The organism is Nonomuraea sp. PA05, assembly GCF_008086045.1.
Classification (GTDB): Bacteria; Actinomycetota; Actinomycetes; order Streptosporangiales; family Streptosporangiaceae; genus Nonomuraea; species Nonomuraea monospora.
Window position 1 is genome coordinate 57,672 of the sequence record NZ_VSEY01000018.1, and the last position, 113,841, is coordinate 171,512.

General features: G+C 72.1%; 101 protein-coding genes (2 of these 101 running past the window's edge). 39 read left to right on the forward strand and 62 right to left on the reverse strand.

The genetic code is table 11. The annotated features are described in order from the left end of the window. The 3 genes in view from FXF51_RS27270 to FXF51_RS27280 are tightly spaced (at most 16 nt apart) and all read left to right on the forward strand, a layout consistent with a single transcriptional unit that may run on beyond the window. Positions 1-734: the 3' portion of an ABC transporter substrate-binding protein gene (locus FXF51_RS27270; RefSeq protein ID WP_148437522.1), read on the forward strand. The gene continues 574 nt to the left of window position 1, outside the view; only the last 734 of its 1,308 coding nucleotides appear in the window; the start codon falls outside the window, past its left edge; it ends in the stop codon at positions 732-734. Positions 735-750: 16 nt separating this feature from the next. Continuing rightward, complete coding sequence (locus FXF51_RS27275) at positions 751-1,677, forward strand: carbohydrate ABC transporter permease (protein WP_222871490.1); 927 nt, start codon at positions 751-753, stop codon at positions 1,675-1,677. Next, on the forward strand, positions 1,674-2,549 hold the full coding sequence (locus FXF51_RS27280; RefSeq protein ID WP_222871491.1) for a carbohydrate ABC transporter permease: 876 nt from the start codon (positions 1,674-1,676) through the stop codon (positions 2,547-2,549). Before FXF51_RS27275 ends, FXF51_RS27280 begins: the two co-directional genes overlap by 4 nt. A 3-nt stretch (positions 2,550-2,552) precedes the next feature. Here FXF51_RS27280 and FXF51_RS27285 read toward each other — a convergent pair whose 3' ends face one another. The 4 genes from FXF51_RS27285 to FXF51_RS27300 form a co-directional block, all read right to left on the reverse strand. After that, entirely contained in the window at positions 2,553-4,136 is a 1,584-nt protein-coding gene (locus FXF51_RS27285) for an ABC-F family ATP-binding cassette domain-containing protein (protein WP_148437523.1), read from the reverse strand. A gap of 154 nt (positions 4,137-4,290) precedes the next feature. Continuing rightward, entirely contained in the window at positions 4,291-5,115 is an 825-nt protein-coding gene (locus tag FXF51_RS27290; RefSeq protein ID WP_148437524.1) for a hypothetical protein, read from the reverse strand. A 109-nt stretch (positions 5,116-5,224) separates the two neighbouring features. Continuing rightward, positions 5,225-5,740 (reverse strand): hypothetical protein, encoded by a 516-nt coding sequence (locus FXF51_RS27295; protein ID WP_148437525.1) that lies wholly within the window; start codon positions 5,738-5,740, stop codon positions 5,225-5,227. Positions 5,741-5,792: 52 nt separating this feature from the next. Further along, entirely contained in the window at positions 5,793-7,232 is a 1,440-nt protein-coding gene (locus FXF51_RS27300) for an FAD-dependent monooxygenase (RefSeq protein ID WP_148437526.1), read from the reverse strand. Positions 7,233-7,483: 251 nt separating this feature from the next. Here FXF51_RS27300 and FXF51_RS27305 point away from each other — a divergent pair, with 251 nt between their 5' ends. Continuing rightward, positions 7,484-8,014 carry an alpha/beta fold hydrolase gene (locus FXF51_RS27305; protein WP_187414594.1) on the forward strand — a complete coding sequence of 177 codons (531 nt, stop codon included), beginning with the start codon at positions 7,484-7,486 and terminating at the stop codon, positions 8,012-8,014. 33 nt (positions 8,015-8,047) lie between these two features. Here FXF51_RS27305 and FXF51_RS27310 read toward each other — a convergent pair whose 3' ends face one another. Both FXF51_RS27310 and FXF51_RS27315 read right to left on the reverse strand, forming a co-directional pair. Beyond that, complete coding sequence (locus FXF51_RS27310; RefSeq protein ID WP_148437528.1) at positions 8,048-11,005, reverse strand: helix-turn-helix transcriptional regulator; 2,958 nt, start codon at positions 11,003-11,005, stop codon at positions 8,048-8,050. Between the two features lie 111 nt (positions 11,006-11,116). Continuing rightward, a complete protein-coding gene (locus tag FXF51_RS27315; protein WP_148437529.1) occupies positions 11,117-12,016 on the reverse strand; it encodes an SDR family NAD(P)-dependent oxidoreductase in 900 nt (299 codons plus the stop codon). Positions 12,017-12,052: 36 nt separating this feature from the next. Between FXF51_RS27315 and FXF51_RS27320 the strand changes: the two genes are divergently transcribed. After that, complete coding sequence (locus tag FXF51_RS27320) at positions 12,053-12,625, forward strand: TetR family transcriptional regulator (protein WP_222871492.1); 573 nt, start codon at positions 12,053-12,055, stop codon at positions 12,623-12,625. Positions 12,626-12,690: 65 nt separating this feature from the next. Further along, complete coding sequence (locus tag FXF51_RS27325) at positions 12,691-13,812, forward strand: acyltransferase family protein (protein ID WP_148437531.1); 1,122 nt, start codon at positions 12,691-12,693, stop codon at positions 13,810-13,812. On the opposite strand, the gene FXF51_RS27330 is transcribed toward FXF51_RS27325, so the two are convergent. From FXF51_RS27330 to FXF51_RS27365, 8 genes are all read right to left on the reverse strand, one after another. After that, a complete protein-coding gene (locus tag FXF51_RS27330) occupies positions 13,790-14,464 on the reverse strand; it encodes a TetR/AcrR family transcriptional regulator (RefSeq protein ID WP_148437532.1) in 675 nt (224 codons plus the stop codon). The genes FXF51_RS27325 and FXF51_RS27330 overlap by 23 nt on opposite strands. A 143-nt stretch (positions 14,465-14,607) precedes the next feature. Continuing rightward, complete coding sequence (gene pcaC / locus FXF51_RS27335; protein WP_148437533.1) at positions 14,608-15,702, reverse strand: 4-carboxymuconolactone decarboxylase; 1,095 nt, start codon at positions 15,700-15,702, stop codon at positions 14,608-14,610. Then, on the reverse strand, positions 15,702-16,904 hold the full coding sequence (gene pcaB / locus FXF51_RS27340) for a 3-carboxy-cis,cis-muconate cycloisomerase (RefSeq protein ID WP_262379872.1): 1,203 nt from the start codon (positions 16,902-16,904) through the stop codon (positions 15,702-15,704). The genes pcaC and pcaB overlap by 1 nt, the downstream gene beginning before the upstream one ends. Continuing rightward, positions 16,891-17,415 (reverse strand): protocatechuate 3,4-dioxygenase subunit alpha, encoded by a 525-nt coding sequence (pcaG, locus tag FXF51_RS27345; RefSeq protein WP_148437534.1) that lies wholly within the window; start codon positions 17,413-17,415, stop codon positions 16,891-16,893. The genes pcaB and pcaG overlap by 14 nt, the downstream gene beginning before the upstream one ends. Beyond that, the gene (gene pcaH, locus FXF51_RS27350; protein WP_148437535.1) at positions 17,412-18,152 is read right to left on the reverse strand and encodes a protocatechuate 3,4-dioxygenase subunit beta; all 741 of its coding nucleotides are present in this window, start codon (positions 18,150-18,152) and stop codon (positions 17,412-17,414) included. The genes pcaG and pcaH overlap by 4 nt, the downstream gene beginning before the upstream one ends. A gap of 4 nt (positions 18,153-18,156) precedes the next feature. Continuing rightward, entirely contained in the window at positions 18,157-19,305 is a 1,149-nt protein-coding gene (locus tag FXF51_RS27355) for a thiolase family protein (protein WP_148437536.1), read from the reverse strand. Further along, positions 19,302-19,931 (reverse strand): CoA transferase subunit B, encoded by a 630-nt coding sequence (locus FXF51_RS27360; RefSeq protein WP_148437537.1) that lies wholly within the window; start codon positions 19,929-19,931, stop codon positions 19,302-19,304. The genes FXF51_RS27355 and FXF51_RS27360 overlap by 4 nt, the downstream gene beginning before the upstream one ends. Further along, complete coding sequence (locus FXF51_RS27365) at positions 19,928-20,680, reverse strand: CoA transferase subunit A (protein WP_148437538.1); 753 nt, start codon at positions 20,678-20,680, stop codon at positions 19,928-19,930. Before FXF51_RS27365 ends, FXF51_RS27360 begins: the two co-directional genes overlap by 4 nt. A 151-nt stretch (positions 20,681-20,831) precedes the next feature. Here FXF51_RS27365 and FXF51_RS63510 point away from each other — a divergent pair, with 151 nt between their 5' ends. Together FXF51_RS63510 and FXF51_RS27375 are read left to right on the forward strand one after the other, a co-directional pair. Beyond that, positions 20,832-22,295: an IclR family transcriptional regulator C-terminal domain-containing protein gene (locus FXF51_RS63510; protein WP_148437539.1), complete on the forward strand. Its 1,464-nt coding sequence runs from the start codon at positions 20,832-20,834 to the stop codon at positions 22,293-22,295. A 20-nt stretch (positions 22,296-22,315) separates the two neighbouring features. Next, positions 22,316-23,275: an NAD(P)-dependent alcohol dehydrogenase gene (locus FXF51_RS27375; RefSeq protein ID WP_148437540.1), complete on the forward strand. Its 960-nt coding sequence runs from the start codon at positions 22,316-22,318 to the stop codon at positions 23,273-23,275. 20 nt (positions 23,276-23,295) lie between these two features. Here the strand turns inward: FXF51_RS27375 and FXF51_RS27380 are convergent, their stop codons facing one another. Genes FXF51_RS27380 through FXF51_RS27390 form a run of 3 tightly spaced genes read right to left on the reverse strand, consistent with a single transcriptional unit; the run spans position 23,296 to position 26,557 of the window. After that, positions 23,296-24,108, reverse strand: a complete 813-nt coding sequence (locus FXF51_RS27380; protein WP_148437541.1) for a nickel/cobalt transporter — start codon at positions 24,106-24,108, stop codon at positions 23,296-23,298. Beyond that, positions 24,105-24,839: a hypothetical protein gene (locus FXF51_RS27385; protein WP_148437542.1), complete on the reverse strand. Its 735-nt coding sequence runs from the start codon at positions 24,837-24,839 to the stop codon at positions 24,105-24,107. Before FXF51_RS27385 ends, FXF51_RS27380 begins: the two co-directional genes overlap by 4 nt. 59 nt (positions 24,840-24,898) lie before the next feature. Beyond that, positions 24,899-26,557 (reverse strand): purple acid phosphatase family protein, encoded by a 1,659-nt coding sequence (locus FXF51_RS27390; RefSeq protein WP_148437543.1) that lies wholly within the window; start codon positions 26,555-26,557, stop codon positions 24,899-24,901. A 235-nt stretch (positions 26,558-26,792) separates the two neighbouring features. On the opposite strand from FXF51_RS27390, the gene FXF51_RS27395 reads away from it, so the two are divergent. The 4 genes from FXF51_RS27395 to FXF51_RS27410 all read left to right on the forward strand — a co-directional run bounded on the left by FXF51_RS27395 (position 26,793) and on the right by FXF51_RS27410 (position 31,045). Next, positions 26,793-27,254: a hypothetical protein gene (locus FXF51_RS27395; RefSeq protein ID WP_148437544.1), complete on the forward strand. Its 462-nt coding sequence runs from the start codon at positions 26,793-26,795 to the stop codon at positions 27,252-27,254. A 72-nt stretch (positions 27,255-27,326) separates the two neighbouring features. Continuing rightward, positions 27,327-27,818: a (2Fe-2S)-binding protein gene (locus FXF51_RS27400; protein WP_148437545.1), complete on the forward strand. Its 492-nt coding sequence runs from the start codon at positions 27,327-27,329 to the stop codon at positions 27,816-27,818. A gap of 3 nt (positions 27,819-27,821) precedes the next feature. Next, complete coding sequence (locus FXF51_RS27405) at positions 27,822-28,826, forward strand: FAD binding domain-containing protein (RefSeq protein ID WP_148437546.1); 1,005 nt, start codon at positions 27,822-27,824, stop codon at positions 28,824-28,826. Beyond that, positions 28,823-31,045 (forward strand): xanthine dehydrogenase family protein molybdopterin-binding subunit, encoded by a 2,223-nt coding sequence (locus FXF51_RS27410; protein ID WP_148437547.1) that lies wholly within the window; start codon positions 28,823-28,825, stop codon positions 31,043-31,045. Before FXF51_RS27405 ends, FXF51_RS27410 begins: the two co-directional genes overlap by 4 nt. Here FXF51_RS27410 and FXF51_RS27415 read toward each other — a convergent pair. Genes FXF51_RS27415 through FXF51_RS27425 form a run of 3 tightly spaced genes read right to left on the reverse strand, consistent with a single transcriptional unit; the run spans position 31,042 to position 33,008 of the window. Then, entirely contained in the window at positions 31,042-31,731 is a 690-nt protein-coding gene (locus FXF51_RS27415) for a phosphatase PAP2 family protein (protein WP_148437548.1), read from the reverse strand. The genes FXF51_RS27410 and FXF51_RS27415 overlap by 4 nt on opposite strands. A gap of 11 nt (positions 31,732-31,742) precedes the next feature. After that, positions 31,743-32,483 carry a phosphatase PAP2 family protein gene (locus tag FXF51_RS27420; protein ID WP_262379873.1) on the reverse strand — a complete coding sequence of 247 codons (741 nt, stop codon included), beginning with the start codon at positions 32,481-32,483 and terminating at the stop codon, positions 31,743-31,745. A gap of 51 nt (positions 32,484-32,534) precedes the next feature. Further along, positions 32,535-33,008 carry a MarR family winged helix-turn-helix transcriptional regulator gene (locus tag FXF51_RS27425; protein WP_262379874.1) on the reverse strand — a complete coding sequence of 158 codons (474 nt, stop codon included), beginning with the start codon at positions 33,006-33,008 and terminating at the stop codon, positions 32,535-32,537. Between the two features lie 110 nt (positions 33,009-33,118). Between FXF51_RS27425 and FXF51_RS27430 the strand changes: the two genes are divergently transcribed. After that, on the forward strand, positions 33,119-33,460 hold the full coding sequence (locus tag FXF51_RS27430) for an STAS domain-containing protein (protein ID WP_187414595.1): 342 nt from the start codon (positions 33,119-33,121) through the stop codon (positions 33,458-33,460). A gap of 25 nt (positions 33,461-33,485) precedes the next feature. Here FXF51_RS27430 and FXF51_RS27435 read toward each other — a convergent pair whose 3' ends face one another. Beyond that, positions 33,486-36,185 carry a S8 family serine peptidase gene (locus tag FXF51_RS27435; RefSeq protein ID WP_148437551.1) on the reverse strand — a complete coding sequence of 900 codons (2,700 nt, stop codon included), beginning with the start codon at positions 36,183-36,185 and terminating at the stop codon, positions 33,486-33,488. A 90-nt stretch (positions 36,186-36,275) separates the two neighbouring features. Then, complete coding sequence (locus tag FXF51_RS27440; RefSeq protein WP_262379875.1) at positions 36,276-37,094, reverse strand: SAM-dependent methyltransferase; 819 nt, start codon at positions 37,092-37,094, stop codon at positions 36,276-36,278. A gap of 201 nt (positions 37,095-37,295) precedes the next feature. Here FXF51_RS27440 and FXF51_RS27445 point away from each other — a divergent pair, with 201 nt between their 5' ends. Then, complete coding sequence (locus tag FXF51_RS27445) at positions 37,296-37,730, forward strand: MarR family winged helix-turn-helix transcriptional regulator (protein WP_148437552.1); 435 nt, start codon at positions 37,296-37,298, stop codon at positions 37,728-37,730. On the opposite strand, the gene FXF51_RS27450 is transcribed toward FXF51_RS27445, so the two are convergent. Together FXF51_RS27450 and FXF51_RS27455 are read right to left on the reverse strand one after the other, a co-directional pair. Continuing rightward, positions 37,727-38,332, reverse strand: a complete 606-nt coding sequence (locus FXF51_RS27450) for a DJ-1/PfpI family protein (RefSeq protein WP_148437553.1) — start codon at positions 38,330-38,332, stop codon at positions 37,727-37,729. The two genes, FXF51_RS27445 and FXF51_RS27450, sit on opposite strands and share 4 nt — an antisense overlap. After that, complete coding sequence (locus FXF51_RS27455; protein ID WP_148437554.1) at positions 38,329-39,306, reverse strand: GlxA family transcriptional regulator; 978 nt, start codon at positions 39,304-39,306, stop codon at positions 38,329-38,331. Before FXF51_RS27455 ends, FXF51_RS27450 begins: the two co-directional genes overlap by 4 nt. Positions 39,307-39,445: 139 nt before the next feature. Between FXF51_RS27455 and FXF51_RS27460 the strand changes: the two genes are divergently transcribed. Then, positions 39,446-39,898, forward strand: a complete 453-nt coding sequence (locus FXF51_RS27460) for a hypothetical protein (RefSeq protein ID WP_148437555.1) — start codon at positions 39,446-39,448, stop codon at positions 39,896-39,898. A gap of 15 nt (positions 39,899-39,913) precedes the next feature. Here FXF51_RS27460 and FXF51_RS27465 read toward each other — a convergent pair whose 3' ends face one another. Continuing rightward, entirely contained in the window at positions 39,914-40,768 is an 855-nt protein-coding gene (locus FXF51_RS27465; RefSeq protein WP_148437556.1) for an FRG domain-containing protein, read from the reverse strand. 117 nt (positions 40,769-40,885) lie between these two features. On the opposite strand from FXF51_RS27465, the gene FXF51_RS27470 reads away from it, so the two are divergent. Next, a complete protein-coding gene (locus tag FXF51_RS27470) occupies positions 40,886-41,800 on the forward strand; it encodes an alpha/beta hydrolase (RefSeq protein ID WP_148437557.1) in 915 nt (304 codons plus the stop codon). A gap of 48 nt (positions 41,801-41,848) precedes the next feature. Here FXF51_RS27470 and FXF51_RS27475 read toward each other — a convergent pair whose 3' ends face one another. From FXF51_RS27475 to FXF51_RS63840, 10 genes are all read right to left on the reverse strand, one after another. After that, a complete protein-coding gene (locus tag FXF51_RS27475) occupies positions 41,849-42,679 on the reverse strand; it encodes a hypothetical protein (protein ID WP_148437558.1) in 831 nt (276 codons plus the stop codon). Then, positions 42,669-43,517, reverse strand: coding sequence for a DUF692 family multinuclear iron-containing protein (locus FXF51_RS27480; protein WP_187414596.1), 849 nt, complete (start codon positions 43,515-43,517; stop codon positions 42,669-42,671). Before FXF51_RS27480 ends, FXF51_RS27475 begins: the two co-directional genes overlap by 11 nt. Positions 43,518-43,751: 234 nt before the next feature. Beyond that, on the reverse strand, positions 43,752-45,020 hold the full coding sequence (locus FXF51_RS27485; RefSeq protein ID WP_148437560.1) for an MFS transporter: 1,269 nt from the start codon (positions 45,018-45,020) through the stop codon (positions 43,752-43,754). A gap of 41 nt (positions 45,021-45,061) precedes the next feature. After that, entirely contained in the window at positions 45,062-46,237 is a 1,176-nt protein-coding gene (locus FXF51_RS27490) for a JmjC domain-containing protein (RefSeq protein WP_187414597.1), read from the reverse strand. 41 nt (positions 46,238-46,278) lie between these two features. Next, positions 46,279-47,199 (reverse strand): class I SAM-dependent methyltransferase, encoded by a 921-nt coding sequence (locus FXF51_RS27495; protein ID WP_187414598.1) that lies wholly within the window; start codon positions 47,197-47,199, stop codon positions 46,279-46,281. Further along, the gene (locus FXF51_RS27500; RefSeq protein ID WP_148437563.1) at positions 47,196-47,933 is read right to left on the reverse strand and encodes an arginase family protein; all 738 of its coding nucleotides are present in this window, start codon (positions 47,931-47,933) and stop codon (positions 47,196-47,198) included. The genes FXF51_RS27495 and FXF51_RS27500 overlap by 4 nt, the downstream gene beginning before the upstream one ends. Further along, positions 47,930-48,946 carry a radical SAM/SPASM domain-containing protein gene (locus FXF51_RS27505; protein WP_187414599.1) on the reverse strand — a complete coding sequence of 339 codons (1,017 nt, stop codon included), beginning with the start codon at positions 48,944-48,946 and terminating at the stop codon, positions 47,930-47,932. Before FXF51_RS27505 ends, FXF51_RS27500 begins: the two co-directional genes overlap by 4 nt. Positions 48,947-49,308: 362 nt before the next feature. Further along, positions 49,309-49,476 carry a hypothetical protein gene (locus FXF51_RS61010; RefSeq protein ID WP_187414600.1) on the reverse strand — a complete coding sequence of 56 codons (168 nt, stop codon included), beginning with the start codon at positions 49,474-49,476 and terminating at the stop codon, positions 49,309-49,311. Between the two features lie 164 nt (positions 49,477-49,640). Next, on the reverse strand, positions 49,641-50,612 hold the full coding sequence (locus FXF51_RS27510) for a ParB/RepB/Spo0J family partition protein (protein ID WP_222871495.1): 972 nt from the start codon (positions 50,610-50,612) through the stop codon (positions 49,641-49,643). Between the two features lie 226 nt (positions 50,613-50,838). Beyond that, positions 50,839-51,267, reverse strand: coding sequence for an RNHCP domain-containing protein (locus FXF51_RS63840; protein WP_411268383.1), 429 nt, complete (start codon positions 51,265-51,267; stop codon positions 50,839-50,841). 408 nt (positions 51,268-51,675) lie between these two features. On the opposite strand from FXF51_RS63840, the gene FXF51_RS27520 reads away from it, so the two are divergent. Continuing rightward, positions 51,676-54,141: a BTAD domain-containing putative transcriptional regulator gene (locus tag FXF51_RS27520; RefSeq protein ID WP_148437565.1), complete on the forward strand. Its 2,466-nt coding sequence runs from the start codon at positions 51,676-51,678 to the stop codon at positions 54,139-54,141. Between the two features lie 36 nt (positions 54,142-54,177). Here the strand turns inward: FXF51_RS27520 and FXF51_RS27525 are convergent, their stop codons facing one another. The 3 genes from FXF51_RS27525 to FXF51_RS27535 form a co-directional block, all read right to left on the reverse strand. Then, positions 54,178-56,802: a S8 family serine peptidase gene (locus tag FXF51_RS27525; RefSeq protein ID WP_148437566.1), complete on the reverse strand. Its 2,625-nt coding sequence runs from the start codon at positions 56,800-56,802 to the stop codon at positions 54,178-54,180. Between the two features lie 144 nt (positions 56,803-56,946). Further along, positions 56,947-57,918, reverse strand: a complete 972-nt coding sequence (locus FXF51_RS27530; protein WP_148437567.1) for a hypothetical protein — start codon at positions 57,916-57,918, stop codon at positions 56,947-56,949. 246 nt (positions 57,919-58,164) lie between these two features. Beyond that, positions 58,165-59,490, reverse strand: coding sequence for an OFA family MFS transporter (locus FXF51_RS27535; RefSeq protein ID WP_262379876.1), 1,326 nt, complete (start codon positions 59,488-59,490; stop codon positions 58,165-58,167). A 185-nt stretch (positions 59,491-59,675) separates the two neighbouring features. Here FXF51_RS27535 and FXF51_RS27540 point away from each other — a divergent pair, with 185 nt between their 5' ends. Next, on the forward strand, positions 59,676-61,139 hold the full coding sequence (locus FXF51_RS27540) for a carboxylesterase/lipase family protein (protein ID WP_148437569.1): 1,464 nt from the start codon (positions 59,676-59,678) through the stop codon (positions 61,137-61,139). Between the two features lie 36 nt (positions 61,140-61,175). Further along, positions 61,176-61,904 (forward strand): maleylpyruvate isomerase family mycothiol-dependent enzyme, encoded by a 729-nt coding sequence (locus FXF51_RS27545; protein ID WP_148437570.1) that lies wholly within the window; start codon positions 61,176-61,178, stop codon positions 61,902-61,904. 72 nt (positions 61,905-61,976) lie between these two features. On the opposite strand, the gene FXF51_RS27550 is transcribed toward FXF51_RS27545, so the two are convergent. Together FXF51_RS27550 and FXF51_RS27555 are read right to left on the reverse strand one after the other, a co-directional pair. Then, entirely contained in the window at positions 61,977-62,480 is a 504-nt protein-coding gene (locus FXF51_RS27550; RefSeq protein ID WP_148437571.1) for a MarR family winged helix-turn-helix transcriptional regulator, read from the reverse strand. A 76-nt stretch (positions 62,481-62,556) separates the two neighbouring features. Further along, complete coding sequence (locus FXF51_RS27555) at positions 62,557-64,158, reverse strand: FUSC family protein (RefSeq protein ID WP_148437572.1); 1,602 nt, start codon at positions 64,156-64,158, stop codon at positions 62,557-62,559. 61 nt (positions 64,159-64,219) lie between these two features. Here FXF51_RS27555 and FXF51_RS27560 point away from each other — a divergent pair, with 61 nt between their 5' ends. Together FXF51_RS27560 and FXF51_RS27565 are read left to right on the forward strand one after the other, a co-directional pair. Next, positions 64,220-65,752: an N-acyl-D-amino-acid deacylase family protein gene (locus FXF51_RS27560; RefSeq protein WP_222871497.1), complete on the forward strand. Its 1,533-nt coding sequence runs from the start codon at positions 64,220-64,222 to the stop codon at positions 65,750-65,752. Positions 65,753-65,864: 112 nt separating this feature from the next. After that, positions 65,865-67,760, forward strand: a complete 1,896-nt coding sequence (locus FXF51_RS27565; protein WP_148437574.1) for a S41 family peptidase — start codon at positions 65,865-65,867, stop codon at positions 67,758-67,760. Between the two features lie 100 nt (positions 67,761-67,860). Here the strand turns inward: FXF51_RS27565 and FXF51_RS27570 are convergent, their stop codons facing one another. Further along, positions 67,861-69,225, reverse strand: coding sequence for a hypothetical protein (locus FXF51_RS27570; protein WP_222871498.1), 1,365 nt, complete (start codon positions 69,223-69,225; stop codon positions 67,861-67,863). 132 nt (positions 69,226-69,357) lie between these two features. On the opposite strand from FXF51_RS27570, the gene FXF51_RS27575 reads away from it, so the two are divergent. Further along, a complete protein-coding gene (locus FXF51_RS27575; protein WP_148437575.1) occupies positions 69,358-70,887 on the forward strand; it encodes a hypothetical protein in 1,530 nt (509 codons plus the stop codon). A 23-nt stretch (positions 70,888-70,910) separates the two neighbouring features. Here FXF51_RS27575 and FXF51_RS27580 read toward each other — a convergent pair whose 3' ends face one another. Together FXF51_RS27580 and FXF51_RS27585 are read right to left on the reverse strand one after the other, a co-directional pair. Continuing rightward, positions 70,911-72,134, reverse strand: coding sequence for a sialidase family protein (locus FXF51_RS27580; protein WP_148437576.1), 1,224 nt, complete (start codon positions 72,132-72,134; stop codon positions 70,911-70,913). Between the two features lie 58 nt (positions 72,135-72,192). After that, entirely contained in the window at positions 72,193-72,876 is a 684-nt protein-coding gene (locus FXF51_RS27585) for an NAD(P)-dependent oxidoreductase (RefSeq protein ID WP_148437577.1), read from the reverse strand. 81 nt (positions 72,877-72,957) lie between these two features. On the opposite strand from FXF51_RS27585, the gene FXF51_RS27590 reads away from it, so the two are divergent. Further along, positions 72,958-73,665 carry a TetR/AcrR family transcriptional regulator gene (locus tag FXF51_RS27590; protein ID WP_262379877.1) on the forward strand — a complete coding sequence of 236 codons (708 nt, stop codon included), beginning with the start codon at positions 72,958-72,960 and terminating at the stop codon, positions 73,663-73,665. A gap of 9 nt (positions 73,666-73,674) precedes the next feature. Here the strand turns inward: FXF51_RS27590 and FXF51_RS27595 are convergent, their stop codons facing one another. From FXF51_RS27595 to egtA, 5 genes are all read right to left on the reverse strand, one after another. Next, positions 73,675-74,829, reverse strand: coding sequence for an aminotransferase class V-fold PLP-dependent enzyme (locus FXF51_RS27595; protein WP_262379878.1), 1,155 nt, complete (start codon positions 74,827-74,829; stop codon positions 73,675-73,677). Positions 74,830-74,954: 125 nt separating this feature from the next. Continuing rightward, positions 74,955-75,935, reverse strand: a complete 981-nt coding sequence (egtD, locus tag FXF51_RS27600) for an L-histidine N(alpha)-methyltransferase (protein WP_148437578.1) — start codon at positions 75,933-75,935, stop codon at positions 74,955-74,957. Positions 75,936-75,952: 17 nt separating this feature from the next. After that, on the reverse strand, positions 75,953-76,660 hold the full coding sequence (egtC, locus tag FXF51_RS27605) for an ergothioneine biosynthesis protein EgtC (RefSeq protein WP_148437579.1): 708 nt from the start codon (positions 76,658-76,660) through the stop codon (positions 75,953-75,955). A gap of 1 nt (position 76,661) precedes the next feature. Next, positions 76,662-77,954, reverse strand: a complete 1,293-nt coding sequence (gene egtB / locus FXF51_RS27610) for an ergothioneine biosynthesis protein EgtB (protein WP_148437580.1) — start codon at positions 77,952-77,954, stop codon at positions 76,662-76,664. Between the two features lie 27 nt (positions 77,955-77,981). Beyond that, complete coding sequence (gene egtA, locus FXF51_RS27615) at positions 77,982-79,235, reverse strand: ergothioneine biosynthesis glutamate--cysteine ligase EgtA (protein WP_148437581.1); 1,254 nt, start codon at positions 79,233-79,235, stop codon at positions 77,982-77,984. Positions 79,236-79,362: 127 nt separating this feature from the next. Between egtA and FXF51_RS63845 the strand changes: the two genes are divergently transcribed. Beyond that, entirely contained in the window at positions 79,363-79,746 is a 384-nt protein-coding gene (locus tag FXF51_RS63845; RefSeq protein ID WP_148437582.1) for an anti-sigma factor family protein, read from the forward strand. Here the strand turns inward: FXF51_RS63845 and FXF51_RS27625 are convergent. From FXF51_RS27625 to FXF51_RS27635, 3 genes are all read right to left on the reverse strand, one after another. Further along, positions 79,712-79,951, reverse strand: coding sequence for an anti-sigma factor family protein (locus FXF51_RS27625; protein WP_148437583.1), 240 nt, complete (start codon positions 79,949-79,951; stop codon positions 79,712-79,714). The two genes, FXF51_RS63845 and FXF51_RS27625, sit on opposite strands and share 35 nt — an antisense overlap. A gap of 80 nt (positions 79,952-80,031) precedes the next feature. Beyond that, on the reverse strand, positions 80,032-80,661 hold the full coding sequence (locus FXF51_RS27630) for an RNA polymerase sigma factor (protein WP_262379879.1): 630 nt from the start codon (positions 80,659-80,661) through the stop codon (positions 80,032-80,034). A gap of 300 nt (positions 80,662-80,961) precedes the next feature. Then, positions 80,962-82,020: a TerC/Alx family metal homeostasis membrane protein gene (locus tag FXF51_RS27635; protein WP_148437585.1), complete on the reverse strand. Its 1,059-nt coding sequence runs from the start codon at positions 82,018-82,020 to the stop codon at positions 80,962-80,964. Positions 82,021-82,238: 218 nt separating this feature from the next. Between FXF51_RS27635 and FXF51_RS27640 the strand changes: the two genes are divergently transcribed. The 8 genes from FXF51_RS27640 to FXF51_RS27675 all read left to right on the forward strand — a co-directional run bounded on the left by FXF51_RS27640 (position 82,239) and on the right by FXF51_RS27675 (position 90,956). Beyond that, the gene (locus tag FXF51_RS27640) at positions 82,239-82,961 is read left to right on the forward strand and encodes a TetR/AcrR family transcriptional regulator (RefSeq protein ID WP_148437586.1); all 723 of its coding nucleotides are present in this window, start codon (positions 82,239-82,241) and stop codon (positions 82,959-82,961) included. 171 nt (positions 82,962-83,132) lie between these two features. Continuing rightward, positions 83,133-85,046 (forward strand): primary-amine oxidase, encoded by a 1,914-nt coding sequence (locus FXF51_RS27645; RefSeq protein WP_148437587.1) that lies wholly within the window; start codon positions 83,133-83,135, stop codon positions 85,044-85,046. A 470-nt stretch (positions 85,047-85,516) separates the two neighbouring features. Then, complete coding sequence (locus tag FXF51_RS27650) at positions 85,517-87,019, forward strand: pyridoxal phosphate-dependent decarboxylase family protein (RefSeq protein WP_187414601.1); 1,503 nt, start codon at positions 85,517-85,519, stop codon at positions 87,017-87,019. Then, on the forward strand, positions 87,016-88,551 hold the full coding sequence (locus FXF51_RS27655) for a hypothetical protein (protein WP_148437589.1): 1,536 nt from the start codon (positions 87,016-87,018) through the stop codon (positions 88,549-88,551). The genes FXF51_RS27650 and FXF51_RS27655 overlap by 4 nt, the downstream gene beginning before the upstream one ends. A gap of 22 nt (positions 88,552-88,573) precedes the next feature. Next, positions 88,574-89,125, forward strand: a complete 552-nt coding sequence (locus FXF51_RS27660) for a hypothetical protein (protein ID WP_148437590.1) — start codon at positions 88,574-88,576, stop codon at positions 89,123-89,125. Positions 89,126-89,137: 12 nt separating this feature from the next. Beyond that, positions 89,138-89,926 (forward strand): hypothetical protein, encoded by a 789-nt coding sequence (locus FXF51_RS27665; protein ID WP_148437591.1) that lies wholly within the window; start codon positions 89,138-89,140, stop codon positions 89,924-89,926. A 23-nt stretch (positions 89,927-89,949) separates the two neighbouring features. Then, the gene (locus tag FXF51_RS27670; protein ID WP_148437592.1) at positions 89,950-90,378 is read left to right on the forward strand and encodes a hypothetical protein; all 429 of its coding nucleotides are present in this window, start codon (positions 89,950-89,952) and stop codon (positions 90,376-90,378) included. A 14-nt stretch (positions 90,379-90,392) separates the two neighbouring features. Further along, positions 90,393-90,956 (forward strand): hypothetical protein, encoded by a 564-nt coding sequence (locus FXF51_RS27675; RefSeq protein WP_148437593.1) that lies wholly within the window; start codon positions 90,393-90,395, stop codon positions 90,954-90,956. Positions 90,957-91,006: 50 nt separating this feature from the next. On the opposite strand, the gene FXF51_RS27680 is transcribed toward FXF51_RS27675, so the two are convergent. Further along, positions 91,007-91,555 carry an isochorismatase family protein gene (locus FXF51_RS27680; RefSeq protein WP_148437594.1) on the reverse strand — a complete coding sequence of 183 codons (549 nt, stop codon included), beginning with the start codon at positions 91,553-91,555 and terminating at the stop codon, positions 91,007-91,009. A 72-nt stretch (positions 91,556-91,627) separates the two neighbouring features. After that, positions 91,628-92,635 carry a LacI family DNA-binding transcriptional regulator gene (locus FXF51_RS27685; RefSeq protein ID WP_262379880.1) on the reverse strand — a complete coding sequence of 336 codons (1,008 nt, stop codon included), beginning with the start codon at positions 92,633-92,635 and terminating at the stop codon, positions 91,628-91,630. Between the two features lie 234 nt (positions 92,636-92,869). On the opposite strand from FXF51_RS27685, the gene FXF51_RS27690 reads away from it, so the two are divergent. Next, the gene (locus FXF51_RS27690) at positions 92,870-93,415 is read left to right on the forward strand and encodes a hypothetical protein (protein ID WP_148437596.1); all 546 of its coding nucleotides are present in this window, start codon (positions 92,870-92,872) and stop codon (positions 93,413-93,415) included. Positions 93,416-93,440: 25 nt separating this feature from the next. On the opposite strand, the gene FXF51_RS27695 is transcribed toward FXF51_RS27690, so the two are convergent. Both FXF51_RS27695 and FXF51_RS27700 read right to left on the reverse strand, forming a co-directional pair. Further along, positions 93,441-94,154 carry a TetR/AcrR family transcriptional regulator gene (locus FXF51_RS27695; protein ID WP_148437597.1) on the reverse strand — a complete coding sequence of 238 codons (714 nt, stop codon included), beginning with the start codon at positions 94,152-94,154 and terminating at the stop codon, positions 93,441-93,443. Positions 94,155-94,354: 200 nt separating this feature from the next. Next, positions 94,355-95,071 carry a GbsR/MarR family transcriptional regulator gene (locus tag FXF51_RS27700; RefSeq protein ID WP_148437598.1) on the reverse strand — a complete coding sequence of 239 codons (717 nt, stop codon included), beginning with the start codon at positions 95,069-95,071 and terminating at the stop codon, positions 94,355-94,357. Between the two features lie 256 nt (positions 95,072-95,327). Here FXF51_RS27700 and FXF51_RS27705 point away from each other — a divergent pair, with 256 nt between their 5' ends. The 3 genes from FXF51_RS27705 (at position 95,328) to FXF51_RS27715 (ending at position 99,453) form a co-directional block, all read left to right on the forward strand. Continuing rightward, positions 95,328-95,720 (forward strand): DUF1048 domain-containing protein, encoded by a 393-nt coding sequence (locus tag FXF51_RS27705; protein WP_262379881.1) that lies wholly within the window; start codon positions 95,328-95,330, stop codon positions 95,718-95,720. 80 nt (positions 95,721-95,800) lie between these two features. Next, a complete protein-coding gene (locus FXF51_RS27710) occupies positions 95,801-97,042 on the forward strand; it encodes a serine hydrolase domain-containing protein (protein WP_262379882.1) in 1,242 nt (413 codons plus the stop codon). Between the two features lie 377 nt (positions 97,043-97,419). Continuing rightward, the gene (locus tag FXF51_RS27715; protein ID WP_148437599.1) at positions 97,420-99,453 is read left to right on the forward strand and encodes an alpha-glucuronidase; all 2,034 of its coding nucleotides are present in this window, start codon (positions 97,420-97,422) and stop codon (positions 99,451-99,453) included. A gap of 16 nt (positions 99,454-99,469) precedes the next feature. On the opposite strand, the gene FXF51_RS27720 is transcribed toward FXF51_RS27715, so the two are convergent. From FXF51_RS27720 to FXF51_RS62030, 7 genes are all read right to left on the reverse strand, one after another. Continuing rightward, positions 99,470-100,162 carry a DUF624 domain-containing protein gene (locus FXF51_RS27720; RefSeq protein ID WP_148437600.1) on the reverse strand — a complete coding sequence of 231 codons (693 nt, stop codon included), beginning with the start codon at positions 100,160-100,162 and terminating at the stop codon, positions 99,470-99,472. A gap of 8 nt (positions 100,163-100,170) precedes the next feature. Beyond that, a complete protein-coding gene (locus tag FXF51_RS27725) occupies positions 100,171-101,670 on the reverse strand; it encodes a GH39 family glycosyl hydrolase (RefSeq protein ID WP_148437601.1) in 1,500 nt (499 codons plus the stop codon). Positions 101,671-101,745: 75 nt separating this feature from the next. Continuing rightward, positions 101,746-103,386: an extracellular solute-binding protein gene (locus FXF51_RS27730; protein WP_148437602.1), complete on the reverse strand. Its 1,641-nt coding sequence runs from the start codon at positions 103,384-103,386 to the stop codon at positions 101,746-101,748. A gap of 38 nt (positions 103,387-103,424) precedes the next feature. Then, the gene (locus tag FXF51_RS27735) at positions 103,425-104,303 is read right to left on the reverse strand and encodes a carbohydrate ABC transporter permease (protein WP_262379883.1); all 879 of its coding nucleotides are present in this window, start codon (positions 104,301-104,303) and stop codon (positions 103,425-103,427) included. Then, positions 104,300-105,286, reverse strand: a complete 987-nt coding sequence (locus tag FXF51_RS27740) for an ABC transporter permease (RefSeq protein ID WP_148437603.1) — start codon at positions 105,284-105,286, stop codon at positions 104,300-104,302. The genes FXF51_RS27735 and FXF51_RS27740 overlap by 4 nt, the downstream gene beginning before the upstream one ends. Beyond that, complete coding sequence (locus tag FXF51_RS27745; protein WP_148437604.1) at positions 105,283-107,640, reverse strand: glycoside hydrolase family 3 N-terminal domain-containing protein; 2,358 nt, start codon at positions 107,638-107,640, stop codon at positions 105,283-105,285. Before FXF51_RS27745 ends, FXF51_RS27740 begins: the two co-directional genes overlap by 4 nt. A gap of 336 nt (positions 107,641-107,976) precedes the next feature. Further along, complete coding sequence (locus FXF51_RS62030) at positions 107,977-111,897, reverse strand: AfsR/SARP family transcriptional regulator (protein ID WP_222871500.1); 3,921 nt, start codon at positions 111,895-111,897, stop codon at positions 107,977-107,979. A gap of 126 nt (positions 111,898-112,023) precedes the next feature. On the opposite strand from FXF51_RS62030, the gene FXF51_RS27765 reads away from it, so the two are divergent. The 3 genes from FXF51_RS27765 to FXF51_RS27775 all read left to right on the forward strand — a co-directional run. Continuing rightward, the gene (locus tag FXF51_RS27765; RefSeq protein WP_148437605.1) at positions 112,024-112,902 is read left to right on the forward strand and encodes an alpha/beta fold hydrolase; all 879 of its coding nucleotides are present in this window, start codon (positions 112,024-112,026) and stop codon (positions 112,900-112,902) included. A gap of 61 nt (positions 112,903-112,963) precedes the next feature. Further along, positions 112,964-113,755, forward strand: coding sequence for an ABC transporter ATP-binding protein (locus tag FXF51_RS27770; RefSeq protein WP_148437606.1), 792 nt, complete (start codon positions 112,964-112,966; stop codon positions 113,753-113,755). Further along, positions 113,752-113,841, forward strand: the 5' end (the start) of a protein-coding gene (locus FXF51_RS27775) for an ABC transporter permease (protein ID WP_148437607.1). 765 nt of this gene lie beyond the right edge of the window; 90 of the gene's 855 nt are visible here — the first part of the coding sequence; it begins with the start codon at positions 113,752-113,754; the stop codon falls past the right edge of the window. The genes FXF51_RS27770 and FXF51_RS27775 overlap by 4 nt, the downstream gene beginning before the upstream one ends.

Here is a 113,841-nt window from a genome sequence, read left to right on the forward strand (position 1 = left end):
TCACCCCGTTCTTCGAGATGGCCGGCGACAAGTGGGCCACCCAGTGGTGGGTGCAGGTCCAGCTCGCCGACGCCGCCAAGGACGGCCTGTGGGAGCGGGTCAACACGGGCAAGGAGACGTTCGAGGACCAGACGATCCTGAACGCGATCAAGAAGTACAAGGCGCTGATCGACGAGGGGCTGTTCAACTCCGACATCAAGACCGCGACGTTCGAGGACCAGGGCGAGGCGCTGCTGTCCGGCAAGGCGGCCATGGCGGTGCAGGTGAACTCGTTCTTCGGCCAGCTCCAGGCCAAGGCCGACACGGCGGAGCTGGACGAGAAGATCGGCTTCTTCCCGATCTCGCCGTCGGGCAACGTGGGCACGTTCATCCCCGACCAGTCGAACGCGCTGGTGGCCTTCCGCACCGGGGACGCCAAGCGGGAGCAGGCCGCGCGGCAGCTGCTGGCGTACTGGATGGGGCCGGGTTACGCCGCCTTCGTGGCCGACCGCAAGACGGTGTCGCTGCGTACGGACGTGCCGACGCCGGACGGCGTGCCGCAGGCGCTGCTGGACGTGCACGCCTCGCTCGGCCAGTCGGTCGGGTCGATGCAGGCGCTGGCCGTGGCCAACCCCGACCTGTACCTGAACCTGGCGGACATGATCACCGGCAGCCTGACGCCCGAGCAGGTGGCGGCGGCCACCCAGAAGCAGTTCGCCCAGCTGGCCAAGGCCGCCGGCGCCACCGGTTTCTGACAGCGGGAGTCACCTCGTGCAGCAGACGCTCGCCCGCCCCACCGGAGCCGCCCGGCGGGCGCCCGCCCCCACCGTCGCGCGCGGCAGGACGCACCCGATGTGGTTCCTCCTGCCCGCGTTCGCGATCCTGTTCGTCTTCTTCTTCCTGCCGACCCTGTTCAACTTCGTCTACGCCTTCACCGACTGGTCCAGCTTCAAGAGCGAGATCCGCCCGGCGGGCTTCGACAACTTCGCCAACCTGCTGTCGGACGGCACGCTGTTCAGCGCGCTGCGCATCACGGTGATCTACGCCGCGCTGGTGGCGCTGTTCCAGAACCTGTTCGGCTTCGGCCTGGCCGTGCTGCTGGAGAAGGACACCTGGCTCAACCGCGCCGCCCGGCTGGCCTTCCTGATCCCCGTGCTGATGTCGGCGCTGGCCGTCGGCTACCTCTTCCAGGCCCTGCTCAAGCCGGACGGCAGCCTCAACGACCTGCTCTCGGCGCTGACCGGGCAGCAGGTGCAGATCGCCTGGCTGGGCAGCACCACGTGGACGCTCGTGCTGGCGGCGATCATCCACGCCTGGAAGTGGATGGGCCTGTCGATGCTCATCTACCTGGCGGGGCTCAAGACGATCCCCGAGGACGTGACCGAGGCCGCCCGCATCGACGGCGCCACGCCGTGGCAGGCGTTCTGGGCGGTCCGGTTCCCGCTGCTGGCGCCGGCCGTCACCTTCAACGTGGCGACGGCGCTGCTCGGCTCGATGAACGGCTTCGACATCGTGCAGGCGCTGACCGGCGGCGGCCCGGCCCGCAGCACCGAGATCCTCAACATCTTCATCTACCGCACCTTCGGCCAGGGGCTGTTCGCCCAGGCCACGGCGATGAGCCTGGTGCTGTTCCTGATGGTCGCGCTGCTGGCCTTCCCCGTCATCCGCGTGCTGCGCAGAAGGGAGGAGATCCTGTGACGGTCCCCGCCTTTGGTTCCACGACCCGCCGCCGGGCCCCGTCGCCGGTGCGGCGGGGGCTGGCCGCGCGGCTGCGCCCGTTCGCGGTCGTCGCGCTGGTCGTCCCCGTCATGGGGGTGCCGCTGTGGCTGGTCGTCGTCACGGCCGCCAAGTCGCAGGGCGAGGCCCTGTCGCCGAACCTGTCGCCGCCGTCGCGCTGGCAACTGTGGGAGAACCTGGCGCAGGTCTGGCAGCAGGGCGAGGTGCCCATGGCGTTCCTCGGCAGCCTGCTGGTGGTGGCGCCGTCGGTGCTGCTGGTGCTCACGTTCGGCTCGATGGCCTCGTGGATCCTGGCCCGCCGCGCCTCGCGGCTGAACGCGGTGCTGTACGCGCTGGCGATCAGCGGGATCGTGCTGCCGCCCGCCGTGGTCACCATCGTGCTCCTGCTGCGTCAGCTCGGCCTGGCGGGCAGCCCCGCCGGCATGATCGGGGTGTACGTCGGCATCTACCTGTCCACGGTGATCTTCTTCGTGACGGGCTTCGTGCGTACGGTGCCGCTGTCGCTGGAGGAGGCGGCCCGCATGGACGGCGCGGGGCCCATGCGGGTGTTCTTCTCGGTGATCCTGCCGCTGCTGCGCCCGGTGCTGGCCACCGCGACCATCCTCATCTGCCTGTACGTGTGGAACGACGTCTTCTACGCGTTCTTCGTCGTGGGCGGGCGGCTGGACACCTTGCCGCTGAACCTGTTCCAGGTGGCCAACGCCGGGCTCTACCTCAACAACTGGCACCTGATCTTCGCCTACATCATCCTGATGAGCCTGCCGCTGCTGATCGTCTTCGCGGTCGCGCAGCGCAGGATCATCTCCGGCATCACCGGCGGCGCCGTGAAGTAGGCGCTAGGCCAGGGTGACCAGGTCGGCGTAGCCGTCGTGCCACAGGTCCTCGGCCCCGTCGGGCAGCAGCAGCACCCGATCGGGCCGCAGGGCCTCGACGGCGTCCTGGTCGTGGGTGACCATGACCATCGCCCCCTGGTACGCCTCCACCGCCGCCAGCACCTCCGCCTTGGACGCCGGGTCGAGGTTGTTGGTCGGCTCGTCGAGCAGCAGCACGTTGGCCCGGGAGCTGACCAGCCCGGCCAGCGCCAGCCGGGTCTTCTCCCCGCCCGACAGCACCCCGACCGGCTTGTCCACGTCGTCCCCGCCGAACAGGAACGAGCCGAGCACCGCGCGCGCCTCCCCGTCGGTGAGGTCGGGGGCGGCGGCGGCCAGGTGCCCGCCGACGGTGGCGGCCGGGTCGAGCGTGTCGTGCTCCTGGGCGAAGTAGCCGAGCCGCAGCCCGTGCCCCGGCACGACCCGCCCGGAGTCGGGCCGCTCGTGCCCGGCCAGCAGCCGCAGCAGCGTGGTCTTGCCCGCGCCGTTCAGCCCGAGCACCACGAGCCTGCTGCCCCGGTCGACGGCCAGGTCCACGCCGGTCAGCACGGGCAGGCCGCCGTACGACTTGGCCAGGCTGATCGCGCCGAGCGGCATGCGGCCGCTGGGGGCGGGCTCGGGCAGCCGGATGCGCGCCACCTTGTCCGTGCGGCGCGCCGGGCGGGTCCCGGCGAGCATGCGGTCGGCGCGGCGGGCCATGTCCCTGGCCCGGACGGCGGTGGACGCCCTGGACCGCATCCGGTCGGCCTGGGCGTGCAGCGCGGCGGCCTTGCGCTCGGCGGCGGCCCGCAGCCGGGCCCTGCGCCGGTCGTCGGCGTCGCGGTCGGCCAGGTAGGTGTGCCAGCCGGTGTTGTGCACCTCCAGCGCGCCGTCCTCGACGTGCCAGACCCGGTTGACCACGTCCGCGAGCAGCTCGGTGTCGTGGCTGATCAGGACGAGGCCGCCGGGATGGCCGAGCAGGAACGAGCGCAGCCACGCGACCGAGTCGCCGTCGAGGTGGTTGGTCGGCTCGTCGAGCAGCAGGACGCCCGGCTCGGCGAACAGCACCCTGGCCAGCTCGACGCGCCGCCGCTGCCCGCCGGACAGGGTGCCGAGCGGCTGGTCGAGCACCCGGTCGGGCAGGCCGAGCCCGGCGGCGACGCGGGCCGCCGCCGCCTCGGCCGCGTACCCGCCGCGGGCCTGGAACTCGGCCTCGGCGGCGGCGTACCGGCTCATCGACCGCTCGTCACCGGACTCGGCGAGCGCGAGCTCGGCGGCCCGCAGGTCGCGCAGCGCCCGGTCCAGGTCGCGCGCGGACAGGACGCGGTCGAGCACCGCGAGCCCCGGGTCGGCGGCGGACGGGTCCTGCGGCAGGTAGCCGACGGGGCCGGTGCGCACGATCTCGCCGGCGGCGGGACGCAGCCGCCCGGCCAGGGTCTTCATCAGCGTGGTCTTGCCGGCGCCGTTACGGCCGACCAGGCCGACGCGGTCGCCGGGGGCGACGTGGGCGGTGCCGCCGGACATCAGGAGATGGGCGCCGACACGCAGGTCTACGCCACGGAAGGCAATCATGACAATACGCTCCGGAACTTCTTGAGGACACACGGGTGGCGTGGAAGCTGGTGTCCTGATCAAGAAGTGCGGGGCGTGAACATGCGGCCCAGTGTAGGAGGGCGTCGCGCCGGCCTGCCACCGGATTAACGCCGGCCGGCGCGCGGTGCCGTCGTCAGTTCCAGATGCCGGGAACGCCGGCGGGCACGTCGTCCTTGACCTCGCCGCGGTCGATCGTGTCGCCCCGCAGCGGCATGCCCACGGTGACCTCGCGGCCCCAGTCGGTGAACCGGGTGTCCGACTCGACCTGCACCGTGGTCTTGGACACGGGCAGCGTGGCCTTGACCGCCACCCGCCGCACCAGGCCCTTCTCCCCGAAGTACAGCACGTACGAGATCTTGCCGGTCTTGAAGCGCGTCCCGTAACGCGAGGCGAACGGGGCCGAGACGGCGGCGAGCTTGGCCGGCTTGATGGTGCCCTTGAGAATGCCGTCCTTCCAGGACGTGCGGGCCGCCACCAGCGCCTTCAGCGTCGCCGGGTCCAGAACCTCGACGAGCAGGTTGCTCGGCGGCTGCTTCACGCCGCTGTAGCGCACGTGGCTCGCGTCCGCGGTCAGCAGCGCCTGGTCGACCACCGGGCCTGAGACGTAGCTCACGCTGCCCGAGGAGATCAGCCGGACGGGGCCCGCCTGCAGCCCCTCCGTCTCCTTGGGGCTGGACTTCTTCATCTCGCGCAGCAGCCTGTCGCTGTACTGCACGGTCTGGCCCAGGTCGGAGGCCACGGGGCCGCGCGAGCCGAACCCGAACGTGCCGTCCACGGCGGAGCTGACGACCCGGTCGCCCGGGTAGGTGATCTTCGCCGTCGCCTGGAGGTTGACGGCCCGGCCTGGCGCTAACTCGGCCTGGAGGGCCCTGACCGGGTCTGATGCGGCCTGCGCGGGCATGGCGGTGAGCTGCACCACGCCTGCGACCACGGCGACACCGACGATGGTTCGCTTCATTGGTTTCCTTGGGAACGGTCCGGAAAGACGCGAACAATCTGGTGCATTGAAGATCGCCAGTCAAGCCGAAGGCCCCCGGAGGCTGCTCCAGGGGCCCAGGGCGCGCGGATCAGGCGGGGAAGTCCTTCGGGTTGACCCGGCTGGTCCCGGCGTTGCCGCCGCGGACCGGGTTGAGGGTCAGGGACCACCCGGGGATCCTGGTGGCGGTCGTCCTGTACTTCAGTTTGTCGTTGAAGCGCTGGTAGACGGCGTTCCGCGTGAACCTGCCCTTGGACACGTTGAAGCGGGTGCCGGTGGTGAAGTAGATCCGGTACGTGCCGTCCCTGACGTCGTTGATGGTCGCGGTCGACTTGGCGCGGACGTAGATGCTGATCGCCTTGGTCTTGCCTCTGACCAGGGCGACGACCCCGTCCGTCGACAGGCCGTTCTTGATCTTGAGCCTCCCCTGGCCGCCGCTGATGCGGTCGTAGAGGATCGTGCCGTTGCGCGGACGGGCCAGCGCCGACTCGGCCGACAGTGTCACCGTGGTGGCGACGCTGCCCCCGGTCACGGTGGTGGCTCCGGCCGGGGACGCCGTCAGCAGACCGCCCGCCAGAGCGACCGCGGCCACGACTCCGGTGCGCATGGCGGTTCCTTCGAGAAGCCTCTTCACAGAACATCTCCTTCGTGACGCATGGTCACGGTAAAGATAGGTTAAAGGGGGTCTCGTCCGGTACCTGATACGTCATTGGGATATCGTCGCCCGCCCAGGCGACGTAGCCGTCGGGGCGGACCAGGACCACGGCGGGCATCCCGGGCACGGCGGGGCCGGTGTACCGGGCGACCTTGACCTCCCCCTTCACCGCGGCTCCCTTCGCTCTCGCGTCCACCAGCAGGTGGCGGCCGTCCCTGAGCAGCTCGTACACCCTGCCGTCCGCGCATCGGAGGTCGGGCATGCGGCGGCCCGTCCACGGGTGGGCATGGCGGGACGCGGCGGGGTACCGGATGCCCAGCCCGGTCAGCCGCCCGGCCAGGAACGTGCGGGAGCGGCCGTACCGCAGGGCCAGCCGCAGCGTCAGCGTGCGGAACGCGCGGCGGATCGCCGAACGGCCCAGCACCAGGCGGTTGAAGGCGTCGGTCAGGGTGAGCACCTGGGCGCCCACCCGGTGCCGCTCGCGCTCGTAGCTGCCGAGCAGGCTCTCCGGCGCCCGGCCCCGCACGACGGCGGCCAGCTTCCAGCCGAGGTTCATCGCGTCGCCGATGCCGGTGTTCATGCCCTGACCGCCCAGCGGCGAGTGCACGTGAGCCGAGTCGCCCGCCAGGAACACCCGCCCGGCCCTGTATCGCTCCGCCTGCCGGCGCTCGCTCAGGAAGCGCGTGCTCCACCGCTGCTCCCGCATGCCGAAATCGGTGCCGGCGATGCGCACGAAGGCGTCGCGCATCTCCTCCATCGGCAGCGGCACGTCCAGCGGCACCTGCTCGCGCAGCCGGTCCCAGGCGATCGCGCGGAACCAGCCGTCGCCGAACGGGATCATGAGGACCACGCCCTCGCTGCTCGCCTTCGCGAACAGGGCGTCCGGCGGCGGCTCGGTGGCGCGGACGTCGGCGAGCAGGATGTGCGTCGCGTACTGCTTGCCGGCGAAGTCGATGCCGGCCAGGCCGCGCACCTTGCTGTGGGCGCCGTCGCAGCCGACGACGTAACTCGCCGTCTGCGTGCTTCCGTCGGCCAGGTCCAGGATCACCCGCCGGTCGTCCTGCCTCAGCCCCACGACCTCGGCGCCGCGCACGATCTGCACGCCCAGCTCGCGGGCGCGCTCCTCCAGCAGGTGCTCCGTGCCGCTCTGCGGGACGATCAGCACCATCGGGTACCTGGTCGCGAGCCTGCGCAGGTCCAGCGTGGCGCCGGGGGCCGGGGCCACGCTGTCCACCGGGACGCCGCGGGTCAGCAGGTCGTCGGCCATGCCTCTGGCGTCCAGGAGCTCCAGGGTGCGGGCGTGCACGGCGAACGCGCGGGTGAGGTTGGGCTGCTCCGTGCGGCGCTCCAGGAGCCGGCAGCGGACGCCGGCCAGGGCCAGCTCACACGCCAGCATGAGGCCGGTGGGGCCGGCGCCTACGACGATCACATCGGTCTCGGTCATCGGGGATCACATTCCCTCCGGGGTCTGGACGTCACCACCATGCGTGAGGGGCGGGGGGCGTCGAATCGGTGAAGTACACAGTCGGGGTCGCCGGTGTGCGGCGGCGCGGGGACGGGGTCGGTGCCGGTACCTGTGCCGAGGCCGGTGCCGGTGCCTGTGCCAGTGCGGGGCCAGTGCGGGGGCCGGGGCGGGCCGGTGGACTGGTGGAATCACGGATGCGAGCCGTCCACGGGCGGGCGCAGAGTCGTCCGGTGCGGCATGACGAGACGGTGCTCCCCGTGGCCGGTTCCCTGGTCCGCGCCTACCGCGCGGGCGCGGGCACCGAGCTGGTGCTCCTGCATGGCGGCAGGCCGGGCGGCGGATCGGGCGGCGGGCCAGACGCCGGATCGGGCGGCGGATCGGGCGGCGCCAGGCAGGCGTGGGAGCCGGTGTGGACGATCCTGGCCCGGCACGCCCGGGTGACGGCCCCCGACCTCCCCGGCTTCGGCGGCACCCCCACGGGCGGGACCGTGCCCACGCTCACCGGCTACGCGGCGTGGCTGCGCACGTTCCTCGACGCCTGCGCCATCGACCGGGCCGCCCTCGCCGGGATGTCACTGGGCGGCGGGATCGCGCTCCGTGCGGCGCTCGACATGCCGCACCGGATCAGCCGGGTCGCGGTGTGCGGCAGGCTCGACCGGCGGCTGGACGGTGTCGCCTGCCCGGTGCTGGTGCTGTCCGGCGCACCCTGCCGGGTCGCGGATGAGCTGGCGGCCTTCCTGTGCACGGCGAAAGGCCGCTGATCGCTCAGCGCACGGCCAAGGGCCGGTGGCCGCTCAGCGCTCGCCGTCGAGGAGGCCCGGCCGTTCCAGGGAGAGCCGCACCAGCTCGGCCCTGGACGACAGCCCCAGCTTCACGAACACCTTGTGCAGGTGGTAGTCGACGGTGCGCGGGCTGAGGAACAGGTGCGCCGCGATCTCCCTGTTCGTCCCGCCCTCGCTGACCATGCGCGCGATCTGCGTCTCCTGAGGGGTCAGGTCGGCGACCGTGCTGGGGTCGCGTTTGCGCGCCGTCTCGCCGGTGGCCTGCAGCTCCACCCGGGCGAGCCCCGCCCAGGGCGCGGCGTCCAGCCGTTCGAACGTCTCGCGCGCCGCCCGCAGGTGACGCCGCGCCTCGGCCCGCCGCCGGCGCCGGCGCAGCGCCTCGCCGAACAGCAGCGCCGTCCTCGCGGTGTCGAACGGCCGGCCGGCCCGCGCGTGCAACGACAGGGCCTCGGCGAAGTGCACGTCGGCGTCGCCCGCCCCGGTGTTCCCGACCAGGCCGCGGCAGCGGGCCACCAGCGCGTGCGCCCACGGGGACCTGGCCGGTTCCGCCCAGCGGCGCAGCAGGTCGAGGGCGTCCGCGGCGCGTTCCGGGCGGTCCGCGCGTACGGCGGCCTCGACGAGATCGGCGGCGGCGAAGATCTTCACGATGGGATGCCCCTCGCCGGGAGCGGCGTCCGCGAGCGCCGCCAGCCGGTCGAACGCCTCCCCCGTCCGCCCCTCCCCCAGGTCGAGCAGGGCCAGCGCCCACGCCGCGATGCCGGCCGGCGGGCCGAGGCGCTGGCCGATGGCGCGGGCCAGCGCGGCGTCCGCCTCCGTACGGCACTCCTCGGCCCGGCCCTGAACGGCGGCGATCCAGGCGAGCACGGCGCGGTGGTGCGCGGCCGTGTTGTCCTGCCCGGTGTCGAGCGACAGCCGCAGTCCTTCGGTGGCGGTGGCGCGGGCGGCGGCGAAGCGGCCCGTCCACATCTGGAGGGCGCCGAGGGGGGCGAGCACCAGCGGCAGCACGCTGACCGCGCCGGCCGTCCTGGCCCGTACGGCTGCGGCGGTGAACAGGTCCAGCGCTGTCGCGTCCTCGCCGACGAACATCGCGGCGCCCGCCGCCATGGTGAGGCTCTGCGGGTCGGCCGAGTCGCGGGCCAGGGCCCTTCCCTCGCGCAGGAGCGCGGTGGCCTGCTCTGTGTCGCCTGCCAGCAGGGCGGTCAGCCCGATCATCAGCTTGCCGCCCGCGGTGACGGCCTCCTCGATCGGCGGCAGCCCGGCCAGCCGCCGCCCCGCCTCGGCCAGCCTGGGCAGGTCGGCGGCGGTGAAGGCCAGGCGGCCTGCTTCGATCAGCATGCGCGCGGCCTGCCCGGGGCCCGGCGCGTCCACCTCGGCACGGCCCCGGGCCTGGTCCGCCGGTGCGCCCACCTCGGCGCCGCCCCGGGCCTGGTGCGGCGGTGCGCCCAACCCGGCGCCGCCTTGGGGCGGGTTCGGGGCGGCCGCGAGTTCGGCGCCTGCCATGAGCACCACGTAAGCGCTGTCCGGCCGGCCGCAGAGCCCCTCGATCGCGCCCCGCACGTGCTCGCCCCTGGCGCGGAGCCGGGGGTCGGACGTGTGGTGGGCGGCCTCGTCCAGGAGGGCGCGGGCGCGGTCGGGCTGGCCGGCCAGCCAGGCCGTCTCGGCGGCGAGCGTGAGGCGGCGCGCGCGGAGGTCGGCGCGCGCCGTCAGCTCGGCCGCGCGGCGCAGGGCGGTGGCGGCGGAGGCGTGCCCGCCACGGCGGGTGGCACGTTCGGCCGACGCCTCCAGCGCACCGGCCACCGCCTCGTCGGGGCCGGTCGCGGCGGCGGCGAGGTGCCAGGCGCGCCGGTCGGCGTCCCCGTCCGCCAGCGCCGCCGCCAGGGCCTGCTCCACGGCCTGGCGTTGCAGGAACGTCGCGCCCCGGTAGACGGCGGAGCGGACGAGCGGGTGGCGGAAGGACAGGACGGCGCCCTCGACCCGGACGAGACCGGCCTGTTCCGCCTCGTCGAGCGCGTCCGGGGCCAGGCCGAGCGACCGGGCGGCCCGGAGGACGAGGCCGACGTCGCCGCTCTCCTCGGCGGCGGCGATCAGCAGCAGGGTCTGTGCCGGGCCGCGCAGGCGCCGCACCCTGGCCAGGAACACCTGCTCGACCACCTCGCCGACAGGTAGGCGGGCGGGCAGTGGCCGGGTGCCGGCGAGCTGGTCGGGTGAGAGGGAGCCGGGTAGTTCGAGGAGGCCGAGCGGGTTGCCCGCGGTGCTGTCCACGAGCAGGGCGGCGACGCCGGGAGCGAGCGCCACGGAGGTGCGTTCGGCCAGCAGGGCCTGGGCGGCGTCGGCGTCCAGGCCGCGTAACCGCAGCTCGGGCAGCCCGGCCAGCGAGCGGGGGGATGCCGATGCGGGGGAAGGCGGGCGCGGGCCGGCAGGAGCCGCGGTGCCCGCGAACGAGGCCGCTGAAGCGGCCGGGGCGGGGCCTGGTTCCTCGTCGCGTACCGCGAACAGCAGCACCACCCCCTCCGCCTCCAGCCGCCTGGCCACGAACGCCAGCGCGTCGGCGGAGGCCCCGTCCAGCCAGTGGGCGTCATCGACCAGGCACAGCAGCGGCCGCTCCTCCGCCACCTCCGACAGCAGGCTCAGCACCGCCACGGAGACCAGGAACCGATCCCCCTCGACGGGATCCCCCATCCCGAACGCCCCGCGCAGGGCCGCGGCCTGCCCCGGCGGGATGGCGGCGGCGCGGTCCGCGACGGAGTGCAGGAGCTGGTGCGCGGCGGCGTACGGCAGCTCGGCCTCGGACTCGACGCCGCCGCCCCGCAGCACCCGCATGCCGTCGGCCCGTGCGGCGGCGTAGTCGAGCAGCGCGGACTTGCCGATGCCCGCCTCTCCCCGCACGACCAGGACGGCGCTGCGTCGTTCGCGAGCGCCGTCGAGCAGCCGCGCGATGAGAGCGCACTCCCGCTCCCGGCCATGCAGCATGCCCTGATCGTACGACCGCTCAGTGGCTGAAGGTGGTGGCGCCTTCGTCGCCGATCCACCGCCGCATGGGGACGGTGCCGCGTCTGCCGCGACGCCCGGCGGCCCGCGTCCTCACCCTGACAAGCCCCCCGCCAACCGCGCGCACAATTCCCAGACAGCCTCCTGGGCCCCAGGGTCGAGCGCCGACGCGGGCATCGGCTTGCGCCGGCACCTGTCATCCACGTAGACCCCGCTCACCCCGTCCAGTTCGGCGCTCGTGGCCGCGTACACGCTGGATCGCGCCGACCGCGTGAGGTCGGACAGGAACAGCGGCGCGACGACCTTCAGCACCAGCGGCGCGACCGGCCGGTAGAGGATCGGGAACGCCCGGATGGGCGTGACCCGGTTCATCGGCGTGTGGCCGTGCCCCGGGTAGACCACGTTCGCCGTCACCCGGCAGGAGCCGCGCAGCCGCTCGGCCAGGCGGCACGTCATCGCCATGGTCATGGTCTTGGTGTGGTTGTAGTGGCTGAACGTCCACCCGAGGTACCGGCGCTCACCCTGAAGATCGCCGGTGTCGATGGGTCCGCCCGGGATGCCGCCGGTGAGGTTGACGACGCGGGCGGCGGGGGCGCGCTGGAGCAGCGGCAGCAGCAGGTGGGTGAGGGTGAAGGGCGCCAGCACGTGCGCGGCGAACATCTGCTCCACGCCGTCGGCGGTCACCCGGCGCTCGGGCGGGTTGACGCCGACGTTGTTCACCAGCACGTCGAGCCGGTCGTAGCGGCCGGCGACCTCGGCGGCGAGCCTGCGCATCCCGTCGAGCCGCGTGACGTCGGCCGGGACGGCGTGCACGCGGTCGTGCCCCGCGCTGCTCCTGAGGTCCTGCGCCGCCCGCGCGCCCCGCTCCGGGTCGAGCCCGGCGACGATCACCGACGCGCCGCCGCAGGCCAGGCCGCGGGCGGTCTCCATGCCGATCCCGCCGGTGCCGCCCGTGACGAGGGCGACGCTGCCATTTCTGTCACTTGATGTCATGAACAGCACTATATGTCACCCAATACACTCGGACGCATGGCGGGGTTGAGAGAGCGCGCGCGACGGGCCGTACAGGCGGAGCTGGCGGCGGTGGCGCTGGAGCTGTTCACGGAGCGGGGCTTCGACGAGGTCACGGTGGACGACATCGCCCGCGCCGCCGGGGTCTCCAAGCGCAGCTTCTTCCGGTACTTCCCGGCCAAGGAGGACGCCGTGTTCGGCGGGGTCCAGGTGATGGGCGACGACATCGCCGAGCAGCTCGCCGCCCGGCCGGCGGGCGAGCCGCCGTGGGAGACGCTGCACGCGGTGCTGCGCGAGTGGGTGGCGCGCATCGACGCCGAGAGCCAGGCCACCCTCCGGCTGATCGAGCGCACGCCCTCGCTGCGGGCCCGTTTCCAGCAGAAGCGAGAGGAGGTGCGCGGCAGCATCGCCGAGGCCCTGGCCGTGCGCACCGGCCTGGACGCCTTCACCGTCGATCTGCTGACGGCCGCCGCCGGGGCCGCCGTCGAGTGCGCCTCCCGCGAGTGGCTGCGCGCGGGGCCCGGAGGCGATCACATGGAGCTCGTGGACACCGCCTTCACCCGCCTGCGCCCGGCCGCCGCCACTCCCTGACCGCCCGGACGCCGAACTCTGCACGCCGAGCCGAGGGGTGTCCCTTATGCCCTAGACTGCGGCAGATGTTCGCGGCCCCCGCCCGGCTGGCCTGGCTGGACGCCCTGCGGGGACCGGCAGCGCTGGCCGTCACCATGCACCACGCCGGCTGGACGTTCGTCCCGGCTGTATGGGCCGAGATCGACCGCCGCGTGGACCTCGGCTCGTTCGGGGTTCTCGTGTTCTTCCTGGTCAGCGGCTACATCATCCCCGCCTCCCTGGAACGCCGAGGCGACCTGCGCGCCTTCTGGACCGGCCGCGCGTTCCGCCTGCTGCCGCTCCTGCTGACCGCGTCCTGCCTGGCGCTGCTGCTCACCGCGACAGGCCTGCTGCCCGCCCCGCCTGGCCTGGGCGAGCGCCCCTGGCCGCTGGTCGCGCTGGGCAACGTGAGCATGCTGCAGGAGCTGCTCAACCTTCCCGCGCTGATCAGCGTGACCTGGACGCTCTCGTACGAGATGGCGTTCTACCTGATGAGCGTGGCCCTGTTCGCCACCCGCCAGGCCCGCAGATCGGCGGGCATCGCCGTCGCCCTCGCCGTCGCGGCCGTCCCGCTGGGCCTGCTGCTGCCGAAGGCGACGATCGGCGGCCGGGCCGACCTGGCCGCCGCCGCGCTGGCCCTGGCCGTGCTCGCCGCGATCGCGGTGACCGTGCTGGCCTCGGAAGGGGCGCGCACGGTGGCGGCGGTGGCGGGCGGGCTGCTCGGCCTGGCGCTGGTCGTGCTGGGCAGCCGGGGCGGCACCTGGCAGGGGGTGATCGTCCTGGCCGTGATGTTCACCGGGACGGCGATCCACCGGGCCGAGCAGGGGACGATCCCGTGGCGGACCGCAGGGGTCACCGCGGCCGTGGTGCTGGCCTGCGGGCTCCCCGCCAAGGGCGACTCCACGTGGGCGGCGGCGATGGTGCTGGCCTTCGGCGCGTTCGCGCTGGCGTACGCGCTGCGCGGCCGGCGGTTCCCGCGCTGGCTGCCGTGGCTCGGGCTGATCAGCTTCTCCGTCTACCTGCTGCACCCGATCCTGCTGCACCTGCTGCCGAACCTGGCGCTGTTCGTGCCGGCCGTGATCGCGCTCAGCGCCCTGACCCACCACCTGATCGAGACGCCCGGCCAGCGGCTGGGCAGGCGCCTGGTCAGGCAGGCCCGGGGGCGTTAGGCGCGGCGCCCCTGCCGCACAGGTAGCCGACGACCATCTCGCCGACCATCCGCCGCTGCCTGGCCCGATGCTCGGCCGCGGTCATGTCGCGCCCGAACAGCGCGCCGAACGTGTGCTGGTTGGCCACCCGGAAGAAGCAGAACGCGCTGATCATCATGTGCACGTCGATGGCGTCGGCCTCGGTGACGAAGTCGCCCGACTCCTGCCCTGCGTCGAGGATGCGGGAGATCAGGTCGAGCACGGGCGTGCCGAGGTTGCCCAGCACCTCGGACTTGCGGATGTGCTCGGCCTGGTGGATGTTCTCGATCGCGACGAGCTGGATGAACTCCCGGTGCGCGTCGTGGTGGTCGAAGGTCAGCTCGGCCAGCGTGCGGATGGCCTCGACCGGCGCCAGGTGCTCGACGTCGACGGTGCGCTCCACCTCGCGCACCTCGGCGTACGCCTTCTCCAGCACGGCGACGTAGAGCCGCTCCTTGCTGCCGAAGTAGTAGTAGATCATGCGCTTGGTGGTGCGCATGCGGGCCGCGATCTCGTCCACGCGCGCACCCGCGTAGCCGTAGCGGGCGAACTCGCGCTGCGCGACCTCAAGGATCTCCGCCTTGGTACGGTCGGCGTCCCGCTGGCGTTCGGAGGTGGCGGGGGGCGAGGTCATTCGCTCATCATAGGCTGGCCGGCGGCCCGCACGGCGACCGGCTCAGAACGGATGGTGCGCCTGCTGGGTCGCCGGCGTGATCCAGCGGGTGCTGGTGAAGGCGTCCACGGCCCAGCGCCCGCCGGAGCGGTCGCGGGTGATGCTCATGAAGGGTGCTCCTCGGTCAGGACGCGCTGGGCGACGGCGAACGCGGCGTTGGCGGCGGGGACCCCGCAGTAGACGGCGCTCTGCAGCAGGACCTCGCCGATCTCGTCCGGCGTGAGCCCGTTGCGGAGCGCGGCGCGTACGTGCATGGCCAGCTCTTCGAGATGCCCGTGGGCGACGAGCGCCGTGAGCGTGATGCAGCTACGCGTACGGCGGTCGAGGCCGGGGCGGGTCCAGATCTCGCCCCAGGCGTAGCGGGTGATCAGATCCTGGAAGTCCCTGGTGAACGGCGTGGTGCGGGCCACGGCGCGGTCCACGTGGGCATCGCCGAGCACCTCCCGCCGCACCCGCATGCCGGGCAGGGCGGGCAGGTGGGCGAGCAGCGCCTGGGTGACCCGCTCCGGCTGGTCGGCGGGCGCCAGATGGGCGGCGCCCGGCAGCTCGACCAGCGTGGCGTCCCGGATCCCGTCGGCCAGCTCCCTGGCGTGCGCCGGAGGCGTCGCGGGATCCTCGCGCCCGGCCACCACCAGCGTCGGCACGGTGATCTTCGGCAGGTCCGCGCGCAGGTCGTAGCCCGCCAGGGCGTCGCAGCACGCGGCGTAACCGGCCGGGTCGGCGGCGGCCAGGTCGTCCAGCAGCGCCTGGTGCGGGGCTCCGGCGAACCAGCGGCGGGCGGTCGCCTCCAGCAGCGGCGCCGTGCCCTCCGCGCGGACCAGCTTCGCCCTGTCGTGCCACGACCCCGGCTCGCCGAACCTGGCGCTGGAACAGATCATGGCCAGGGAACGCAGCCTCCCCGGGTGGCGGGCCGCCAGCGTGGCGCCGATCGCGCCGCCGATCGAGACGCCCGCGAAGTGAAAGGTGTCCATGCCCTCGGCGCTCGCCACGTCCAGGACCAGGGCGGCCAGGTCGTCCATGGTGCCCACCGGCGGGGTGGGCGAGTCGCCGTGGCCGGGCAGGTCGAACCTGAGCACCCGGAACGTGCGGGCCAGCGCGGGAAGCTGGGCGTCCCACAGACGGGTGGACGTGCCCAGCGACGGGGCGAGGACGAGCGGCTCTCCCTGGACGGGGCCGTCCAGGCGGTAGTGCAGCGGCATCAGTGCGGGGCCTTGTCTTGGTGGTGGTCGAGTGCGCGGTCCACGAGGGCCGGGGCCGGGCCTGGGTCGCCCTTGACGGTCAGGTTGGCGCGCATGCGGTCAGGGTGCACGCGCAGGTCCGCGACCAGCTCGGCGGCGTCGCGGGCCGCCCCCGACACCAGGCGGAGCGCTTCGCGCAGCGGCTGCCATTCCGCGTGCCAGGCGCCGGACGGGCGCTCGTCCTCGGCGGCGAGGGACGCGTACAGGGTCGCGGCGAGCATGGGGACCTGGCGGGCGGCAGCGGCGATCATCGTGGCTCTGACCGGGTTGTGCTTGTGCGGCATCGAGGAGGAGCCGCCGCCGACGCCCTCGGACAGCTCGCCGATCTCCGTGCGTGACAGCACCAGGACGTCGGCCGCCGGCTTGCCCAGGGCGCAGGCCGTGAACGCCAGCGCTCCGGCCAGGTCGGCGACGGGGGTGCGCAGGACGTGCCAGGGCAGGACCGGCTCGGCCAGGCCCAGCTCGGCGGCGAACCGTCCGGGCAGGCGCAACGCCACCGCCACGGGGTCCGGCACGTCGCCCGTGAGTGGTTGGGGTTGGAAGGCCGCCAGGGTGCCGGCGGCGCCGCCGAGCTGGGCCGGGAGGGCGGCGCGGGCGGCGGCGAGGCGGGCGCGGGCGTCGATGGCCAGCTTGCGCCAGCCCGCCGCCTTCAGCCCGAACGTCGTGGGCACGGCCTGCTGAGTGAGCGTCCTGGCCGCCATCGGGGTGTCGCGGTGCGCGGACGCCAGCGCGGTGAGCCCGTCGATCACCCGGTCGAGGTCGGCCAGGACCGGGGCCAGGGCGCGGCGGGCGACGAGCATGAGGGCGGTGTCGACGATGTCCTGGCTGGTGGCGCCCCGGTGGACGTACTCGCCGTGGGGCGGGCCGGCCGCGTCGCGCAGGTCCTCCACCAGGGGGATGACCGGGTTGCCGCCTGAGCGGGCGCGCGCCACGAGGCCGGGCAGGTCGAACGCGTCCGCGCGGGCGGCGGCCGACGACACGGCGTCCGCCGCCTCGGCGGGGGCGAGGCCGAGGGCCGCCTGGGCACGGGTCAGTGCGGCCTCGGCGTCCAGCATGGCCTGCAGCACGGCGAGGTCGCCGGTCGCCTCGGCCGCGCCCCGCATGGGCGACAACAGCCCCAGATCGGCATGACCGGACGGCGGCTCGGGATCAGCCGAAGTCAAGGAAGACCGTCTCCTTCTCGCCCTGCAGATGAATGTCGAACCGATGAACCCCCTCGCGCTCCTCCACCGCCACCAGCGTCTGCCGCCGCTCCGGCGCAAGCGAGTCGAGGAACGCGTCCTGCCCCAGGTAGATGCGCGTGTACAGGTGGTGCAGCAGCCCGCGGGCGAAGACGCACACGCTGATGTACCCGTTCCGCGGCACGACCGTGCGCAGGGCCCAGTGCCCGTCGTAGTCGGTGGCCACGCGCCCGAACCCGGTGAAGCGCACGCCGTCGCGCCCGAGGATGGCCCCGTTGGTGGGGTCGCGGCGCATGGTGCCGGGCGCTCCGGCGCGGGAGCCGTTCTCGTCGGCCTGCCAGAACTCCAGCAGCGCGTCCGGCACGGGGTCGCCCGCGCCGTCGTAGACGTAGCCGTGCACGGCGATGCCGCCGGTCGCGATGTCGCCGCCGCCGGGGAACGGCAGCGCGTACCCGTAGAACGGGCCGACGGTCTGCGAGGGGGTGGGGTTCATCGGCCTTCCTCCATCCAGGTCGCGGTCGGCCCGTCGAGCACGATGTCCCACCGGTAGCCGAGCGAGTACTCGGGCTCGGACAGGTCGTGCACGTACGTGGCGACCAGCCGCTCCCTGGCGCGCTCGTCGGTGACCGACTGCATGATCGGGTCGTAGGGGAACAGCGGGTCGCCGGGGAAGTACATCTGGGTGACCAGGCGCTGGGTGAACGAGGTGCCGAAGAGCGAGAAGTGGATGTGCGCCGGCCGCCAGGCGTTGAGGTGGTTGCGCCACGGGTACGGGCCGGGCTTGATCGTGGTGAACAGGTAGTTGCCGTCGTCGTCGGTGAGGCAGCGGCCGACGCCGGAGAAGTTGGGGTCGAGCGGCGCGGGGTGGTCGTCGCGCTGGTGCAGGTAGCGTCCGGACGCGTTGGCCTGCCAGATCTCGACGAGCTGCCCGCGCACGGGCCGGCCCTGGCGGTCGAGCACGCGCCCGCGCACGGTCATCCGCTCGCCCAGCGGCTCGCTCAGGTGCTGCTTGGTGAGGTCGTTGTCGAACGGGGTCACGTCACTGACGCCGAACACCGGCCCCGACAGCTCGACCGCCTCAGGGTCCTTGATCGCGACGAGCGGCTGCTGAGGATGGCGGAGCAGGGTGCTGCGGTAGGGGGCGTAGTCGCGGGAGGGGTGGTCGCCCTGCCGGCCGGCGTGTGCCGCGATCTCCTGATCGATGTCGGCCTGCTTGAGGGGTTCGGACATCACGCTACCTTTCGAGTACGACGGCCAGCCCTTGGCCGACGCCGATGCAGAGACAGGCGAGACCGGTGCCGGAGCCGGCGGCGGCCAGCCGGTGCGCGACCGCGCCGGTGACGCGGGCGCCCGAGGCTCCGAGCGGGTGGCCGATGGCGATCGCGCCGCCGTCGGGGTTGACGATCGCCGGGTCGAGGCCGGGCAGCTCGGCCAGGCAGCCGAGCACCTGGGCGGCGAACGCCTCGTTCAGCTCGGCGGTGTCGAGGTCGCCGAGCCGCTTGCCCGCCTTGGCCAGCGCCTTGCCGGCCGCCTCGACGGGGCCGAGCCCGAAGTAGCGGGGCTCCAGCGCGCTGACGCCACTGGCGACGATCCTGGCCAGGGGCTCGCGCCCGCGCAGGCCCGCCTCGTCGGTGAGCAGCAGGGCGGCGGCTCCGTCGTTCAGCGGGGAGGAGTTGCCGGCGGTGACGGTGCCGCCGTCCTTGCGGAAGGCGGGCTTGAGCTTGGCCAGCGCCTCCAGGGACGAGTCGCGGCGGATGCCCTCGTCGGCGGTCACGCCCGCGATCGGGACGATCTCGCGCTCGAACGACGCCTTGGCCGCCTTCTGGTGGCTGGCCAGCGCGTACGCGTCCTGCTCGGCCCGGGTGATCCGGTGCTTGTCGGCGATCAGCTCGGCGCCCTCGCCGAGGGCGACCGTGTGCTCGGCGGGCATGGCGGGGTTGACCAGCCGCCAGCCGAGCGTGGTGGAGACCAGCTCCTGGCCGCCGGCCGGGAACGCCTTCTCCGGCTTGGGCAGCACCCAGGGGGCGCGGGTCATCGACTCGACGCCGCCAGCGATCACGGTGGAGGCGTCGCCGACCGCGATGGCGCGGTAGGCGTGGATGACGGCCTCCATGCCGGAGCCGCACAGGCGGTTGACCGTCACGCCGGGCGTGGTGACGGGCAGGCCGGCGAGGATCGCGGCCATGCGGGCGACGTTGCGGTTCTCCTCGCCGGCGCCGTTGGCGTTGCCGAGCACGACCTCGTCGGCGCTGTCCAGGCCGTTGCGTTCGGCCAGCGCCTTGACGACGTGCGCGGCCAGGTCGTCGGGCCGGATCTTCGACAGGGCTCCGCCGTAGCGGCCGAACGGGGTGCGCACGGCGTCGACGATGTAGACGTCCTTCATGCGATCACCTCCGCGCCGGTGCGCTCGCGCACCTCGTCGAGGCGCACGCCGGGGGCGCTCTCGACGAGCGCGAAGCCGCGCTCGGTGGTGTCGAAGACGCCCAGGTCGGTGATGACGCGGTGCACGCACTCCTTGCCCGTCAGCGGCAGCGAGCACTGCGCGACCAGCTTCGGGGAGCCGTCCTTGGCGTTGTGGTCGGTGATCACGATGACCTTGCGGGCGCCGTGCACCAGGTCCATGGCGCCGCCCATGCCCTTGACCAGCTTGCCGGGGACCATCCAGTTGGCCAGGTCGCCGCGCTCGGAGACCTGCATCGCGCCGAGCACGGCCACGTCGATGTGACCGCCGCGGATCATGCCGAACGACAGCGAGGAGTCGAAGAACGACGCGCCCGGCAGGACGGTGACCGTCTCCTTGCCGGCGTTGATCAGGTCGGGGTCGACGTCCTCGGCCTTCGGGTACGGGCCGACGCCGAGGACGCCGTTCTCGGAGTGCAGGACCACGTCCACGCCCTGCGGCAGGAAGGAGGGGATGCGGGTGGGCAGGCCGATGCCCAGGTTGACGTAGTCGCCGTCGCGCAGCTCGGCCGCCGCCCGCGCGACCATCTCGTCACGGGTCCAGCTCATTCGGTGATGGTCCTTTTCTCGATGCCCTTGTCGGCGGCCTGCTCGGGGGTCAGGACGAGCACGCGCTGGACGAAGACGCCCGGCAGGTGCACCTCGTCCGGGTCCAGCTCGGTCAGCTCCTCGACCTCGGCGATCGTGACGCGCCCGGCCATGGCGGCCAGCGGGTTGAAGTTCCTGCTCGACTTGTTGAAGACGAGGTTGCCGAAGCGGTCGCCCTTGGCGGCGCGGACCAGCGCGAAGTCCGTGCGGATGCCGTGTTCGAGCACGTACTCGCGGCCGTCGAACTCGCGCACCTCCTTCGGCGGCGAGGCGACCGCGATGGAGCCGTCGGGGTTGTGACGCAGCGGCAGGCCGCCGTCGGCGATGGGCGTGCCGACGCCGGCGGGCGTGTAGAACGCGGGGATGCCGCTGCCGCCCGCGCGCAGCCGCTCGGCGAGACTGCCCTGCGGCGTGAGCTCCACCTCCAGCTCGCCGGCCAGGTACTGGCGGGCGAACTCCTTGTTGTCGCCGATGTAGGAGGCCGTGACGTGCGCGATGCGGCCGGCCGCGAGCAGGATGCCCAGGCCGCCGCCGTCGACGCCGCAGTTGTTGGAGACGACGCCGAGGCCGGTGGCGCCGGTGTCGTAGAGGGCCTGGATCAGCACGTTGGGGATGCCGCTGAGGCCGAAGCCGCCGACGGCGAACGACGCGCCGTCGTGCACGCCGGCCAGCGCCTCCGTGGCCGTGGCGACCACCTTGTCCTTGCGCACGACGCTCCGTTCCTCCGAGGTGTTCGCTCTGCGAACTTAAGTTCACTATTATGTGTTTTTCAGTATGTGTATCGGGGGGCGGGCTGTCAAAGGTCCCGCCGGTGGTGTCGGGTGACGCGTCGGGAAGCCGCCTCGCCTGGAGGAGGAGCCGATGGAAGGGGCCGGAACCCTGGAGCGCGGGCTGGCCGTGCTGCGCGCGCTGACCGCCGCCCCCCGGCGGCCCGTCCGGGCGACGGACCTGGTCCGCGCCACCGGCCTGGCCAGGTCCACCGTGGACCGCGTGCTCGGCACGCTCGCGCACCTCGGCTACGTACGGACGGAGGGCCGCGACGTGTCGCCCGCGCCGCGCCTGATGGAGCTGGGCGAGGCCTACCTGGCGGCCGGCGGCCTGCGTGACGCGCTCGCGCCCGCGGCCGGGCGGCTGGCGGACGAGCTGGACGAGTCCGTGTCGCTGGCCGTGCGGGACGGCGACGGGGTGCGCTTCGTCGTGCAGTGCACCCGGCGGCGCACCATGTCGGTCACCTTCCGGGTCGGCGACCTGCTGCCCGCCGACCGGTGCGCGGCCGGGCTGGCGCTGCTCGAACCGGAGGGATCCTGGGCCGAGGACGACCAGCTCATCGAGCCGGGGCTGATCGCGGTGGCCATGCCGGTACGCGACGCGCTGGGGCGGGCCGTGTGCGCGGTCAGCGTCGTCAGCCACACCAGCAGGCACACCGTGGCGGAGCTGCGCGAGCACTGCCTGGCCGGGCTGCGCAAGATCGTGGCGGAGATGGAGGCGACGCTGGCCGGCGCCCCGCCGATGCCGGCCGCGCCCGCCGGCGTCGATCGCTCGCGCGGCGCCAAGCAGGAGCTGGGCATGGGGTTCCTGCAGTCGCTGGCGCGCGGCCTGGCCGTCATGGTGGCGCTCGGCACGGCGCGCGGCGGCCTGACCCTCGCCGACTGCGCCAAGGTCACCGGCCTGCCCAGGGCGACGGTGCGCAGGGCGGTGCAGACGCTGGAGAGCCTCGGCTACGCGGGCGCCGGCGGAACGCGGTTCGCGCTGCTGCCGAGGGTGCTGGAGCTCGGGTACGCGCAGCTCTCCGGGCTGACGTTCGGCGAGGTCGTGCAGCCGCACCTGGCCGACCTGGTGGCGCGCGTGCGGGAGTCCGCGTCGGTGGCGGTGCTGTCGGGCGACGACGTCGTGTACGTGGCCAGGGTGCAGACGGTCAGCCTGATGAGCATCAACATCACGGTCGGCACCCGCTTCCCCGCGTACGCGACCTCCATGGGCCGGGTGCTGCTGGCCGAGCTGCCCGAGGAGCGGCTGGCCGCCATCGCGCCGAAACGCCTGTCGTCCAGGACCGTCACCTCGCCGCAAGAGCTGCGCGCCCTGCTGCGGCAGGCCGCCGCCGACGGGTACGCCCTGGTCGACCAGGAGCTGGAGGAGGGGGTGCGGTCCATCGCGGTGCCGGTCCGCGACCGATCGGGCCGCACGGTCGCGGCGGTGAACGTGGCCACCCACGCCGGCCGCGCCTCCAACGCCACGCTCCTGCGCGACGTCCTGCCCGCGCTGAGGGAGACGGCGGCGCGCATGGAGGCGGATCTCGTTCACGTGCACGCCGCGATCGGCGGCTGATCGGTGGCTAGACTCCGGGCATGAAGGCCGCAGTGCGCGCCAGATATGGCCCGCCGGAAGTGGTGAGCGTCTCAGAGGTCGGCATGCCGGCCGTCAAGGACGGCGATGTGCTCGTCAGGGTGCGAGCGACGACCGTCAACCGTACGGACTGCGCGATGCGGGCCGCCCAGCCGTTCATCTGGCGGTTCTTCACGGGGCTCGTCAGGCCGCACGTGCCCGTTCTCGGCACGGAGTTCGCGGGCGACGTCGAGGCGGTCGGCGACGGCGTCACCGCGTTCAAGCCGGGCGACAAGGTGTTCGGGTACAACGACCCGGGGTTCGGGGCGCACGCCGAATACCTGGTGATCCAGCAGGGCCGTACGCTGGCGCCGCTGCCGGAGGGGCTGACGTACGAGGAGGCCGTGCCCGGCACGGAGGGCGCGCACTACGCGCTGTCGCTGATCACGTCGGCGAAGGTGCGCGCCGGGCAGGACGTACTCGTGTACGGCGCCACCGGGGCCATCGGGTCGGCGGCCGTGCAACTGCTGAAAGACGCCGGCGCGAACGTCACCGCCGTCTGCGGCACCAAACACCTCGACCTGGTCAGCCGGCTCGGCGCGGACAAGGTGGTCGACTACACGGCCACGGACTTCACGGCGGACGAGCAGCGCTACGACGTCGTCATCGACGCGGTGGGCAAGAGCACGTTCGGGCGGTGCCGGCGGCTGCTGAAGCCGCGCGGCGGCTACATCGCCTCCGACGTGGGGCCGTTATGGCAGAACCTGGCGCTGACGGCCGTCACCCCGCTGTTCGGCGGCCGGCGGGTCCGCTTCCCCTATCCCCGGCATGACGCGGAGATGGCGCGGCGCCTGGCGGGGCTGATGGAGTCCGGGGCGTTCCGGCCCGTCATCGACCGGCACTATCCGCTGGACGAGATCGTGGACGCCTACCGTTACGTCGAGACGGGCCAGAAGACGGGGAACGTGGTGATCACCATCTGACGTCCTCTCATGACGCCCTCTCATGACGCCAGGGCCGTGACGGCGGTGGCCAGGTACAGGCAGCCGCCGATCGCCACGGCGACGCCCGCCAGCGCGGGCGTCCAGGCCGCGACCGATCGCAGCAGGCGCACGCGAGGCGCGTGACTGCTCAGCACCGCCGCGCCCCGCACCGTCACGACGCCGACGGCGGTCAGCGTGACGGCCATCCCGGCGCCGAACGCCAGCACCAGCACGACCGCGTCCAGGGACCGGCCGGTGAGCAGGCCGCTGACCAGCATGATGAACGCCGACGGCGACGGGACCAGCCCGCCGGAGAGCGCCAGCGCGGTGAGCCCGCGCGCCGACCACGGGTCATCCATCTGCCCGTGCCCATGCCCATGCCCATGCCCATGCCCGTGACCGTGACCGTGACCGTGCCCGTGCCCGTGACCGTGCCCGTGACCATGCGAGTGCGCGTGCGTCCTGCGGTTGCGGAAGTGCCGATACGTCAGGTGCGCCCCCACGCCGATCACCACCACCCCCGCCACCACCTGCAGCCACGCCGTGACGGCCTCGGTGCCGACGGCCGCCGCGCTGCTCAGCCCGACCCACGCCAGCGCGAGCGCCAGCACCGACACCGTGTGCATCAGCGCCACGACCACCCCCAGCCGCAGCGCGTCGCGGTACCGCCCGTGCGTGCCGATCAGGTACGCGGCCGTCACGCTCTTGCCGTGCCCCGGCGCGACCGCGTGCAGCGCGCCCACCCCGAGCGCGACGACCAGCGCGAGCCAGAACGCGCCCGCCCCGTCGAACAGCCCGATCAGGTAGTTGTCGGGTCCGGTGATGCCGTTCATGCGGGCACGTCCGAGGAGCGCCGGCGGCGCAGGAGGAGGGCGGCCAGCACGCCGAGCACGGCCACCAGCGCGACGGCCGGCACCAGCAGTGAGGTGCCGCCGGTCGCCGACGGGTCGAAGCGCAGCCTGCGGGTGTCGGCCTCCGCCGTGAGCAGCGCCTTGGCGGGCTCGGCGGGCGTCTCGGCGGTGAGCATCGTGCGGTACGCCTCGTGCAGGTCCGTCAGCGCGCCGACGCGCACGTCCACGTCCACGACCGGGTCCGGGCACTCGAAGCTGAAGCGGGCGCCCTCGGCGAGCAGCCGCTCCAGCGGGGCGAGCTCCGCCGCGCAGGGACGGCCCGCCTGGGTGACGCCGACGTGGGCCAGCAGGTAGTCGCGGACCGCGGCGGAGCCTGCCAGCTTCTGCTCGCCCGTCATCGAGGTGTCGGCGGCTGTGTTGCCGACGGGTGGGTCGAACGCGCCGACCGAGCGGCCGAGCGCCACCCAGTCGTCCTCGGCGGGCAGCCAGGCGAGGGTCACCCGGTTGCCGTCGGCGCCGATCTTGGCCGTGGACGGCGGGCCGAAGGGGTGCGCCGAGGCCGCGCGCGCGGGCGCCGGGGTCACGGCGCCGGTGACGAGCAGCACGGTGACGAGCAGCACAGTGACGAGCAGCACGGTGACGGACAGCGCGGTCAAGGACAGCGCGGTGATGAGCGGCACGCGCAGGCGGCGTGCCGAGAGGGGGAAGGTCAAGGGGAGACTCCTGTGCTGAAACCCGGGTGGGGCCGGGACAGCGCCCCACCCGGGGTGAATCACTTGGTCACGGTGACGGCAGGGCTGGTGATCTTCTGGTTCTGGCTGTCCAGATACACCTCGTACACCCCGCCCTTCCTCACCAGCGCGGGCACCCGGACGGTCTCCTCGACCCGGCCCAGCTCATCGGCCTTCTCGTAGCCGATCAGCGTGCCGTTGCGCCCGTGGCGAGCCGTGTCGTCGCCCCTCTCGCGCCACCAGATCGCGACCTTCTCCCCCGGGTCGTACCCGTAGGCGCCGACCTTCACGGTCTCCAGCCGCCGCACCGACGTCTTGTCCACGGTGGCCTGCTCGCCGACGGTGTTCTCCGGGGTGCGCAGGTCGTTGACGGTGCGCTCGCCCTGCTTGTTCTTCCGGATCACGAACCCGTCGTGGTGCTCGCCGTTGGCGTAGCGGGCCTCGAACGTGACGGTGTCGGCGGTGACGTCGATGAGCTGGTAGAGCTGGGTGTTCTGGGCGGTGCTGCGCACCTCGGCGCCGTTGCCCGTCCAGTTCTCGCCGCCGTTGAGCGCGTACATCTTGCCGCCGGAGACGGACACGACGTAGGCGACGCCGTTGTGCACGGTCGCCGACTTGCGCGCCGAGACCGGGTTGCCGCGCCCGTAGGAGTGGTCGTGGCCCTGAAGCACCAGGTCCACGCCGTACTTCTCGAACAGCGGCGCCCACTGGGCGCGGACGTTCGGGTTGTTGCGGGTGCCCGTGGTCGAGTAGACGGGGTGGTGGAAGGTCACCACGGTCCACTTGTTCGGGTTGTCCTTGAGCAGGTTCTCCAGCCACGCCGTCTGGGCGGCCATCAGGGTGGCGTTGCTCTGGTAGTTGGTGTCCAGGCCGATGAAGCGGACGCCCTGGTAGTCGAGGGTGTAGGCGGTCTGCTTCAGCTCGGCGTTACCGGGTCCGTTGTCCGGATACGGGAACTGCGGCCGCCAGAACGTGGACAGGCCGCCGCTGTACTCGTGGTTGCCCGGCACCGAGATGTTGTTGACCTGGCCGTCGATGAAGCCGCCTGCCTTGAACCACTGGCCCCACTGCTCCTCGCTGTTGGCGGAGTCGATGAGGTCGCCGGCGTTGACGATCGCCTTGGCCTGCGGCCGGTCGGCGAACGCCTGGCGGAAGACGCGCGGCACGGCGGAGTCGAGGTAGTTCTGCGCGTCGCCGTAGTAGATGAACGAGAACGGCTCGAAGCCCGCCGCGGCGGTGGTGAAGTCGGTCCACGCGCTCCAGTTCGTGCCGTCGCCGACCCGGTAGGTGTAGCGGGTGTTCGGCTGGAGGCCGGTGAACTCGGCGGTGTGGTACGTGGAGGCGTACCCGAGCGTGGTGTTGACCGGGGTGCTGGCCAGCGCCTGGACGGTGGTGACGGCGCCCGCGGCCGGCTTGACGTCGCCGAGCGCGCGCGGCGCCACCAGGAGCTGCGCCTGGGCGACGTCGGCGGCGGCCTCGGCGCGCCACGACACGCGCTGGCTGGTGGCCGGCGTGGTGGTGGGGATGAGGATGACGCGGTCGGGGATGGGGGTCGGCTTGTGGACCTCGGCGGCCGGGTAGACGGGCGGCGCCGCCGCGCCGACGGCCGCGGGGCCGAAGGCTAACCCGCCGACCAGCAGCACGCCGGCGCCGGCCGCCGCGAGCTTCGTCTGCCGTGAGCCGGGGAACCGCGGCTTCATGGGCTGATTCACTTCTTGTTCACTCCATCGACAAGCGGTACTCGCCCATCCGCGAGCGCGAGATGGGCGCCAGCGCATTCACCCAGGCATCGCTGACGCTCATCTGTCCCAAGACTGTCCGCGAGATGAATTCACGATCGGAAATGCGGCCGTCATCGGCCGTTGGCCCGCCGTTTCCCGCCTGCCGCCTACGATCGCCGGCGGATGATCGTGCGCGTGAGCGGGAGGTGAACGGATGGCGGCGACCCGCCGCTGGAGTCTGCTGCCCGCCGTGGCCGCGCTCGGCACGCTGTTCGTGGTGCCGCCCGCGCAGCCGGTGACCAAGACGGACGCGTTCATCACCGCGGAGACGACCGGGATCCTGCTGATCGAGGGCGGCGAGTGCTTCAGCGACCCGGCGTACTCGCAGGGGGCGGGCGAGCGGACCGTGGTCTACACGCCGTGCGCCGACGGGGCCGACAACCAGTCGTACGGCTTCACCCACGCCCCCGACGGCCCGTACGACCGGGCGGCGCTGTCGGCGTTCGCCTGGCGGAGCTGCGGCGAGCGCTACGCCGAGCTGTGGGGGCGGGAGCGCGCCGACCTGCCCTACTACCCGATCATGCCGACCGTCGAGACGTGGGCGGACGGCGACCGCGACGTCATGTGCGCCGTCTACCGCCGCACCGGACGCCTCACGGGGTCGGTGTTGCCCTGACCAGCCATTCTTGACCTCTCCTTATCCGGCCATATGGGGATAAAGGCGATGTTCGGTACTAGCGTTGCGCATATGACCTCGGAGGTAGCGACCGAGCTCACGGTCAACGGTCAGGACGTCCGCCTGGATCTGGACCCGCGGGAGTCGCTGCTCGACGTCCTGCGCGAGCGGCTGGGTCTGACCGGGGCGAAGAAGGGCTGTGATCACGGGCAGTGCGGGGCCTGCACGGTTCACGTGGACGGGCGGCGCGTCGTGTCCTGCCTGCTCCCCGCCGTGCAGGCGCATCGCCGGTCGGTGCGGACGATCGAGGGGGTGGCGGGGGCCGACGGCGGGCTGCATCCGCTCCAGCAGGCGTTCGTGGATCACGACGCCCTCCAGTGCGGTTATTGCACGCCCGGACAGGTGATGTCGGGGCTGGCCTGCGTCGCCGAGGGCAACGCCGGTGACGACGACGAGATCCGCGAGCACATGAGCGGGAACCTGTGCCGATGCGGCGCGTACACGGGCATCCTGGCCGCGATCCGCGCCGCCGCCGGACGTGCCGCCGGACGGCCGGGGGGTTGAGGCGTGCGCCCGTTCTCCTACACGGCGCCGGCCACCCTGGACGAGGCCGTCCGCGCCCTGTCCGAGTCCGGCCCCGGCACCAGGCTGCTGGCCGGCGGCACCACCCTGTACGACCTCATGAAACTGGACATCGAGACCCCGCGCGCCGTCGTGGACATCCGCGCGCTTCCCGAGCTGACCGGCATCGACACGGCCGGATCGAGGGAGCTGTCGTTCGGCGCCGGCGCGCTGATGGCCGACGTGGCGGCCGACCCGATGCTCCGCCGCGACTACCCGGCGCTCACGGAATCCCTGGCCAAGGCCGCCTCCCAGCAGTTGCGCAACATGGCCACCGTGGGCGGCAACCTGCTCCAGCGCACCCGCTGCGCCTACTTCCGCGGCGGCCCCGCGTTCCCGTGCAACAAGCGGCGGCCCGGCAGCGGCTGCGCGGCGATCGGCGGCCTGGACCGGGGGCACGCCCTGCTCGGCGGCAGCGACGCGTGCATCGCCACCTATCCGGGTGACTGGGCGGTCGCGCTGATCGCCTTCGACGCCGAGGTGGACGTGACGGGGCCGCGCGGCCCGCGCACGCTGCCCCTCGCCGCCCTGCACGTCGAGCCAGGGGACAGGCCGGACCAGGAGCACACGCTGGCCTGGGACGAGATCATCACCCGCATCCGCGTGCCGGTCACCGCCGCCGGCCGCGGATCGACCTATCACAAGGTCAGGGACCGGGAGTCGTACGCGTTCGCGCTCGCCTCGGCGGCGGTGGCCGTCGCGCTGGGCGAGGGCGGGACGGTGCGGGAGTGCCGCGTCGCCGTGGGCGGCGTCGCCACCCGGCCCTGGCGCTGCCACTCCGCCGAACGGGAGCTGGTGGGGGCGGTGCTGGACAGGCGCAGCGCGCGGCGGGCCGGGGAGTCCGCGTTCGCCGGCGCGCGCCCGGGCGCGCACAACGCGTTCCGGATCGAGCTGGGCGTCCGCACCGTCGCCGAGGCGCTGCGGATCGCCGGAGAGCGGGCCGAGCGATGACCGACGCAGAAACGTCCCGGGCCGGCGCGCGGGAGAAGGCGGCGGACGCAGAAACGTCCCGGGTCGACGCGCGGGAGAAGGTGACCGGTCAGGCCCGCTACGGCGCCGACCACACCCCGCCCGGCGTCGCCTACGCCATGCCGGTCGTCGCGACCGTCGGCAAGGGCCGCGTCACCGCCCTCGACACCACCGACGCCGCCGCCGTCCCCGGCGTCCTGCTCCTCCTGTCGCACCTCGACGCCCCCGACATCGCCCCCGCCGGCTACATCATGGCCGACGGCTACGCCTTCCAGAGCCTGCAACCGCTCCTGGACGACCACGTCGCCTACCGCGGCCAGCCGATCGCGCTGGTCGTGGCGGACACGCTGGTCGCCGCCACCGAGGCCGCCGCGCTGGTGCGGGCGACGTACGAGACGGAGCCGTTCGCGGTGGAGCTGGACGCGGACGGCACCGAGACGGTGCTCCAGGAGGAGGCCCTGCCGCTGCCGTTCCTCGCCGACGTCGTCGTGGGCGACGCCGACGGCGCGTACGAGCGCAGCCCGCTGCGCGTGGACGCCGTCTACGAGGCGGGCCCGCAGCACCAGGTGCCGATGGAGCTGATCGGCGGGGTGGCGGAGTGGCGGGGCGACACGCTGGTGGTCCACGAGGGCTCCCAGAGCGTCGGCGCGCTGCGCGGCGGCCTGGCCCGCCAGCTCGGCATCGCCCCGGAGAACGTCGAGGTCGTCGCCCCGTACGTGGGCGGCGCGTTCGGCCAGAAGAACTCGTTGCAGCCGCACCTCGCGCCCCTGGCGGTGGCGGCGCGCCGGCTGGGCCGTCCGGTGAAGCTGGTGCTGCCCCGCGCCCACACCTTCCACGCGGCCAGTTTCCGCCCGGTGAGCAGGCATCGCGTCCGGCTCGGCGCCGACCGTTCCGGGCGGCTGCTGGCCGCGATCCACGAGGTGGACCAGCAGGCGTCCCGCCACGACCTGCTGCCCGCCACGTACACGGAGATCACCTCCCGCCTGTACGACATCAGGAACTTCCGCGGCCGCCAGCGCCACGTCAGGACCGACGCGCAGACGCCCGGCTACATGCGCGCGCCGTTCGAGCATCCGGCGGCGTTCGCGCTGGAGTCGGCGGTGGACGAGCTGGCCCACGCGGCGGGGCGGGATCCGGTGGAGCTGCGCCTGGCCAACGACGCGGGCGCGGATCCGGTCACGGGCAAGCCGTTCACGTCCCGTCACCTGGCGGCGTGCCTGCGGCGGGGCGCGGAGCTGTTCGGCTGGGCGGGCCGCTCGCCGGATCCCGGCTCGATGCGCGCGCCCGACGGGGCGACGGTGGGCTGGGGGGTGGCGGCGGGGGCGTACCCGGTGATGACGGTGCCGGTGCTGGCCCGCCTGCGGGCCGGCGCGGACGGCGGGGTGCGGGTCGAGGTGGGCGGGCACGAGATGGGCCAGGGCATCACGACCGCCCTGGTCCGCGCCGTCGCGGGTGATCTGGGCATCGGCGCCGCTTGCGTACGAGCCGTCGTCGGGGACACGCGGGTCGTGCCGCACCATCTGACGGCGGGCGCGTGGGGCACCAACAGCTCGCTGCTCGCGGTCCACGCCGCCCTGCGGGAGCTGCGCGAACGCCTGGGCGTGCCACCGGAGGGCCCCGTGGACGTGGCGGCGGCCGTCAGGGCGTCCGGCGTGGAGGAGGTGGTGGCCGAGGCCGTCACGCAGGGCCCCGGCCAGCCGCCCGCGGCGATCGACCGTATGCGCGCGGGCCTGGTCGCCCCCGCGGGCCCCGACTATCCCGGGCATGTCGCGTTCAGCTTCATCGCGCACTTCGCCGAGGTGCGGGTGGACCCGGCCGCGCCGCGCGTGCGCGTCACGCGGGTGGTGAGCGTGGCCGACTGCGGCCGGGTGGCCAGCCCCGTCACCGCGGACGCGCAGGTGCGCGGCGCGGTGGTGTGGGGCATCGGCGCGGCGCTGAGCGAGCACAGCGAGGTCGATCCCCGCTACGGCGGCTTCGTCAACGCCGACCTGGCCGACTACGTGATCCCGGTCAACGCGGACGTCGGCCGGATCGAGGTGGACTTCATCGACGAGCCGGACTTCACGCTCAACCCGACGGGCGTCAAGACCCTGGGAGAGGTGGCCCTGGTGGGGGTCGCCCCGGCCATCGCGAACGCCGTCTTCCACGCCACCGGCCGCCGCCCGCGCCGCCTGCCGATCCGCGTCGAGGACCTGCTCTAACCATGCCCGGCCCGTACCGCCGCTCTGGCGGAGTGGGAGGGTCCGGCGGTGTCGCGGCGGCGCAGGATCGCCCAGAAGGCCATCACCACACAGGCGGCGCCGAGCAGCAGGCCCCACATGACGTCGGTGAGGAAGTGCATGCCGCGGTAGAGCCGCGAGAAGGCGACCATCAGGGGCGCGGCGACCGCGGGCGTCCAGATCGCCACCCGCGCCGCCGTGCTGCGCACGCGCGTGCTCAGGACGACCGCGACCCCGCAGTAGAACGCGACCGCCGCGCTGACGTGCCCGGACGGGAAGCTGGAGGTGGGCGGCGCGGGGTCGAGGTGCTTGACGGGCGGACGGTGCCGTCCGACGACCTCGGTGGTGGCCAGGAACACCAGCGACTGGCTCCACACGGCCGCCACCAGGAAGACCGACTCGCGCCACCGGTGGAACCAGAGCCTGAAGACGATCGCCATCACCGCCGTGAGCGCGACGATGTAGGGCGTGTCGGACAGGCTGCTGCCCAGGTCGGTGGCGGTGTTCCAGGCCGGGTCGCGGGCTGCGGCCAGGTCGCGGCTCAGCTCCGCCTCGCCGGTGGGCCAGGCCAGGATCGCCTGGCCGGCGCCGTACGTCACCGCCGCCATCAGCAGCATCGGTGATAACAGCGTCAGCCCGTAATACTTGACATTCTCGGTCTTGCTCACGAAGCACCCCTTCACTCACGAAGCGCCCGTACCGACTCGGGCTCGACTCCTTCTGCCACCGGCGAGGAGGGCCTGCGACCCTGGCCCCGCCGCCACGTCTCGAATGCCGCCGCCGTCGCGGCGATCGTCGCCACCCCCAGCACCAGCCCCGCGACCACGTCGCTCATCCAGTGCACGCCGAGCGCGATCCTGGTGTATCCGACGGACAGCGCCAGGAAGGCGGCCACCGCCCAGGCCACCCGCCGCCCCCAGCGGGGCAGCACGGGCAGCAGGATCAGCACGATGATGCCCGCGCCGAGCGTCGCGTTGACCGTGTGCCCGGACGGGAAGCTGTCGCCGGGGGCCAGCGCGACGGGGTCGGGCAGCATCGGCCTGGCCCGGTCGACGATCACCTTGATCGCCAGCCCGAGCAGCCCGCCCACGGTGATGGTGGTGACCGCCCAGGCGGCCACCCCGGTGGCGCCCTTGCGCAGCAGCCACAGGGCGCACGCGATGACGGCGATCCGCCACGGCCACGGCCCGAAGACGTCGGTCCACACGATGAGCACCCTGGTCACGCCGGGGTTGGCGAGCGCGTACGCGTGCAGCTCGGCGGCGACCCCCGCGTCCAGGTCGTTGAGGGGCATCTTGGCCACCAGCAGCAGCAGGCTGAACGGGATCAGAATGAGCCACGCGGCGAGGCCGGCCAGGGTCAGCCGCGGCCCCAGGCCGCGGGCCCCGAGCCGGCCACTCCGCATTCCCTCGTTGCGCATCCGCGCTCGGCTACCCCAACAGAACGCGTTGATTCCTGATCGGGGGCCGGCTCAGACTCCGGGCCACTGCGGCAGGCTCGCGGCGGACTCGCCGCCCGCCTCGTTGAAGGCGTTCATGGCCGAGATGAGCGCCTGGCGCTGGGTGGCGGACATGCGGGAGACGATCTCGCCGATCTGCTTCCTGCGGCGGGCCATCACCTCGTCCACGATGCGGTGCCCCTCCTCGGTCAGCCGCATCATGCTCTCCCGCCGGTTGTGCGGGTTGACCTCCCTGACGATCAGGCCGGCGCCGGCGAGGCGGTCGGCCATCCGCATGGCCGTGGAGGAGTTGACGTCGAGCAGCTCGGCCATGGTGACCAGGTTGACGCCGCCGTGGCCGGCCAGCAGCACCAGCATCCTGAACTGCGGCAGGGTGATCTTGTCCTCGACGGCCGCGAGTGACCGGGCGGCGACGGAGATGAGCAGCCGGGAGCCCGCGAGCACGGCCGTGATGACCGCGTCGAGGTCCTCACCGTCGTCGTCCACAGTCAATGGCACCTGTCGCCGGCTTTCCGGGGGCTCCTGAGTGTAACTTCCCAGTTTTATTGCACTGTGCAATGATAAATATGCGAACCGTTGCAAAGCGGAGGGGTGGAATGAGAAGCGCAGACCGCACCGGCTTCTCCTGGGCCGTCACCGAGAGTGACGACGCGGCTGTCCTGCGTCCTGCTGGTGACCTGGATCTGGCCTCCAAGGAGGAGTTCCGCAACGGACTGGCCGAGGCGCTGTCCTGCCTCAGGCCGCCGTCCGTGATCGTCGATCTGCAAGACGTCGCCTTCTGCGACTCATCGGGGCTCAACACGCTGATCTGGGCCGCCAACAGCGCCGAAGCCGCCGGAGGCACGCTCCGGCTGAGCGGCGCTCAACCACGCATCACCCGGCTGCTCCGGATGACGGGGCTGGACAAACGGTTCTGCCTCACGACGACCGGGTCGTGAGGCAGGTCGCGACGGTGCCGCCGGGTCAGCGCGGCCCGACGACCAGGCGCGGGTGCTTGTGCGTGCGCCAGCCTCCGGCGCCGTAGCCGAAGTCGCCGATCCTCAGGTCGGGGTTGCCGAAAGCGCCCTTGCCGCTGTTGATGGAGACCCACGCGCCCGCGTGGCCGAAGCCGAGGATGTCGGCCTGGGCGTCGCCCGTGAGGTCGGCGACGAAGCGCGGGTGACGCTCGACGCGCCAGCCGCCGGCGTCGTAGCCGAAGTTGCCGACGACGAGCTGTGGCGCCTGGAACGTGCCGTTGCCGTTGTTCAGCGACACCCAGGCTCCGGCGTAGCCGAACCCGATGATGTCGGCCCTGCCGTCCCCGGTCAGGTCGGCCAGGAAACGCGGATGGCGTTCGACGCGCCAGCCGCCCGCCTCGTACCCGAAGTTCTGCACCACGAGCTGCGGCGGCTGGAAGGTGCCGTTGCCGTTGTTCAGCGACACCCACACGCCGCCGTCGCCGAAGCCGACGATGTCGGCCCGCCTGTCGCCGGTCAGGTCCGCCAGGAAGCGCGGGTGGCGCTCCACCCGCCAGCCGCCCGCGTCGTAGCCGAAGTTGCCGACGACGAGCTGCGGCGCCTGGAAGGTGCCGTTGCCGTTGTTCAGCGACACCCACACGCCCGCGTAGCCGAACCCGACGATGTCGGCCCGGCCGTCCCCGGTCAGGTCGGCCAGGAAACGCGGATGGCGCTCCACCCGCCAGCCGCCCGCGTCATAGCCGAAGTTCTGCACGACGAGCTGAGGGCCCTGGAAGGTGCCGTTGCCGTTGTTGCGGGACGTCCACACCCCGCCGTAACCGAAGCCGACGATGTCGGCCCGCCTGTCGCCGGTCAGGTCCGCCAGGAAGCGCGGATGGCGTTCGACGCGCCAGCCGCCCGCCTCGTACCCGAAGTTCTGCACGACGAGCTGCGGCCCCTGGAACGTGGCGTTGCCGTTGTTGCGGGACACCCACACGCCCGCGTCGCCGAACCCGACCACGTCGGCCCGGCCGTCGGCGGTCAGGTCGGCCAGGAAGCGCGGGTGACGCTCCACCCGCCAGCCGCCCGCCTCGTACCCGAAGTTGCCGATCGCGAGCACGGGCGCGGCGAACTGGCCGTTCCCCTGGTTCCTGGAGACGTACATGCCCGCGTCGCCGAAGCCGACGACGTCGGCCTTCCTGTCCCCCGTCAGGTCGGCGGTGTACTCGATCACGGCGGGAAAGATGAGCGGCGAGGTGACCGCGCTCATCGCGTTGACGCGCCCGCCGCCCAGCATGCCGATGAAGCCGGCGTTGGTCGCGTCGATGTTGTCGCAGGTGCTCTCCAGGATCCGGCGGACCTGGAGGTTCGTCAGGTTGCGGTTGCGCGACCAGATGAGCGCGGCCACCCCCGCCACGTGCGGCGAGGCCATCGAGGTGCCGTCGAGGAAGGCGTAGCCGCCGTTCGGGAAGGTGGACCAGATGTTGACGCCGGGCGCGGAGACGTCCACGTTGGTGCCGAAGTTGGAGAACGTGGCCTTGCGGTCGGACTGGTCGAGCGCGGCCACCGCGATCACGTCCGGGTAGACGCCGGGGAACTGCGGGGTGATGTCGGTGTTGGTGCCGGCGTTGCCCGCGGCGAAGACCACGACGACGTTCGCGGCGACCGCGTTCTGGATGGCGGTCCGCACGCCCGCGTGGTCGCCGTTCATCCGCCAGCTGCAGTTGACGACGTAGCGGCGCTCGGCGTGCGCGCCGGCCTGGGCGGCCACGTAGTTGATCGCGTCGGCGCGGTTCTGGTTCATGCCGGTGGTAAGGTCCACGCGCAGCGGCATCACGCGGCAGAGCGGCGCCACGCCGACGACGCCGACCGCGTCGTTCACGGCGGCGCAGGTGCCCGCGACGTGCGTGCCGTGGCCGTCCTCGTCCTCGGGGACGGGGTCGCCGGTGTCGGCGAAGTCCCAGTCCTCCGCGCCGCGCGGCAGGATGTTGGCCGCCAGGTCGGGGTGGGTGATCGCGGTGCCGGTGTCGATGACGGTGAGGATCACCTCGGGGTCGCCCCTGGTGATCTCCCACGCCTCGCCGGCGTGGATGTCGGCGTCCGCGAGCCCGGCGGCGCCGTTCACCGTCTGGCCGGTGTTGCGCATGCCCCACAGCCTGCCGAAGTCCGCGTCGCCGGGGATGAACAGCAGCTTGCTGTTGAAGCCCACCTCGCTGGGCTCGGCGAAGGCCACCTCGTCCAGCCCGGACAGCTCGCGGATCGCCTCGAACAGGCCGCGCCCCTCCGGCACCGCCATCGTGTAGTAGCCGGGCGTGCGCTGACGCACCAGGACGCGGCTGCCCCGCTGCCCGATGATCTCCTCGGCGCGGGCCGCCTCGACGCCGGGGCGGAACTGCACGGTGAGCTCGTCCGGCAGGAAGTACCTGGACGCGCCGTGCTCGTCGATCATGACAGGGAGCGAGTTCGTGACCTCGGCCTGCGCGGCCACGTCGCCCATCCGGGTCGGGCTGACGTAGACGGCGGCGAAGCCCCGCTCCAGGTCGTAGCCCTGGCTGACGGACAGCAGGGCAGGGTCGGCGACGATCCGGTTGAGCGTGTCGATCTCCGCCTGGGCCCGCGGCGCGAACGTCACCATGGCCTCGTCGGGTTTGGCGGCGAAGGACGTGAGACGGCCGTTGGTCTTGTCGACGTAGCTGAACTCGCTGCCTTCCGCATGGGGAGTGGCCATGGCCCGGCACCTTCTTCACAGAGAGAGGAGAGGTGCCGACACTATGCAGCCGGTCACACCCTGTCGTCAGGGCACGACCTAGGGAAGTCCCTAAGACACCCGGCCGACCGCGCCGACGAGCGCGGGCGCGGCGAGATCCACCTCGACCTGCCGGTCCAGCTCCGAGTCAGGCCGCCACGACTTGACGGGGACGAGGCCGGGCTCCAGCAGGCTCAGCCCGTCGAAGTAGGCGCCGATCTGCCGCAGCGAACGGGCGATCAGCGCGCCCGGCCTGGTCGCCTTGTACACCTGCTGGCCCGCCCTGACCTTCGGGTCGCCGGTGTCCGGCGCGTAGAAGTGCGAGATCAGCAGGTGGCTGCCCGGCGCGAGCGGCGCGCGCAGCGTCTTGACGATGTCGCTCGTCTGCTGGTCGCCCGGCACGAAGTGCAGCACCGCCGACGTCAGCAGCCCCACCGGCCGGCTGAAGTCCAGGTGCCCGGACAGCTCCGGGTCGCTCAGCAGCGCCGCCGGGTCGGTGATGTCGCCCCACAAGGCCAGCGTGTACGGGTTGTCGGCGAGCAGGGCGCGGGCGTGCGTCAGGACGATCGGATCGTTGTCCACGTAGACGACGCGGGCGTCCGGCACGATCCGCTGCGCGACCTGGTGCACGTTCTCCTGTGTGGGCAGGCCGGCGCCGATGTCGAGGAACTGCCGCACCCCCTGCTCGGCCATGACGCGCACGGCGCTGCCGAGGAAGGCCCGGTTGTCGCGGGCCGTCTCACGCACCTCGGGGACGATCGCGATGATCTTCTCCGCCGCCTCCCGGTCCGCGGGGAAGTTGTCCTTTCCGCCCAGGTAGTAGTCGTACATGCGGGCCACGCTGGGAACCGTGGGGTCAACACCGGGCACGTCCGGCTCAACAGCACTCACGCGTCGTCTCCCTGCACCGAGGTGCCGCCAGCCTAGCGATCAGTCTGGTACGGGAGAAGTGCCCGTTCCAGCGCGGCAGGCCGCCGTCATGAGCGGCGGTGCGGCAGATCATCCGGACCGGCCCGCGCTCCGGATGCCCGCCCGGCTCCCGCACGCCGCCGTCGTTCGCCATGACGCCGGACCCTGGTGGAGACTTGGGGGGTGAGCTCCGACGACGACCGCCCCGCACCCCCGACGACCAGCGCCTCCATCGTGGTGCTCACGCTCGCGCGCCAGGTCGAGACCGAGCTCAACGCCGCTCTCTCGCCGCTCGACCTCACGGTCAGCCGGCTCGGGCTGCTCGGGCACATCGCCGCCATGCCCGGCGTCTCGTTCAGCGATCTGGCGCGGATGTCGGGCATCACCGTGCAGAGCGTGCACGCGGCGGTGAAGGCGCTGGCCGGGGCCGGGCTGGTGCGCGACAACACCGCCCGCGCCGGGTCGGCGTCGGCCATCGAGGTCACGGCCGAGGGGGCGCGGCTGATGGAGCGGGCGCGGGCGGCGGTGGCCGACGTGGACGAGCGGCTGTTCGGGGAGGGCGCCGACCCGATCCAGCGGCAGGTGGGCGACACGATCCGGGCCGCGTTCGCGGGTTAGAGCGGCTCGTCCGCCAGGTACGGGGGCGCTGGCTCGTACTGCATCTGCCCGCGCACCGCGCGGGCGTGGTCGCGGCCGTGGAGCCGCCCGACGAGCCACAGCGCGGCGTCGATCCCGGCCGAGACCCCCTGGCTGGTGAGCAGCTTGCCGTCCACCACGTACCGGACGTCCCGCACGACCGTGACGTCGCCCAGCGCCTCCAGCTCCTCCTCGTGGTCCCGGTGCGTGGCCACCCGCCGCCCGCGCGCCGGCCCGGCCGCGTGCAGCACGAACGCGCCGGTGCACACGCTCGCCACCCAGCTCGCCCGCTCCGCCGCCCCGGCCACCCAGCCGGTGACGGCGGGGTTGTGCATCTGCGTCTTCCTGGCGCCCCTGCCGCCGGGGACGAGCAGCACGTCCAGGGGCGGATGCTCGTCGAGCCCGTGGTCGGGCAGCACCCGCGTGCCCTTCGCGCAACGCACGGGCGCGGGGGCGTGCTCGGCGATCAGCACCGCGCGGTCGCCGCCGCCGCGCAGCGCCGCCGACATGGTGAAGACCTCCCAGGGGCCGGCGAAGTCGAGCTCCTCGGCGTCGTCGAAGATGAGCAGTCCGTACGTGGTCACGAGGCGCCTCCCTGGGCGTTGGCGTGGAATCGGTCGCGGTAGTCGGACGGCGCGACGCCGACGCGACGGTGGAACGTGCGGCGCAGCGTCTCGGCGGTGCCGAAGCCGCAGCGGCGGGCGATGACCTCGACGGGCTCGTCGCCGGACGCCAGCGCCCGCTGGGCCGCCTCGACGCGGACCCGCTCGACGTACGAGCCGGGCGGGACGCCGAGCTCGGCGGTGAAGCGGCGCTGCAGGTGGCGCGGGCTGAGCCCGGCGTGCGCGGCGAGGTCCTGGATGTCGTGCCGCGCGCCGGGGTCGGCGTGGATGGCCGCCACGGCGGCGCGGATCGGGTCGGTGGACGGCTGCGCGGACCACAGCGCCACGCTGAACTGGGACTGGTTGCCCGGTCTGCGCAGGAACAACACCAGGTGGCGGGCCACGTCGAGCGCCACCTCCTGGCCGAGGTCGTCCTCCACGAGTGCGAGGGCGAGGTCCATGCCGGCGGTCACGCCCGCCGAGGACCACACGCGCCCGTCCCTGATGAAGATCGGCTCGCTGTCCACCGTCACGGCCGGATGCTCCTCTGCCAGCCGCTGCGCGCGGGCCCAATGGGTGGTGACCCTGCGGCCGTCGAGCAGGCCGGCGGCGGCCAGCAGGAACGCCCCCGTGCACACCGACGTCACCCGGCGGGCCGTGGCGCCCGCGGCGGCGACCCAGCCGACCAGCGCCGGATCGCGCCTGGCCGCGTAGACGCCGCTGCCGCCCGCCACGACGAGCGTGTCCACGCCGCCGGACGGCAGCGTGCCGATGCCGTGCCCGGCGTGCACGGGCAGGCCGCTGCCGGTGTGGACGGGGCCGGGCTCAGGCGCCACGATCTCGCACGCGTAGCGGCCCGACCGCCGTCCGGCCTGCTGGAACACCTCGTAGGGGCCGGTCAGGTCGAGGGACTGGAAGCCGTCGTAGACGACGAAGACGATGCGGCGCTGACTCACCCCTTCACCCTGCTGGCCGCCGCCTCATGGCGTCAACGACCACTACCCCACACATCGCGCCATCCTCTTCCCTCCTTCAGGCAGCCTGAAGGATGAGTGTTAAGCTTCAGGCCACCTGAAGGTTTGGAGGGAGAACTTCGTGGAGCCTCTGCTGCTGTCCATCCACGTGGTCGCCGGCATCGTGTTCGTGGGCGGCTCCGCCATCGCGACCAGCCTGTTCCCGCGGTACGTGCCCGTCACCGGCGCCGACCCCGGCCAGGAACGCAGCCGGGCCGTCGCCACCGCGCTGCACCGCATCACCCGCGGCTACAGCATCGCCGGGCTGGTCGTGCCCGCGGCCGGCATCGTGCTGGCCTTCGTGCAGGGCCGCACCGGCGAGGTGTGGGTCGTCCTCGCCATGGTCCTCACCGCGGCGGCGGGCCTGCTGCTGGCCGTGCAGATCTACCCGCGCCAGCGGGACGCCCTCGCCACCCCTGGCGAGCGCGACCGGCTGCGCGCCCTGTCCATGCTCGCCGGGATCTACAACGTGTTGTGGACGGTCGTCGTGGTGCTGATGATCGTGCGGCCCGGCGCCGCCGCGGAAGGGGTGTGAGGCGGGGACGCCGGATCACCCGGCCATGCGGCCGTCCTGGCGGTGACGTTCCTCCTGGGCCGCCATCGACGCGCCCGCGCTCCCGTCCTCGATCGAGCCGGGCGAGTAGTAGCGGCGCAGCCAGTCGGCCAGCCCGTCCAGCCCCGGCAGCAGGACGCGCTCGGTGATGTTCGCCTGGTCCAGCCGCTGCCTGATCTCGGCCTTGACCTCGGACGGGATCAGCCACGCCCGCGCCGCCCCCGAGTGCTCCTCCAGCCACTGCTCAAGCTGGAACCTCGGATCGGAGAGCACCGACAGCACCGACGACTGGTTGACCACCCGCTCGTCCAGTGACGGCGGCTCGAAGAAGGTGAGGAACGGCCGGTCGCCGCCCAGCTCGTCGAAGCAGGGCAGATCGGCCGCGACCTTGGCCAGCATCTCGGTGGTGAACAGCAGCGCCCCCTCGGCGGCCAGCAGCTCGCTCAGCGGCTGCGGCAGCAGTTGGTGGACTGCGGCGCAGTCGATCGAGAGCAGCACGCCGTCGTCCTGCGGCCAGGAGGCGGTGGCGAAGTGCAGGGCGACGAGCGGGGAGAACGTCCAGTCGAGCAGGCGGGTGGGCAGGCCGTGGTGCTGGCCGAGCGCAAGCCAGTCCCAGACGGTCGGCCCCGGCGCCTGGCGGTGCGCATATTTCCGGAAATTTCGTATTAGGTGGGACTCGACGGCCGCGTAGTCGCCACGCAGCCGGGCCAGGCCCGACATGTGCGTGTACGCGCTGCGCGCCAGCCCGCGGAACACCAGCGTCGAATGCGCGCGCCCGGCACCGTCACACCGCCCCGCCTCGCCGACCGAGTCGTCCAGCTCCCGCCACGACGAGACCGTAACCACCTTCATCCCCGTTGCGTTGCCCCAGGTCATGCGCTTCACACGCGCCGGTCTCGACAACTTCGGTGACGCCCCCTACGTTCAGGTTTGACCTACGTCGTTCCCCCCGATGTGAGGTGACGTCCCATGGCTCTTGACCACGCGACAACCGATTTCCTCAAGCAGCTCGCCGACACGGGTGGCAAGCCGCTGCACGAGATGACCGTTCCTGAGGCCCGCGCCCTCGGCGCCTTCCTCGGCGAGCTGTACGGCAAGGGCCCCGCCATGGCCCGCGTAGAGGAGACCACCATCGCGACCGAGGACGGCGCCTCCTTCCCGGCCCGCGTCCTGGTCCCCATGGGCACGCCGCGTGGCGTCATCCTCTACTTCCACGGCGGCGGCTGGGTGCTCGGCGCGCTCGACGAGTTCGACACGCTGGGCAGGGAACTGGCCGCCCGCACCGGCTGCACCGTCGTCCTGCCCGACTACCGGCTCGCCCCCGAGCACCGCTACCCGGTCGCCGCCCGCGACGCCTACACGGCGCTGCGCTGGGTCGCCGACCGCATGCCCGGCATGCCCATCGTCGTCGCGGGCGACAGCGCGGGGGGCAACCTGTCCGCCGTCATAGCCCAGCGCGCCAGGGACGAGAACGGCCCGTCCATCGCGCTCCAGGTGCTCGTCTACCCGGTCACCGACTGCGACCTCGACACGAACTCCTACCAGGACCCCGAGAACCAGCTCATGCTCAGCCGCGACTCCATGGTCTGGTTCTGGGACCACTACGTGCCCGACCCGGCCCAGCGCGCCAACCCCGACGTCTCTCCCCTGCGCGCAGACGACCTGTCCGGCCTGCCGCCCGCACTGGTTCTGACGGCCGAGCACGACGTGCTGCGGGACGAGGGCGAGGAGTACGCGGAACGGCTGCGGCAGGCGGGGGTGCCGGTGGAGCTGAAGCGGTTCGATGGGCAGATGCACGTGTTCTTCACCATGGTGAACGTGCTTCCCGCCAGTGCCGCCGCGCTCGAACTGGTCGCTGAGCGGGTGGGGCAGCGGCTGGAGTGAGCCGACGGCATCGTGCGTACCGGCGCGCTGACCATCCGTCACGAACGGCTACGGAGCCGGCGCGCCACCACCCGGGGCGACGGCCTGCCCCTTCGCCGGGAGCAGGCCCAGCTTCATCAGCCGCAGCGCCGCGTCATGCAGCAAGGAGCTCTCCAGCCCCTCGTCGCTCGCCACGTCTTCGAGGGCCTGGCTGCTGATCTCGGGCAGCAGGAGGACCCGGCCCATCCAGCCCGGAACCTGACCGATGACGAGTCCCATGCCGCCGATCGCGTAAAGGACGGTGCCGTCGCAGGCGGGCTCGACAGCCAGAGCCCGGCACACCGCGGCGTCGTGCTCCAGGATGCCGAACCACGCCGAACCGTTGCTCCGGAACAGCTCGGTGCGGATGTCGAACGTGGCCAGACTCCCCGCCCGCACATGACTGATCAACGCCTTGAACAGTTCGTGAGTCGCCAGGAATCTCGCGTCGGCCCCGATGTCACACGGTCCGGCGCAGAGGAACTCGTAGAAACACTCCTCCAGCGACAGCCCTTTGTCGCCGTACGGGATCTCGCGGAACCGGTCGAAGTACGGCGAGGCGAGGAAACGTGCGCACAGGTCGGCGTCCTTGAGCCCCTGACCGGCGAGCAGCGCCAGCGTCTTCGGGAAGGAGGCCCGCAGACCGCCGTGTCTGTCGACGTGCCCGCGCAGGATCATGCTCTGGATCCGCGAGGTGGTCCTGGACAGTTCGTCCAGGTCGACGGCGGTCAGCGCGGTGCGCTGTGCCGGGGTCAGCGGCAGCGAAGCGCTCTCGGGCCCGCTGGCGATGAACTCGTCGCGGAACTCCTTGTGATAGATCAGCGCATGGAGAATCTCGACGAGACCCGTCTCATCGGGCATCCTCGCACCACCTTTCCGTGATGTCGGCCAGCCTGAGGTAGTTGGGCACCGTCTTGGGGGCGAAGTCGCCGCGGTTGTCGAACACCGGATCCTCGTAGGTGACCCCGATCAGGTTCGGGCAGAGCGGCAGCAGGTGCTCCAGCAACTCCAACTGCTCGTCCAGGAGGATCCCGTGGTGCAGGTCGCGGAACTTGTTCCCGACGATCTGGCAGCCCGACAGGTGGAACTCGATGCAGCGGTCCAGGGGAAGGAGCTCGAGTTCCCGCAGAGCGGCCTCTCCCTGCACCCCGCGGATCCACTGGTAGCTGATGATGTGGCCGATGTCGATCGTGGCCAGGACGTCTGCCGTCTCCACGACGTCCGAGAAGTATTGGAACGCGTTCTCGTGTCCCAGGCAGAACGTGCCCCCCTCGGTGAAACCGGGGAACTCTATGGAGATGGGAGCGTCCAGCAGCCGCCGCCATTGCGTCGCGTGCTCGACGCACATCTCCCTGCCCTCCGGCGTGAGCAGGGGAGGCAGGGGGTAGGGAAGCGACTTCCCGCGGAAGGACCAGATCCCCAGGTCTTCGACGACCCAGCTGAACCCGTACCTGGCGATGAGGTCATTCGTGAAGCGGGCGGTCTCCTCCTTGTCGAACGGCTCGGGGTTGCCGATGTTCAGCCGCGTGTGATGGAACACGCGCGGCATGTCCGCAGGCAGTAAGCCGCAGATGTCGTCATACGCGGCGTAGTAGCGGGCCGCTTCCAGCGGGCCGTAGTCGCGCGGCTGGAAGGAGAAGAAAAGATAGGAGAACGCGCCGAGCCGGCGTTCCAGGAACTCCCGGACGGCAGGCGTCACACCGTCGCCGCCCTGGCTTCCGCCAGTCGTGGAGAACCCGACGCGGCCGCCCCATGGCATGTCCAGGCCCACACCGAGACCCAGCCGCGACAGACCTCCGGCTCCGATCCGGCCCGCGGTCTCACCTTGTACGGCACCGGTGGCGCCATACGTGTCCACGCCCATTTCGCCGATCACTCCCACGCTCTGTTGTAGACGAATCGATGATGGAGACTCACCGCCCGGACGCGCCCCCTACGGCGCTTCGGTGTGAGCCGCCTGCCGCGTCTCGGTCTCGGCCTCCGCGGCGAGAATGCGCAGTCCACGCATGTTCATCACCACGAACAGGACAATCCCCGCGGCGCTGACCAGGTAGACCGCCCGGAGGCCGAGCCAGCCCGCGAGCAACCCGCCGGCCAGCATGCCGAGGGGTGAGAAGCCACTCGCGACCAGGCGGAACACGGAGGCGACCCGCCCCAGCAGCTCGTCCGGCACGAGAGCCTGCCTGATGGTGGTGCTGACCACGGTCCAGGCGACCAGGGGAATGCCCTGCGCGAAGAAGGCGACACCGACGACGACCACGGAGTCCGAGAACGCCACGGGCACCATGAGCAGGGCGTACAGGCCGATCGAGCCGTACAGGACCGGCTGCATGCCCCAGCGGCTGATCAGCCTGGATGACACGAGACCGCCGAGTACCGCACCCACCGAGGTCGTGGTGAAGAGCAGGGCATAACCGACCTCGCCGAGCTGGAGTTCCTGCGTGGCGTACAGGATGAAGGTCGCCTCGGGCATCCACCCGAACAGGTTCCAGCCGGCCACGACGAAGACCAGCGACCTCAGCGAACGCCGGCGGAAGAGCCAGCCAAGCCCTTCGGCCACCTGCCGGCCGAAGGATCCGGCCGGTGGAGCGGCCCTGGTCTGCGCGGGAGCGAGCTCGGACGAGCGCGCGAGACGGCTCAGGAAGTACGCGGACCCCGCGAACGAGAGGGCGTCGATGGCGAAGGGCAGGCTCTTCGAGATGGCGAAGATCGGCCCGCCCAGCGCCGGGCCGATGACGCCGTTCCCGAGCTCGGTGATCGTGGACAGGTAACCGTTCGCCTGCGCCAGCTTGTTCTTGGGGACGATGCTGGGCAGATACGCCACGGATCCGGTGCCGAAGAGAACCCCGCAGACGCCGAGGACGAACGTGATCACGAACAGTTCCCAGAGCACGAGCCGCCCGCTCAGCAACAACAGGACCAGGCCCGCGAGGATCAGTGCGCGCACGACGTCGACGATGACCAGCAGCCGCCGCCGATCGATCCGGTCCACCAGGGCTCCGGCCGGGAGCGCGAAGATCAGTGCCGGGAGCATGCCCGCGGCGGCGAGCGCGGCGATCGCCTGCGGGCTCGTCGTGAGGGACGCGGCCAGGAGCGGCAGGGTGACGAGCTGAATCCCGTCCCCGATCGTCGAGATGCCGGCCGCGGCCATGACCTCGGGGAACCCGCGCAGTCCCCGCAGGCCGCTCTTACCCTGGCTCACTTGTCTCCTCTTGCCTCGTGACCTGGTGACAACGGCGGGGGCTAGTCAGGGCAACGCTCCGCGATGCCGTACTGGAAGAGCGCCTCCGCCGCCTGCAGCGCCGTTCGTGCGTCGTCGGCCAGGTCCTTGACGTAAGCGGGGGCCCTCATCAGCACCTCGCAGGCGTCGGCCGCGCCGCCGCTCACGCGGAAGCGGCTGCGGCCCGTCTGGATCGCCGTCTCCTGGCCTCCGCGATGGACCACGGGCCACACCCCCGGCCGCAGCCGGAGCCTGTCCACCGCGGTGATGTCCGTCCCGGTGATCAGGTCCGAGAGCAGGTTCGAGCGGACGGCGTCCAGCATGCTGTCGTCCGACCTGAGAATCTGTTCGAGGACGCCCTCGCCGGCCGCCGCCTGCTGGACGGCCTGCGCGAGCCGCGCCGCCTGCCGCGGCAGTTCCTCCCGGATGGCGGCGACCAGATCGTCCCCCAGGGGAACGGGTCCGGCGAAGGAGGGCGCGCCCAACGCGGTCTGCATCAACGAGGTGAGCAGGTCGGACCACCTGATCGCGTTGATGCTGATGGTCACGTGCACGGACAGGCTGTCGGCGGTGCGCGCGAGGTGCGGCATTCCGCGCGGCACGTACAGGAAGTCGCCCGGGTCGAGGGTGTATTCCGCGGCCGGGCTCAGCTCCGCGGGCGGGTCGATCCCGAAACTGCGGTGTTCCCAGGGCCGTACCGGCTCGTACAGCGTCCAGTTCTTGCTGCCCCGCAGTTGGATGACCAGCGATTCGGCCGCATCGGCGTGAATCTCGAAGCCGCGGGCGTTCGAGGGCGTGATGAAGAGATCGGCGTCCACGCCCTGCCCGACCCGCATCTCGATGTCCTTGCAGAAGCGCCGGAGCCTCGGCAGATGCAGCGAGGCCGGCCGGACGACCAGAGTGGCGCCCGCGTCGATGAGACGCGAGACCTTCACGGGGTCGATCGTGTCCCGGGGTCCCACGTAGTCCGGGCCGACGTCCATGAGGTAGAGCTTCTCGTCAAGCAGCTGGTTGTCCTTCGCCATCCGGACGGAACTCGCCGGCAGGGGACGGCCTGTGACGCAGTCGTCGATCTCCGCGGTGGAGACCGGTACGGCGTCGGTGTCGAATGCGGCCGGTCTGTAGAGGTGGGCACGCGACAGCACCGTTTCGAAGAAGTACTCGGTGTCACCCACACATGACGCCAACGCGTCACTCATGATTCCTCCGGGGGGCGTCATATCATTTTTCTTTTATTGCTTCATCGGCGATCGAAGACGTACCAAATGTTGCCCTCGTATACCGGGAGGTCGGTGCGGCTCAGCGATTTGAGGTTCTTGTCCCAGGCTTCGCGAAACGTGAATCCGGCGGCCGACGCGATTTCCAGCAGCCGGTCACTGCTTATCGACACCTGATGCTGCAGCTCACTGAGGATCGTGTTTCCCGAGGCATCCCGGATGGTGACCCGTTCCAGCGACTCCCCCGCCAGCGTGTCGACGGAGAGCACCTCCCACGTCATCTCTCCCTGGGGCAGGCTCCAGGTGGCGCCTCCGGGCGTGGCGTTGGTATCCACCTCCAGCGCGAAGACCGCGCCCTCGACCAGCGAGCGGCCCATCAGCCGGATATGCCGCGACACCCGCCCCAGGCTGCCGAGATAGCGCAGGGAATTGGCGGCGGAGATGGCACCGCCGAAGAATTGCTGAATCCCGAAGCTCGCCATGTCGGCGACGATGGGCCGGAACCCTTCGAGCAGGCCCTGCGCCTCCACGTTGGCCGTGGCCGCCGCCACCGATCGTTCGGACACGTCCACGCCGTAGACCTCGGCCCCCTGCGACAACAGGGATATCGAGAGCCGGCCGAACCCGCAGCAGCAGTCGAGCACCGGCCTGCCGAGTGACGCGGCGGCCGAGGCCACCGCCGTGACGGCGGCGTCGGTGTCCTCGGCCGGGCCTTCCTCGTCGAGGTACCAGTCCGCGACGTCCGATTCGAAGAGGCTGCTCAGATATCCATGCCGCTCGAGCGCTTCCAGGCCTTCGCGGGTCAACTCGCTCCCGTTGCGGACGCCGTTGCGGACCACAATGGGGCCTCGCGGGTCACGGATGACCAGGTCGACCGAATCGACAATGGCCACCGCGTTGGTCGGCAGTACACGTAGCAGGCCGTCAGCGTCGAAGAGGATCATCGCAACACCGCTTCCAAGGCGCGCACGACCGTGCGCAGGACGAGATCGTGATGTCCGCTCCCGAGCGCCGGCGTCCATTCGAGCAGATCCACGCCGAGCAGCGGGCCTTTCACGCGGTCGATCGTCGCGTCGAGGTCCTGGGGTGTTCCTCCCGGGCCGGGAACGGGGAAGCGCACCTCAGGAAAGAGGTCCGGGTCGTAGTAGTCGAAGTCGAACGACAGCCAGCTCGGGCCATCGACGTCATACTCCAGGCGTCTGGACCGCAGCCGCTCGGACTCATGACGCCATCCCACTCCGTGCCACCGGTGACCGAAGTCCCGGCCCGCGTGGTGGGCGAAGGAGTAGTTGCTGAGGTAAGGCACCTGATAGCTGTCGTGATGCGCGTCCACGTGGATGACGTCGAGTGCTCCCACACACTCCCGGGCCGCCCAGGCGGTCGCGTAGGAGAGGGAGTGGTCGCCGCCCAGGAGGAGCGGAGCCAGGCCGTCCCGCAAGCAGTCGCCTACGGCGAACCTGACCATCGAGGGGATGTATCTGCCCAATGACCGCGGGATGGTCAGCTGTCCCGCGACGTGCGCGCGCAGGGATGCCGGCAGCTCTTCCAGCACCACATGCCAGGCCGGGCTTGCGCCACCGGAGCCGGGCACCTTCGTCCCGCCGTCGTAGTCGACGACGATCGCACGCACTTTGCGCATCGGAGTACTTTCGCGTCCGGCCGGATTGTGATCGCTCATACCGTCACCGGTGTGAAGTCACCGTCGGCGTACCTGCCGATGAAGTCGATGAACACTCCGCCGGGGTTCTTGTTGATGTTGCACGCGATCACGTCGGGGGCGTCGACGCGCCCCGTCTCGGCGTAGGCGTTCGAACGGCAGCCGCCACGACAACCGCCGGCCGCCGGACACCTGTGGGTGTTCTCGCAGTTGACCCCTCGATACCGGGTGAAGGTCTCCGAGGAGTACCACGCGTCCTCCAGCGACGTTTCGCGAAGGTTGCGCCCCGAGAACAGGGCGCTCTCGCGGCTCGTCATCGTCGGGCACAGCGCGATCTCGCCGTCCGCCGTGACATAGACCAGGTCCGCCCCCACCCCGCACTCCGGCTCCACCCCGGGCATGCCGGCGTCCGCGGGGTCGCACAGGCGTGACGCCCTGGCTCCCAGGCCCATCAGAGGCGCCACCGCTTCCCAGAACTCCTCGTGGCTGACGGCGAAGTCGTCACTGCCACCGACGATCCGGTCCAGGTTGACCATCTGGCCCAGCTGGCTGTGGAACCATGCCGCCGTCTCCCTGATGGTCGAGAGATTCTTCCGGTGCACCTGCGTCACGACCTTGGTCCTGAGGCCGGCGTCACGGGCCGCCCTGATGTTCCTCATCACGCGGGCCCACGAGCCCCTGCGTCCCCGGATCGACTCGTGGATCTCGGCCAGGTGTGACTCCATCGTCACCTGGACCTGGCGTGCCCCGCTCTGTGCGAGATGGGCGATCGCTCCGTCGTCGAGCAGGTATCCGTTCGTGTGGACGTCCACGACCATGCCGTGGGAGCGGGCGTGCGCCACCAGGTCCCGCCATGCCGGGTAGAGCAGGAATTCGCCACCCGTGAAGCAGATCTCACGCACCGCCAGCTCCGCCGCCTGGTCCAGCAGCGCGGCTATTTCGGCGGGCTCCAGCCGCTCGCGCCGGGTGGGAGCCGAACCGCTGTAACAGTAGTCACACGAGAAGTTGCAGGTCAGTGCGGTCTCGATCTGCATGCGCCGGAGCCAGGGCTCCGTCCTGACGGTGCGGAGAACGCCGTTGAGCTCCTTCTGCGGAGACAGCCACCCGCGGCCGACCGCCCTTTCCACGAACCCTGCCGCACGGTCGTCGGCGACCTGTCCCGGGTCGAGGAGATAAGGCAGCGTGACATCGGACAGAATTACCGGTGAATAGCCCTGCATACCCTGTACCTCAAGGGACTTACGATGCGGCCGGTGAGTGAACACGAACATGTAGGGCTCCATACGATCGCGTTTTTCAACTCCGCCTACACAAGGCTGAGTGGCACCCTGCGTAGGCGGGGTCATGAAATGCGAGCCGGCAGCCGTCAAGCTGCCGCCGACCTCAGATCAGCAGCTCAGGCGCTCTGCGGCGCCGACCAGGCGAGCTGAAACTCCTCCTGGACGCTCGGGCTGGCCTCCGTCGACGCCGGGCAGCGGTACGCCGAGACGAAAGCGATCTGGAGGACGGCCTGAAGGTCCTCCTCGGACTGCTTGGAAACCTGAAGGTCGTTGATGAGTTCCATGAATCTTCTCCTTTCCGTGGATGCGCGGAAAAGGACGCTACTGATCGCCGGGAAGAATTGTCAACGCTTTCATGACGAACGCGTTGAGCACCTATTTCGGCGCACTTGATCGCTCGCCGGGAAAGTGCTTTTATGGCGGTGGCCGATTTTCCCGTCCGCCCGCGTCATCCGGCGCCGATCGTCTCCGCGATGTCCGACCATGTCCTGGCGCACTCCCTCGCCACCTTGGCGATGGAGACCAGGCAGTGCGGCGGCACGCTCTCCGCGACCTCTGCCCATTGCTCGGTCGTCACCACCCTGGACTCCAGCCACCTGAGCAGCAGGCGGCCGGAGTCGGAATAGCGAAGCGACGGGTCACGCCGCAGAGTGTCGATCAGCCGGGTGACGTCGGTCCGTTCCGAGGCGGAGCCAGGGCCGTTCGGCGAGGCCCTCGGCTGAGGCAGGTCTTCCCCGGCGGGCCTCAGTCGATCAGGCAGGGGATCCACACCCGCGAGGACCCGCCGCCGCACGTCCTGGGCGGTCGCGATCGAGATGCCTGCCACTTGGGCGATCTCCCTGAGCGTCGCGTCCGGGCGCTCCGCGATCACCTCGCCGGCGACCAATCGCCCCCTCGCGGCGTTCAGCGGCCGGACCCTGCCGTCCGCGCCCGTTCTCGCCCCGGCCGCACCCGGCCCTTGCGCCTGCGCGCGCAGGGACGCCACGGTCGCCGCCGCCAAACCCGCCGACAAGGCGATCGCCCGGTCCGAGAGATGCGGCTGGGAGCGGACGATCCGTGCCGCCGCCGACTTCCGATCGGCCAGGCTCAGCGGCAGGCCATGTGAGACGTTCGCCTGGACGCCCAGCCGGAACGCCTCGGTGGTGGTCCCGTGAAAGAACCGCACCTCGATGTGCGTGCGACCGGCCAGCCGGGCAGCGGTGAGGCGGTGCATCCCGTCGATGACGCGCATGGTGGCGAAGTGCACGAGTATGGGCGGCAGCGGATCCTCCACCTCGGCCAGTGCACGGACATGGCCGAAATCGACTCCCTGCTGACGTGGCGAATCCGCCGCCGCCAGCTCGTCGAGCCGCACGCGTACGACGTCGTCGCCGATGAATCCGCTCTCCCGGTCCCCCGGCTCTGAAGAGCTTCTCTCCACGAAGCTTCCCTCCGATAGATCCGGCCACCGTACGAAGGAGCACGGGCCGCCGCCCGCCGGAACCAGTGCTTCAGCGGAACGGGCACAGTCGGCTCCCTCAACGCGTGCTTGATCGCGGACGACATTACGGAGGGGCGGTATGTTGCCGGTATGAGGCAACCTGCCGACGGCCACGGATGCGTTCAACCGTTCACTTCGAGCAGTTGAACGAGCCGGGTGTATTCGATCAGGGCTGAGTGGGTTTTCTTCGGCCGGTCCTGGCGGCGGGGAATGCGACGGCACGCCCCATCAACCCGTGCAGGGCGTCCCGGCTGTCGACGGAGGCTGCTCGGTTCCGCCATGAGTGACCGCACTCGACGCAGCGCTGGGTCACCAGGTATTCGCCACGCTCGTAAAGGACGCCGACCGGCTCCATCATTCCCCGGCAGGTGGCGAGGCGGTCACCGGGTGAGACATCGACATGCCGGGACCACAGGCAGCGCGGGCAGTGGTTCGTGTATCCCGTTCCCCGTACCTTTTTCTGGCAATTGGCACAGTCGAAGTCCTCGCGGCGGCGAACGAATCGCTTGGGACTTTCCGTCACGATGGCATGCCTCTCACAGCCGCTCTGCGGCTGATCGGCAGCGCAGAAATAATCAATGGGGCGACAGGGCACATATCCAAGCGACGGCGATCCCGGCTGTCACGTCCGCCAATTCTTTCGCCCATATCCGGATGGGCGTCGTTGACTCGGCTGGGGCCGCGGCATAAAGATTGCCTTTGACCTGTTTCCTTTTGCCGGTCGGCGGGCGGGTAAGCCCGCTCGCCAAATGCCCGCGTTCCGTTCTCGGGCGGCGCCTGCGCGGCCGAGGTGATGTGCTGGAGGCTTGGCCGGCGGCCTTGGAGCAGGGCGGCCCCGCTCCGTGGCGATCGTGAGAGCTCTCTGGACCAGCCGTTGTCCGGGACGGTAAGCCTGATGTCACCGGCCGTCCGCCCTAGGGAGAACCCTGGCCGTCCCCCTGTTGTCGGCCCCCGCGCCGCCGCCTATCGTTTCCGCGGACCTTCCGTCCCCGGAGGTGCGACGATGCTCCTCGCCAAGGTGGCCGCGCCGATGCCGGAGCTGAGGTGGCCGGCGCAGTTCTCGCTCGACGGGCTCGGTGACAGGGCCAGGCTGCACCTCCTCGTCCCCGAGGGCTACCTGGTCGAGGGACGGCTGGCCGCCGACCTGCTGCGGGCGGGCAGGGGGCTCGGGTGGCTGCGGCCGGAACCGTACGAGCTGGGGGCCGACGACCTGCGGCGCCTGGCGGCGGCGAGCGAGCCGGCCGGGACCGTGGTCATCCAGCAGCCGCTCGCGGGCACCACCGAACTCGGCGGCCCGTCACCGGCGCTGGCCGCCAGCGAGGTCGTCCTGTCGCCGTGCGCGGGTGACCGGGGGCTGGCGGTGTCCCCTGAGGCGGTGGTCGCGGCGGCCGGCGAGCTCGACTGCCCGCTGGGACGGGACGTCGCCGACCGGCTGGTGGCCGTGACGGGAGGGCGGTCGGCGGTCATCGACTCGGTGCTGCGGGCGGCCTCGGCTCGCGGCGGAGAGCTCGGCGAGAGCGGCGGGCTCGGCGGCATCGGCGTGCTCGGCGGGCGCGGCAGCCTCGGCGATGGTGGCGTGCTCAGCGGGCGCGGCGGGCTAAGCGGGCGCGGCGGGCGCGGCGGGCTAAGCGGGCGCGGCGGGCTCGGCGGGCGCGGCGGGCTCGGCGGGCTCGGCGGCAGTGGCGGGATCGGGGAGTGTGTCATGCGTGCCGACGGGCTGGCCTCGCTCGTCGCCGCCGTCACCTGGTGGCTGCTGCGGGACGCCGAACCTGCCCGGCTCCAGGCGCTGGGGCTGGCGGCGCGGCTCGGTTACGCGCACGACGACCTGTCGGCGCTGCGGCCCGCGCTGCGTGAGCCCGACAAGGAGCCCTGGTGGGAGCCGCTCGCCGGTGGCTGGTACCGGATGTTGCCGTTCTGGTCCACCGCGCTCTGCGCCCTGCGGCCCGATCGGTCGCCGGCCTTCCGCCAGCGGCTGGCGGTGGTGGCGGGGGAACTGGTGGGGGCCCATGCCGCGCGGGAGGCGGTGGAGCTGTCGCGCCGGGCCGGGGACCGGGAGCTGGTGGCCGAGCTGCTGGCGGAGACGGACCTTGGTGAGGAGGGGCACGAGGCGGGTGCGGGTGTGGAGGGGGTGACGGATGCGCGGGAGGCGTGGCGGCGGGCGAGGGCCGCGCTCGTCACCGGCGAGTTGAAGGAGGCGTTGTGGTACGGGCGGCGTGCGCGGGAGCTCGTGGCGGGGCAGGAGGACGGGGAGAGGGTTCGGCGTGCTCTGCGGCTCATGCGCCGAGCTGTGCGGGCGCGGTCGGCTCGCAAGCGCATGGTGCTGCTGCTGCAGGCGCTGGAGGCCACCACCCTGGCCCAGCCCACCATCTCGGCCCAGCCCACCATCTCGGCCCAGCCCACCGCCTCGGCCCAGCCCACCATCCCGCCACACACCCCCGCCCTGCCGCAGAGCACCATCCCGCCGCACAGCCCCGCCCCGCCGCACAGCACCATCCCGCCGCAGAGCCCCACCCCGCCGCACAGCACCACCCCGCCACACACCCCCGCCCCGCCGCGCACCGCCGCCCCGGCCATGGCCCTGGCACCCCGCCCAGCGCCGCACGATCGCGACGGGCGCAGCGGCGAAGGCGGGCCTGATGGCGGAGGCGGGCGGGACGGCCGAGGGGAGCCTGACGGCGTAGGCGGGGGCGGGGAAGGGGCCCGTGCCGACGTCGAGGCCTGGCTGCTGGGTACGTTCCGGATCCGGGTGGACGGCCAGCCGGTAGCCGAGTGGTCGGGCAAGCTGGGCAGATCCGTCCTGATGTACCTCCTCCTGTCCCACCCCAAGCCCATCCGCCGAGACGCCGTCATAGACGCCATCTGGCCAGGCGTCCCCGAGAACGCCGCCCGCAACCGCCTGAACGCCACCATGCACGCCCTGCGCGCCGACCTCCGCAAGGTCTCCCCCGGCAGGCAGCTCATCGTGTACGAACGGGAGACCTACGCCCTGTCCCCCGAGCTGTCGATCTGGCTGGACATCGAGGCGTTCACCGGCGGCTGCGCCACGGCGACCCGGTCGAGGGCGGAGGAGGAGCGGCGGGAGGAGGCCATCGCCCGGCACGAGGCGGCCAGGGCGCTGTACGAGGGCGACCTGCTGGAGGACGCCCCGTACCTGGACTGGGTGGTGCCGGAGCGGGAGCGGCTGAGCGCGGCGCACGTCGATCTGCTCGACGGGCTGGCCGTCCTCTACCTGGAGGCGGGCGCGTACGCGAAGTGCGTCGACACCTGCCGGCAGGTCCTGGCGAGGGACTCCTGCCGGGAGCAGACCCACCGCCTGCTCATGCGCTGCCACGCCCGCCAGAACCAGCCGCACAAGGCGCTCGCCCAGTACGAGACCTGCCGCAGGGAGCTGGACGCCGTCCTCGGCATGACTCCCAGCCCCGAGACGCACGCCCTGTACGAGTCGGTACGCCGCCACCTGGCCGTCTGAACAACCAGGCCGCCACCGATGCCACCGGTCGCGCGGTCACCGGTCGCGCAGTCGCGCCCGCTCCCCGATGAAGGCCAGCAGCCGTTCGGCGTCCCAGCCGCGCACCCGCGAGACGTCGTCCGTCTGATGGTGCCGGATCTCGCAGTTCAGCACCTCCCTGCTGCCGCTGTCGGCGGTCACCGTCAGAGTGAACGTGTGCCGCTCCGGCACGGCCCTGCGCTCCTCGGCGGCCAGCCTGGCGGCCTGGCCGATCCAGTCCTGCTTGGTCAGCCGTTCCGCGCCGATGCCCGCCGGTTGCATGATGGCGGCGAGCTCCGCGACCGTCAGGGCGGAGAGCTGCTCGAACGTGGTGACGCCCGCCTTGTTCAGCAGTGCGGACGTCTTCGGCCCGACGCCCTTGACCCGCTGGAAGTCGTCCTCCGCCGGGGCTCGCGCGGCGCCCTCCACGAGCACCTGGTGGCCGAGGCCCGCGTTGTCGTCGCGGGTCCACAGGCCGGAGCGGTCGGTGACGAGGATCTCGCAGCAGTACCGGCCCGGCGGCAGGTCGCTCAGGTCGGCGCGGTGCTCGCGGCCGAAGCCGTCCTCGGCGCGTTCCGCCACGTGCCTGCCGATGGCCAGGCGGGCTGGGGCGGTGTGGCAGCGTACGCGCCAGGAGCAGTCCACGTCCGTCTCCCACACCAGCGTGGCGCCCTCGACGCGCGGGCCGGCGACGCGGGGGAAGGCGGCGGTGGCGGCGATCTCGACGGCGCGCGTCACGTCCAGCTTCCCCGCTCCCCACGCGGGGCCGGCGTCCGGCGCTTCGGCTTCCCGCGCGCCGGTCGCCGTCGTCGGCTCCTGCCCCTCGAAAGGACTCTCGATGGGGCGGGCGGCGCGGCGCAGGAGCTGGCCCGCCTGCTCACTCGTGAGCCCCCCGAGCCGGTTCGCGGCGCGGGCGGACGTCATGAGGGCGACGGCCCCGCAGACGTGCGGCGCGGCCATGCTCGTGCCCGCCATGAGGGTGTGCAGCAGGTCGGGCTGCGGCGGGAGTGCGCTGTTGGCGCAGCGGGCGGAGGCGATGGTCTCGCCGGGCGCGGTCAGGTCGGGTTTGGCGTCCCCGAGCCGGGTGGGGCCGTGGCTGCTGAAGGCGGACAGCCCGCCGTGCCCGGGCCCCCAGTCGGCGGGGCGGGTGGCGTAGGAGCCGACGGTGACGAGGCGGCGGGACGTGCCCGGGGTGGTGATGGTGCGGGCCGGGTCGGCGCAGGCGTCCGAGAAGCGGCTCTGCGACGCCTCGTCGCGCGGCGCGCGCTCGATCCACGCGTCGAAACGCCCATGCCGGACGGTCCCGCCGCGCAGCAGCAGCCGCCAGACGCCCGGCTCAACGCCCTGGCCAGACCGCCCGGAGATGATGACCGTGGTGGTGGTGTCGCCGCTGCCCGAGACGTCGCTCTCGCTGTCGATCAGGACGCGGTCGCCGCGCCGCGTGGTGAACGTCTGCTCCTCCCCCGGCGCCGTGAACGCGGGCTGCGGCCCGCTGGGCGGCACGACGCCCACGCTGATCTGGTCCTCGCCGTCGAACCACACCTCCACGACGTCGTCCTCGGCGTCCCCCGGCTGGACGACCAGGTCGAGCGTGACGACCTCGCCCTCGCCGATGGTGCCGCCCGCGTGGGTGCGCCGGGCCCGCTCGTTGCCGGCCGAGGTGACGATGACGACGCCGGGGCGGCGGGCGTAGGCGTCGAGGGCCCGTTCGAGGAGGGACTCGCCGCAGTGGCCGCCGGCGTTCGTGCCCACGCTGACGTTGACGGCGACGGGACGGCCCTCGGCCCGCCGTACGACGTAGTCGACGGCGGCGACGAGCTGCGTGGAGCGGCCGAGCGCGCCGCCTGGCGAGGCGGGGAGGGCGACCACGATGAGGTCGGCGTGCGGCGCGATGCCCTGGTAGGCGCCGCCGAGGTGGGTGTCGTCGCCGGCGGCGATGCCGGCCACGTGGGTGCCGTGCCCGCCCGGCGCGTCCTCGTGCGGGACGATGTCGGTGGGGCGCGGGTCGCCGAGCGCCTTGTCGAGGTCCTCCTTGGCGTACTCGGCGCCGTACGGGACGGAGCCGCCGGCGGTCGCGGTCGCGGACTGGTCCCAGAGGTGCAGGATGCGGGAAATGCCGCCCGGGTGGCGGAAGGCGGGGTGCGTGTAGTCGATGCCGGAGTCGATGACGGCGACGATGGCGCCTTCGCCGTGGAGCGGTCCTGAGCCGGTGGGCGACTCGACGGCGGCGCGCACGTCGCGGCGGGAGATGTTGAGTTCGGGGAACAGGGGTCTGGACGATTCGACGCGCAGGACCGATTCGTGCCGGGAGAGTTCGTCGAGCCGGGTGACCGGCACGCGGGCGACGAAGAGGCCGCCGCCGGGGTGAGGGCGCCCGGCGTCGGACGGGCTCGCGTGGATCCGCACCCCCGGCACGTCGTCGGACCACCGGCGGTCACCAGCGCTGACCAGCACCTCGACCGTGCCGTCCGCCGTGCCCTCCGCCGTGCCCTTCGCCGTGCCCTTCGCCGTGCCGTCCGCCGTCGTCTCGGCCCCCACCCCCGGCCGCCACCCCACCCGTTCGGCCAGCGCCGTGCCCTCGATCCCCGCCTGCTCCCTGGCCCGCGCGAGGAGGTGCCGCAGGCGTGCGTCCAGCGTTCTCATGCTTTCTCCCTGCCCTTGCGTCTGGTGCCGGCCTCCGTACGCCCTCATGCCGGGCCACGCGCGGCTTCTCAGGCAGTCGCGCGCGGCCCGGCGGACGGCGGTGAGCGAGGAGGAACCCTCCAGGCTCACCGCGCAGTCATGTGATCAGGAGTAGACCAGCATCCTGACCGGCGTCTCCTCGACGATCCCCGGCAGGATGTCGGGCAGGCCGAGGAAGCCCGGCTGCAGGTCGGGCCGGTACCACCGGCTGGCGAAGCCGGCGAACGGCGGCAGGCCGACGCCGACGCCGAGGATGTCCACGGTGAGGTGGATCTCCAGCGGGCGCGGCCGGCCCTCGGCGGGCCTGGGGTCGGTCGGGATGCGCATCGGGATGATGTTGATGTAGTCGGGGCCGAACGCCGCCGGGTTCGGGCTGAGCGTCGGGCCCGGGGTGACGGAGTTGAGCTCGACGGACACGCCGCGCACCTGGTAGATGAACGGCGCCATGACTTCGGCCGCCGAGGGTCCGCCGAGCAGCGACATGGGGTTGCGCCAGAGCACGGCGAAGAGGTACACGTTCTCGCCGTAGTGGACGACCCTGGCCGGCTGGAGCGGCCCGCCGAAGTAGGGCTCCCGGTAGGGGCCCATGGCCATGAGGTCGAACCAGAGGTACGGCGGGTGGGTGGGCGTCACGGGGGTGGCGGCCCGCGTGACGCCCTGCTGCTGGATGCGGCCCTGCTCGGGGCCGCGCTGCTGTTGCTGCTCGGGCGCGCGCAGTTGCTCGGCCGTGGGGAGTTGCTCGGCCTGGCGCTGCTGCTCGGGGGCGCGCTGCTGCTCGGCCGAGCGGGAGAACTCGGCGGCGCGGGCGTACTCGGGGGCGCGCGCGTACTCGGCGGAGCGGGAGGACTCGGACTGGCGCTGCTGCTCGCGGGCGTCGGGGTACTGGCCGCGGGCGGCCCTGTCGGCGAGCTCGCGGTACTTCTGCCTGTATTGCGCCGTGAAGTGGTCGAGGCTGGCCACGGCCTCCCGCATGACCTGCTGGATCCGCTGGTCGGCCAGCAGCTCCCTGGTCTCCTGGTTCGGCTGGAGGTCCGCGATCTGCTGGTGCGTGGCGCTCCGCACGTCGGTGATCGACATTGATCTGCCCCTCGCGTCGGGCGGGCTCACTGTCCCGCGTGCCCGTCAACCTGGCACGCCCCGCTTAGCCGACGCTGAGGGCAGACCTCTGCCGCCGCTTAGTTTTCGCTTCGGTACGGCGTCGCGCCCGTCAGGCGAAGAGCTGGGTGAGCTTCAGGAGCAGCTCGTACACCCCGTACGCGAAGGGCAGCCCCACCCAGATCCAGGCGAGCACCATCAGCCCGGTGCGCCGTTCCGTCCCGGTGCTCATGCGGTCTGTCCCTCCTCCAGCGCCCGCGCGGGCCGTTCGTGGTGTTTGTCGTGGACGGGACGGATCAGCTCGTTGGCGACGAAGCCCACCGCGAGCAGCCCGATCATGATGAACAGCGAAGTGGTGTAGAGGTCGGGGCCTGAGCGGCCGTCGGCCTTCTGCGCGTCGGCGATGGCGTTGACGATGAGCGGGCCGAGCACGCCGGCCGTGGACCAGGCGGTGAGCAGGCGGCCGTGGATGGCGCCGACCTGGTAGGTGCCGAAGAGGTCCTTGAGGTAGGCGGGCACGGTGGCGAAGCCGCCGCCGTAGAAGGACAGGATGCCCATCGCGCACAGGATGAACAGCGGCTTGGATGAGTCGCCCGCCAGCGCGATGACGAGGTACAGCAGCGCGCCGACGCCCAGGTAGACGCGGTACATGTTCTTGCGTCCGATGAGGTCGGAGGTGGAGGACCAGACGAAGCGGCCCGCCATGTTGGCCAGCGACAGCAGCGCCACGAACCCGGCCGCCGCTCCGGCCGCGACGGCGACGGGGGTGCCGGCGAAGAAGTCCGTGATCATCGGGGCGGCCTTCTCCAGGATGCCGATGCCGGCGGTGACGTTGCAGCACAGCACGACCCACAGGCAGTAGAACTGCGGGGTGCGGATGGCGTTGCGCGCCGAGACGTCCGCCGTGGTGATCAGCGGGCGGGCCCGCGCGGCGGCCGGTGTCCAGCCCTTCGGGGCCCAGCCGTCCGGCGGCACCCGGACGAGCAGCACGCCCATCGACATGAACACGGCGTAGACGACGCCGTGCACGAGGAACGTGGTGGCGATGCCGGTCGTGGTGGGGCCGAAGGTGGCCAGCATCTGCGCCGACCAGGGCGAGGCGATGAGCGCTCCGCCGCCGAACCCCATGATCGCGATACCGGTGGCCATGCCGGGCCGGTCGGGGAACCATTTGATCAGGGTGGATACCGGCGAGATGTACCCGATGCCGAGGCCGATGCCGCCGACGAAGCCGTAGCCGAGCACGACCAGCCAGTACTGCCGGGTGAACACGCCGAGCGCCGACAGCAGGAAGCCGGAGGAGAAGCAGGTCATCGAGACGAACATGGCCCATCGGGGCCCGTTGCGCTCGACGAGGGTGCCGCCGAAGGCGGCCGACAGGCCCAGCATGACGATGCCGAGCTGGAACGGCAGGGCGCTCTGGGTGCCGGTGAGCCCGAGCGCGGATTCGAGCGGGGGTTTGAACACGCTCCACGCGTACGCCTGCCCGATCGCCAGGTGGACGGAGAGCGCCGCGGGCGGCACGAGCCATCGGCTCCAGGTGGGCGCCGCCACGGTACGGGAACGACTGAGGAAACCTGTGGGACTCGCGAACCTCGTACTGACTGACACGCATCACGGCTACCACACATACGGTATGCAGTATTTGGCATGCGCCCGCGCTTTACGCCGAGCGGTCCGATCTTGTCGGCGAATGGACCCGTAATCTTGGAGGGTCGTTCTAGAGAGGCGGGCTGAGCATGGGCACCACGACAGAGCCGGAGGTCAGGATCGCGACAGGGCGCGTGCGGGGCCGCGCCGAGGGCGGGGTGGCCGTCTTCCGCGGCATCCCGTTCGCCCGTCCGCCGCGCTTCGGCGCGCCCGAGCCCGCCGAGGCTTGGGACGGGGTCCGCGACTGCGTGGCGTTCGGCCCGCCGCCACCGCAGCAGTCCACCGTCGCCTCCCCTGTGCGGGGGCGCAGCGGGGAGAGCTGGCTGACGGTCAACGTCTGGACGCCGTCGCCCGGCCCGGCGGCGGGCCTGCCGGTGATGGTGTGGATCTACGGGGGCGCGTACCGGGCCGGCGAGTCCGGCGAGCCCGTGTACGACGGCGCGATGCTGGCCCGCGAGGGGAACCTGGTCGTCGTCACCCTCAACTATCGGGTCGGCATGGAGGGGTTCGCGCACGTCGAGGGGGCGCCGGCCAACCGGGGGCTGCTCGACCAGGTGGCGGCGCTGGAGTGGGTGCGGGAGAACGTGGCCGCGTTCGGCGGCGATCCCGGGCGGGTGACGGTGTTCGGGGAGTCGGCGGGGGCCGGGTCGATCATCGCGCTCATGGCCATGCCGCGCGCCGCCGGGCTGTTCGGGCGGGCGATCGCGCAGAGCGTCCCCGGCACGTACTTCTCGGCGGCGCTGGCCGCCGACCTCGGCGCCGTCCTGGCCGGGGAGCTGGGCCTGCCGCCCGCCGCCGAGGCGCTGGCCGCCGTCGAGCCCGGCCTGCTCGTCGGGGCCGCCGAGACGGCGACCGCCAAGATGCGCCGGTACGAGGACCGCTGGGGCGCGGTCGCGTACACCGTGACGCCGTTCTCGCCGGTCGTGGACGGCGACGTGCTGCCGCGCGACCCGTGGAGCGCGCTGGCGGACGGCGCCGCCCGGGACGTCGAGCTGGTCGTGGGGCACACGCGGGACGAGTACCGGCTGTTCACCCAGATGGGGCGGGTCCAGGGCGAGGAACTGCTGGGAGTGTTCGCGCCCGGACGAGAGCAGGACTACCGCGACGCCTTCCCCTCGGCGGGGCCCGAGCTGCTGGACGAGCTGGTGCAGTCCGACTGGCTGTTCCGCATGCCGTCGCTGCGGCTGGCCGACGCGCAAGCCGCCGGGGGCGGGCGGGTGTGGGCGTACGAGCTGACCTGGGCCACTCCCGTGCTCGGCGGGGCATGTCACGGGCTGGACGTGCCGCTGGTGTTCGGCAACCTGGACAGCGGGATGGGCACGTTCTTCCTCGGCCGGAGCGCCCCGCCCGAGGCCGCCGCCGTGTCGGCCGCCTTCCGGCGCTCGTGGACGGGCTTCGCGGCGGGCGAGGGGCCGGGCTGGGAACCGTACACGCCGGAGGAGCGGCTGACCAGGCTCTTCGACGTCGAGCCCGCGACGGTGCCCTACCCGGAGGAGGCGTCCCGGCGGATCTGGGCCGCGCACACGTTCGGCGAGCTTCCGCTCCTCAACTGAGGCCAAACCGAATGTTGTTCTGTAGTGTGGTGGGACATGACGGACATCTTCGATGACCTCCAGGCCGAGTACGAGCAACTCGACACCGTCCTTGCCGCCCTCACCCCCAGGCAGTGGTCGCACCCGTCGGCCGCCGACGGCTGGACCGTCTCCGACGTCGTCCTCCACCTCGCCCAGACCGAGGAGCTCGCCGCCGCCTCGATCAGAGGCGAGCTGGGCGGCCCGCGCGCCCGCGGCGAGGTGGACGCCATGGCCGACAGCGCCGTGGCCGCCGAACGCGACGTCTCCCCCGGCGACCTGCTGGCCCGTTGGCGCGCGGCCACCGCGTTCATGCCCGCCGCGCTGCGCGCCCACCCCAGGGGCAGCCGCCTGCCCTGGGTCGCCGCCTCCCTCTCCCCCGCCACCCTGGCCACCACCCGCCTGGCCGAACACTGGGCCCACGCCCTCGACATCACCACGCCGCTCGGCATCCCCTACCCGGACACGGCGCGGCTGCGGCACATCGCGTGGCTCGGGCACCGCACGCTGCCGTACGCGTTCGACGTGGAGGGGCTGGCGGGCGGGCCCGTCCACTGCGAGCTCACCGCGCCGAACGGTGACACGTGGCACTTCGGCGAGCCCGGCGCGGCGTCCGTCATCACGGGGCCGGCGGGGGACTTCTGCCGGGTGGGGGCGCGGCGGCTGGCGCCCGCCGACTCGTCGCTCAAGGCCACGGGGCCGCACGGCGCCGAAGCCCTCGCCGTCCTGCGCAACTACGCTTTCTGAGGTTCGCGGGCGCCTTGAGCGAGCGCCTTGATCGTGCCTTGATCGGGCGCCTCGGGCGGGCGCCTCAGGGCGCTAGCCGAGCATTCCGCCCAGGCGGCCCTCCAGCATCAGCAGCAGCTCCCCCAGCAACCCGGCGAGCTCCCGCTCCTTCTCGGTCGACAGCCCGGACAGCAACGCGGTCTCGTACTCGAGCTGCTCGGGCAGCAACCGCATGATGAACTCCCTGCCCCGCTCCGTCAGCGACAGATGCGCCACCCGGCGGTCCCGATCGTCCACCCGCCGCGCGACCAGCCCGATCTCCTCCAGCCGCCGCACCCGCTTGGTCACCGCCGCCCCCGAGGCGAACGTCTCACGGGCCAGCCGGCCAGGCGTCAGCTCGCCGCCGACCCTCAGCAGGGCGCACAGCAGGTCGTACTCGGCCCGGTTCACCCCGGCGCGGCCGAGTGGGGCGTCGGTGGCCTGGTGCAGGAGCGCCGTACACCGGTTGAGCCGGCCGATGACGGCGATCGTGTCGAGGTCGGCGTCCGGGAGGACCTTCCGCCACTGGCGCAGCGCGACCGCCACGGCGTCCTCCACGTGCCCGATCCCTCCTGCCGCCCTGGGTGTGCGCTGGCCTCCGATCGTACGCCCCCGCCACCCGCGGCCGGGCCGTCTAGGCGGTCAGTTCGGCGAGCCTGTGGTGCCCGGCCCGTTCGGCGGCGGCGATCCGCTCCTGCGGCAGCGCCGCGCTCCACCACTCTCCCGCCGCGATGTCGGCCGCCTCACGCAACTCCACCAGCGCGGCCCGCAACCGGTCGCGCGCCGCGCCGGTGAGCGGCTCCTCCAGCAGCCGCTCCAAACGTTCCAGCCCATCCCGTACGCGAGCGGCGGCCCGCCGGTCGGGCAGCAGCACGCACGCCAGCAACCCGGCGGCGGCACCCAGGCAGGTGTCCAGCCAGCGGTCGGCCACCAGCGCGGACACCGGCTCGGCGCCGGCGAACTCGGTCATCAGCATGGCCATGGGGGCTACGAACACGCTGCCCAGCCAGTAGTTGCGGGTGATGGCCGCCTCCGTGACGAACTGCATGACCAGCACGGCCACGATCAGCGCCACCGCGCCCCAGCGGGTCAGCGGGACCAGGGCGGTGAACAGGGCCACGCCGAGGAGGTTGCCGATCACGCGCTGGAGCGCCCGGCTCCAGGACATGGTGGTGTTGGCGGCGAACACGGCCGCCGCCGTGACCACGGCCCAGTACGGTCTGCCGACGCCGAGCGCCATCGAGACCCAGCCCGCCAGCGCCGCGCCGGCGGCCACCGTCGCCGCCACCCGCCACCAGCGGGCGCCGGCGGCCTCGACCGGCTCCGCGCGTTCGGCGGCGATCCCGCTCAACTCCGCCTGCTCGGCGGCTTCCGTCCGCGCGTCGCACGCCGGCGGCTCAGGCACGGGACGGCCCTTGCGCAGCTCATGCGCCCAGCCCGCGAGCATGCCGGCATCGACCCCACCACGCGCCCGCCCGCCGGCGCAAGCCGCGGCGGCCGACTCAGCGCGCACCAGCAACCGCCGCAACCCCTCCCGCCGATCACCGGCCCGCAGCAACGTCACCCAAGCCGCGTTCACGGCCGTCGCGGCGGCATGGCGCGCCTGCCGGACGTCATCACCCCGCGCCGCGCCGCTCGCCAGCCGCGCCGTGGCCTCCAACGCCCGCGCGACCGCGATCCGCTCAGGCCCGTCCGGCCGGACCACCCCCGGCGCCATCCCCACGACCCACGCCACAACCCCGCCGAGCACCCCGAGCCCCACATGCAGCGGAACCTCGGCCAGCCGCTCCCCCGGCACGAACGCGGCACTGGCGGCGACGAAGGTGAGCACGACGTTCCCTGGCGGCCCGATCCGGCTGGCGTCGCAGGCCGCCTTGTGCACCCCCGCCAGCACGGCAGCCACCGCCACCCGGACGGCGACCGACTCGGTGAGCGCCGCCGTGACGAGGGCGACCGTGGTGCCGGCCAGCATCCCGGCCACGACCCACCCCAGTGCCTTGGCCCGGGCCGCGTACGGCAGCCCGTGCCCGTACAGGGCGCACATGGCCCCGGCGGAGGCGTACAGGGTCAGGTCCAGCCGTCCCGCCAGGAGCAGCGCGAGCAGCACGACGGCGAGTGCGGCGACCCCGCTGAGGGCGGGTTTGTGCCAGATGTCGCCGAGGGGCGCGAGACGCAGCGCGGCGCGGACGGGCATGCGGACACGGGGCCTTAACTGCTGGAAAGGGAAAACACTCATCCCCTAAAGTTTAGCAGATGTTTTACTAGTGAAATACTAGCCCAGTGGCATGATCGGGAGGGTGAGAACCGATGTCCTGATCACCGGCGGCCTGCTGATCGACGGCACCGGCGCCCCGCCCCGACGCGCCGACCTCGCGATGAGCACCGGCCGTATCACCCACGTCGGCACGACCACACCGGCCGAAGCCACCCACGTGATCGACGCCACCGGCCTCATCGTCACCCCCGGCCTCATCGACCTCCACTCCCACGCCGACTTCACCATCCTCGGCACCCCCACCGCCGAAGCCTGCCTCCACCAGGGCGTCACCACGCTCGTCACGGGCAACTGCGGCATGTCCCCGTTCCCAGGCCCGGACAGCGGCGCCGACCTGGCCGCGTTCGCCGCCGCCGTGGACGACGCCCGTCCCGCCGTCAACCTCGCCCTCCTCGTCGGCCACGGCGCCCTGCGCGCCGCCGTGCTCAGCCAGGAGCGCCGCGCCCCCGGCCGCACGGAGCTGGACCGCATGCGCGGCCTGCTCGCCACGGCGGCGGAGCAGGGCGCGTTCGGCCTGTCCACCGGCCTGATCTACGCGCCGGGCTCGTTCGCGGCCACGCAGGAGATCGAGGCGCTGGCCGCCGAGACCGCCAGGCACGGCCTGCTGTACGCGACCCACATGCGCGACGAGGGCGACCGGCTCATCGAGGCCGTCGAGGAGGCGCTGTCGGTGGCGCGCGCGTCGGGCGTACGGCTGCAGATCTCGCACCTGAAGGCCATGGGCCCGGCCAACCACGGCAAGGTGGAGCGGGCGCTGGCCCTGATGGACGCCGCCGCGGCGCAGGGGCTCGACGTGGCCTGCGACGTCTACCCCTACACCGCCTCCTCCACCACGCTGACCTCCCGCCTGCCCGGCTGGGCCATGGACGGCGGGACCGCCGCCCTGCTCGCCCGCCTGGCCGACCCCGCCGACCGCGAGCGCGTGCTGGCCGGCCTGCGGCCGGCCGTCGGGCGCACGTTCCTGCCCGAAGGGGTGATCATCGCCGAGCTCTCCCCCGGCCCGTACGCGGACCGCGTCGGCGACAGCATCGCCGCCATCGCGAAGGACACGGGCGTGGAGCCCGCCGAAGCCGTCCTGGACGTGCTGGCCGCCCACCGCGCCCAGGTGATGATCGTCAACCACGCGATGGCCGAGCGGGACGTGGCTGCCGTGCTGCGGCACCCCGCCAGCGCCGTGGCCAGCGACGGCTGGGTGCTGCGCGCCCCCGGCGACGGGCATCCGCATCCGCGTAACTTCGGCACGTTCGCCCGCGTTCTTGGCCCGAGCGCGCGTGGTGAGGGGGTGGTGCCGGTGGCGGAGGCCGTACGGAAGATGAGCTCGCTGCCCGCGGCCCGCCTCGCGCTGACCGATCGCGGCACCGTCGCGCCGGGGCAGGTGGCGGACGTGGCGGTGTTCGACCCGGCGAGCACGGCGGACCTGGCCACCTACGGCGATCCGTGGCGGTACGCGGCGGGCGCGCGGCACGTGCTGGTGTCCGGCGAGGTCGTGCTGGCGGACGGCGTCCCCACCGGCGCCCGTCCCGGCCGCGTACTGCGCAAGACCCCCGCGCGCTAGGGAAACCCCTAGGACACCTCCCGTGGCGGCCCCTTCACCCGCGGTGAGAGCGTGCCGGTATTCGAGCGCGGCAGCGATTTGGCGCGCGTACGACCGGAACGGGTGGACGAAGATGACCGAGCCCACGAGCGGGGTCGCGAAGCAGGAACTGCATGACTTCCTGCGCGCGGCGGACAAACTCACACTCGAAGACAGGAGACTCCTGGTCCAGCAGGCGCTGGTGCTCATCGAGCAGAACTACGTGCATCTGCCGCTGAAGGCCGCGATGCACGCGGTGAACCCTGTGCAGCGGCTGCGGCTGCTCGCCGTGCGCCTGAGCAGGCAGACCCCGCAGACGATGGGCCCGGAATGGCGCTTCCACTCCGAGCTGTCCGAGATCTTCCACTCGGTACGCGACCTGCACACGAACTACCTGCTACCCCTGCCGTTCTCCGGCAGGATCGCCTTCCTCCCGTACCTCATCGAGGAGCACTACGACGGCGACCAGCGCCACTACGTGGTGACCAGAACGCTGCAGGACTTCTCCGCCCCCGGCTTCGGCCCCGGCGTCGAGGTAACGCACTGGAACGGTATCCCGATCGACCGCGCGGTGGACATCAACGCGTCCAGGTTCGCGGGCAGCAACCCGGCGGCCAGGCACGCGCGCGGCCTGCAGTCGATGACGATCAGGCCGCTGCGCGTGCACGTGCCGCCGGACGAGTCGTGGGTGGTGCTCACCTACGTCGGCCAGGACGGGATCCGCCGCGAGCTGAGCGAGACCTGGCGCGTCAGCGACAACCTGCCGCCGTTCGTGAACGCCGACGAGCTGTCCGTCGCCGCCACGGCCCAGGGCCTCGACCTGGGCGCGGACGAGATCTCCCGGGCGATCAAGCTCCTGTACGTGCCGGAGGCCGTCACCCCGCGGGAGAGCCTGGGCGGCGCCGAGCTGACGGCCGAGCCCGCCGAGGCCGGCGCGGACATCCCCACCTCCATGCCCGCCTTCTTCCGCGCCAGGAGCGTCGTCACCCCGTCGGGCACGTACGGCCACATCCGCGTGTTCAGCTTCAGCGTCAACGACCCGGACGCGTTCGTCCGCGAGTTCTGCAGGCTGATCGGGCTGCTGCCGCAGAACGGGCTCGTCCTGGACGTCCGCGACAACGGCGGCGGGCACATCTTCGCCAGCGAGTTCCTGCTGCAGACGATGACGCCGCGCCCGATCGTGCCGGAGCCGACGCAGTTCATCACGTCCAACCTGAACCTGCGCATCTGCCGCCAGCACCAGGAGAACCCGTCCGGCATCGACCTGGGCCCCTGGTGCCCGTCCATGGAGCAGGCGCTGGAGACGGGCGCCGTCTTCTCCGGCGCGTTCTCCATCACCCCGGCCGGCGGCGCGAACGCGCTCGGCCAGCAGTACTTCGGCCCCGTCGTGCTGATCACCAACGCGCTCTGCTACTCGGCGACCGACATCTTCGCCGCCGGCTTCCAGGACCACAAGATCGGCAAGGTGCTCGGCACGGACGACAACACGGGCGCGGGCGGCGCCAACGTGTGGACGCACGAGCTGCTCAAGCTCCTGCTCGAGCTGCCCTCGCCCGCGCCGCAGACCCCGTACAAGCCGCTGCCGGGCGGGGCGGGCATGCGGGTGTCGGTCCGGCGCACGCTGCGCGTGCACGACCTGGCCGGCACGCCCGTCGAGGACCTCGGGGTGGTGCCCGACTTCCGGCACCGGATGACCCGCAGGGACGTGCTGCAGGGCAACGAGGACCTGCTCGCGCGGGCGGGCGAGATCCTCGCCGGGCAGCCGGTGCGGCGGCTCGACGTGCAGGTCTCGGCGGCGCAGGTGACGCTGACGACCGCGCTGGTGGACCGGGCCGACATCTACCTGGACGGCAGGCCGGTGGCGTCGGTGGACGTGACGCAGCAGGTCACGACCGTGGCGGTGCAGGGTGCCGGGGCGGCGCACGTCATCAGGGTGGAGGGGTTCCAGGGCGGCGAACTGGTCGCCGCGCGCACGATCCTGCGGCCCTGACCGTCCGGCGGGCCCCGCATCGGGTGCGGGGCCCGGCGCGGCCGGGTGCAGGGTGATCACAACTCGAAGCAGGTGGACCGCCTCGCCGACCTCCTGTGAGCTAGGTCGTGAGGTCGCTGCCTGACACGGCGGTGTCCGCCTCGGCGACGAGCGGGCTGGCGCGGTACCGCTGCCAGGCCGCTCGCAGGCGGCGCAGCTCGTCGTGCACCCGGGCCGAGGCGATCAGCCGTACGTCGTCGCTGAGGCCCAGCGCGGTGACGGCGGCCTGCTCCGGGTCGCCGGCCCGCAGGTGGGCGTGCGCCGCCCGCAGCCCGATCAGGACGCGGGTGCGCAGCTCCACCGGCCGCCGCGCCGCCATGGACGCGGTGAAGTGGCGGGCGGCGGTGGCGTGGTCGCCGAGCTGGGTGAGGGTCAGCCCGATCTGGTGTTCCAGGGACTCGCGCCGGTAGTTGCCGAGCCACTCGGTCTCCGGCGGGGAGTCGGCGCGTTCGAGCTGGGTCTCGGTGCGGTGCAGCAGGTTGAGCGCGTCCCAGCGGGTGCCGGCCGCCGCGTGCGCCTCGGCGCGCATGCCGGTGATCCAGGCGAGCGTACGCCGGGGGCCGTGCCCGCCGAGGGCCGAGGCGGCGGCGTCGGCCAGTGCGAGAGCCTCACCGTCGTGGCCCAGCTCGGCGGCCTGCACGGCCATGCTGCGTAACGCGGTCGCGCGCAGCAGCAGGTCGCCGGCCTCGTCCGCGAGCCGTACGGTGCTGATGTAGTAGCGCTGGGCCAGGGCGTTGGCGCCCGCGTCCATGGCCATGTACGCGGCCAGGTAGCTCAGCTCGGCCGCCGCCGTGAACAGGTCGGGCCTGCCGCGCCCGCTCGCCCTGCGCAGCAGGGGTGTCACCTCGCGCGCCAGGTAGGCGGCGACGGCGGCACGGGCGTGGCCGCCGCCGTACTGGTCGTCCAGGTCGGCGAAGGCCGCGGTGGCGGCGCGTACGCGGACCACGTCGCCTGCGCCCGCCCGTGAGGCGCGATCCAGCGCGTTCGGTGCGGCGCCCGCCCAGGAGGGGCGTCCCCGTGTTTGCGGCGCCCCGCGCCCGGTGGCCAGGCCGGAGAGCGCGGCCAGCGTGAACGTGCCCGCCGTCAGCACGGTACGGCGGTTGAGCAGGTCGTCCTCGCCCACTGTGGCGAGCCGGGCCACCGGGTCGCCGTCCCAGGGGTCGTCGGCGGGCGGGGGGACTGCGGCGTCCGGCCAGCCGAGATGGCGCGGGGAGAGCTCCGGCCGGTTGAGCCTGCGGCGGAACGCCTCCACGGCGGCGTGCACCGCCTCGGGCCTGGGGACCGTTCCCGTCAGCCAGTGGCCCACCGCCGAGCGGTCGTAGTGCAGGCGCTCGCCGCTCTCTGCGGCGACGGCGTTGACGTGCTGCGCTGTGGCGGCGTGCGTCCAGCCGGCCTGCTCGATCAGTGCGGCCAGGGAGCGGTTCACGACGGGGCGGGTGCGCCGTGGCGGCATCTCAGCTTCACATCGCTTCACATCGCGGTGCCCTCGACGATGCGCCGCGCGCAGAGCACCGTCAAGAGAGCCGGCGGTGAGGCAGGCGGACGACAGGGAGGCCGGATGGCAGGCATGGACGAGGCGGCCCACGCCGACCGGGCGGCGGCGGAGGCGCCCCACGCCGACCGGGCGACGGAGGAGGCGGCCCGCTTCGACGGGGCGGCGGCCGAGGTGGCTCATGCCGAGTTGCTGGGCGCGCTGGCGGGCAGGCCCCTGGTCGTCGTCGACCGGTGCAGCACCGCCCTGCGCGCCGGGTACACCGGGCCCGCGCCCGTCGAGGCGCTGCGCCCCGCGCTGGGCATCGGCTGCTACGCGGCGTGGGATCCGGCGCTGCCCGGCATGGTCGTCGCGGCGGAGGAGCACACCGGCAGCCGTTCCGTGCCCGAGCGGCGCGGCTGGCTGCGGCGCGTACGCCACGAAGCCGCCCGGCACCTGGTCAAGCTGGACCGCCCGCCCGTCATCGCCACCGGCCACACCGGCGCCCAGCTCCAGGAGCTGGCAGGCCCCGGTGGGACGGTCGCGGCGATCGACCCGGGCGTGCGGGCCACGATCGAGGCCAGGCACCTGTTCGACGACCTGCTGCGGGCGGCGGGCGTGCCGGCCGTGGCGCGCATCCGCTGCGTGCCCGCCGAACGGCTGGCGAGCCTGGCGGAGCTGCGCCGCGCGGTCGGCACCGAGCGGGTGGTGGTGCAGGCGGGCGGCGTGTCAGGAGGGCGCGGCACGGTGATCGTGTCGGGCGACGACGACATGGCCAGGGCCGCGCGGCTGCTGGGCCCGTACCGGGTGGCGGCGTTCGTGGACGGCTGGCCGTGCGCCGTCACCGTGCTCAGCGTCCCTGACGGTTCCGGCGGCGTCAGCGTGTACGTGGACCGTCCCTCGCACGAGACGACCGGCGTCGGCGAGCTGGGCGTGGGCCCGCTGTGCAGCGCGGGCCACGACTGGTCGCGCCCCTGGCCGGTGCCCGCCGCCGCGCTGCTCATCGAGTGCGCCGAGCGCGTCGCGGTCTGGGGCTGGCGCAGGTACGGCGTCGCGGGGCTGTTCAGCCTGCGCGCTCTGATCACGCCGGGCGAACGGGTCTACCTGTCGGCCATCCGGTGGCACTGCGACGAGAGCACCGAGGTGTCGGCGGTCAACCAGCAGGCCGTCGGCGTGCCCCCGTTCGTGCTGGCCCATCTCGTGGTGATGCTGGGCGGGCGGGTGAGCTGGCTGGCGGATCCGCAGGAGTTCAACCACGTCAGCCTGCTGCGCGCCACCCAGCGCGGCGGGCCCTTCTCGCTGCGGGTACGGCTGCGCGGCGGCTCCGCCGTACGGATCGCGGCCGGGCGCGGGCCAGGCGTCTACCGGCTGGACCGCGACGACCGCCCGGTGTGGGTCCGCCGCGCCGCCCACCCGGCGGAGGCCCGTGCCGACCAGGGCGAGTTCCTGCTCGCCGACCTGCCGTCGGCGGACGTGGTCTGCCACCCCGGCGCGGACCTGGCCACCGTCGAGGCCGTCACGGACGGCGCCACGCAGCCCTTCCACGGCCCGGCCAGCGCGTCGCCGTTCACGCGCCGGGTGGCGGCGGCCGTCGAACGCCTCTGCGTCGCCGAGTGAGCGGTACTGCCCGGCCGACGTGATCAGCGCAGGCCGATGGCGCTCTCCCAGAACCAGTTCCACCGGATCTCGTCGCGGAAGCGAGCCGCGCCCGCCTCGTACAACACGCCGATCGCGCCGTTGCCGAGGAGCGTCATGTCGGAGTAGCCGGCGTGGTCCGCGTCGATCCGCACCCCCGCGTTGCCGGTGCTGCCGTCGTAGCCGCGCCAGGTCGCGCCCTCGTCGAAGGACGATCGCACGTTCATCCCGACCGGATTGTTGTTCGTCTTGGGGGTGGCGGGCGCCGACAGCAGGATGCGGGTGTACGGGCCGCCGTCCCAGCGCTGGCGGAGCAGGGCGGGGTGGGTCGGCGGGGCGGTGACGGCGTTGTCGGCGCGGAAGTCGCCGTCGAAGGTCAGCCCGCCGTCGCTGCTGACGCCCCGGGCCAGGCCGTGGACGGAGGTCTGGTCGTCGGGGACGGCGCCGTTGCGGGCGATCACCAGGATGCTGCCGTCGGTCCGCTCGACCAGCGTCTGCTCGCCCAGCTTGAGCACGGTCTTGTCGTACGTGGCGGTCGCGCCGATCCGCCAGGAGGCGCCGTGGTCGTCGCTGTGGACGAGCCGCACGCTCTGCCGGTTGCCCACGGCGAAGTAGACGGGCACGACCAGTCGTCCGGCGTGGGCGCCGCGCGTGAGCTGGATCCCGTGCCCGGGTCCTGTCGCGAACCAGTCACCCGCCCCCGCCGGTGCCTTGATGTCGGCGGACAGGTCGCGCGGCGCCGACCACGTACGCCCGTCGTTGGTGCTGACCTGCACCTTCGGAACGCGGGGCGTGGTCTGGGTCGCGGTCGGCTCGGAGGTCGTGAACAGGAACACCGATCCGGACGAGTCGGCCACCACGGTCGCGTTCCCCTGGAGGGCCGCCCCCGCCGTGCTCGCCAGGACGGTTCTGCTCGCCTCCCAGGTGACGCCGTTGTCGGTGGAGCGGCGCATCACGACGTCGAAGGCGCCGTGGTCGGCGCAGTTGTTCCTGTTGCGCCGCTCGGCGAAGGCGAGCAGCACGTCGTTTCTCGTCTTGACGACGGCCGGGAGCCGGTAGCAGGTGGTGACTGTCGCGCCGGTGGCCGGGTCGGTGCTGGTGTACTGCTTCCACAGGGTCTGCTTGTGCCAGGTGTGGGTGGGCGGCTGAGCCGCCGCGGCCGGCGTGGCCGTGACCAGGACGGCCGCGACGGCGCCGATCGCGGCGCCCAGCGTGCGTAATCTCCGCATGTGTGCCTCCCTTTCGCGGTCATGATCCCCGCGCCGGGCGTCGCGATCAACGTTCTGCTCAATAACCCACCGTGAAGCGCCGCTGCACGTGCCGGGGCAGCTCGGCCTCGTCGAGGATGGCGACGGCCAGGTCCTCGGCGGAGATGTCGCTGGTGCCGTCCTCGCGGACCAGCAGCCGGTCGCCGCCCACCCGGAACCTGCCGGTGCGGGTGCCGGGGTCGACGCGGGCCGCCGAGGGGCTGAGGTAGGTCCAGTTGCGGTTGGACAGGCGGTAGAGCGCCAGCGCCTCGCGGTGGGCCAGCACGACCTTGATGTACTCCGCGGGGACGCCGAGAAGTTCCGGCAGCCCTTCGGCGAAGCCCTCGGCGTCGGCCACCTGCAGCCCGGGGCGTACCTCGAGGCTGCCCGCGCCGCCGACGACGATCAGCCTGGCGGCGGGTTGCGACTCCAGCGCCTCCAGCAGCGACCGGGCGGTGGCGGGCAGCACGTGGGCGTTGGCGATCGTGTCGGGGACGTCGCGTCCGGCGTTGAGCGCGTTCACGACGACGTCCAGGCCGGTGATGGCGCTCGTCACGCCGGGAACGTCCAGGACGTCGGCGACCTGCCAGGCGATCTCGCCCGTCTCGGCGGGAAAGCGGGAGGCGTCCCTGGTGAACGCGGTGACGTGGTGGCCCCGCCGCACCGCTTCCGCGACGACGCGCGACCCGATGACACCCGTGGCTCCGAACACTCCCATGCGCATGACGCACTCCTCAAAGCTATTCACTGAACGGCGTGTAGTAACTGAACGCCGATTAGACACTGAACCCGGTAAGGTGTCAACGTGGTCGAAGGCAGCAGGCGAGAGCGGCTCAGGGCCCAGACGGTCCAGGAGATCAAGGAGACCGCCATGGCACTGCTGGCCGAGGGCGGGCCAGGCGCGGTCACGCTGCGCGCCATCGGCCGGCGGATGGGGATGACGGCCGGAGCGCTCTACGGCTACTACGCCACCCGCGACGACCTGCTCACGTCGCTCATCGACGACGTCTACACCGCGCTCATGGACGAGATCGACAAGGCCTGCGACGCCGTGCCCGCCGATGACGCGGCGGGGCGGCTGATGGCGTGGGCGCGGACGTTCCGGGCGTGGGCCACCGGCAATCCCGAGGGGTTCCGGCTCGTCTACGGGGAGCCGGTCCCCGACTACCGGCCGCCGCCCGGCGGGCCCGCCCCGGAGGCCGCGCGGCGTGCGTGCGCGGGGCTGGTGTCGCTGGTGGCCGCCGCCTGGCCGTACGCGGGCGAGCGGTCGCGTGCGGAGCAGCACGACTGGTCGGACTTCGGGCCGGGGCTCGCCGACGAGGTGCGGGCCTCCCATCCCGGGCTGCCGCCTGCCGCCGTGGCGGTGGCGCTGCGGGTGTGGGGGCGGATGCACGGGCTGGTGGCGCTGGAGGTGCACGGGCATCTGCGGGCGCAGGCGCGGCATCCGGAGAAGCTGTACCGGGAGGAGATGCGCGAGCTCGTCGCGTCGCTGGGGCTGCCTGCCGGGGGGTGAGTGGTCAGGTCAGGGGGTGGCGAGGGTGCGGGCCAGGGACTCCAGGGTGTCCGGCGGGGTGCCCGGCGGCGGGGAGACGCGCAGCACCGGCTCGCGCAGGTGCAGCGGGGCGCGCGCCGTGGGGACGACGCCGACCAGCAGGGACGCCCGCGCCGCGCGGGCGGCGGCCCGCTCGGCCGTGTCACCGGGCGGTGGGACGAGCGTGACCAGGGCCGAAGGCTCGTCGAGCGGCTCAGCCACCCGCCAGCCGCCCGCCCCGTCGAGCAGGCCGCGCGCCGTGCGTCCCAGATCGGCCAGCTGGGCGTGGACGGCGGACGGGCCGAGCTCGTGGTGCTCCAGAACCGCCGCGCCGAGGCCCGCCCTGGTGGCGATGGGGCCCTCCGAGCTCTCGTAACGCGCCGCCCCCTCAACCGGCGCGACCTCGCCGCCGTCCAGCGACGGGTCGCCCCAGAGGTGGCCGCTGAGGGTGGGGGCGGGGGCGTCCATGGCGGGGGTCAGGCCGGGGACGATCAGGAAGCCGACGCCGCGCGGGCCGGCCAGCCACTTGCGGGAGGTGCCGACGTAGGCGGTGGCTCCCGTGCCGCGTGCGTCCACGTGGCCCAGGGACTGGCAGACGTCCAGGACGAACGGCACCCCGGCCTGCCCGCACAGTGCGCCGATCTCGGCTGCCGGTTGGACGACGCCGTGGTGGGAGCCGACGTGCGAGACGATCACCAGGTCGAGGCCTGCGGCGAGCCTGGTCCGTACGGCGTCCGGGTCGATGCGGGAGTCGCCGTCCACGGGGAGTTCGACGAGGTGCCAGCCGCGTCGGGGGGCCAGGTGGCGCAGGAGCATCAGCGTGCTGCCGTACTCGGTGGGAGCGCACCCGATGCGGGCGCCGGGGCCGAGCCGCCAGCCGCCCAGCAGCGCCGCCATCGCCGCCGTCCCGCTCTCCAGGAACGCCACCCGCCCCGGCCCGCCACCCGGCCCGCCATCGACGAGGGCGGCGAGGGCGGAGCGGGCGGGGGTGAGGTCGGGGACGGCGCCGTAGCCGCCACGCTCGCGTTCCAGCCGCAGGTGGGCCGTCATCACGTCGAGCACCCGATCGCTGGGCACGTTGCACCCGGCCGCGTCGAGGTGCCCCACCGGCGTCACCGTCCGCGCCGCCCGCCACGCCTCGGCCACGCGCGTCCGTCCCGCCTCCGCAGCCCGCCTCCTTCCGGCTGCCGCGCCGGAGACAGGCGCCGAACCAGAGGCGGGCACCGCACCGGAGCCAGGCCTCGCACCGGAGGCGGGCGTGGCGCGCGGGTTCACGCCTCGGCCAGGACCAGCGCGAAGTCCCCCTCGGGATCCGTGTAGTGCCGCCGCACCCCGAACCCCGCCGCCGCCAGCTCGCCCCGCAGCCCGTCCTCACGGAACTTGGCGCTGATCTCGGTCCGCATCTCCTCCCCCTCCTCGAACGAAACGGAGAGCCCGAGCCCGCCGACCCGCACCCGCATGGCCCGCGACGCCCGCAGCCGCATCTCGATCCAGTCGTGCCGCTCGTCGTAGACGGCCACGTGCTCGAACGATTCGGGTTCGAAGTCCGCGTCCAGCTCCCGGTTGATCACCCGCAGCACGTTCCGGTTGAACTCGGCCGTCACCCCCGCGCTGTCGTCGTAGGCCGCCACCAGCCTCCCCCGCTCCTTCACCAGGTCGGCCCCCAGCAGGAACGTGTCGCCCGACCGCAGCGTGGCCCGCAGTTCCTTGAGGAACACCGCGCGGGCGGCCGGTTCGAGGTTGCCGATGGTGCCGCCGAGGAAGGCCACCATCCGCCGCCCGTTGCGGGGCAGCAAGGCGAGGTGGCGTTCGAAGTCGGCGCACACGGCCTGCACGGTCAGACCCGGGTAGCGGCCGGCGAGCCGGTGGGCGGCGGCCTCCAGGGTGACGGCGTCCACGTCCACGGGCGTGTAGCCGCGCAGGGTGCCGGCCGCCGACAGCGCGTCCAGCAGCAACCCGGTTTTCTCGCTGGTGCCGGAGCCCAGCTCGACCAGCGTGTCCGCGCGGGAGACGGCCGCGAGGTCGGCGGCCCGCGCGCGCAGGATGGTCAGCTCGCGGCGGGTCGGGTAGTACTCGGGCAATCGGGTGATACGGGAGAACAGGTCGCTGCCGGCGGCGTCGTAGAACCATTTGGGCGGCAGCCACTTGGGGCTGGACGTCAGGCCGGCGGTGACGTCGTGTTCGAGGGCCTGGCGCAGGTAGTCGCGGTCAAGATGACTGATCACACGCACGGTGGACTGGGTGACGGGCACGAGATCTCCTAGGTGAGTCACAACGGCTGGACGACGACGTCGTCGCGGGTGACGGTGAGCAGGCTCCGCTCGGGCACGGCCTGCCAGCCGGGCAGGTCGTCGAGCGGTTCGCTGGCCACCAGCACGCCGTCGTGGAGTCGGTGATGGAACAGGGTGTCGCCCCAGACGGTCGCGGCGATGGCCGTGCCGTCGGAGGCGAGCAGGTTCAGGCGGGCGGCGGGGTCCTTCTCCCCGGCCCGTACGACGACGTCGGCCAGCGCCTCGCCCAGGCCGGCGCCGGCGCGTCCGCGCTGGAACACGGCGGCGGCCACCCAGGCGGCGTCGCAGGTGCTCTCGGCGCCGTCGCAGAGGTTCTTGACCGCGTCGCGGGCGACGCGGCCGTTGTGGCTGAGCAGCCAGGTGCGGTCGGTGAACGGCGCGGTGGCGCTCTCCTCGATCGGCATGCCGACGGTGGCCGAGCGGACGGCGGCCAGCAGGCAGGTGGAGCGGGCCGTGGCGGCGAGGCCCGGCAGGTTGGCGTCCGTCCAGATGGGCACGGAACGGCGGTAACGCACCGGTTCTGGGCGGCCTGCGACGTACCAGCCCATGCCGTACCCGTCGGCGTTGATCAGCCCGGCCCGCTGTCGGCGCGGCGCGTACGACTGCTTGAGCAGCCCGTACTCGGCCTCGTCGATGAGCGAGGCGAGCGGGCGTTCCGCGCCCAGCCAGGCGGCGTGCCTGCACACCTCAGACCAGCTCCGACCGGGCGCAGCGGAAGCCGGTGAAGATCTGCCTGCGGATCGGGTAGTCCCAGTTCCTGAACGTGGTCCGCACCGCCGCCGGGTCGGCCGCCCAGGAGCCGCCGCGCAGCACGCGGTACTCCTCGCCGAAGAACACCTCGCTGTACTCCTTGTACGGGAAGCTGCGGAACCCCGGATACCCGTGGAACCAGGAGCCGGTCCACTCCCACACGTCGCCCAGCATCTGCTCGGCCCCGTAGGCGCTGGCGCCCTGCGGGTAGGCGCCGAGCGGGGCGGGGTGGGAGGACAGGTGGCCGAGGTTGGCCAGGGAGGGGCCGGGGTCGGTCTCGCCCCACGGGTAGCGCCTGGACCGGCGCTGCTGCGGGTCCCAGCCGCACGCCTTCTCCCATTCGGCCTCGGTGGGCAGCCGCTTGCCCGCCCATCGGGCGTAGGCGTCGGCCTCGTACCAGCTCACGTGCTGCACGGGCTCGTCCATGGGGACGGGCTCGACGCGGCCGAAGCGGTTGCGGTGCCAGGCGCCGCCGTCCCTGGTCCAGAAGAGCGGGGCGGTGATGTCGCGCCGCTGCCGCCACTCCCAGCCCTCGGGCGTCCACCAGCGCGGGTCGTCGTACCCGCCGTCCTCGATGAACGCCAGGTACGCGCGGTTGCCGACGGGGAGCCGGTCGATCCAGTAGCCGGGCAGGTCCACCCAGGTGGCCGGGCGCTCGTTGTCGTAGGCCCACGGCAGCGTGTCGGTGCCCATGAGGAACGGCCCCGCCGGGACATGCACCTCCTCGGGGCCTTCCGCGCGCCCTGGCGGCAGGTGGCCGTCGCGGACCAGGCCGGGCTGTCCGGAGAGCTGCAGCGTGGCGAGCATGGTCTCGTCGTGCTGGTGCTCGTGCTGGATCACCAGGCCGAACACGAAGCCGTCGCGGTGCAGCGGGGACGGGCCCTCCAGGTCGATCTCGTCGAGGACGTCGAGCACGCGGCCGCGCACGCCCTCGATGTAGCCGCGTGCCTCGGCGGGGCGCAGGAACGGCAGGCCGGGGCGGTCCTTGCGGGGGGTCTTGAACGCGTCGTAGATGTCGTCGATCTCGGGGCGGAGCGGGGTGATGCCGGCCGCGGCGCGCAGGACCCACAGCTCCTCGTAGTTGCCGACGTGCGCCAGGTCCCAGACGAGGGGGGACATGAGCGGGGAGTGCTGGCGTACCAGGAGGTCGTCCTCGGCGTCCGTGTAGGTGAGTGAACGGTCGCGCACCGCGATGAGCTCCTTGGCGATGCGTTCCTTGATGTCAGTCATGCGCGTCCTTGCTGTGTCGTCGTCTGGTCAGTGGCCGTCGGGCCGGTGGTGGGAGTCGTGGTCCAGCCAGGGACGGTCCATCGAACCGGAGGCCTGGTCGATCAGGTAGGCGGCGGGTGAGCGGCCGGTGCTCACGTGGCGGTCGGCGAACGCGGCCACGGCGCCGGCCAGGGCGGCGTCCGCGCCGAGCCGCGGCAGCGCCTCCAGCGCGGCGCGGAAGCACGCCTCGGCGGCGTTCCTGATCCGCGGGTCGGCCAGCCCGCACCTGGCCGCCCGGTCCCAGTCCTCCTGGTACGGACCCGGCCGCCGCACCTCGACGGCGGCCATCGCGGCGTCGGCGGCCCGGTCGTCGGTGATCAGGGCGTGCGTCACGGCCACGCACACCGGCCAGTCGGACGGATGCAGCGCGTCCAGGTAGCGGATCTCCAGCCATCCCCTGGGCCGGACCGGCGGGAAGACGGTGGTGGCGTGATAGGCGAGGTCCTCCGGGGTGGGCCGGCGCTCGCCCCCGCTCTCCAGCCAGTCGCGGAACGTCGAGCCGTCGCGGATCGGCCGGTAGCGCTCGGACTCCTCCCGGACGAGCATCAGCCGGGAGTCGAGCAGGTACTCCGTCCAGTCGGCGACGGGGTCGCCCGTGACGGGCACCGGCCGGGTCCTGCTGCGGTCGAGGTTGTTCCAGACGTCCTGGCGGCCCGACATCCACCCGTACGGCCTGCCGCCGCTCAGCGGGGAGTTGGCGAAGGCGGCGAGCAGCACGGGGCCGAGCGCGTGCGCCCGCTCCCAGCGGACGGCGGGCTCCCGCCCGAAGTCCAGGTTGACCTGGATGGACGCGGTGGAGCACATCATCAGCGCCCCGTACGGCACGCCCAGGAATTCGGCCATCGCCTCGTAGCGGGGCAGCCCGAGCTGGCGGCAGGGGGCGCGCACCGGATCGAGCCCCACCGCGCCCAGCGCCAGCCCGGCGGCGCGCAGGCCGTCGCGGACGGCGGCCACGTCGGCGGTCAGGCGGGCCACCGTCTCGGGCAGCGGGCCCGCGGGGCCCGACAGTTCGAGCTGGCCGCCCGGCTCGAACGTCACCCGGCTGCCGCCCGGCAGGTACCCGGGCAGCGCCCGGCGGGTCCGCTCCATCGGGACTTGCCCGCCGGGATCCTTCCGGTCGAAGACGAGGAACTCCAGCTCGACGCCCACCCGGGCGGCGGCGGGGCGGAAGCACCGGTGCGCGTACTCCGCCACCTCCGTGACGTCGCGCAACGGTGTGCTCTCGGCCGTGACCCCGATCATCGTCTCCCTTTCGCCGGCACCGCGCGCGGGTCGTACTGGTGCGCACGGGACTACAGACCCGGGAGGCGCTCGATCGTTACACACGAATTTCCGCGTAACGGACGGGGCGTGGAAGGCACTGTGTGACATGGAGCAGGGTTCACTGGGCTGCGCGGAGGTGCTCGGCCTGGTCACTGATTACCTGGACGGCGCGCTCCCGCCGGGCCGGCATCGGGCCGTCGCGGGGCATCTGGGCGCGTGTGCGGGGTGCTCGGGGTGGGTGTCGCAGCTGCTGGCGACGATCGCGGCTCTGAGCTGCCTGCGTGACGGGGTCATCCCTGCGCCGGTGCTGGCCGCACTGCGGGAGAGTTTCGCGGGCGTCGAGGGCTTGCGGCGGGAGAGCGGATGCTCGGGGGGCGTTCCTACGGGCTCGGGGGATCCTGCGGACTTGGGGGATCCTGCGGGCTCGGGGGGTCCTGCGGGCTCGGGGGACGTTCCTACCGGGGACGGCGGTCGCGGAAGGCGGACATGAGCCGGTCGCGCACCGGCGCCGGCAACTTCTCCGGCGGCTGGTCGCCGAGCACCTTGATGGTGGCGCGGAACTGCTCGAGGTATCGCCCGCACCCCTCGCAGCAGGCGAGGTGCGCCCGCATGCCGTCGCGGGACGGCTGGTCGAGGGCGTCCTCAAGGTAGGCGGTGAGCTGTTCCGCCAGTTCGTCGCAGGTGAACCGCTTCACGACGTTGACCGCCCTCGTCTCTGGGATGAACCGTTTCACTCATTGTCGCCGCTGCACGGGCCCGATGGGGCCGCGCGACCTCATTCGGGCTGTTTGACGGCCTCGTAGTAGTCCGCCAGCCAGCCGCGTACCGCGGTGCGGGCGCGGTGCAGCAGCACCCGCTGGTTGGCCGCGGAGATCTCCAGGATCTCGCACACCTCGTCGGAGGTGCATCCCTCCACGTCACGCAAGGTGATCACGACCCGCTGCCGGGGAGGCAGCCGGCCGAGCGCCTCGGCGATCAGCACCCGCACCTCCGCCGCCAGCGCCTCGCCCTCGGGCGTCGGCCACGCCGCCGCGCCGTCGAACCGGCCGCCCCTGGCCGCGCCGAACTCGACGAACGGGCCGCCGTCCCGCTCGAACGTGCTCCACGGCAGCGTGCGGCTCTCGCGGACGCCGCGTTTCTTGGCGGTGTTGACCAGGATGCGGAACACCCAGGTCTTCACCGAGGAACGCGACTCGAAGGCGTCGATCCCGTCGATCACCGCCAACCAGGTGTCCTGCACGACCTCCTCCGCGGAGTGGTCGGTGGACACGTACGACCTGGCGACCCGGAGCATGCCCCTGGACCAGGTGTCGAGCAGCACCGCGAACATCGCCTCGTCGCCGGCGCGCAGAGCTCCGACGACGACGTCATCCGGGGGCAGCCCACTGCCCTCGAAGGACCCCACGATCGCTCCCCCTCCGGTCGAACGCTGGGACAGCGCACACATTAACTTCCCCCACTGACGTTTCCCCGGGCCGCCCCGTGTAGCCCTGTCTCGCGCGCATCTGCGTGGGGGACGGGGTTGCGGAGCGGCGGGGGCTTGACCGGCGGGTCTGTCGCGTGGCCTGCCGCGGGGGTGCGCCGCCGGACGCCTGAGCGGTGCACTTGCGTGGCGGGTGGGTGCCACTAGTGTGGCGGCGCCGTCCCACCGCGAAACCCGCGGGGCGAGGCGCGAGTGCCCCGCGGGCGCGTCCGGACGCGGAGGCTACCGCTCCCCGGCCGGTTCCTGGATCGCTTCGGGCGTCTCGTCCCCTGCCACGAGGGCGTCGGCGCCGCGCAGCCGGTCACGCCGGTTGGCGAGCAGGCTCGTCACCGTGACGACGAACAGGACTCCCACGATCACTCCGAGCGAGGCCAGTGTCGGGATCTCCGGCACCCACGTCCAGATCCCGTGAGCCCAGTGCAGCACCAGCTTGACCCCGATGAACGCCAGGATGACGCCGAGCCCGTGGTTGAGGTGCCGCAGCTTGGTCAGCACCCCTTGCAGGACGAAGTACAGCGCCCGCAGGCCGAGCAGCGCGAACGCGTTCGTGGCGAAGACGAGGAACGGGTCCTCCGTCACCCCGTACACGGCCGGTACGGAGTCCACGGCGAAGACGATGTCCGTGGCCAGGATCGCGACGGCGGCCAGCGCCAGCGGGGTGAGCGCGAGCCGCCCCCGCTCGCGCACGACGAGCCGCGAGCCGCGGTATTCGTCGGTGACGGGCACGAAGCGGCGCACCAGCCGGACGGTCCGCATGGAGGAGATGTCCACCTCCTGCTCGCCGCCCTTCACCACGTCCCGGACGATCTTGCCGGCGGTCACGATGAGGATCGCGCCGAACAGCAGGAACGCCCAGGTGCCGCTCTGCAGCGCGGCGGCGCCGAGCCAGATGAAGATGACGCGCAGCACGAGCGCCCCGACGATGCCGTACAGCAGCACCTGCCTGGCCAGCGCGGACGGCACCGCGAAGGCCGCGAGCAGCAGCATGAACACGAACAGGTTGTCCACCGACAGCGACTTCTCCACCACGAACCCGGTGAAGAACTCGACCGCCACGCCGCCGCCGTGATCGGCCCACAGGTAGAAGCCGAAGAACACGGGCAGCAGCAGGTAGAAGACCGACCAGCCGATCGACTCGCGCATGCTCTCCTCGCGCGGCCGCCGAGTGATCAGCATGTCCACCACCAGCAGCAGCAACAGGGCCGCGACCGTGATGATCCAGAGAGTCGGTGAAGCGATGGTGCGCAGCTCTAGGGCATGCGAAAATGTCCCCGCGGACATGGGAATACCTCCCTCGAACAGATCCAACCGTTCGAGGTCTCCTTCACCCAAAGGGTGGCCGTCCGGGGACGCGCGGGACGTCCGTACTGACCGGGCCGGCTCTTTGGAAGTACTCCCCTCGCCGGTTCAGAGTAGATCAAACGGGGACATCCCTCCACCCCGAGGGTGCCCTGAAGCCGCTCTTGACGAGATAATTGAACGAAATTTTAAATTCGACCATGGGACGCATCGCGGGAGTCACCGCCGCGGAGACACGTGAGCGGCTGCTGCGCGCCGCCGCCGAGGTCTTCGCCGAGCGCGGCTACGACGGCACGCGCGTGGCGGACATCGCCGCCGCCGCGGGGGTGAGCAACGGCGCCCTGTACGCGCACTTCGGCTCGAAGGCCGAGCTGCTCGTGGCGGCCCTGCGCGCGCACGGGCGCAACCAGCTCGCCAGCCTGTTCGTCGCCGACCCCGACCGGTCGGCCACGGAGCTGCTGCTCGCCATCGGCCGCACGCTGACCCGGCGGCGCGACCCCCTCGGCTACCTGGTGGTCGAGGCGCTGGTCGCGGCGCGCAGGGACGAGGACGTGGCCGGGCCGATGCGCGACTACGTGGGCGAGCGGGCCGACTGGATCGCCGATCTGGTCGGGGTCGCGCAGGGGGACGGTGAGCTGGATCCCGCTCTGTCGCCGGAGGCGGTGGCGCACTTCTGCCTGCTGCTCGGGATGGGCAGCGCGCTGGTCACGCCGGATCTGCGCGGGGTGGGTGACGAGGAGTGGGCGGCGCTGCTGTCCAGGATCGTCACCGCCCTGACCCCGCAATCCCCGCCCGCCACCTCCGACCGGCCCGACCCCACCGACCAGCCCGCCGACCAGCCCGCCAACCAGCCCGCCAACCGGCCCGAGCCCGCCGACCAGCCCGCCGACCGGCCCGAGCCCTCCCCTGAAGCGGGGGCTTGACCGGACGCGCGGGCCAGGCGGGCGGCGGCCCAGCCGCGCGCGGGACATCGCCACGACAGTCTTCCCGGCCCTGGAAATCACCGTCGCCGTGGTGTTCGCTGACGGCGACGTTCCCCGGCAGTATTCGTCGGCGGAACTCGTCGGCAGAACTCGTCGGCAGAGGGAGAAGCCATGACCGCCACGCCGCACCCGCTCGACCCGCTGTCCCCAGGCGAGATCGCGGCCGCCCGGACCGTGCTGGCCGCCGCCGGGCTGATCAAGGACACCACCCGCTTCGCGTACACGGGGGTCGAGGAGCCACCCAAGGACGCGCTGCTCACCTACTCGCCCGCCGCCCCGCCCGACCGCAGGGTCAGGGTGCTGCTGCTCGACACCGCCGGAGCCGCGCCCCGCGACGTGGTCGTCTCGCTGACCCGGGGGACGGTGGAGTCCGACCGTACGCTGGATCCCGCGCTCGACGGCCAGCCGCCCGTGCTGGACGCGGAGTTCGGGATCGTCGAGGAGGTGCTGGCCACCGACGAGCGGTGGATCGCCGCGCTGAAGACCCGGGGGCTGGACGTCGCCAAGGTCAGGGTGGCCCCGCTGTCGGCGGGCGTGTACGCCGGCGAGTACCCCGGCGAGGCGGGCCGCCGCATCCTGCGCGGGCTCGCCTTCGTGCAGGAGCACGAGAAGGACCACGCCTGGGCGCACCCGGTGGACGGCCTCGTCGCGTACGTGGACGTGCTGAACCGCACGGTGGACCAGGTGATCGACTTCGGCCCGGTGCCGATCCCGTCGGTGTCCGGCAACTTCGACGACGCCGCCGTCACGGGGCCCGCGCGCACCACGCAGCGGCCCATCGAGATCACCCAGCCGGAGGGCCCCAGCTTCACCCTCGACGGCAACCTGCTGCGCTGGGAGAACTGGTCGCTGCGGATCGGCTTCGACGTGCGCGAGGGGCTCGTCCTGCACCAGATCGCCTTCCACGATCGCGACGCGGGCCGCGAGCGGCCGATCGTGCACCGCGCCTCGATCGCCGAGATGGTCGTGCCCTACGCCGACCCGTCCCCGATCCGTTCCTGGCAGAACTACTTCGACGTCGGCGAGTACCTCATCGGCCAGTACGCCAACTCCCTGGAACGGGGCTGCGACTGCGTCGGCGAGATCACCTACCTCGACGCCGTCATCGCCGACGAGCACGGCGCCGCCCGCACCCTGCCGAACGCGATCTGCCTGCACGAGGAGGACCACGGCATCCTGTGGAAGCACACGGACCTGTGGACGGGCTCCTCCGAGGTGCGCCGCCAGCGCCGCCTGGTGCTGTCGTTCTTCGCCACGGTCGGCAACTACGACTACGGCTTCTACTGGTACCTCTACCTGGACGGCGCCATCGCGTTCGAGGCCAAGGCGACCGGCGTGCTGTTCACCTCGGCCTACCCGAAGGGCGAGTCGGCGTACGCCACGGAGGTCGCGCCCGGCCTGGCCGCGCCCTACCACCAGCATCTGTTCTGCGCCCGTCTCGACATGGCCGTGGACGGGCCCGCCAACCGGGTCGAGGAGGTCGAGCTGGCCCGTGTCCCGATGGGGCCCGGCAACCCGCGCGGCAACGCGTTCACCTACCGGCGCACGCCCCTGCTGCGGGAGGGCCAGGCGCAGCGCCTGGCCGAGCCGGCCGTGCAGCGCGCCTGGCACATCACGAACCCGGCCTCGCTCAACGCGATGGGGCGGCCGGTGGCGTACGTGCTGCAGCCCGAGGGCAAGCCGGTGCTGCTGGCCGATCCCGGCTCCTCCATCGCGGCGCGGGCCGCGTTCGCGACCAGGCACCTGTGGGTCACCGCGTACGACCCGGACGAGCGTTACCCGGCCGGCTTCCTGGTCAACCAGCATCCGGGCGGCGCCGGGCTGCCCGCCTTCGCCGCCGCCGACCGCGACCTCGACGGCCGCTCGCTCGTCGTCTGGCACGTCTTCGGGCTGACCCATCTGCCCCGGCCCGAGGACTGGCCGATCATGCCGGTGGACCACACGGGATTCACGCTCAAGCCCAATGGTTTCTTCGACCGCAATCCGACCCTGGACGTTCCCGCGCATCACGGGCACGGCGGCTGACCCCCTACTCAGCCGGAGCGGTCCCGCGTACTTTTCGGACCGCTCCGGCCGGCTTTTTATTCATCGGCGCCATCGGGAAAGTCCGGCCGCCGAAAAGAAGTTTCACCGTGCTGTAATGGCGCGACCCGGCAGGGGGTATGCGGGCTTGATATTATCCTGTCCTTAGTGGGACGCCTGGCGCCTATTGCGTTGCCTCCGGATCCATGTTGTGATTCGGCTTGTTCGCACGCCGGCCTTCTCCCCCTCCACTGGCCGGGTCACGGCAAGGATGTACGGCACTTTCCTGCTGTACCGCCCGGACCTCCGCCCGGGGGAATTGGAGGAGCCTTTTCCCATGTGAGCACCGTCATGGTCGCGCACGCCTCGGGGACCACGCTTTTATGCGCCGGAATATCGGCGTGTTTCCGCGGAGTTTTCGGCGTCCGGTTCGTCGTGCGCGTAATTCGGGTGAACATTCAACGGAGGCTGCGTTGACACAGTGGCTCAAACCGTTCGACGTCCGGTTGTTCCGAGAGAGCTCCGAGACGACTGTGGCCAAGCTGGAGAAACACCTGGCCGATCTCTCGATCAAAGGTCTGTCGCTGACCGAGCCCGCCGTGCTGTCGCGGGCGGCCAGGGCCCTGATGACGACGGAGCGGGAGCACATCGCGGGCTACGACGAGGACCGGCTCGCCGCCATCATCGACCTGTACGTCAGAACCGGCATCCAGGTGCACTCGCCGGGCTACATGGGCCGGCAGTTCTCCAGCACCGTGCCGCTCGCCGGCGTCATCGACTTCGTCAGCTCCGTGGTGAACCAGCCGTCGTCGTTCTACGAGGCCGGCCAGCTCCCCAACGTGGTGGAGAAGATCATGGCCGACGAGCTCAACCGCTTCATCGGCTGGCCGCCGGACAGCTTCGCGATGGTCACGACGTCCGGCGGCTCGCTGGCCAACCTGACCGCGCTGCTGGCCGCCAGGAACGACAGGTTCCCCGGCTTCTGGACGGAGGGCAGCGCCGCCTACCCGGACCAGGCCCGTCCCGCCATCGCCGTCGGCGACGACGTGCACTACAGCGTCTCCCGCACGGCAGGCGTCATGGGCATCGGGGAGGCGCAGATCGTCCGCCTGCCGCTCAACGGCGAGCAGCAGATCGACATGGACCGGGTACGCCCCGCGCTGGACGCGGCGGAGCGGCGCGGCCTGCGCGTGTTCTGCCTCGTGGCCTCGGCCGGCACCACGTCGGTCGGCGCGTTCGACCCCATCGACCGGCTCGCCCAGGTCGCCGCGGAACGTGACATCTGGCTGCACGTGGACGGCGCGCACGGCGCCAGCCTCCTGGTGTCGGACCAGCTCCGCCACCGGCTCAAGGGCATCGAGCTGGCCGACTCGCTGACCTGGGACGCGCACAAGATGATGTTCACGCCCGCGCCGTGCACGCTGCTGTTCTACCGCGAGAAGGACAAGAGCCGCCGAGCCTTCCGCCAGCGCGCCAGCTACGTCTTCGACGAGGAGCCGGACAGCTACGCCGCGCTGGACAGCGGCGGCAAGACCATCGAGTGCACCAAACGCCCCATGATCATGCCGTTGTGGGTCGTGTGGGCCATGTACGGCAGGGCCCTGTTCGCCGAGAAGATCGAGTACCTGTGCCGGCTGACCAGGGACGTGCACCGCATCCTGCTGGCCGAGCCCGACTTCGAGACCGCGCACTACCCGGAGTCGAACATCCTGTGCTTCCGCTACCGCCCCGGCTGGGTCCGCGACGAGGACGTGCACCGCCTCCAGGTGACGATCAGGGACCGCATCAAGCTCCAGGGCACGTTCTTCATCTCCAAGGTGGACATCGGCGGCGTCGCCGCGCTGCGCGTCGTGATGATGAACCACCTCATCACCGAGGAGCACTTCCGGATGCTGCTCGCCGAGATCAGGGCGGCCGGGCAGGAGCTGTCCGGCGGCCGGCAGGACGACCAGCAGCACGTGGGAGGACGCCGATGAGCCGGACGACCCCGGATCCGCGCACGCTGGCGGCCAAGCTGATCCCCGAGGAGGAGCTGGCGCCGGCCTCCGTGGAGGCGGTGACCGGGCTGCCGTCCTTCGCGAGCAAGATGCGGGAGTTCGAGCGCGCCTACCGCACGCCGTACAGCGAGCTGCCGCACGAGACGCAGGACGCGCTGGTGCTGCGCCGCCTGCGCCAGCTCGTCAACACCGTGCGGCTCAACCCGGCCTGGCGCGAACGGCTGCGCGCCTGGGGCCCCGACGGGGGCGGGCCGATCACGTACGAGGACTGGCAGGCCGTCCCGATGGCCGACAAAAACGTCCAGCGCGACCTGTACATGGAGGGCCGGCCCGGCCTGGTGGTGCCGCTCGACCACGGCGGGTTCGAGGTCGTCGCGAGCGGCGGCACCAGCGGCGGCGCGCCGCTGGAGGTCGTGTACGCGCTGCGCGAGCTGCACGACACCTACCGGGTGGCCGGGCGCTTCCTGGGCGCCTACCAGCTCGACCGGCACTTCCCCGCCGACGGCCCGAAGTGGCTGTTCACCACGCTGGCCGACTACCAGATGTGGAGCAGCGGCACCATGGTCGGCGGGGTGCTGCAGCACGTGCCCGGCGTCAACTACATCGGCGCGGGGCCCGTCACCGCCGGGGTGCTGGAGCACATGTTCTCTTACCCGGGGCCGAAGGCGCTGATGGGGATCAGCGCCGGCATCGCGATCCTGGCCGACCTCGGGCAGGGGCTCAAGCGGGAGGCCAGGGAGAGCTTCCGGGTCGCGCTGTACGGCAGCGGCGTGCTCGCGCACCGCAAGCGGGCCGAGCTCAAGGCGCTCTACCCCAACCTGACCATCCTCAGCTACTTCGCCGCGACCCAGGCCGAGACCGTCGGCCTGCAACTGGAGGAGTCCTCGCCGTGCCTGTCGGCGGTGCCCGGCCTGCACCTCGTCGAGATCGTGGACGAGCAGGGCCGCTGGGTCAGGGACGACGAGGAGGGTGAGCTGGTCGTCACCCGCCTGCACGCGCACGAGGCGCCGCTGCTGCGGCTCAAGCTCGGCGACCGCATGATCCGCAGGCCCCGGCTCGGCGGGCCTGGCCCGCGCGCCGAGCGGTTCGAGTTCGCCGGGCGGACCGGTGACGTGCTGCACATCGCCGACAGCCAGTACTCCGCCGCGCGGGCCTACGTGGCGGTACGCGAGGACCTGCGGCTGGTCGCGCCGGTGGACCTGGACGAGGTGGCGCACGAGGTGCAGTTCGTCAACCAGCGCGAGGAGCGTTCCATCACGCTGCTGGCCGCCGTGGACGACGTGGCGGCGCTCACGTACGCGACAGAGGCGGCCATCGGCCCGTACGGCGCGCACCACGTGTTCGTCAACGCGCTGCCCCGCTCCCTGTCGCTGTTCAACCAGGGGGAGGCCAACCCCGCCTCGATCGAGAAGACCGGCTACCGGTTCCACCTGCGGTTCGTGCCGCGCTCGTCCCCGGAGATCGAGCGGACGAACGTCGGCAAGGTGCCGCTGGTCCGCGACAGGGGCTGACCCCCCGGAAAGGAGATCGGAAGTGGCCGTGAAACCGCAGGTGAGCATCATCGCCCTGGTGGACGTCATCGGGGCGCTGTCCGACCGCTCGCTGCTCAACGGGAACCTGGTCCTGATCGACGACGGCTCGTTCGCGAGCAGGGCCCAGGGGACGCCTGACCTGTGCACCATCGTCCAGCCGGGCCAGGTCGTCCAGTGGACCGCGCTGGCGGTGGACCTGCAGACGCCGGTCGAGATCAAGAACATCGAGTTCCTCCGGCTCCAGCCGCCGCCCGGCGCGCCCGCCTACCCGGCTCCGCAGGCGGGCTGGGCGGGCCCTGGCCTGGCGCCACAGCCCGCCCAGCCCGCGTACGCGGCGGCGGGCCACGGTCCCGGCGCCTTCCCACCGGGGCCCACCATGGTGACGGGCGCCCCCACCACGGAGAGCGAGAAGCTCGACCTGGAGATCTGGGCCGGGGTGGTGCCGTACTACATGGTGCCGGGGGTGGCCTACCGCTACCGGCTGGAGTTCCAGATGTACGAAGGCCCTTACAGCGTGCTGTACGTCGAGACGCCCTCGCTGATGCGGATCTAGGGAAGGAAGCCCATGCCCCAGCAACTCGCGATCATCCTGCTCGTGGACGTCGCCAACGCCCTGGAGACGAAGACGCTGGAGGGGAACACGTACCTGTTCGACAACATGAAGCTGCACGGTTCGGAGGGCCAGGGCACCGGCGAGCTGGTGACCGCGATCCACGGCTCCTACTGGCGCGACGGGTCGCAGGCGAGCGAGCAGGTGCTGAACTGGCTGCCGTACAGCCTGGGCTCCATCCCGCCGACCGTGCCCCGCGGCTACGAGGCCGAGCGGGCCCGCCAGACCGACCGGGAGGCGCTGACCGAGCTGGAAGCCATGGTGAACAAGCCCGCCAACCAGGGGGGCGACGCCGCGGCGCAGCTCAGCCACCTCCAGCAGACGCTCGGCACCCGCGTCAAGAGCACCAGGCGCACGCGCGGGCCCGCCACGCAGAAGATCCTGGACGTGACCGGCAACGTCATCTCCTACGACGGCGCGGCCGCGCACACCTACCCACCTCCCGTGATCACCGACATCTACGGCGAGGCGGTCGACAAGAAGATCATGTATCCGGCCGAGTACGGCTCCCCCGACATGGTGACCGACGGCTGGTACTGGTCGGCCACCGTGGACTCGACCCGGCCCGGCACCTACGCGTACACGATGTCCATCCAGCTCCACCGGCTGCTGCTGCAGGGCGGCGACTGGACGTGGGAGCCGGTGGACCTGACCTGCGAGTCCAAGCTCAGGATCGTCTCGGAGCCCAAGCGCAACGCCTTCACCAAGTCGGGCCTGGGCCTGCTGCCCATCCCGCCGGCCTGAACCCCATCCCCCGAGGAGGAACCGTGCCACCCAGAGCGAAGACGCGGGACAACAGCAGGGCGCCGATCTCGATCACCGCCGTCCTGGACGCCGTCGGCGCGTTGGCCGCCGGCAGCGTGCGCGGCCACCTGTACCTGTACGACACCAACAAGGCCGGCGGCTCCACCGGCTTCGGCACCGAGGAACTGCGCACCCGCGTGCACGCCGGAGACCGCGTGCTGTGGAACTGCCTGGCGCTGGAGTGCGAGGCGTTCGTCGGGATCTCCGCCATCGAGGTCGACAAGGACGTGATCGAGCCGGAGCGCAAGGTGTATCCGGGCACCGACGTCGCGTACTGGATCGGGACCGTCAAGAAGGACGACATCGACGTGGTCCCGTACCGGATCAAGTTCCTGGTCGGGACGCGCGCAGAGCCGATCGTCACCACGCTGTCGCCCACGCTGGTGGGCTGAAGGAGGCAACGCCGATGGTCATGCCAGCCACCAGGGCGAGCTCCGGCAAGGTCGAGAAGCAGAACCCCGGGCAGCTCAACTCCGTCCAGCTCAACATCGTCACGCTCGTGGACATGGAGAAGGCCACCGAGCACAAGTCGCTGGCCGGCGCCATGTACATGGTGGACAACAGCGTGGGCGGCTCCGGCCAGGGCACCGCGCGGCTCGAAACGGTCTGCAAGCCGGGCCAGGTGCTCAACTGGATCATCCGGCCGATCGACATGGAGCGGCGCCGCGACGGCACCTGGCCGCCCATGCCGAAGATCAACAACATCGTCTTCCTGGACGTCGAGGCGGGTGACGAGGAGGACGTCGCCGAGAAGAAGGTGTGCGTCGAGCTGAAGATCTATGGTGCGCCCGACCGCATGCGGGACGACCTGACACCCGTCTACTACTACTGGGCCGGCACCGTCCTGCCCAGCCTCAGGCCCGGCACCTACCGGTACCGGCTGGTCGTCGAGCTGGAGCAGGAGGACAAGAAGGAACGGCTCTACCTCAACACCGAGGGACACCCGTCGATCAGGGTGATCCCCGTCTGAACGCCGGAGGCGGCCGGGGGACGGCGCCGTCCCCCGGCCGCCTCCGGGCGTCACACCTTCCCGGCGAGCAGTGCGACGGCGTCCTCGGTGGTGGTCACCGTCGAGAACACCGCGCCCTGGACGGCCGCGACCGTGCGATGCAGATCCTGGGCGGCGATATTGCCGAGGCTGAATTCGCTGATCGCGTCGTCCACGTAAAAGACTTTGTAACCGAGCTGCACCGCCTCACGGGAGGTCGTGTCGCAGCAGATGAACGAGGTGAATCCACAGATCACCACCCGGTCCGCCTGCTGGGCGCGCAGGAACCGGTCCAGATCGGGATTCGAGAACGAGCCGATGTAATGTTTGGTGACCACCAATTCGTCCGGCAACGGCCGGACACTGTCGACGAAGTCGATCCCCGGGCTGCCCGCGTCGAAACTCTGATCCCCGGGCACTTTGCTGATGTGGCGGACGTGCACCACGGTGGCGACGTCACTCGATCGCGCGGTTTCCAGCAGGCGTTTGATGTTGCTGATCGCCTGATCGAATCTCTCGACGGGCAGTGAGCCGGAACGGGAGTATTCCTGCTGCGCATCGATGACAAGGAGCGCAATCATGCTTCTCCTTCGAGATGTCGGCGAATTGCCGAACGAATTATTCCCGGGGCGATGAACGAAAAACCGGGAAAACTAATTCGCCCGGACGCGCGCCGTCGTCGAGGTGCGGGCGACCAGGTCAGGCTGGAAGATGACCTGGCGGTGCTCGTGGTCGCCCGCCCGGTTGGCCTCCTCCAGCAGCAGCATGGCCGCCGTGTGGCCGAGCTGCTCGCGCGGCTGCCTGATGGACGACAGCGGCACCGCCGCCGCCGCGGCGAAGTCGATGTCGTCGTACCCGATGATGGCCAGGTCGGCGGGCACCCGCAGGCCGCGCAGCGTCATCTCCTGCAGCACCCCGATCGCCACCAGGTCGTTGGCGCAGAAGACCGCGGTGGGCCGCTCGCCGGGGGGCAGGTCCGCGATCTCCTTGCCGACCGTGCGGCCGGTGGCCACCGTCAGGTCGGGTAACGGGATCACGGTCAGCGTGTCGTCCGGGCCGAGCACGCCGGCCAGGCCGTCGCGCCGCTCGCGTACCTGGCGGACCGTGAGCGGGCCGCCCGCGAAGGCGATGCGGCTGTGCCCCCGCTCGCGCAGGTGCTCGCCCGCCAGCCGGCCCCCCAGCACGTCGTCCACCGCGACCGCGCAGCCGCCGCTGTGGCTGGCCGAGCTGTCGAAGCGCACCACCGGGATGCCGCGCGAGACGAGCCTGCTCAACCGCTCCTCCTCGCCGCTGTCGTTCACCGGCGTGATCAGCACGCCCATGGGCCGCTGCTCCTCGAACGTCTCCAGCAGCCCCGCCTCGCGGTGGGCGTCCTTGTTGCTGTTGAACACCATCACCGTCACGTCCGCCCGCTGGGCGGCGGTCTCCACGCCGCGCAGGACGTCGATGAAGAACGGGTTGCCGAAGTCGAGCGCGACCACCCCGATGATGCGGCTGCGCCCCGCCCGCAACTGCCTCGCGGAGCCGTTGCGCACGTAGCCGAGCCGCTCGATCGCCTCCCGCACCCGTCGCAGGGTGTCGGGCGCGACCATCTCCGGCCGGTTGAGCACGTTGCTCACGGTGCCGACGGAGACCCCGGCCAGCCGGGCGACCTCTTTCATGCTCGACATCGTTCCTCGAGTCCCGTGAGCGGCGCGAGCGTGTTGTCCGGTGTGATCATAGCGCAGCCGTTCAAGGGGGTTTGGAACGATTTGGGTACGCTCGCTCAGCCGAGGGTGGGTGATCTTCGTAGGATGGGCTTGACCCCCGAGTCCATCCATGCCTAGATCAAGGGACTCATCCGCCCCACGCCCCGGAGGACACCCCCGCATGGCATCGGCAGGAACGTGCCGCAAGTGCTGACCGACCAGGCCGAGGAGCGGCGCCGCCGCCGGGGGCTGGCCCTGCGGATCTCCACCCTGCTGGCGGGCGTCCTGAACCTGGCGCTCGCCGCCGTACTGATCGCCCTGCCCGGCAGCTCCACGTCGTTCGACCCCTTACCCACCCCGGGCGCCGGCACCGAGACCCGCGAGAAGGCACGCGGAGACACCCGCACCGGACGCCCGGTCGCCGCCACCAGCCTGCGCTCGGCCCCCGCCCCGGTCGCACCCACCACCAGCGCGGCTCCCTCACCCCCTTCGCAGGCGGCTCCACGCCCCAGTCGCAGCCCCGTGCGCAAGACAGGCGCGGTGCCGCCGTCGGCGGGCGTGCGTGAGGCGTCGAAGCCCGACCCGGCCATCTCGCCGTCGGCCGGTCAGGGAACCCAGGCGGCCCGCCCGGGCAGGACCCCGGCCGCGGCCGTCGCCCCCAGCCCGGCAAGCGTCACTCCGAGCCGCACCCGCCAGCCGCCGGGCAGGGTCCGCGGCGACGGCCCCGCCGGCTCGCAGGGCGACTCCGAATAGGAGGATGGCCGGCCGCCCGTGAGTGTCATCCCTCGCGCGATCTGGTGGAGATGAGCTGTTCGAGGCCGTCGAGGATGCAGCGCAGGCCGAACTTGCGGGTGTCGTGCATGGCGGGGTTGGCGGTCGCGACCGCGGCTGTCACTGATGGGTAGCGTTTGCGGTGCTCGTGCAGTTGTTCGCCGATGCTGTCGGGAAGCTGTCCGTCGGGGGTCCACGGGAGGGTTCCCGCGGTGTCGGCCGACCGGGTGTTGCGGGTGTGGCTGCTGACCAGGCGTACGGCGTCCATCTGTTCATCGCCGTTCAGCCCGGTGTCGGTGAGTGCGCTGAGCGCGGCCTCGACCCAGCCGACTTCGTTGGGCCCCATGATCCGGTTGCCCATGGTGACGTCCGGTAGCCATGGATGGGCCTCCCAGGCCGCCCACATCCGGTTGGCCCATTCCTCGAGTTTGCCGCGCCAGCCACCGGTTGTCCGGGTCAGATCCGGCGGGTCGCCGACGGCCGCTTCGATCATGGCCGCGATCAGTTCGTCCTTGCCGGCGACGTACCGGTAGAGCGCCATCTTGGTGTAGTCGAGCCGGCCGGCGACGCGCTGCATGGTGACCGCGTCGAACCCCTCGGCGTCGGCGATGGCCACGGCAGTGCGGGCGATCTGGTCGATGCTCAGTGTCGGTCTGGGGCCGCCACCCGTCCACGGCTCGCGAAGTCCCCACAGCAGCTCAACGGTGCGCGTCGGGTCCATTCGTCACCCTCCCTCAATTGGCTCTTGCGATCGTACATCGTCTGCGGCTAGCGTACACAGCGTCCGACGGACACAGTGTCCAAGGGAAACAACGCCGGTCAGGGGAATCATGACGGAAAGAGCAACAGCGGCTTCTCCGGTAAGGAGCTGTGCAGGCCGCATGAGGCGCCGACACGATCTTCGCCGCGAGCGGCGAGAGATCATGACTGGCGGTCGGCCTGGCCCTCCTGCCACTGCCGCATGACCTGTCCGAGGCTTTCGTTTACCAGGAGCAGGAACTGGGCGGCGAGGCCGAAGCGGGCGCCGGCCGGGGTCGCGGCCCCCAGGACGTCTGCCGCACGCTGCGAATGCGCGGCCAGGCTCTCGTTCATCCGCAGGGCCGCGAGGGTGGAACGAACCCAGAGATCGTCGTCGACGACATAGCGTTCGCGGCGCCCGCCTGGCGCTCGTTCGCGCTTGATGAGCCCTTGCTGCTCCAGGAGGGCGACGGTCTGCGAGATCGACGCGGGGCTGACACGAAGCCGCTGGACCAGGTCGGCGGCGGTGAGGATGCCGGAGTCGGTGACATGCAGACAGGCCAGCACCCTGGCCGCCATCCGGGGCATGCCCTGCTGCTCCAAGAGCGTGGCGAAGGCTTGCGTGATGTCCTGGACCGCCTGCGGGTCGCGGCCGTGGCTGCTGTCGCCGATCGGCGGCGCGGGGGGCTTGGCCTGCCGCCGCCGGCGGGCACGCTGCCGGGTGGCCTCCTGCGCCCGCTGCGCCCGGTAGCCTTCGGGCCCGCCGTTGCGGGCGACCTCCCGCATGATGGTCGAGCCGGGCCGCCCGAGGCGCCGGCCGATCTCGGTGAACCCGAGCCCCTCGGCCAGCCCCGCAGCGATGTGCTGACGGTCCTCATCGGTGAGTCTGTCTCCGGGCATCGGTGCTCGTCTCCCCATCTGCCGGCGAGCGGTCTTCTGCCGCACATTATGCAATCACTCAAATCCCATTGCAACACAAGCTTGATCATCCATTGCAATCAGCCTCACGCTCATTGCAGTGCTTGCCGATGAGACGAGTTCAGACAGGCCATATTATTCCGCAAGCAAGTTGACCAATCTATGAATGCAATGTACGGTCACAAACATTCAGCAATGCATGAACATAAGCCCAGTGGCGGAACCAAGGAGACGGATCATGATGTCCAACACGCAATTCGGCGGTTTCATCGCGATGATGATCGGCCCCAAGCGGCGGTGGCGGCAGTACCAGGCACGCGTCCGACAGCTTCCGCCGAACCACCGGACGGCGGTCGAAGCGATTCAGCGGCACATGATGCACTTCGTACCGGTCGACGCCGACAGCGACGCCTCCAGGTTCGAAGACCTCGCCGCCCTTTTCGAGCAGGCCGCGGCGGACGGAACGCCGATCCGCGACGTCGTCGGACCGGACCCGGTGAAGTTCGCCGAGGCGTTCGTCCGTGACTACTCCGACGGTGGCTACGTCCCCGCCCGTGCGCGGAGGCAGCTGACCGAGGCCATCGAGCGCGCCGCCGGTGAGGGCACCGGGCAAGTGGCCAAGACAGGCTGACGACACCCGGACCCCGCACCGGGACGGGTTCCGCAAGATCCAGCACTTGTGAGTATCGAACACTGTCTGCAAGGAGATTCATGATGGGAACTGGCACCAACGGCTTCACCGAGGCGGGGCTGCGCAGACTGCGCGAGGTGCTGACACGGCATGTCGAATCCGGGAGGATTCCCGGGCTGGTGGCCCTGGTCAGCCGGGGCGAGCAGACGCATGTGGAGACGATGGGGACGATGCGCCATGACGGGGGCGCGCCGATGCGCCGCGACACGATCTTCCGGATGGCCTCCACGAGCAAGCCGGTCGCGGTGTCGGCGACGATGGTCCTGCTGGACGAGTGCCGGCTACGGCTGGATGACCCGGTGGAGCGGTGGCTGCCCGAGCTGGCCGACCGGCAGGTGCTGACGCGGCCTGACGGGCCGCTGGACGACACCGTGCCCGCGCGGCGGCCGATCACCGTACGGGACCTGCTGACCTCCACCTGCGGACTCGGACTGGACCTGGCGGCGAAGACCGCCCCGATCATGGGGGCGCTCTTCGAGCGGGGCGTCTACGGGCAGGAGGACGGCTGGCTGCTGCCGGGCTCGGACCCGGATGAGTGGATGCGCCGCCTTGGCACGCTCCCGCTGATGTACCAGCCCGGCGAGCGGTGGGTGTACAACCTCAGCGACGACCTGCTCGGCGTGCTGGTCGCCCGGGTCACCGGCCAGCCGTTCGAGAAGTTCCTGCACGAGCGCATCTTCGAGCCGCTGGGCATGACCGACACCGGCTTCCACGTGCCCGCCGACCAGATCCACCGGTTCCCGCCGCTGTACGCCCCCGACTGGCAGACCGGAGCGTTCAACGTCGAAGACCCGGCCGAAGGCGGACACCACAGCAAACCCCCGGCGTTCCCGTCCAGCGGCGGCGGACTCGACTCCACCGCCGACGACTACCACGCCTACTACCGGATGCTGCTCAACGGCGGCACGCACGACGGCCGGCGGATCCTGTCCAGGTCCGCCGTCGAGCTGATGACCACCAACCAGCTCCCGCCCGCGGCGCAGGCCGCCCGGCAGGCCTGGGCCCGCGACAACGTCTCCGTGGGATACGGCCTGGGACAGCACGGCGGCTGGGGCTTCGGCATGGCGGTGCGCACCTACCGCGCCGACTACGCGCCCATCGGCCAGTTCGGCTGGGACGGCGGAGCCGGCACCACCACCTACGCCGACCCCCGGAACGGCATCGTCGGCATCCTGCTCACCCAGGTCGGCATGTCCACCCCCGACTCGGCGAACGCCATCAACGACTTCTGGACCACCCTCTACCAGGCACTCGACGACTGACCCGCCCCAGCCTGGTCGAGGTCGCTCCGGCACAGGATCTCAACCAGGCTCCGGCCTTCGACGCCACCACGATCCCATACTGCTGGGACATGCGTGCGGGGCCGGAAAGAAATCTAGAAATCGCGAGAGAGCGCTCACGGCACCGGCATGTGACGACGACGTGGCCGACTGGTCCACCTACGTCCAGGACCACGCTCCGCCTCGATCAGGTTGCGGCTCACGCCGTTCAACGCGACCGCGTGAGGCGGTGAGGGGCGGCTCGGCGGGAACCGATAGATTTTGCGGCATAACCGCTGCGTGCGAGTGCACTCACCTGCCGCCGGCGGGTGGACGGGCGGCGTTTCCCCACCCACTCGCCGAAATCTGAAGGAGCCCCCGTGACCGTTCCCCCTGTGCCCGGCGTGCATCCGGCCTGGCTGCCTCCTGAGGCGTTCCGCGCGGCCGGGTCGCGCCGCGTGCTCGTGCTCACCGCCTCCCTTGAAGACCTCGGTGGGGAGGCGCCGGCCGCGACCGTGCGGGCCGAGGTGGCCGAGGCCTGTGAACGGCACGGCGGTTCCGTGGTCGCGCCGGGCGAGCCGTTCGACCTGGTGCTGGCGCTGTCGTCCGCCGACGCCTTGCCCCCCGAAGCCCAGGCGGTGCGGGAGCCGGAGATCGGCGCCGAGGGTTTCGTGCTGGCCCGCCTTGACGGCGTCACGGTGGTGCTGGCGGAGAACCCGGCGGGCTTGTTGTACGGCTGGTTCGAGGTGGTCCGGCTGGGCGAGGCGGCGTTCGGCGAGGCACGACCGGCGCGGACGCACCGGCCGGCGCTGCGGCGGCGGATGCTGGACCACTGGGACAACATCGACGTCCACCCGGTGATGGGCCAGGTCGAGCGCGGCTACTCGGGCGGTTCGATCTTCTGGCGGGACGGCGCGGCACGCGGGGATCTGGCGCGGGTCCGCGCGTACGCCCGGCTGCTGGCGGCCACCGGCGTGAACGCGGTCGCGATCAACAACGTGAACGTGCACGCCACCGAGGCCCACCTGCTGACCGACCGCCTCGGCGAGGTCGCCGCGATCGCGGCGGAGCTGCGCCCGTACGGCATCCGCGTGCACCTGTCGGTGAACTTCGCCTCCCCCATCGTGCTCGGCGGCCTGGACAGCGCCGACCCGCTGGACGAGGGTGTGCGCGAGTGGTGGGCGCGCACGACGGCGCACGTCTACGAGACGATCCCCGACTTCGGCGGTTACGTGGTCAAGGCCGACTCGGAGGGCCAGCCGGGCCCGTTCGCGTACGGACGCGACCATGCCGACGGCGCGAACATGCTGGCCGACGCCCTGGCCCCGCACGGCGGTGTGGTGTTCTGGCGTGCCTTCGTCTACAACCACCGTCAGGACTGGCGCGACCGCTCGACCGACCGCGCCCGCGCCGCCCACGACCACTTCGCGCCGCTGGACGGCCGGTTCAGGGACAACGCGATCGTGCAGGTCAAGTACGGCCCGATGGACTTCCAGACGCGCGAGCCGATCTCCCCCGTGATCGCCGCCATGCCGGGCACCAGGCTCGCGGTGGAACTGCAGGTGACGCAGGAGTACACGGGCCAGCAGCGGCACGTCTGCTATCTCGGCCCGATGTGGAGCGAGGTGCTCGGGTTCCGCTTCTGGGGTTCCGGCGAGCGCACGGTCGCCGACGTGGCGGCGGGGGGCGGTCTGACGGCGGTCTCCAATGTGGGGGACGACCCGTACTGGACGGGTCATCCGCTGGCCCAGGCCAACCTGTACGCGTTCGGCCGCCTCGCCTGGGCGCCGGACCTCGACCCGGCGGCGATCCTGGACGAGTGGATCGGCCTGACCTTCCCCGGCGGGACCGGCCTGGTGCGGAACACGCTGCACGAGATGATGGACGGCTCGTGGGAGACGTACGAGCGTTACACCGCGCCGCTCGGCGTCGGCTTCATGGTGCGCCCCGGCCACCACTACGGGCCCGACGTGGACGGGTACGAGTACACGCCGTGGGGCACCTACCACTTCGCCGACCGCGACGGCGTCGGCGTGGACCGCACCCGGGCCACCGGCACCGGCTACACCGGGCAGTATCCGGCGCCGTGGTCGGAGGTGTACGAGTCGCTCGCCGAGTGCCCCGACGAGTTGCTGCTGTTCTTCCATCACGTGCCTTACGAGCACGTGCTGCAGAGCGGGAGCACAGTCGTCCAGCACATCTACGACACGCACTTCGCGGGCGCCGAGGAGGCGGCGGGGATGCGGGTGGCCTGGGAGAAGCTGGCGGGCTCGGTGGACGCGGCGCTGTACGCGCGGGTCAAGGAGCGGCTGGACGAGCAGGTCCGGTGTGCTGAGGAGTGGCGGGACCAGGTGAACACCTATTTCCTGCGCAAGTCGGGGGTGCCCGACGCGCACGGCCGTCCGATCCACTGACCGGCCGCCGGACGCGCTACTGGCGCGTGAAGCGCTGCTCGACCTCGGCGATCATCGCGCGGGAGTTCCACAGGAGCGTCCCGGTGAGCACCGAGGCGAGCAGCGCCAGGGCGGCCTCGGTGGCCACGAGCGTGACACCGCCGGCCACGATGAGCAGGCAGGCGTTGGCCAGTGTGGCGCCGGGAAAGCGGCCCAGCGCCCACGCCGCGAGCTTGCCCACGTCCACCGCCCTGAACGCGAACAACGACGTGATGACCAGCGCGTTGGCCACCCACAACGTCCCCCCGGCAGCCAGCACGACGAGCAGCGCGGCCCACCACCCCGGCACGCCCGCGGCCGAGAAGTTGCTCAGGTTGGTCCCGACCAGGGCCAGCACCACGAGCCAGGGAACCCAGATCTTCAGGGCGGCGCCGAAGTTGAGCTTGTAGCCGCGCCAGAAGGCCCGCGCCGGGTGCAGTTCGGTGAGCTCGGAGCTGCGGTGCCGCAGGGCGTACAGGGCGGCGGAGAGCGCGGGCCCGGCGGGCAGCAGGCAGGCGGCCATCAGCGGCACGTTGCCGGTGGAGCGGTCGAGCAGGACCAGCGCCGCCAGACCGGGCACGGCGGTGAGCAGGACCAGCAGCTCGACGATCAGCAGGTTGTAGATGAGCGCGGAGGCCCTGGAGAGCGGGCCTGCGCCGAACTTCCGCGTGCCCGTCGCGTCGCTGGTCACTTGCCCTCCTACAGGCCGAGGATCCGGCTGTCGTCCCACCACGGCGGTGTTTCGTCCACCACCGGGCTGAGCTCGACGAGCGTGACCTCGTGCCGGTCGAGCGTCAGATCCAGCTCGGCCGTCCCGCCGCGCACCGGCAGGTTCCGGTGGCGGCGAACCGGTTCCGCCGCTTCCCGGAGGATATCGAGCTGCTTGGGATGGGGTGACCGTGGACGCCCCATTTCGGACCAGGCCGTCCAGGCGTTGCCCATCTCCTCGCTGACCGACGAGCGCAGCATGAAGACCGACTCGCCATGGAAGGGGATCGACAGCCGCACGGTGTGCCCGGAGACGGCGGGGCCGCCCGTGACGTCCACTGGAGCCCAGGCCAGCACGGTGACGCGGCCGGCGGCGTCCCTGGTGACGAGGTGGTCCTGGCCGCGGGTCAGGAGCTGGTCGCCCATGCGGGCCAGGAACACGTACAGGTGGTAGGTGGGTTTCTTGATCTGCCGGTGGGTGAGCAGGCCGAAGCCGCCGTGGAAGATCGAGGTCGGGATCCCGACCTCCTCGAACATGTCGCTGAACGTCCAGTACGAGAAGGAGTCCACCAGCTCGCCGCCCTCGGCCAGGACGGGGGCCAGGTAGGCGGCGTTGAAGGCGGTGTCGTGGATCGGGTTGTCGGGGCGGTAGGAGGAGTTGAACTCGGTGATGTGCACCGGCAGGTCGGCCAGCGGGCCGCCGGCGACCTGGCGGCGGGTGGTGGCGAACTGCTCCAGCAGGCCGGAGGCGGGCCCCATCGTCTGGTGCACGCCGAACGGCACGTGCTGGGCCGGGCCCGAGGTGTAGGCGTGGCGGCTGAGGAAGTCGCACGGCACGTCGCGTGAGGTGACGAAGTCGGCGAAGCGCGGCATCCACTCGTCGGAGCCGGGTGAGATGGACGGGCCGCCGACCTGCAGCGACGCGTCCACGTCCTTGATCGTCCTGGCGGTGATCTCGTAGAGGCGGTGGTAGGCGGCCTCGTCGGCGCCCAGCCAGAAGACGTCGAGGTTGGGCTCGTTCCACACCTCGATCGGCCAGCGGCGCACCAGGTCGAGGCCGTAGCGGTCGATGAGGTGCGTGATCGTGGCCCTGACCAGGCCGGCCCACTCCTGCCAGGAGCTGGGCGGGGTGATGTTGCCGCGCCACCAGAAGACGGTCTGCTCGCCGGAGGCCAGCCCCGACGGCATGAAGCCGAGCTCCAGGAAGGGCTGGATGCCCAGCTCCAGGTAGGCGTCGATGACCTGGTCCAGGTACGTGAACGAGTGCAGTACGCGCCGCGCGCCCTCGTACTCGTAGGGCCGGTGCACGCCTGCGCCGTCGCTGAACAGGCCGTGGCCCCTGATGTGCCGGAAGCCGATCTCGCGCTGGACTAGCGCCAGCGAGTCCTGGTAGTCGCGCCGCAGCGCGAGGTCGAAGCGTCCGGTGCCGACGCAGAAGCGCCAGGCGTCGGACAGCCGTCCGGAGGGCTCGGCGGGTACGGGGTAACGCATCAGAAGAGAAGTCCTTGACGAGTACGCGGCCGGGCCGCCTCCCGGCAGGAGGGAGACGGCCCGGCCTGAGGGTGATCAGCCGCCGTGTGCCTTCTTGAAGCGGTCGTAGGCGCCGTTCACGAGGGTGACGTACTGGGTGGAGTTCTTGGCCTCCAGCTCCTTGACGTAGGCGTCCCACTCGGCGAGGTCACGCTCGCCGAGGATGAACTTCAGGGTGTTCTGGGTGACGTGGTCCTTCAGCGGCGTCTCCCAGAGCGAGACCTGCTCGCGCTCCTCCTCGCTGAGCGGCGCGGCCGGCTCGACGGGCCAGGTCTTCCTGGCGTTCATCACGTTCTGGAACTCCATCTCCTCGTCCGAGAACGTGGACTGGAGCAGCTTGGTGGGGCCGCCGTAGGCGAACACGCCGTTGCCGAAGCCGAAGTCCTTCTGCAGATGCTTGGGCGCGCCGGGGTTGAGGCCGACGTAGTCGATGTCGTCGGCCAGCTTGTACTTGTCGCCTTCCTTGGTGAACGTCGTGCCCTCGACGCCCCACTTGGCGAACTCCAGGCCGGCGTCGGAGTACCAGAGCCAGTCGATGAGCTGCATCATGGCGACGAAGTTCTTGTTCTCCAGGGCCTTCTTGGAGATCATGATGCCGTTCTCCAGGCGGGTGGCGACCTTGAAGTCGCCCGCCGGGCCGGTCGGCACCGGAATCTTGACGATCTTGGCGTCCTTGACGTTCTCGGTCAGCGCCGCCCGGTAGTCGTTGATCAGCACCTGCGCGTTGGTGCTGATCACGAAGGACTTGCCGGAGATGAACTTCTGCTTGGCGGCCTCGTCCTGCTGGGTGAAGCTCTCGGGGTCGAGCAGCTTCTCCTTCACCAGCTTGTTCAGGTACTCGATGGCCTGCTTGTACTGCGGCATGGCGCCGGTGTAGACGAACTTGCCCTGCGCGGTGTCGAACATCGCGTGCGCGTACTCCCAGCCGCCCTTGGTGCCGTACGCCTGCGCGATGAGCTTGATCAGGTTACCGCCGGGCGTGGGCACGCCCCAGCGGTCGGTCATCGGGTAGAGGTCGGGGTACTCGGCCTTCATCGCCTTGAGCATGTTGTAGAAGTCGTCCAGCGTCTTGGGGACTTCCAGCTTCAGCTTCTCCAGGATGTCGGTGCGCACCGCGAAGGAGTAGTCGGCCCAGGCGGCCTCGTGCAGGCCGGGCAGCAGGTAGATCTTGCCGTCCGTCTGCATGATCGAGTTCAGCTCCGGCTGGAGCTGCCACTTGGCGACCTTGTCCTGGAAGTTGGGCATCAGGTTGAAGTAGTCGCTGACCGGAAGGATCGCGCCGGAGGAGACGAACGCCTCCTCCTGCGGGTGGTAGGTCTTCGGGATGATCAGCGGGGCGTCGCCGGCGGCGATGAGCAGGCCGCGCTTCTTCTCGTAGTCGCTGAGCGGCACCTCGACCGGCTTGAACGTGACGTTGGTGCGCTTGGTCAGCTCCGACCAGAACAGCCAGTCGGGCTTGTTCGGGTAGAACGAGTGGTTGTTGTAGAGCACGTCGAACGACAGCGGCTCGGTGGCCTTGAACTGCTGGCCGACGCCGTACGACGCCATCGAGCCCGCCTTGTTGGCCGCGTCCGTGGCCTTGGCAGGGGTCTCGCTGTCGCTGCCGCAGGCGGTCAGGGCGAGGGAGGCGAAGGCACCGAGGCCGATGATCGCCTGACGCCGCGAGATGTCGCGCATGGGGGGATCCTTTCTGGGGGTTGGGAGGCGCCGGGAGGTCAGCCCTTGACCGCGCCGAGCATGACGCCGGAGACGAAGAAGCGCTGGACGAACGGGTAGATGACCAGGATCGGCAGGACGGTGAGCACGATCGTCACCGCCTGGATGTTGGCCCCCACCTGCGTCACCTCGGCGGCTGCGGCGCCGTAGGAGTCCGCGCCGGTCGCGCCGGCGATGAGGTTGCGGAGATAGACCGTCACGGGGAACAGGTCAGAGCGGTCCATGTAGAGGAACGCCGAGAACCAGGAGTTCCAGAACGAGACCGCGTAGAACAGGATCATCGTCGCGATGACCGCCTTCGACAGCGGCAGCACGATCCGCCACAGGATGCCGTAGGTGTTCAGGCCGTCGATGGCGGCGGCCTCCTCCAGGTCCTGCGGCAGGCTCTCGAAGAACGCCTTCATGACCAGGAGGTTGAACACGCTGATGGCGTTGGGCAGGACGATCGCCCAGATCGAGTTCTTCATGCCGAGGCTGGTGATCAGCACGTAGTTCGGGATCAGGCCGCCGGAGAAGAACATGGTGAAGACCGCGACACCGACGAGGAACTTGCGGCCCTTGAGGTGCTTCTTGGCCAGCACGTACGCGTAGCACGTGGTCATCACCATCGCGATGAGCGTCGCGACGACCGTGTAGACGACCGTGTTGCGGTAGTTCGTCCAGAACATCGGGTCCGACGCGACGATCCTGTACGTCGTCAGGTTGAACCCCTTGGGAACGAGGTTCACCTCACCCGCGGCGATGGCGCTCTGCGAGCTGAACGAGCGGGCCAGGATGTTGGCGAACGGGTATAGCGTCACCACCACGACCAGCGCCAGGACGACGCCGTTGAACCACTGGAAGACGCGGTAGCCCCGGGTCATGTCGTGCGTTGTCACCACAGGCTCGTCCCAACTGTGCGGCGGGAGATCACATTGGCCGAGAGGATCAGCACCAGGCCGACCAGCGCCTCGAACAGGCCGATCGCGGCGGCGTAGCTGAAGTTGCTCGCCTCCAGGCCCATCCGGTACACGTACGTCGAGATCACGTCGGCCGTCGGGTACGTCAGCGGGTTGTACAGCAGGAAGACCTTCTCGAAGCCCACCGCCATGAACGTGCCGATGTTGAGGATCAGCAGCGTGACCGCCGTCGGCCGGATGCCCGGCAGCGTCACGTGCCAGATCTGCCGCCACCGGCCGGCGCCGTCCATCCTGGCGGCCTCGTAGAGCTGGTCGTCGATGGTGGTCAGCGCGGCCAGGTAGAGGATCGTGCCCCAGCCGACGGTCTGCCAGACCTCAGAGCCGACGTAGATCGTCCGGAACCAGTCCGGGTCCTGCATGAACGAGATCTTCTCGCTGCCGATGTAACCCAGGAGCGCGTTGATCGGCCCGTCGATCGAGGTGATCTGCATGACGAGACCGGCCACGATGACGATCGACAGGAAGTGCGGCAGGTACGTCACCGACTGCAGGAACCGCTTGAGCGCGCGCTTGCGCACCTCGTTGAGCAGCAGGGCCAGCACGATCGGCAGCGGGAAGCAGAAGAGCAGGGTCAGCCCGCCGAGGACCAGCGTGTTGGTGAACACGTTCCAGAACGTCGGGTCGTTCAGGAACAGCTTCACGTAGCGCAGGCCCACCCACTCTTCACCGAAGATGTTGCCGCCGGGCTCGAACTTCCTGAAGGCGATGATGTTGCCGATCATCGGCGCGTACCGGAAGACCAGGAAGAACAGCAGCGGGAGGACTGCCAGCGAGTAGAGCTGCCAGTCGCGGCGCAGCGCCCGCCCCCACGAGCTGCCGCCCTGACGCCGGCGGCGACCCGCCGCCAGCTTCGTCTCCGGCGGCTGCGTCTCGGTGGGGGTCAGGGTCTGGGGTGTGCTCATCCTCGGCCCTCCGGGGGGTTGCGGTCGATGTGCGCCGGCGCCTGGAGCCGCCGCTCGTGGCCGACCTCACGCTCGGAGCCGGTCAGGCGCAGCGGCAGCGTCGCCACCGCGTCCGCGCACGAGCGGCCGAGGCGCAGCTCGACGTCGCCCGGCTCGACGATGCGCCGGCCGTGCACCCCGGTGAACGACGTGACGTCCGCCGGGACGGTGAAGGTGACCCGCGCCGACTCGCCCGCCTCCAGCGGGACGCGGGCGAACCCGATCATGCGGACCACCGGCCTGGTCGTCTGCGCCACCGGGTCGTGCAGGTAGAGCTGGACGACCTCCGCGCCCGCGCGCGTCCCGGCGTTGCGGACCGTCACCTGGACGGTCACCTCGCCGTCCACCGCCCACTCCGCCGAGCTGGCGCTCGCGTCGCTCCACTCGTAGACGGTGTAGCTCAGGCCGTGCCCGAACGGGTACGCGGGCGTCGGGTCCACCGACGAGACGTCGGAACGGCGGCCGAGCGGCGGAGCCAGGTACGTCGCAGGCAGGCCGCCCGCGTCGCGCGGCACGCCGACAGGCAGGCGGCCCGTCGGGTTCACGGCGCCCGTCAGCACCTCGGCCAGCGCCTGGCCGCCGCGCTGGCCGGGGAAGAAGCCGAACAGCACGGCCTTGGCCGCGGCCACCTCGTCGCCCAGCGCGTACGGGCGGCCCGCCAGCAGCACCAGCACCACCGGGGTGCCGGTCGCCAGCACGGCCTGCACCAGGTCGGCCTGCACGCCGGGCAGCCGCAGGTCGGTGGCGTCGCAGCCCTCGCCGGAGGTGCCGCGCCCGAACAGCCCGGCCCGGTCGCCGACGGCCAGCACGACCACGTCGCTGCTTCCCGCCAGCTCGACCGCCTCGGCGAAGCCGTCCGTCTCCGCGCCGGAGATCGTGCAGCCCCGCGCGTAGGCCAGGCCGGGGACCAGCTCGGCGAGCGACTCGCGCAGCGTCGGCAGGTCCAGCCCGAGCCCCTGCTCGGGATGCGGGCCCACGTGGTTGGGGAAGGCGTAGCAGCCGAGCATCGCCATCGGGTCGTCGGCGACGGGGCCGATCAGCGCCACCTTCGCGGCGGGGCTCAGCGGCAGGACGGCGTCGTCGTTGCGCAGCAGCACGATCGCCTCGCGGGCCAGCCGCAGGGCCAGCTCCTGGCTCTGCTCGTCGTCGAGCCGCACGTCCTCGGCGGGGCCGGGCAACGGCTGCCAGCCCTCGTCCAGCAGGCCCTGCTCGGCCTTCTGCACGAGCACCCGGCGCAGCGCGCGGTCGATCAGCGCCTCGTCCACCGAACCGGCCTTGACCGCGTCCACCAGCGGAGCGCCGAACGTGTCGACCGTCGGCAGCTCGACGTCGATCCCGGCCTTGAGCGCCAGCCCGGCCGCCTGCCCGCCGTCGCCGGCCACGCCGTGCAGCCGCTCCAGGAAGCGGACCGAGAAGTAGTCGGCGACCACGGTGCCCTCGAAGCCCCACTCGTCGCGCAGCAGGCCGGTCAGGATGCTCTCGTCGGCCGCCACCGGCACGCCGTCGATCTCGGCGTAGGAGTTCATCACCGAACGGGCGCCGCCCAGGCGCAGCGCCATCTCAAACGGCGGCAGCAGGACGTCCGCCAGCTCACGCCGTCCCATCGCGACCGGCGCCAGGTTGCGGCCGCCGCGCGAGTTGGAGTACCCGGCGAAGTGCTTGAGGGTGGCGACGAGGCCCGCGCCCTCCAGGCCGCGCACGTACGCGGCGCCCAGCGTCCCGACGAGGTACGGGTCCTCGCCGATCGTCTCCTCGGTGCGCCCCCAGCGGTAGTCCCTCGTCACGTCCACCACCGGGGCCAGTCCCTGGTGAATGCCCGCGCGGCGCATGGACCGGCCGATCTGGCCCGCCACCTGCTCAAGCAGCTCGGGGTCGAAGGAGGCGCCCCAGCTCAGCGGCGCCGGGTACACGGTCGCCCGCCAGGCCGCGAAGCCCGTCAGGCACTCCTCGTGCACCTGCGCCGGGATCCCGAACCGGCTGGCCCTGACGATCTCCGCCTGCGACGCCGCCAGCGAGCGCGCGCCCGCCACGGGATCGACCGGGGCCGTCCCGAACGGGCGGGTGAGCTGGCCCAGCCCCTGACGGATCGCGTCGTCCCACTCGGGGCCGGCGCCCATGTCGGTCTGGTGCGGAGCGACGCCGCCGCCCGACGCGTCAGCGCCGACCCACACCCCGACGAGCTGGGCGATCTTCTCCTCCAGGGTCATGAGCGGGATGAGCGCGTCGGCCCGCTCGGCGGGCGACAGCCGGGCGTCCCGCCATGGCTCGCTCTCGCCGCGCGTCGAGCTCGTGTCGATTGGTTCCTGGCCCCTCATGCCATCCCTTCGGCCATGACGGCGCCGTCCGCGGCGAGAGCGGGGGGTGTTACGCGGGGGTGACGCCGAAACTTTCAAGCAGATCTGTTTAATATTGCGGCAACATAAGGGGCCGGTTGAATCGTGTCAAGAGTGGGGCCAACCTGCTATGTTGCAGATCCTGCCGACGGGCGATCCGGGCTTGTCACGGAGCTGATCCGGCTCGGCGGGGCGATAAATTTCCCGAAACTTTCGGAAGGGTGGGCGAGAGGTCGCCGCGCTGGGAGGGGACGTCGACATGCAGACTACAGGGGTGGGAGGTAAGGGGCTTTTGCGGGCTTCGTGTCGTTTTTGCGGTCATGTGGAGCTGCCTGCTGTGGGCCCCTGCTTCGACGCGAGCGCCTCTGCCCGCCGGAAATGCTCGGCCGCCTCGCCGTCGCGTCCCAGGGCCGTGGCCAGGCGGCCCAGGTATCGGGCGACCGGGCCCAGGGTGAGCAGGCCGCTGCCCGCTCCGGCCAGCTCCGCCTGGGCGGGGAGCAGCCGGTCGTAGAGGCGCTCCATCGTGCGGTGGTCGGCCGTTTCCAGCGCGGCCACGGCGTGCAGGCAGGTTCTCGCCTCCAGCAGGAGGTCGTTCGGGGAGTCGGGGATCGTGCGGGCGGCGGCCGTCGCCTCGTCGTGGCGGCCTTGGGCGAGGAGGATCAGGGGGCGGGTCCAGCTCTCGTAGGGGCCCCAGCCGGCATCCGCGAGGCCGGCGAGATCAGCGCCCGCCACCCGAGCCACGCCCGCACCCACTGCCCCTTCCCGAGCCACGCCCGCACCCACCGCCCCTTCCCGAGCCACGCCCGCACCCACCGCCCCTTCCCGAGCCACGCCCGCACCCACCGCCCCTTCCCGAGCCACGCCCGCACCCGCACCCGCACCTGCGCCCGCGCCCGCGCCCGCCAAGCCTTCCGGGGCCACGGCCGCGCCCGCCAAGCCCTCCCGAGCCGCGGGGGCGCTTGACGGGCCTTCCTGCGGCAGCCGGTTCTCGGCCACTTCCAGGCACAGCAGGGCGAGCGGCAGCATGCCGTCCTCTACGCCCGGCATCCCGGTGCCGCTGAGCCGGGCGGCGGCCGCGCGGTACGCCTGCCCGGCCGTGTCGTCGCCCGTGATGGTGCGGCGGAGGGCCGCGTACCAGGTCGTGAACACGCCGACCAGCGGAAGGTCGTACCGCTCCGCGATGCGATCGGCCGCGGCGGCGTGGTGGTCGGCGGCCTCCAGGTCGGCCAGCGCCGCCGACGACTGCAGCAGGATCAGGTGGCCGAGCACCTCGAACGTCGCCAGCCCTTCATCCCCTGCCGCCAGCCGAACCAGCTCCTCGCCGATCGCGGCCCGCTCCGGGGCTAGGCCTGCCCGGTGGAACGTCTGCATGTACCGGCCGTTGAGCGCGTAGGCGAGCAGGGTGCGGTCGCCCAGGCGGCGGGCGATCACCTCAGCCTCCCGGGCCGCCTCGTCGCCGCGCGGGCCGGGGTCGGCTCGGCGTTCCATGGCGATGGTGATCAGAAGCCTGGCCCGTTCTGCGGCGTACGTGTGCGGCGTCCCTTCCTCGGCGGGCAAGGCGGCCAGGGTGCGTTCGGCGGCGGCGACGAGGCGTGCGGACAGTGCCGGGTCGTCGTTGGTGGTCCAGATGGCGGGCACGTCGAAGGAGCCGATCACTCCGGCCGTCACCAGCGGATCGCCGAGCGCCTCCGCCGCGTCCACCGCCTCAGCCCGGTACCGCCGCGACTCGCGCAACTCCCCGATCACCGCCAGCGCCCTGACCAGCCCCATGACGGCCTCCAACCGCACGACCGCCCCACCACCGGGGCCCGCCGAACCGGCTCCAGGGCCGAACAGACCGGGCCCAGGACCGAACGAGCCGGGTGCTTGACCGAACGGACCGGGTGCCAAGCCGAAGGGACCGGGTGCCGGACCGGACGAGCCGGGTGCCGGGGCGGTGAGTTGGTCGAGGGCCGTGAGTGCGGCGCGCCACAGCCGGGCCGCCTCGTGCGGCGCCGACCTGGCCTCAGCGCGCAGCGCCGCCGCCCGCGTGTAGTGGGCGGTACGGGCGGCACCCGCCCGGCCCTCCGCACGTACGCAGTGGTGAGCGATGGTCTCCACGTCACCGGGACGGATCCCTTCGACGATCCCGGCCGCCCGGGCATGCCAGCGGGCACGGCGGGCGAGCGTGACGTCGTCGTAGAGCGTCTCGTGCACCAGCGCGTGCGCGAACCGCAGCCGGTCCGCGTCCCGCTCCACCAGGAAGCCCGCCAGCAGGGCCGACTCCACCGACTCCAGCACCTGCTCCTCGTCGCCGGCCAGCGGGATCAGCACGTCCAGATCCACCTCCTGGCCGAGGACGGCGGCCTGCCGCAGGTGCGTACGAGCCGTCTCCGCGAGACCCGCGAGGCGGTGGCGGATGACGTCGCGGACCCCGGCGGGGACGGCGGTGTGCAGGGCCGCGTCGCCCTCGCTCTCCCAGAGGCGGACGAGCTCCCTGACGAAGAACGGGTTGCCCGCGCTGCGCGTGTGGATCGTCCGGGCGTCCCTGTCGCTCGCCGGGCGGCCGGTGATGGCCTGGACCAGCTCGTGCACCTGCGGCTGGGTGAGACCGCCCAGGTAGACGCGGGCCGGCTCGGCTCGGGCGGCCCTGCCCAGCGCGTCGGACAGCGCGGCGGAGATCTCCGTCGAGCGGTAGGTGGCGAGGAGCAGCACTGGGGCCTGGCCCAGGTCGGTGGCCAGGGTGGTGAGCAGGGCCAGGGTTTCCTCGTCCGCCCAGTGGAGGTCGTCGAGGACCAGGAGGAGCGGGGCTCGGTCGGCGATGGTGGTCAGGTGGGTGGTGATGGCGCGGTGGCGTTTGAAGCGGGCGGCCAGCGCGGTGGCCGGTGGCGTGTCTGGCGTGGCCGGTGGCGTGTCTGGCGTGGTGGCCGGGGGCGTGGTGGCCGGGGGCGTGGTGGCCGGGGGCTCGGTTGTGGGGAGGCGCTCGCTCAGCTCGGTCCAGGGCCAGGCGGAGGGGGCGCCCTGCACTTCCGGGCTGGCGCCCCAGGCGGTGGTCCAGCCGTCGGCTTCCAGGCGCCGGGTCAGCGTCCTGGCCAGCGCCGTCTTGCCCGCGCCCGCCGCGCCGGACACCAGCACGAGCCGCACCCGTCCCGACGCCGTGACGTGCGCCGCCACGGCTTCCAGCTCGGCCAGCTCGGTGGCCCGCCCGACGAAGGGGTGCTCGGCCGGTTCCAGCGGGCGCTCGGTGGGAGGCGCGATCGCGCGGGCGTGCGTGAGGGCGGAGAGCGGCGGCGCGAGTGGTGGCGGGCTGACGTGCGGGAACGACCGGGGGTGCGGGTGCGTGCCCGCATGCGGGATTGAACTGACGTGCGGCGACGAGCCGGCCTGCGAAGGCGAGCCACCCTGCGATGCGGGCGTCGGGGGCGGGTTGCGGTGTGCCAGCGAGCTGGGGTGCGGGGGCGGGTTGAGGTGTGCCGGCGAGCTGGGGTGCGGGGGTGGGTTGAGGTGTGGGGCTTGGGTGAGGATGTCGCTTTCGAGGCGCCGCAACCTTTCCCCCGGATCCACCCCCAGTTCCTCCCGCAGAACCTCCCGAGCCCGCCGCAACTGCCCCAGCGCATCCCCCTGCCGCCCCGCCCGGTAGAGCGCGAGCCCCAGCAACCGCCACCCGTCCTCCCGCAACGGATGCTCCGCGACATGCGCCTCCAGATCAGGCACGCACCCGGCCGCGTCACCGCAGGCCATGGCGGCTTCGGCCCGGCGCTCCACGACGAGCAGGCGCAGCTCGTCCAAGCGAGCGGCCTCACCACGCGCCCAGTCCAGGCCGGCGAACTCCGCGTAAGCGGGCCCCCGCCACAGCCCGAGGGCGGCGTCGAGGAGGGCATGGGCCCGGGCGGGCGCGCCGGTGGTCAGGAGGCGGGAGGCGTCCGTGAGAGCGGACTCGAAGCGCCAGGCGTCCACCGCCTCCGGGCCGGGGCGCAGCGCGTAGCCCGGCGGCGAGGTGACCAGGAGGCGGGACGGGGTGCGAGGAGGGCGGGCGGGTTCGAGGGCTTTCCTGAGCTCACCCACGAAGGTCTGCACCGCTCCGAGGGCGCCCGTCGGCGGCTCCTCCCACAGATCGCCGATCAGCCACGACACCGGCACCACCCGGCCCCGGGCAATCAGCAGCCGGGCGAGGACGGCGCGATGGCGCGGCCCCTTGAGCCGCGCCGGGCCGTGCTCGTTCTCGGCCGTCAGCGGCCCCAGCACCCCGAAAGTCACCATTTGACTCCCAACCTATCCGCCCGTGAGCGGTGGCCGTCGCGGCTGAGTCGTCGCTGATCAGGCGCTGATCGGCGCCCGGCAGGCTGGGCGCCGAACGATCGCGACCGACCAGGAAGGGCAACCGACATGGCTCCTCAGATCACCGGGTTCGTCCGCCGCCGCGTCACCGTGGCCGACGGCGTGGCGCTCAACGTCGCCGTGGGCGGCTCGGGCACCCCCGTCGTGCTGCTGCACGGCTTCCCGCAGACCCACCTCATGTGGCGGCACGTCGCCGCCGACCTGGCCGCCGACCACACCGTCATCTGCCCCGACCTGCGCGGTTACGGCGACAGCGACAAGCCGGCCGACACCGGCGGCCAGGCCTACTCCAAGCGCACGATGGCCGCCGACGTCGTCGCCCTGGCCAGGGCGCTGGGGCACGACCGGTTCGCGCTGGCGGGGCACGACCGGGGCGCGCTCGTCGCCGTCAGGGCCGGGCTGGACCATCCGGACGTCGTCACGCACCTGGCCGCGCTGGACGTGCTGCCGACGCTCGACTCCTGGGAGGTGATGCAGGGCAGGTCGGCGGCCGTGGGGTTCCACCTGTATCTGATGGCGCAGCCGCCGGGGCTGCCCGAGGCGATGATCGGCGGGGCGGCGGACGCGTTCTTCGGGTACTTCCTGGACCTCTGGGCGAACGACCCGAACGCTATCCCCGCCGACGTGCGGGCCGCCTATCTGAAGGCGTCCAGGGAGGCGGTCCCGTCGATCGTGGCCGACTACCGGGCGACGGCCACGGTCGACGTCGAGCACGACGAGGCCGATCGGCGGGCGGGCCGGAAGCTGGCCATGCCGGTGGCGGTGTTGCAGCAGGACTGGGGGGCGGCGCTCGGGTTCGACGCGGCCGGCAGGTGGCGGGCGTGGGCGGAGAACCTGGAACACCGGACGGTGTCGTGCGGGCACTTCATGGCCGAGGAGGCTCCGGCGGAGGTGGTGAAGTCGCTGCGCGAACTGCTCGCCAGGTGACGTCTTGATCCCTCCGGTAGACGGTCTACCATCTTCAGTATCCGGTATGGAGCTGATAGGCATGGCAGATCAGGCAGCGGCCGTCCGCCTGGAGGCCGTCTACAAGGCGTTCGTCCCACGGGGGCGTTCCGCGCAGCCGCTGCTCGCGCTGGAGGACGTGAGCTTCGACGCCCGGCCCGGTGAGTTCATCAGCCTCGTCGGCCCGTCGGGGTGCGGCAAGTCCACGGTGCTCAACCTCCTGGCCGGCCTGACGCAGCCGTCCGCCGGCCGGGTGCTGCACCACGGCAGGCCGGTGACCGGCGTCAACACCGAGGTCGGCTACATCACCCAGGACGACAACCTGCTGCCGTGGCGCTCGATGCTGCGCAACGTCGAGTACGGCCTGGAGCTGCGCCGCGTCCCCAAGGCGGAGCGGCGCCGCCGGGCCAGGGAGTTCATCGAGCTGGTCGGCCTCAAGGGTTTCGAGGACCACTACCCCCACGAGCTGTCCGGCGGCATGCGCAAGCGGGCCGGGATCGTCCGCACGCTCGCCTACGACAGCGACGTCGTCCTCATGGACGAGCCGTTCGGCCCGCTGGACGCGCAGACCCGGGTGATCCTCCAGGACGAGCTGCTCAAGCTGTGGGAGCTGCGCCGCCCGACCGTCCTGTTCGTCACGCACGACCTCGTCGAGGCCATCGCGCTGAGCGACCGGATCATCACGTTCACCTGCCGCCCTGGCCGCGTCAAGCGGGAGTACGAGGTGCGCCTCCCCCGCCCCAGGGACGTCTTCCACATCCACGAGGTCCCGCGCTTCAGGGAGCTGTACGACGCGCTGTGGGACGACATCCGCATGGAGATCGCGGCGACATGACGCTCAGGGACACCCGCGAGGCCCCGGGACCCGCCACCGCGCAGGTGCTCACCCTGGCGGCGGACCGGTCCAGGGCCGCGGCGGCC

Excerpts from the sequence above, each read along its gene's own strand:
- FXF51_RS27290 (WP_148437524.1), bottom strand. The coding sequence starts at position 5,115 with ATGAAGCGAACCATCGTCGGTGTCGCCGTGGTCGCAGGCGTGGTGCAG.
- FXF51_RS27355 (WP_148437536.1), bottom strand. The coding sequence starts at position 19,305 with ATGAAGGACGTCTACATCGTCGACGCCGTGCGCACCCCGTTCGGCCGC.
- FXF51_RS27765 (WP_148437605.1), top strand. The coding sequence starts at position 112,024 with ATGGCTCCTCAGATCACCGGGTTCGTCCGCCGCCGCGTCACCGTGGCC.
- FXF51_RS27310 (WP_148437528.1), bottom strand. The coding sequence starts at position 11,005 with ATGCTGCATGGCCGGGAGCGGGAGTGCGCTCTCATCGCGCGGCTGCTC.
- FXF51_RS27565 (WP_148437574.1), top strand. The coding sequence starts at position 65,865 with ATGACCGAGCCCACGAGCGGGGTCGCGAAGCAGGAACTGCATGACTTC.
- FXF51_RS27555 (WP_148437572.1), bottom strand. The coding sequence starts at position 64,158 with ATGAGTGTTTTCCCTTTCCAGCAGTTAAGGCCCCGTGTCCGCATGCCC.
- FXF51_RS27300 (WP_148437526.1), bottom strand. The coding sequence starts at position 7,232 with ATGACCGAGACCGATGTGATCGTCGTAGGCGCCGGCCCCACCGGCCTC.
- FXF51_RS27640 (WP_148437586.1), top strand. The coding sequence starts at position 82,239 with ATGGGACGCATCGCGGGAGTCACCGCCGCGGAGACACGTGAGCGGCTG.
- FXF51_RS27725 (WP_148437601.1), bottom strand. The coding sequence starts at position 101,670 with ATGCGTTACCCCGTACCCGCCGAGCCCTCCGGACGGCTGTCCGACGCC.
- FXF51_RS27520 (WP_148437565.1), top strand. The coding sequence starts at position 51,676 with ATGCTCCTCGCCAAGGTGGCCGCGCCGATGCCGGAGCTGAGGTGGCCG.
- FXF51_RS27700 (WP_148437598.1), bottom strand. The coding sequence starts at position 95,071 with ATGCCCGGAGACAGACTCACCGATGAGGACCGTCAGCACATCGCTGCG.
- FXF51_RS27745 (WP_148437604.1), bottom strand. The coding sequence starts at position 107,640 with ATGAGGGGCCAGGAACCAATCGACACGAGCTCGACGCGCGGCGAGAGC.
- FXF51_RS27390 (WP_148437543.1), bottom strand. The coding sequence starts at position 26,557 with ATGAAGCCGCGGTTCCCCGGCTCACGGCAGACGAAGCTCGCGGCGGCC.
- FXF51_RS27740 (WP_148437603.1), bottom strand. The coding sequence starts at position 105,286 with ATGAGCACACCCCAGACCCTGACCCCCACCGAGACGCAGCCGCCGGAG.
- FXF51_RS27500 (WP_148437563.1), bottom strand. The coding sequence starts at position 47,933 with ATGAGCGATCACAATCCGGCCGGACGCGAAAGTACTCCGATGCGCAAA.
- pcaG (WP_148437534.1), bottom strand. The coding sequence starts at position 17,415 with ATGAACCCCACCCCCTCGCAGACCGTCGGCCCGTTCTACGGGTACGCG.
- FXF51_RS27285 (WP_148437523.1), bottom strand. The coding sequence starts at position 4,136 with ATGATTGCCTTCCGTGGCGTAGACCTGCGTGTCGGCGCCCATCTCCTG.
- FXF51_RS27675 (WP_148437593.1), top strand. The coding sequence starts at position 90,393 with ATGGTCATGCCAGCCACCAGGGCGAGCTCCGGCAAGGTCGAGAAGCAG.
- FXF51_RS27330 (WP_148437532.1), bottom strand. The coding sequence starts at position 14,464 with ATGACCTCGCCCCCCGCCACCTCCGAACGCCAGCGGGACGCCGACCGT.
- FXF51_RS27465 (WP_148437556.1), bottom strand. The coding sequence starts at position 40,768 with ATGAAGGTGGTTACGGTCTCGTCGTGGCGGGAGCTGGACGACTCGGTC.
- FXF51_RS27435 (WP_148437551.1), bottom strand. The coding sequence starts at position 36,185 with ATGGCCACTCCCCATGCGGAAGGCAGCGAGTTCAGCTACGTCGACAAG.
- FXF51_RS27395 (WP_148437544.1), top strand. The coding sequence starts at position 26,793 with ATGGCGGCGACCCGCCGCTGGAGTCTGCTGCCCGCCGTGGCCGCGCTC.
- FXF51_RS27685 (WP_262379880.1), bottom strand. The coding sequence starts at position 92,635 with ATGAAAGAGGTCGCCCGGCTGGCCGGGGTCTCCGTCGGCACCGTGAGC.
- FXF51_RS27705 (WP_262379881.1), top strand. The coding sequence starts at position 95,328 with ATGATGTCCAACACGCAATTCGGCGGTTTCATCGCGATGATGATCGGC.
- FXF51_RS27360 (WP_148437537.1), bottom strand. The coding sequence starts at position 19,931 with ATGAGCTGGACCCGTGACGAGATGGTCGCGCGGGCGGCGGCCGAGCTG.
- FXF51_RS27400 (WP_148437545.1), top strand. The coding sequence starts at position 27,327 with ATGACCTCGGAGGTAGCGACCGAGCTCACGGTCAACGGTCAGGACGTC.
- FXF51_RS63510 (WP_148437539.1), top strand. The coding sequence starts at position 20,832 with ATGGAAGGGGCCGGAACCCTGGAGCGCGGGCTGGCCGTGCTGCGCGCG.
- FXF51_RS27470 (WP_148437557.1), top strand. The coding sequence starts at position 40,886 with ATGGCTCTTGACCACGCGACAACCGATTTCCTCAAGCAGCTCGCCGAC.
- FXF51_RS27665 (WP_148437591.1), top strand. The coding sequence starts at position 89,138 with ATGCCCCAGCAACTCGCGATCATCCTGCTCGTGGACGTCGCCAACGCC.
- FXF51_RS27530 (WP_148437567.1), bottom strand. The coding sequence starts at position 57,918 with ATGTCGATCACCGACGTGCGGAGCGCCACGCACCAGCAGATCGCGGAC.
- FXF51_RS27505 (WP_187414599.1), bottom strand. The coding sequence starts at position 48,946 with ATGCAGATCGAGACCGCACTGACCTGCAACTTCTCGTGTGACTACTGT.
- FXF51_RS27645 (WP_148437587.1), top strand. The coding sequence starts at position 83,133 with ATGACCGCCACGCCGCACCCGCTCGACCCGCTGTCCCCAGGCGAGATC.
- FXF51_RS27635 (WP_148437585.1), bottom strand. The coding sequence starts at position 82,020 with ATGTCCGCGGGGACATTTTCGCATGCCCTAGAGCTGCGCACCATCGCT.
- FXF51_RS27680 (WP_148437594.1), bottom strand. The coding sequence starts at position 91,555 with ATGATTGCGCTCCTTGTCATCGATGCGCAGCAGGAATACTCCCGTTCC.
- FXF51_RS27430 (WP_187414595.1), top strand. The coding sequence starts at position 33,119 with ATGAGAAGCGCAGACCGCACCGGCTTCTCCTGGGCCGTCACCGAGAGT.
- pcaC (WP_148437533.1), bottom strand. The coding sequence starts at position 15,702 with ATGCCGCTGCACTACCGCCTGGACGGCCCCGTCCAGGGAGAGCCGCTC.
- FXF51_RS27495 (WP_187414598.1), bottom strand. The coding sequence starts at position 47,199 with ATGATCCTCTTCGACGCTGACGGCCTGCTACGTGTACTGCCGACCAAC.
- FXF51_RS27525 (WP_148437566.1), bottom strand. The coding sequence starts at position 56,802 with ATGAGAACGCTGGACGCACGCCTGCGGCACCTCCTCGCGCGGGCCAGG.
- FXF51_RS27730 (WP_148437602.1), bottom strand. The coding sequence starts at position 103,386 with ATGCGCGACATCTCGCGGCGTCAGGCGATCATCGGCCTCGGTGCCTTC.
- FXF51_RS27315 (WP_148437529.1), bottom strand. The coding sequence starts at position 12,016 with ATGACATCAAGTGACAGAAATGGCAGCGTCGCCCTCGTCACGGGCGGC.
- FXF51_RS27325 (WP_148437531.1), top strand. The coding sequence starts at position 12,691 with ATGTTCGCGGCCCCCGCCCGGCTGGCCTGGCTGGACGCCCTGCGGGGA.
- FXF51_RS27380 (WP_148437541.1), bottom strand. The coding sequence starts at position 24,108 with ATGAACGGCATCACCGGACCCGACAACTACCTGATCGGGCTGTTCGAC.
- egtA (WP_148437581.1), bottom strand. The coding sequence starts at position 79,235 with ATGATCGGGGTCACGGCCGAGAGCACACCGTTGCGCGACGTCACGGAG.
- FXF51_RS27320 (WP_222871492.1), top strand. The coding sequence starts at position 12,053 with ATGGCGGGGTTGAGAGAGCGCGCGCGACGGGCCGTACAGGCGGAGCTG.
- FXF51_RS27770 (WP_148437606.1), top strand. The coding sequence starts at position 112,964 with ATGGCAGATCAGGCAGCGGCCGTCCGCCTGGAGGCCGTCTACAAGGCG.
- FXF51_RS27655 (WP_148437589.1), top strand. The coding sequence starts at position 87,016 with ATGAGCCGGACGACCCCGGATCCGCGCACGCTGGCGGCCAAGCTGATC.
- egtB (WP_148437580.1), bottom strand. The coding sequence starts at position 77,954 with ATGACTGACATCAAGGAACGCATCGCCAAGGAGCTCATCGCGGTGCGC.
- FXF51_RS27695 (WP_148437597.1), bottom strand. The coding sequence starts at position 94,154 with ATGGACCCGACGCGCACCGTTGAGCTGCTGTGGGGACTTCGCGAGCCG.
- FXF51_RS27295 (WP_148437525.1), bottom strand. The coding sequence starts at position 5,740 with ATGCGCACCGGAGTCGTGGCCGCGGTCGCTCTGGCGGGCGGTCTGCTG.
- FXF51_RS27420 (WP_262379873.1), bottom strand. The coding sequence starts at position 32,483 with ATGCGCAACGAGGGAATGCGGAGTGGCCGGCTCGGGGCCCGCGGCCTG.
- FXF51_RS63845 (WP_148437582.1), top strand. The coding sequence starts at position 79,363 with ATGGAGCAGGGTTCACTGGGCTGCGCGGAGGTGCTCGGCCTGGTCACT.
- FXF51_RS62030 (WP_222871500.1), bottom strand. The coding sequence starts at position 111,897 with ATGGTGACTTTCGGGGTGCTGGGGCCGCTGACGGCCGAGAACGAGCAC.
- FXF51_RS27410 (WP_148437547.1), top strand. The coding sequence starts at position 28,823 with ATGACCGACGCAGAAACGTCCCGGGCCGGCGCGCGGGAGAAGGCGGCG.
- FXF51_RS27710 (WP_262379882.1), top strand. The coding sequence starts at position 95,801 with ATGATGGGAACTGGCACCAACGGCTTCACCGAGGCGGGGCTGCGCAGA.
- FXF51_RS27475 (WP_148437558.1), bottom strand. The coding sequence starts at position 42,679 with ATGCCCGATGAGACGGGTCTCGTCGAGATTCTCCATGCGCTGATCTAT.
- FXF51_RS61010 (WP_187414600.1), bottom strand. The coding sequence starts at position 49,476 with ATGGAACTCATCAACGACCTTCAGGTTTCCAAGCAGTCCGAGGAGGAC.
- FXF51_RS27490 (WP_187414597.1), bottom strand. The coding sequence starts at position 46,237 with ATGAGTGACGCGTTGGCGTCATGTGTGGGTGACACCGAGTACTTCTTC.
- FXF51_RS27540 (WP_148437569.1), top strand. The coding sequence starts at position 59,676 with ATGGGCACCACGACAGAGCCGGAGGTCAGGATCGCGACAGGGCGCGTG.
- FXF51_RS27375 (WP_148437540.1), top strand. The coding sequence starts at position 22,316 with ATGAAGGCCGCAGTGCGCGCCAGATATGGCCCGCCGGAAGTGGTGAGC.
- FXF51_RS27575 (WP_148437575.1), top strand. The coding sequence starts at position 69,358 with ATGGCAGGCATGGACGAGGCGGCCCACGCCGACCGGGCGGCGGCGGAG.
- FXF51_RS27545 (WP_148437570.1), top strand. The coding sequence starts at position 61,176 with ATGACGGACATCTTCGATGACCTCCAGGCCGAGTACGAGCAACTCGAC.
- FXF51_RS27580 (WP_148437576.1), bottom strand. The coding sequence starts at position 72,134 with ATGCGGAGATTACGCACGCTGGGCGCCGCGATCGGCGCCGTCGCGGCC.
- FXF51_RS27585 (WP_148437577.1), bottom strand. The coding sequence starts at position 72,876 with ATGCGCATGGGAGTGTTCGGAGCCACGGGTGTCATCGGGTCGCGCGTC.
- pcaH (WP_148437535.1), bottom strand. The coding sequence starts at position 18,152 with ATGTCCGAACCCCTCAAGCAGGCCGACATCGATCAGGAGATCGCGGCA.